Annotated in this window: 110 protein-coding genes and 1 pseudogene (2 of these 111 cut by a window edge); 83 read left to right on the forward strand and 28 right to left on the reverse strand. The window is 71.8% G+C overall.

Going from position 1 to position 114,588, the window contains the following annotated elements; all coding sequences use genetic code 11:
• Positions 1-132: the beginning of a 2-phospho-L-lactate guanylyltransferase gene (gene cofC / locus JI751_RS06805; protein WP_201935043.1), read on the reverse strand. The gene continues 555 nt to the left of window position 1, outside the view; 132 of the gene's 687 nt are visible here — the first part of the coding sequence; its start codon is at positions 130-132; the stop codon falls past the left edge of the window.
• Between the two features lie 111 nt (positions 133-243).
• Here cofC and JI751_RS06810 point away from each other — a divergent pair, with 111 nt between their 5' ends.
• Positions 244-1,044 (forward strand): lysophospholipid acyltransferase family protein, encoded by an 801-nt coding sequence (locus JI751_RS06810; RefSeq protein WP_307813927.1) that lies wholly within the window; start codon positions 244-246, stop codon positions 1,042-1,044.
• Positions 1,041-2,054, forward strand: coding sequence for an NAD(P)H-dependent glycerol-3-phosphate dehydrogenase (locus JI751_RS06815; RefSeq protein WP_201935045.1), 1,014 nt, complete (start codon positions 1,041-1,043; stop codon positions 2,052-2,054). Before JI751_RS06810 ends, JI751_RS06815 begins: the two co-directional genes overlap by 4 nt.
• A gap of 70 nt (positions 2,055-2,124) precedes the next feature.
• Here JI751_RS06815 and JI751_RS06820 read toward each other — a convergent pair whose 3' ends face one another.
• Positions 2,125-3,210: a trans-sulfuration enzyme family protein gene (locus JI751_RS06820; RefSeq protein WP_201935047.1), complete on the reverse strand. Its 1,086-nt coding sequence runs from the start codon at positions 3,208-3,210 to the stop codon at positions 2,125-2,127.
• A gap of 32 nt (positions 3,211-3,242) precedes the next feature.
• On the opposite strand from JI751_RS06820, the gene JI751_RS06825 reads away from it, so the two are divergent.
• Positions 3,243-4,373, forward strand: a complete 1,131-nt coding sequence (locus JI751_RS06825; RefSeq protein ID WP_201935049.1) for a D-alanine--D-alanine ligase family protein — start codon at positions 3,243-3,245, stop codon at positions 4,371-4,373.
• Between the two features lie 4 nt (positions 4,374-4,377).
• On the opposite strand, the gene JI751_RS06830 is transcribed toward JI751_RS06825, so the two are convergent.
• Both JI751_RS06830 and JI751_RS06835 read right to left on the reverse strand, forming a co-directional pair.
• On the reverse strand, positions 4,378-4,881 hold the full coding sequence (locus JI751_RS06830; RefSeq protein ID WP_201935051.1) for a DUF3515 domain-containing protein: 504 nt from the start codon (positions 4,879-4,881) through the stop codon (positions 4,378-4,380).
• 28 nt (positions 4,882-4,909) lie between these two features.
• Positions 4,910-5,146 (reverse strand): Lrp/AsnC family transcriptional regulator, encoded by a 237-nt coding sequence (locus JI751_RS06835; RefSeq protein ID WP_129473722.1) that lies wholly within the window; start codon positions 5,144-5,146, stop codon positions 4,910-4,912.
• A 117-nt stretch (positions 5,147-5,263) separates the two neighbouring features.
• Here JI751_RS06835 and JI751_RS06840 point away from each other — a divergent pair, with 117 nt between their 5' ends.
• Complete coding sequence (locus JI751_RS06840) at positions 5,264-6,238, forward strand: thiamine-phosphate kinase (RefSeq protein WP_201935053.1); 975 nt, start codon at positions 5,264-5,266, stop codon at positions 6,236-6,238.
• 193 nt (positions 6,239-6,431) lie between these two features.
• Here the strand turns inward: JI751_RS06840 and rpmB are convergent, their stop codons facing one another.
• Positions 6,432-6,617: a 50S ribosomal protein L28 gene (gene rpmB / locus JI751_RS06845; RefSeq protein ID WP_056602600.1), complete on the reverse strand. Its 186-nt coding sequence runs from the start codon at positions 6,615-6,617 to the stop codon at positions 6,432-6,434.
• A 211-nt stretch (positions 6,618-6,828) separates the two neighbouring features.
• On the opposite strand from rpmB, the gene JI751_RS06850 reads away from it, so the two are divergent.
• From JI751_RS06850 to JI751_RS06910, 13 genes are all read left to right on the forward strand, one after another.
• Positions 6,829-8,484 carry a DAK2 domain-containing protein gene (locus JI751_RS06850; protein ID WP_201935055.1) on the forward strand — a complete coding sequence of 552 codons (1,656 nt, stop codon included), beginning with the start codon at positions 6,829-6,831 and terminating at the stop codon, positions 8,482-8,484.
• A gap of 14 nt (positions 8,485-8,498) precedes the next feature.
• Complete coding sequence (locus JI751_RS06855) at positions 8,499-10,706, forward strand: ATP-dependent DNA helicase RecG (RefSeq protein ID WP_201935058.1); 2,208 nt, start codon at positions 8,499-8,501, stop codon at positions 10,704-10,706.
• Positions 10,707-10,715: 9 nt separating this feature from the next.
• Positions 10,716-11,285 carry a 16S rRNA (guanine(966)-N(2))-methyltransferase RsmD gene (rsmD, locus tag JI751_RS06860; RefSeq protein ID WP_201935060.1) on the forward strand — a complete coding sequence of 190 codons (570 nt, stop codon included), beginning with the start codon at positions 10,716-10,718 and terminating at the stop codon, positions 11,283-11,285.
• 20 nt (positions 11,286-11,305) lie between these two features.
• Positions 11,306-11,791, forward strand: coding sequence for a pantetheine-phosphate adenylyltransferase (coaD, locus tag JI751_RS06865; protein WP_201935062.1), 486 nt, complete (start codon positions 11,306-11,308; stop codon positions 11,789-11,791).
• A 99-nt stretch (positions 11,792-11,890) separates the two neighbouring features.
• Entirely contained in the window at positions 11,891-12,457 is a 567-nt protein-coding gene (locus JI751_RS06870) for a YceD family protein (RefSeq protein WP_201935063.1), read from the forward strand.
• 78 nt (positions 12,458-12,535) lie between these two features.
• Positions 12,536-12,721: a 50S ribosomal protein L32 gene (gene rpmF, locus JI751_RS06875; protein ID WP_091196235.1), complete on the forward strand. Its 186-nt coding sequence runs from the start codon at positions 12,536-12,538 to the stop codon at positions 12,719-12,721.
• Positions 12,676-13,428, forward strand: a complete 753-nt coding sequence (gene rnc / locus JI751_RS06880) for a ribonuclease III (RefSeq protein WP_201935064.1) — start codon at positions 12,676-12,678, stop codon at positions 13,426-13,428. Before rpmF ends, rnc begins: the two co-directional genes overlap by 46 nt.
• Positions 13,429-13,440: 12 nt before the next feature.
• Positions 13,441-14,325 carry a bifunctional DNA-formamidopyrimidine glycosylase/DNA-(apurinic or apyrimidinic site) lyase gene (gene mutM, locus JI751_RS06885; RefSeq protein WP_201935065.1) on the forward strand — a complete coding sequence of 295 codons (885 nt, stop codon included), beginning with the start codon at positions 13,441-13,443 and terminating at the stop codon, positions 14,323-14,325.
• Positions 14,326-14,449: 124 nt separating this feature from the next.
• Complete coding sequence (locus JI751_RS06890; RefSeq protein ID WP_307813932.1) at positions 14,450-14,617, forward strand: hypothetical protein; 168 nt, start codon at positions 14,450-14,452, stop codon at positions 14,615-14,617.
• A 46-nt stretch (positions 14,618-14,663) separates the two neighbouring features.
• The gene (locus JI751_RS06895; protein ID WP_201935067.1) at positions 14,664-15,908 is read left to right on the forward strand and encodes an MFS transporter; all 1,245 of its coding nucleotides are present in this window, start codon (positions 14,664-14,666) and stop codon (positions 15,906-15,908) included.
• A 40-nt stretch (positions 15,909-15,948) separates the two neighbouring features.
• Positions 15,949-17,310 (forward strand): FAD-binding oxidoreductase, encoded by a 1,362-nt coding sequence (locus JI751_RS06900; protein WP_201935068.1) that lies wholly within the window; start codon positions 15,949-15,951, stop codon positions 17,308-17,310.
• Between the two features lie 102 nt (positions 17,311-17,412).
• Complete coding sequence (locus JI751_RS06905; RefSeq protein ID WP_201935070.1) at positions 17,413-18,507, forward strand: pyridoxal-phosphate-dependent aminotransferase family protein; 1,095 nt, start codon at positions 17,413-17,415, stop codon at positions 18,505-18,507.
• Complete coding sequence (locus JI751_RS06910; RefSeq protein WP_201935072.1) at positions 18,500-18,970, forward strand: GNAT family N-acetyltransferase; 471 nt, start codon at positions 18,500-18,502, stop codon at positions 18,968-18,970. Before JI751_RS06905 ends, JI751_RS06910 begins: the two co-directional genes overlap by 8 nt.
• Position 18,971: 1 nt before the next feature.
• Here the strand turns inward: JI751_RS06910 and JI751_RS06915 are convergent, their stop codons facing one another.
• Complete coding sequence (locus tag JI751_RS06915) at positions 18,972-19,625, reverse strand: hypothetical protein (RefSeq protein WP_201935073.1); 654 nt, start codon at positions 19,623-19,625, stop codon at positions 18,972-18,974.
• A gap of 124 nt (positions 19,626-19,749) precedes the next feature.
• On the opposite strand from JI751_RS06915, the gene smc reads away from it, so the two are divergent.
• From smc to ftsY, 5 genes and pseudogenes are all read left to right on the forward strand, one after another.
• Positions 19,750-23,304, forward strand: coding sequence for a chromosome segregation protein SMC (smc, locus tag JI751_RS06920; protein WP_201935075.1), 3,555 nt, complete (start codon positions 19,750-19,752; stop codon positions 23,302-23,304).
• Positions 23,305-23,375: 71 nt separating this feature from the next.
• A pseudogene (locus JI751_RS06925) lies at positions 23,376-23,759 on the forward strand (acyl-CoA thioesterase); the annotation flags it as partial.
• Positions 23,760-23,875: 116 nt separating this feature from the next.
• Positions 23,876-24,052: a hypothetical protein gene (locus JI751_RS06930; protein ID WP_201935077.1), complete on the forward strand. Its 177-nt coding sequence runs from the start codon at positions 23,876-23,878 to the stop codon at positions 24,050-24,052.
• A gap of 63 nt (positions 24,053-24,115) precedes the next feature.
• Positions 24,116-25,030, forward strand: coding sequence for a class I SAM-dependent methyltransferase (locus JI751_RS20895; protein WP_201935080.1), 915 nt, complete (start codon positions 24,116-24,118; stop codon positions 25,028-25,030).
• Positions 25,031-25,043: 13 nt separating this feature from the next.
• Complete coding sequence (gene ftsY, locus JI751_RS06940; RefSeq protein ID WP_201935081.1) at positions 25,044-26,171, forward strand: signal recognition particle-docking protein FtsY; 1,128 nt, start codon at positions 25,044-25,046, stop codon at positions 26,169-26,171.
• A gap of 272 nt (positions 26,172-26,443) precedes the next feature.
• Here the strand turns inward: ftsY and JI751_RS06945 are convergent, their stop codons facing one another.
• Entirely contained in the window at positions 26,444-29,419 is a 2,976-nt protein-coding gene (locus JI751_RS06945) for a glycosyltransferase family protein (RefSeq protein WP_201935082.1), read from the reverse strand.
• Positions 29,409-30,353, reverse strand: coding sequence for a rhamnan synthesis F family protein (locus JI751_RS06950; protein ID WP_201935083.1), 945 nt, complete (start codon positions 30,351-30,353; stop codon positions 29,409-29,411). Before JI751_RS06950 ends, JI751_RS06945 begins: the two co-directional genes overlap by 11 nt.
• A gap of 218 nt (positions 30,354-30,571) precedes the next feature.
• Between JI751_RS06950 and JI751_RS06955 the strand changes: the two genes are divergently transcribed.
• The 6 genes from JI751_RS06955 to JI751_RS06980 all read left to right on the forward strand — a co-directional run bounded on the left by JI751_RS06955 (position 30,572) and on the right by JI751_RS06980 (position 37,916).
• Positions 30,572-31,882 (forward strand): ammonium transporter, encoded by a 1,311-nt coding sequence (locus JI751_RS06955; protein WP_307813935.1) that lies wholly within the window; start codon positions 30,572-30,574, stop codon positions 31,880-31,882.
• Positions 31,879-32,217, forward strand: a complete 339-nt coding sequence (locus tag JI751_RS06960; protein WP_201935084.1) for a P-II family nitrogen regulator — start codon at positions 31,879-31,881, stop codon at positions 32,215-32,217. Before JI751_RS06955 ends, JI751_RS06960 begins: the two co-directional genes overlap by 4 nt.
• Before the next feature lie 37 nt (positions 32,218-32,254).
• Positions 32,255-34,477 (forward strand): [protein-PII] uridylyltransferase, encoded by a 2,223-nt coding sequence (locus tag JI751_RS06965; protein WP_201935085.1) that lies wholly within the window; start codon positions 32,255-32,257, stop codon positions 34,475-34,477.
• Between the two features lie 70 nt (positions 34,478-34,547).
• Positions 34,548-36,125: a signal recognition particle protein gene (gene ffh, locus JI751_RS06970; RefSeq protein WP_201935086.1), complete on the forward strand. Its 1,578-nt coding sequence runs from the start codon at positions 34,548-34,550 to the stop codon at positions 36,123-36,125.
• 175 nt (positions 36,126-36,300) lie between these two features.
• Complete coding sequence (locus JI751_RS06975) at positions 36,301-37,530, forward strand: aminopeptidase (RefSeq protein ID WP_201935088.1); 1,230 nt, start codon at positions 36,301-36,303, stop codon at positions 37,528-37,530.
• A gap of 23 nt (positions 37,531-37,553) precedes the next feature.
• Positions 37,554-37,916, forward strand: coding sequence for a hypothetical protein (locus JI751_RS06980; RefSeq protein ID WP_201935090.1), 363 nt, complete (start codon positions 37,554-37,556; stop codon positions 37,914-37,916).
• Between the two features lie 75 nt (positions 37,917-37,991).
• Here the strand turns inward: JI751_RS06980 and JI751_RS06985 are convergent, their stop codons facing one another.
• On the reverse strand, positions 37,992-38,621 hold the full coding sequence (locus JI751_RS06985) for a hypothetical protein (protein ID WP_201935092.1): 630 nt from the start codon (positions 38,619-38,621) through the stop codon (positions 37,992-37,994).
• 168 nt (positions 38,622-38,789) lie between these two features.
• Here JI751_RS06985 and JI751_RS06990 point away from each other — a divergent pair, with 168 nt between their 5' ends.
• Positions 38,790-39,869, forward strand: coding sequence for an amidohydrolase family protein (locus JI751_RS06990; RefSeq protein ID WP_201935095.1), 1,080 nt, complete (start codon positions 38,790-38,792; stop codon positions 39,867-39,869).
• Here JI751_RS06990 and JI751_RS06995 read toward each other — a convergent pair.
• Positions 39,853-40,746: a VanW family protein gene (locus JI751_RS06995; protein WP_307813938.1), complete on the reverse strand. Its 894-nt coding sequence runs from the start codon at positions 40,744-40,746 to the stop codon at positions 39,853-39,855. The two genes, JI751_RS06990 and JI751_RS06995, sit on opposite strands and share 17 nt — an antisense overlap.
• A gap of 88 nt (positions 40,747-40,834) precedes the next feature.
• On the opposite strand from JI751_RS06995, the gene JI751_RS07000 reads away from it, so the two are divergent.
• The 13 genes from JI751_RS07000 (at position 40,835) to JI751_RS07060 (ending at position 51,196) form a co-directional block, all read left to right on the forward strand.
• Entirely contained in the window at positions 40,835-41,482 is a 648-nt protein-coding gene (locus JI751_RS07000; protein WP_201935097.1) for a GNAT family N-acetyltransferase, read from the forward strand.
• A gap of 162 nt (positions 41,483-41,644) precedes the next feature.
• Positions 41,645-42,196 (forward strand): 30S ribosomal protein S16, encoded by a 552-nt coding sequence (gene rpsP / locus JI751_RS07005; RefSeq protein WP_201935098.1) that lies wholly within the window; start codon positions 41,645-41,647, stop codon positions 42,194-42,196.
• Between the two features lie 5 nt (positions 42,197-42,201).
• A complete protein-coding gene (locus tag JI751_RS07010; RefSeq protein WP_091196877.1) occupies positions 42,202-42,444 on the forward strand; it encodes an RNA-binding protein in 243 nt (80 codons plus the stop codon).
• Between the two features lie 230 nt (positions 42,445-42,674).
• Positions 42,675-43,241 (forward strand): ribosome maturation factor RimM, encoded by a 567-nt coding sequence (gene rimM, locus JI751_RS07015; RefSeq protein WP_307813942.1) that lies wholly within the window; start codon positions 42,675-42,677, stop codon positions 43,239-43,241.
• Positions 43,238-44,416 (forward strand): tRNA (guanosine(37)-N1)-methyltransferase TrmD, encoded by a 1,179-nt coding sequence (gene trmD, locus JI751_RS21745; protein ID WP_201935099.1) that lies wholly within the window; start codon positions 43,238-43,240, stop codon positions 44,414-44,416. The genes rimM and trmD overlap by 4 nt, the downstream gene beginning before the upstream one ends.
• A 214-nt stretch (positions 44,417-44,630) precedes the next feature.
• Positions 44,631-44,981 carry a 50S ribosomal protein L19 gene (gene rplS, locus JI751_RS07025; RefSeq protein ID WP_201935100.1) on the forward strand — a complete coding sequence of 117 codons (351 nt, stop codon included), beginning with the start codon at positions 44,631-44,633 and terminating at the stop codon, positions 44,979-44,981.
• Positions 44,982-45,086: 105 nt separating this feature from the next.
• The gene (lepB, locus tag JI751_RS07030; RefSeq protein ID WP_307813945.1) at positions 45,087-45,824 is read left to right on the forward strand and encodes a signal peptidase I; all 738 of its coding nucleotides are present in this window, start codon (positions 45,087-45,089) and stop codon (positions 45,822-45,824) included.
• Between the two features lie 11 nt (positions 45,825-45,835).
• Positions 45,836-46,573 carry a ribonuclease HII gene (locus JI751_RS07035; protein ID WP_201935102.1) on the forward strand — a complete coding sequence of 246 codons (738 nt, stop codon included), beginning with the start codon at positions 45,836-45,838 and terminating at the stop codon, positions 46,571-46,573.
• Positions 46,570-46,878, forward strand: a complete 309-nt coding sequence (locus JI751_RS07040; RefSeq protein ID WP_056602535.1) for a DUF2469 domain-containing protein — start codon at positions 46,570-46,572, stop codon at positions 46,876-46,878. The genes JI751_RS07035 and JI751_RS07040 overlap by 4 nt, the downstream gene beginning before the upstream one ends.
• Positions 46,879-47,024: 146 nt before the next feature.
• The gene (locus tag JI751_RS07045; RefSeq protein ID WP_201935103.1) at positions 47,025-47,426 is read left to right on the forward strand and encodes a YraN family protein; all 402 of its coding nucleotides are present in this window, start codon (positions 47,025-47,027) and stop codon (positions 47,424-47,426) included.
• Positions 47,426-49,027: a YifB family Mg chelatase-like AAA ATPase gene (locus tag JI751_RS07050; RefSeq protein ID WP_201935104.1), complete on the forward strand. Its 1,602-nt coding sequence runs from the start codon at positions 47,426-47,428 to the stop codon at positions 49,025-49,027. Before JI751_RS07045 ends, JI751_RS07050 begins: the two co-directional genes overlap by 1 nt.
• Complete coding sequence (gene dprA, locus JI751_RS07055) at positions 49,024-50,217, forward strand: DNA-processing protein DprA (protein WP_307813949.1); 1,194 nt, start codon at positions 49,024-49,026, stop codon at positions 50,215-50,217. Before JI751_RS07050 ends, dprA begins: the two co-directional genes overlap by 4 nt.
• Positions 50,218-50,245: 28 nt before the next feature.
• Entirely contained in the window at positions 50,246-51,196 is a 951-nt protein-coding gene (locus JI751_RS07060) for a tyrosine recombinase XerC (RefSeq protein WP_201935105.1), read from the forward strand.
• On the opposite strand, the gene JI751_RS07065 is transcribed toward JI751_RS07060, so the two are convergent.
• Positions 51,197-51,766, reverse strand: a complete 570-nt coding sequence (locus JI751_RS07065; protein ID WP_201935106.1) for a M23 family metallopeptidase — start codon at positions 51,764-51,766, stop codon at positions 51,197-51,199.
• A 415-nt stretch (positions 51,767-52,181) separates the two neighbouring features.
• Here JI751_RS07065 and rpsB point away from each other — a divergent pair, with 415 nt between their 5' ends.
• The 9 genes from rpsB to JI751_RS07110 all read left to right on the forward strand — a co-directional run bounded on the left by rpsB (position 52,182) and on the right by JI751_RS07110 (position 60,010).
• Entirely contained in the window at positions 52,182-53,210 is a 1,029-nt protein-coding gene (gene rpsB, locus JI751_RS07070; protein WP_201935107.1) for a 30S ribosomal protein S2, read from the forward strand.
• Between the two features lie 88 nt (positions 53,211-53,298).
• Positions 53,299-54,111, forward strand: a complete 813-nt coding sequence (gene tsf, locus JI751_RS07075) for a translation elongation factor Ts (protein ID WP_201935108.1) — start codon at positions 53,299-53,301, stop codon at positions 54,109-54,111.
• Positions 54,112-54,266: 155 nt separating this feature from the next.
• On the forward strand, positions 54,267-54,980 hold the full coding sequence (pyrH, locus tag JI751_RS07080) for a UMP kinase (RefSeq protein ID WP_201935109.1): 714 nt from the start codon (positions 54,267-54,269) through the stop codon (positions 54,978-54,980).
• Between the two features lie 46 nt (positions 54,981-55,026).
• Positions 55,027-55,581 carry a ribosome recycling factor gene (gene frr, locus JI751_RS07085; RefSeq protein ID WP_201935830.1) on the forward strand — a complete coding sequence of 185 codons (555 nt, stop codon included), beginning with the start codon at positions 55,027-55,029 and terminating at the stop codon, positions 55,579-55,581.
• A gap of 10 nt (positions 55,582-55,591) precedes the next feature.
• A complete protein-coding gene (locus JI751_RS07090; RefSeq protein ID WP_201935110.1) occupies positions 55,592-56,509 on the forward strand; it encodes a phosphatidate cytidylyltransferase in 918 nt (305 codons plus the stop codon).
• Between the two features lie 3 nt (positions 56,510-56,512).
• Entirely contained in the window at positions 56,513-57,019 is a 507-nt protein-coding gene (locus JI751_RS07095) for a histidine phosphatase family protein (RefSeq protein WP_269090412.1), read from the forward strand.
• Between the two features lie 154 nt (positions 57,020-57,173).
• The gene (locus tag JI751_RS07100) at positions 57,174-57,527 is read left to right on the forward strand and encodes a hypothetical protein (RefSeq protein ID WP_236665821.1); all 354 of its coding nucleotides are present in this window, start codon (positions 57,174-57,176) and stop codon (positions 57,525-57,527) included.
• A gap of 62 nt (positions 57,528-57,589) precedes the next feature.
• The gene (gene rlmN, locus JI751_RS07105) at positions 57,590-58,723 is read left to right on the forward strand and encodes a dual-specificity RNA methyltransferase RlmN (RefSeq protein ID WP_201935112.1); all 1,134 of its coding nucleotides are present in this window, start codon (positions 57,590-57,592) and stop codon (positions 58,721-58,723) included.
• An 84-nt stretch (positions 58,724-58,807) separates the two neighbouring features.
• Entirely contained in the window at positions 58,808-60,010 is a 1,203-nt protein-coding gene (locus JI751_RS07110; RefSeq protein WP_201935113.1) for a glycosyltransferase family 4 protein, read from the forward strand.
• Positions 60,011-60,014: 4 nt separating this feature from the next.
• On the opposite strand, the gene JI751_RS07115 is transcribed toward JI751_RS07110, so the two are convergent.
• Both JI751_RS07115 and JI751_RS07120 read right to left on the reverse strand, forming a co-directional pair.
• A complete protein-coding gene (locus JI751_RS07115; RefSeq protein WP_201935114.1) occupies positions 60,015-61,085 on the reverse strand; it encodes an LOG family protein in 1,071 nt (356 codons plus the stop codon).
• A gap of 58 nt (positions 61,086-61,143) precedes the next feature.
• On the reverse strand, positions 61,144-62,049 hold the full coding sequence (locus JI751_RS07120) for a serine protein kinase RIO (RefSeq protein WP_236665823.1): 906 nt from the start codon (positions 62,047-62,049) through the stop codon (positions 61,144-61,146).
• Between the two features lie 174 nt (positions 62,050-62,223).
• Between JI751_RS07120 and JI751_RS07125 the strand changes: the two genes are divergently transcribed.
• From JI751_RS07125 to JI751_RS07160, 8 genes are all read left to right on the forward strand, one after another.
• The gene (locus tag JI751_RS07125; RefSeq protein WP_201935115.1) at positions 62,224-63,663 is read left to right on the forward strand and encodes a M1 family metallopeptidase; all 1,440 of its coding nucleotides are present in this window, start codon (positions 62,224-62,226) and stop codon (positions 63,661-63,663) included.
• 8 nt (positions 63,664-63,671) lie between these two features.
• The gene (locus JI751_RS07130) at positions 63,672-64,250 is read left to right on the forward strand and encodes a hypothetical protein (RefSeq protein WP_201935117.1); all 579 of its coding nucleotides are present in this window, start codon (positions 63,672-63,674) and stop codon (positions 64,248-64,250) included.
• Between the two features lie 33 nt (positions 64,251-64,283).
• A complete protein-coding gene (locus tag JI751_RS07135) occupies positions 64,284-65,390 on the forward strand; it encodes a 1-deoxy-D-xylulose-5-phosphate reductoisomerase (protein ID WP_201935118.1) in 1,107 nt (368 codons plus the stop codon).
• Complete coding sequence (locus JI751_RS07140; protein ID WP_201935119.1) at positions 65,387-66,733, forward strand: M50 family metallopeptidase; 1,347 nt, start codon at positions 65,387-65,389, stop codon at positions 66,731-66,733. The genes JI751_RS07135 and JI751_RS07140 overlap by 4 nt, the downstream gene beginning before the upstream one ends.
• A 56-nt stretch (positions 66,734-66,789) precedes the next feature.
• Positions 66,790-67,941 carry a flavodoxin-dependent (E)-4-hydroxy-3-methylbut-2-enyl-diphosphate synthase gene (gene ispG / locus JI751_RS07145; RefSeq protein ID WP_201935120.1) on the forward strand — a complete coding sequence of 384 codons (1,152 nt, stop codon included), beginning with the start codon at positions 66,790-66,792 and terminating at the stop codon, positions 67,939-67,941.
• A 126-nt stretch (positions 67,942-68,067) separates the two neighbouring features.
• Positions 68,068-68,925: a GNAT family N-acetyltransferase gene (locus JI751_RS07150; protein WP_307813955.1), complete on the forward strand. Its 858-nt coding sequence runs from the start codon at positions 68,068-68,070 to the stop codon at positions 68,923-68,925.
• A 192-nt stretch (positions 68,926-69,117) separates the two neighbouring features.
• Positions 69,118-69,612: an RNA polymerase sigma factor gene (locus JI751_RS07155; protein WP_307813958.1), complete on the forward strand. Its 495-nt coding sequence runs from the start codon at positions 69,118-69,120 to the stop codon at positions 69,610-69,612.
• Positions 69,609-70,079, forward strand: coding sequence for a hypothetical protein (locus JI751_RS07160; protein WP_201935122.1), 471 nt, complete (start codon positions 69,609-69,611; stop codon positions 70,077-70,079). Before JI751_RS07155 ends, JI751_RS07160 begins: the two co-directional genes overlap by 4 nt.
• A 61-nt stretch (positions 70,080-70,140) precedes the next feature.
• Here JI751_RS07160 and JI751_RS07165 read toward each other — a convergent pair whose 3' ends face one another.
• Entirely contained in the window at positions 70,141-71,415 is a 1,275-nt protein-coding gene (locus tag JI751_RS07165) for a S8 family peptidase (RefSeq protein WP_201935123.1), read from the reverse strand.
• Between the two features lie 79 nt (positions 71,416-71,494).
• Between JI751_RS07165 and JI751_RS21750 the strand changes: the two genes are divergently transcribed.
• Complete coding sequence (locus JI751_RS21750) at positions 71,495-74,080, forward strand: CHAT domain-containing protein (protein ID WP_201935124.1); 2,586 nt, start codon at positions 71,495-71,497, stop codon at positions 74,078-74,080.
• A 3-nt stretch (positions 74,081-74,083) separates the two neighbouring features.
• On the opposite strand, the gene JI751_RS07175 is transcribed toward JI751_RS21750, so the two are convergent.
• On the reverse strand, positions 74,084-75,052 hold the full coding sequence (locus JI751_RS07175; RefSeq protein ID WP_201935126.1) for a hypothetical protein: 969 nt from the start codon (positions 75,050-75,052) through the stop codon (positions 74,084-74,086).
• 115 nt (positions 75,053-75,167) lie between these two features.
• Between JI751_RS07175 and JI751_RS07180 the strand changes: the two genes are divergently transcribed.
• Positions 75,168-76,943: a proline--tRNA ligase gene (locus JI751_RS07180; RefSeq protein ID WP_236665824.1), complete on the forward strand. Its 1,776-nt coding sequence runs from the start codon at positions 75,168-75,170 to the stop codon at positions 76,941-76,943.
• A 59-nt stretch (positions 76,944-77,002) separates the two neighbouring features.
• On the opposite strand, the gene JI751_RS07185 is transcribed toward JI751_RS07180, so the two are convergent.
• Together JI751_RS07185 and JI751_RS07190 are read right to left on the reverse strand one after the other, a co-directional pair.
• On the reverse strand, positions 77,003-77,953 hold the full coding sequence (locus tag JI751_RS07185) for a hypothetical protein (RefSeq protein WP_201935127.1): 951 nt from the start codon (positions 77,951-77,953) through the stop codon (positions 77,003-77,005).
• Entirely contained in the window at positions 77,950-78,462 is a 513-nt protein-coding gene (locus tag JI751_RS07190; protein ID WP_201935128.1) for a SigE family RNA polymerase sigma factor, read from the reverse strand. The genes JI751_RS07185 and JI751_RS07190 overlap by 4 nt, the downstream gene beginning before the upstream one ends.
• Before the next feature lie 88 nt (positions 78,463-78,550).
• On the opposite strand from JI751_RS07190, the gene JI751_RS07195 reads away from it, so the two are divergent.
• On the forward strand, positions 78,551-79,276 hold the full coding sequence (locus tag JI751_RS07195; protein WP_201935129.1) for an HAD family hydrolase: 726 nt from the start codon (positions 78,551-78,553) through the stop codon (positions 79,274-79,276).
• 308 nt (positions 79,277-79,584) lie between these two features.
• Here the strand turns inward: JI751_RS07195 and JI751_RS07200 are convergent, their stop codons facing one another.
• Positions 79,585-80,013: a DUF4439 domain-containing protein gene (locus JI751_RS07200; RefSeq protein WP_201935130.1), complete on the reverse strand. Its 429-nt coding sequence runs from the start codon at positions 80,011-80,013 to the stop codon at positions 79,585-79,587.
• Between the two features lie 64 nt (positions 80,014-80,077).
• Positions 80,078-80,581, reverse strand: coding sequence for a hypothetical protein (locus JI751_RS07205; RefSeq protein WP_201935131.1), 504 nt, complete (start codon positions 80,579-80,581; stop codon positions 80,078-80,080).
• Between the two features lie 114 nt (positions 80,582-80,695).
• Between JI751_RS07205 and rimP the strand changes: the two genes are divergently transcribed.
• The 8 genes from rimP (at position 80,696) to JI751_RS07245 (ending at position 88,955) form a co-directional block, all read left to right on the forward strand.
• Positions 80,696-81,196 carry a ribosome maturation factor RimP gene (rimP, locus tag JI751_RS07210; protein WP_201935132.1) on the forward strand — a complete coding sequence of 167 codons (501 nt, stop codon included), beginning with the start codon at positions 80,696-80,698 and terminating at the stop codon, positions 81,194-81,196.
• Positions 81,196-82,173, forward strand: a complete 978-nt coding sequence (gene nusA, locus JI751_RS07215; protein ID WP_201935133.1) for a transcription termination factor NusA — start codon at positions 81,196-81,198, stop codon at positions 82,171-82,173. The genes rimP and nusA overlap by 1 nt, the downstream gene beginning before the upstream one ends.
• Before the next feature lie 128 nt (positions 82,174-82,301).
• A complete protein-coding gene (locus tag JI751_RS21440; protein ID WP_307814054.1) occupies positions 82,302-82,598 on the forward strand; it encodes a YlxR family protein in 297 nt (98 codons plus the stop codon).
• A gap of 99 nt (positions 82,599-82,697) precedes the next feature.
• On the forward strand, positions 82,698-85,469 hold the full coding sequence (infB, locus tag JI751_RS07225) for a translation initiation factor IF-2 (RefSeq protein ID WP_201935138.1): 2,772 nt from the start codon (positions 82,698-82,700) through the stop codon (positions 85,467-85,469).
• A 130-nt stretch (positions 85,470-85,599) separates the two neighbouring features.
• The gene (gene rbfA, locus JI751_RS07230) at positions 85,600-86,121 is read left to right on the forward strand and encodes a 30S ribosome-binding factor RbfA (RefSeq protein ID WP_201935140.1); all 522 of its coding nucleotides are present in this window, start codon (positions 85,600-85,602) and stop codon (positions 86,119-86,121) included.
• The gene (gene truB, locus JI751_RS07235) at positions 86,121-86,978 is read left to right on the forward strand and encodes a tRNA pseudouridine(55) synthase TruB (protein WP_201935141.1); all 858 of its coding nucleotides are present in this window, start codon (positions 86,121-86,123) and stop codon (positions 86,976-86,978) included. Before rbfA ends, truB begins: the two co-directional genes overlap by 1 nt.
• 64 nt (positions 86,979-87,042) lie before the next feature.
• Complete coding sequence (locus JI751_RS07240) at positions 87,043-87,978, forward strand: bifunctional riboflavin kinase/FAD synthetase (protein WP_201935142.1); 936 nt, start codon at positions 87,043-87,045, stop codon at positions 87,976-87,978.
• Positions 87,975-88,955: a hypothetical protein gene (locus JI751_RS07245; protein ID WP_201935143.1), complete on the forward strand. Its 981-nt coding sequence runs from the start codon at positions 87,975-87,977 to the stop codon at positions 88,953-88,955. Before JI751_RS07240 ends, JI751_RS07245 begins: the two co-directional genes overlap by 4 nt.
• Before the next feature lie 180 nt (positions 88,956-89,135).
• Here JI751_RS07245 and JI751_RS07250 read toward each other — a convergent pair whose 3' ends face one another.
• The 4 genes from JI751_RS07250 to JI751_RS07265 are packed head-to-tail and all read right to left on the reverse strand — an operon-like array spanning position 89,136 to position 93,193.
• Entirely contained in the window at positions 89,136-89,378 is a 243-nt protein-coding gene (locus JI751_RS07250) for an HPr family phosphocarrier protein (protein ID WP_056602465.1), read from the reverse strand.
• Positions 89,379-89,430: 52 nt separating this feature from the next.
• Entirely contained in the window at positions 89,431-91,479 is a 2,049-nt protein-coding gene (locus tag JI751_RS07255; protein ID WP_201935144.1) for a PTS fructose transporter subunit IIABC, read from the reverse strand.
• Entirely contained in the window at positions 91,476-92,429 is a 954-nt protein-coding gene (locus tag JI751_RS07260) for a 1-phosphofructokinase family hexose kinase (protein ID WP_201935145.1), read from the reverse strand. Before JI751_RS07260 ends, JI751_RS07255 begins: the two co-directional genes overlap by 4 nt.
• Positions 92,426-93,193 carry a DeoR/GlpR family DNA-binding transcription regulator gene (locus JI751_RS07265; protein ID WP_201935146.1) on the reverse strand — a complete coding sequence of 256 codons (768 nt, stop codon included), beginning with the start codon at positions 93,191-93,193 and terminating at the stop codon, positions 92,426-92,428. The genes JI751_RS07260 and JI751_RS07265 overlap by 4 nt, the downstream gene beginning before the upstream one ends.
• Positions 93,194-93,288: 95 nt before the next feature.
• Here JI751_RS07265 and ptsP point away from each other — a divergent pair, with 95 nt between their 5' ends.
• The 4 genes from ptsP (at position 93,289) to JI751_RS07285 (ending at position 99,024) form a co-directional block, all read left to right on the forward strand.
• Positions 93,289-94,977 carry a phosphoenolpyruvate--protein phosphotransferase gene (gene ptsP, locus JI751_RS07270; RefSeq protein WP_201935147.1) on the forward strand — a complete coding sequence of 563 codons (1,689 nt, stop codon included), beginning with the start codon at positions 93,289-93,291 and terminating at the stop codon, positions 94,975-94,977.
• Positions 94,978-95,019: 42 nt separating this feature from the next.
• On the forward strand, positions 95,020-96,756 hold the full coding sequence (locus tag JI751_RS07275; protein WP_201935149.1) for a zinc-binding dehydrogenase: 1,737 nt from the start codon (positions 95,020-95,022) through the stop codon (positions 96,754-96,756).
• A 136-nt stretch (positions 96,757-96,892) separates the two neighbouring features.
• Positions 96,893-98,434: a PTS mannitol transporter subunit IIBC gene (locus JI751_RS07280; protein ID WP_201935150.1), complete on the forward strand. Its 1,542-nt coding sequence runs from the start codon at positions 96,893-96,895 to the stop codon at positions 98,432-98,434.
• Between the two features lie 155 nt (positions 98,435-98,589).
• A complete protein-coding gene (locus JI751_RS07285; protein WP_201935151.1) occupies positions 98,590-99,024 on the forward strand; it encodes a PTS mannitol transporter subunit IIA in 435 nt (144 codons plus the stop codon).
• 91 nt (positions 99,025-99,115) lie between these two features.
• Here the strand turns inward: JI751_RS07285 and JI751_RS07290 are convergent, their stop codons facing one another.
• A complete protein-coding gene (locus JI751_RS07290; protein WP_201935152.1) occupies positions 99,116-100,060 on the reverse strand; it encodes a TauD/TfdA dioxygenase family protein in 945 nt (314 codons plus the stop codon).
• Positions 100,061-100,261: 201 nt separating this feature from the next.
• Here JI751_RS07290 and JI751_RS07295 point away from each other — a divergent pair, with 201 nt between their 5' ends.
• Both JI751_RS07295 and JI751_RS07300 read left to right on the forward strand, forming a co-directional pair.
• A complete protein-coding gene (locus tag JI751_RS07295; RefSeq protein WP_201935153.1) occupies positions 100,262-100,615 on the forward strand; it encodes a PadR family transcriptional regulator in 354 nt (117 codons plus the stop codon).
• A complete protein-coding gene (locus JI751_RS07300; protein ID WP_201935154.1) occupies positions 100,612-101,688 on the forward strand; it encodes a DUF1700 domain-containing protein in 1,077 nt (358 codons plus the stop codon). The genes JI751_RS07295 and JI751_RS07300 overlap by 4 nt, the downstream gene beginning before the upstream one ends.
• Here JI751_RS07300 and JI751_RS07305 read toward each other — a convergent pair.
• Complete coding sequence (locus JI751_RS07305) at positions 101,675-103,813, reverse strand: molybdopterin-dependent oxidoreductase (RefSeq protein ID WP_201935155.1); 2,139 nt, start codon at positions 103,811-103,813, stop codon at positions 101,675-101,677. The two genes, JI751_RS07300 and JI751_RS07305, sit on opposite strands and share 14 nt — an antisense overlap.
• 113 nt (positions 103,814-103,926) lie before the next feature.
• On the opposite strand from JI751_RS07305, the gene JI751_RS07310 reads away from it, so the two are divergent.
• The 4 genes from JI751_RS07310 (at position 103,927) to JI751_RS07325 (ending at position 108,526) form a co-directional block, all read left to right on the forward strand.
• The gene (locus JI751_RS07310) at positions 103,927-104,193 is read left to right on the forward strand and encodes a DUF6458 family protein (RefSeq protein WP_201935157.1); all 267 of its coding nucleotides are present in this window, start codon (positions 103,927-103,929) and stop codon (positions 104,191-104,193) included.
• 170 nt (positions 104,194-104,363) lie between these two features.
• The gene (gene rpsO / locus JI751_RS07315; protein ID WP_201935159.1) at positions 104,364-104,639 is read left to right on the forward strand and encodes a 30S ribosomal protein S15; all 276 of its coding nucleotides are present in this window, start codon (positions 104,364-104,366) and stop codon (positions 104,637-104,639) included.
• 256 nt (positions 104,640-104,895) lie between these two features.
• Positions 104,896-107,124 carry a polyribonucleotide nucleotidyltransferase gene (locus JI751_RS07320; RefSeq protein ID WP_201935161.1) on the forward strand — a complete coding sequence of 743 codons (2,229 nt, stop codon included), beginning with the start codon at positions 104,896-104,898 and terminating at the stop codon, positions 107,122-107,124.
• An 88-nt stretch (positions 107,125-107,212) separates the two neighbouring features.
• Positions 107,213-108,526 carry a M16 family metallopeptidase gene (locus JI751_RS07325; RefSeq protein WP_201935163.1) on the forward strand — a complete coding sequence of 438 codons (1,314 nt, stop codon included), beginning with the start codon at positions 107,213-107,215 and terminating at the stop codon, positions 108,524-108,526.
• Between the two features lie 157 nt (positions 108,527-108,683).
• On the opposite strand, the gene JI751_RS07330 is transcribed toward JI751_RS07325, so the two are convergent.
• Entirely contained in the window at positions 108,684-109,199 is a 516-nt protein-coding gene (locus tag JI751_RS07330) for a class I SAM-dependent methyltransferase (protein ID WP_201935164.1), read from the reverse strand.
• A 127-nt stretch (positions 109,200-109,326) separates the two neighbouring features.
• On the opposite strand from JI751_RS07330, the gene dapB reads away from it, so the two are divergent.
• From dapB to JI751_RS07345, 3 genes are all read left to right on the forward strand, one after another.
• Positions 109,327-110,070, forward strand: coding sequence for a 4-hydroxy-tetrahydrodipicolinate reductase (gene dapB, locus JI751_RS07335; RefSeq protein WP_201935835.1), 744 nt, complete (start codon positions 109,327-109,329; stop codon positions 110,068-110,070).
• Between the two features lie 98 nt (positions 110,071-110,168).
• The gene (locus tag JI751_RS07340; RefSeq protein WP_201935165.1) at positions 110,169-111,752 is read left to right on the forward strand and encodes a M4 family metallopeptidase; all 1,584 of its coding nucleotides are present in this window, start codon (positions 110,169-110,171) and stop codon (positions 111,750-111,752) included.
• A gap of 164 nt (positions 111,753-111,916) precedes the next feature.
• On the forward strand, positions 111,917-113,539 hold the full coding sequence (locus tag JI751_RS07345) for a M4 family metallopeptidase (protein ID WP_201935166.1): 1,623 nt from the start codon (positions 111,917-111,919) through the stop codon (positions 113,537-113,539).
• 28 nt (positions 113,540-113,567) lie between these two features.
• Here the strand turns inward: JI751_RS07345 and JI751_RS07350 are convergent, their stop codons facing one another.
• Both JI751_RS07350 and JI751_RS07355 read right to left on the reverse strand, forming a co-directional pair.
• The gene (locus JI751_RS07350) at positions 113,568-113,864 is read right to left on the reverse strand and encodes an AzlD domain-containing protein (RefSeq protein ID WP_236665826.1); all 297 of its coding nucleotides are present in this window, start codon (positions 113,862-113,864) and stop codon (positions 113,568-113,570) included.
• On the reverse strand, positions 113,864-114,588 hold the 3' portion of the coding sequence (locus JI751_RS07355) for an AzlC family ABC transporter permease (RefSeq protein WP_201935167.1). 10 nt of this gene lie beyond the right edge of the window; only the last 725 of its 735 coding nucleotides appear in the window; its start codon lies beyond the right edge, outside the window; it ends in the stop codon at positions 113,864-113,866. The genes JI751_RS07350 and JI751_RS07355 overlap by 1 nt, the downstream gene beginning before the upstream one ends.

Consider the following 114,588-nt stretch of genomic DNA (forward strand, 5'->3'; position numbering starts at 1 on the left):
CTCGCGGCGCTGCTCGTCGGTCATGCCGACGAGCCTCGACTTGCCGAGCGCAGGCGGCTTGACGGGTACGACGACCACGCAGGTCGGTCGCGTCGTGACAGGGGTCTCGGGGCGGTCATGTGGTGCGGACATCACCGCAGATCCTCCCATCCGACGCCAGCGCGGCGGTGCCGGTCCACGGCCCGTCCGACCGAGTAGCCTGCTCGCGACATCGGCTCGCAGCACGACGGAGGAAGGTGGCGCGTGCGCGTCAGGAAGCTGGAGCAGGACCGCGGCTGGGCGATGACCGTCGCCGCGACGATCCTCAAGCCCACGCTGCTCGCCGCGACGTCCCGCACCTGGATCGACGGTGAGAAGATCCCCGCCACCGGCGGCTGCATCGTCGCGATCAACCACATCTCCCACATCGACCCGCTGCTGTCCGCGCACTTCGTCTACGACCACGGTCGGCTGCCGCGCTACCTCGCGAAGTCCGGCCTGTTCTCCAACAAGGCGCTCGGCGGCTTCCTGACCTCGGCCGGCCAGATCCCTGTCGAGCGGCTGAGCCGCAACGCCATCGGTGCCTACGACGCGGCCGTCCGCGCGATCGGTGAGGGGGAGTGCATCGTGATCTACCCCGAGGGCACGCTGACCCGCGATCCCGACCTGTGGCCGATGAAGGGCAAGACCGGTGCGGCACGGATCGCGCTGGCCACCGGCTGCCCGGTGATCCCGGTCGGGCAGTGGGGCGCGCAGGAGGTCCTGCCGCCCTACACGAAGAGGCCGCACCTCCTTCCGCGCAAGAACATCGTGATGAAGGCCGGTGACCCGGTGCGGCTCGACGACCTGGCCGCGCAGCCGGCGAGCGCGGAGGCGACCACCGAGGCGACGGACCGCATCATGGCCGCCATCACCGCGATCGTCGCCGACCTGCGAGGCTCGACCGCGCCAGCCGTGAGGTACGACCCGCGCGCCACCGGCGTACGAGAGATCGGGAACCCTGCCGAGGACCCGCACCCCCGTTCGAGGAACCCGAGGAACCCGAGGAAGAGGCCAGGCCGATGAGCGAGACGAAGAAGAAGGTCGCGGTGTTCAGCGCCGGGTCGTGGGGCACTGCCTTCTCCCTGGTCCTGGCCGACGCGGGCAACGACGTGACCCTGTGGGCCCGACGCGACGACGTCGTCGAGGCGATCAACGAGCGCCGCGAGAACACCGACTACCTGCCCGGCATCGAGCTGCCGCCGTCGATCAGCGCGTCCACCGATCCCGAGCAGGTCGCCGCCGACGCCGACGTCGTCGTGCTCACGGTGCCGTCGCAGAGCCTGCGCGAGAACCTCACCGCGTGGGCGCCGATCATCCCCGAGAAGGCCACGATGGTCTCGCTGATGAAGGGCGTCGAGCTCGGCACGCTGATGCGGATGAGTGAGGTGATCCAGGAGGTCACCGATGCCGCGGCGCAGCGGATCGCCGTGATCAGCGGACCCAACCTCGCCCGCGAGATCGCCCGCCGCGAGCCGGCCGCGTCCGTCGTGGCGTGCCTCGACGAGGACCGCGCCAAGGAGCTCCAGGCGATCACGCACGGCCCGTCCTTCCGGCCCTACACGTCGGTCGACGTCCTCGGCTGCGAGATCGGCGGTGCCTACAAGAACGTCGTCGGCCTCGCCGTCGGCATGGCCGTGGGCCTCGGCTTCGGCGACAACACCACCGCGTCCGTCATCACCCGCGGCCTAGCCGAGACCGCGCGACTCGCCACCGCGCAGGGCGCCAACCCGCTGACGCTCATGGGCCTCGCCGGGCTCGGCGACCTCGTCGCCACCTGCTCCTCGCCGCTCTCGCGCAACCGCACCTTCGGCGAGCGGCTCGGCCAGGGGATGACGACCGAGGAGATCTACGCCTCGACCAGCCAGGTCGCCGAGGGCGCCAAGTCCTGCAAGTCGCTGCTCGCGCTCGCCGAGCGCACCGGCATCGACGCCCCCATCGCCGCTGCCGTCGATGCTGTCGTCGACGGCAGGATGACCGCCCTCGACATGATGAACTCCTTCATCGCGCGCGACACCAAGGCCGAGACGGACTGAGCTCTCGGAGCGTCATGAGAAGCGGGGGTTCGAACCCGCGATTCTCATGACGTCCGGCGGTTGGCGCACCTCAGCCGACGCAGCCGTCCAGCGCGGCGCGGAGGTCGTCCCAGAGGTCTTCGACGTCCTCGATGCCGACCGAGAGCCGGACCAGGCCGTCGGGGATCGTCGCGGCCTCGGCCTTCCAGCGGCGGCGCCGCTCGAGGGTCGACTCGACGCCGCCGAGCGAGGTCGCGTGCACCCAGAGGCGGGTCTTGCGGCTGAGCAGGTCCGCGGCCATCTCACCCTGGGCGAGCACGATGCTCACGATGCCACCGAAGCCGGGGTAGCGGACCTCGGACAGCGCGGCGTGCTCACCGAGTCGGCGTACGAGCTCCTGGGCGTTGGCCTGCGCGCGCTCCACGCGCAGGTGCAGGGTGCGGAGGCCGCGCAGCGTCAGCCACGCCTCGAACGGGCCGGGGATCGCGCCGACGAGGTCGCGCCGGCCCTTGATGACGGTCCACAGCTCGTCGTCGCGCGTCACGATCGCGCCCATCTGCACGTCGGAGTGACCGGCGAGGTACTTCGTCGCGGAGTGCACGACGAGGTCGACGCCGTCCTCGAGCGGCCGCTGGAGCAGGGGAGTGGCGAAGGTGTTGTCGACGACGACGTAGGCACCGGCCTCGTGGGCGGCCGCCGTGATCGTCGGGATGTCGGCGATCTCGAGGGCCGGGTTGGTGGGCGACTCGAGCCAGACCAGCGAGGCGTCGGCGCAGGCGGCCACCACAGCCTCGGTGTCGGTGATGTCGACGAGGTGGGCCTTCAACCGGCCGCGCGCCTCGAGGTCGGCGAGCTGCATGATCGTGCCGGTGTAGGCGTGCTTCGGCACGACGACGGTGCCGTCGGCGCCGACGAGGTCGAGCACCGTCGCGACGGCGGCGAGGCCGGAGGCGAACGTCAGGCAGCGTCCGCCCTCCAGCGCGCCGAGGGCGTCCTCGAGGGCGGTCCAGGTCGGGTTGCCGTAGCGGCCGTACTCCACGTCCCCGCCGGCGACGTAGGTCGCCGCCATCGTGATCGGGGTGTTGAGCGGCGCGTCCGGCGTGCGGTCGGGGCGACCGGCCGTGACAGCGATCGTGCCGGGCCTGAGCGGGGAGCCGGAAGACGAGTGCGAAGCCATGCGCGCCAGCGTAGGTGGATAGGGTCGAGCCGATGAACGAGACCACCCCGCACGAGACCCGCAAGCCCCGCGTCGCTGTCGTCTTCGGCGGCCGCTCGTCCGAGCACGGCATCTCCTGCGTCACCGCGGGCAGCGTGCTCGCGGCGATCGACCGGGAGGCGTACGACGTCGTGCCGGTGGGCATCGCGACCGATGGCCGCTGGGTGCTGGAGGTCGACGAGCCCGCGCGGCTCGCGATCCGCGGCAACGACCTGCCGGAGGTCGACGCCGCGGGCTCGACGGTCGCGCTGATGGGTGCGGCCAGCGGCACCGAGCTCGTCGTCACCGACGCGACCAGCGTCCCGTCGGTCATCGGCGAGGTCGACGTGGTCTTCCCCTTGCTGCACGGTCCGTGGGGCGAGGACGGCACCCTGCAGGGGATGCTCGAGATGGCCGGCGTCCGCTACGTCGGCTCGGGAGTGCTGGCCTCCGCGATCGGGATGGACAAGGCCTACATGAAGGTCGTCCTCCAGGCAGCGGGACTTCCCGTGACGCCCGGCATCACGGTCACCCGCACGGAGTGGGAGCAGGACCCGGTCGGCGTACGCGTGCGGGTCGAGGAGCTCGGCTTCCCGTCGTTCGCCAAGCCGGCGCGTGCCGGGTCGAGCATGGGCATCAGCAAGGTGCACGACGCGGGCGAGGTCGTGGACGCGCTCGAGGAGGCCTTCCGGCACGACCCGAAGGTGCTCGTCGAGCAGTCGATGGAGGGTGCGCGCGAGGTCGAGTGCGGCGTGCTCGGCACCCTCGAGGGTCCGCCCGAGACGTCGCGGCCCGGTGAGGTCCGCACCGGCGGCGACCACGAGTTCTACGACTTCGAGGCCAAGTACCTCGCCGACCAGCACACCGAGATCGACATCCCGGCCGACCTCGACGCGGAGACCGAGCAGTCCCTGCGGGCGATGGCGGTGCGCGCGTTCGACGCGCTGTCGTGCGAGGGCCTGGCCCGCGTCGACTTCTTCGTGATGCCCGACGGCTCGCTCGTGATCAACGAGCTCAACACGATGCCGGGCTTCACCCCGACGTCGATGTACCCCCAGCTCTGGGCCGCGTCCGGCCTCGCCTACCCCGAGCTGGTCGACCGGCTCGTCCAGCTCGCGCTGCGTCGCGACACCGGCCTGCGCTGACTTCTCAGAGGCAGGGGCGTCCGTCGGCCAGGTGCTCCTTCATCGCCGGAGCGAGGTCGGCCAGGGCCCGGTCGATGCCGTCGGTGCGGTAGCGCGACGGCACCAGCACCTCGACGTACGGCGTCCTGCTGAGCGCGACGGCGTGCGCGTCCTCGGACAGGTCGTCGAGCTCGTCGTCGGGCACCCACCAGCCGACCCCCTTGATGTCGCTGCACTCCGCGGTCGGCTCGTAGTCCGACGGCTCGGGCACGCCGCAGGTGAGGACGTACGCCGGATCGCCCCAGGCCGCGCCGGGACCGCCGTCCGCGTCGACCGAGCGGCGCAGCTCGCCGCCGATGGTGTCGGGGAGGTCGTCGACCAGTGCCTCGCAGGTCGCGCGGTCGGAGTCGGAGAGGTCGTGGTCGTCGATCGAGATGGTGCCGGGGGAGCAGGAGGTCAGGACCAGGACGGCCGCGGACGCGACGACGCCCCGGCCCCATCGGGGGCCGAGGCGTCGGCGTACGTGCACGTGTGTCTTCAGAAGACGGCCGGGTGGCTCAGATGTGGACGACCGGGCAGGTCAACGTGCGGGTGATGCCGTCGAGGTTCTGGACCTTCGACACCACGAGCTTGCCCAGCTCGTCGACGTTCTTCGCCTCCGCGCGGACGATCACGTCGTAGGGACCGGTGACGTCCTCAGCGAGGGTGACGCCGCTGACCTGCGCAATGGCCTTGGCCACGTCTGCGGCCTTGCCGACGTCGGTCTGGATCAGGATGTAGGCCTGGACGACCATCGTGGACTCCTCGGTCTCGTTCATCGGGTGTGACCGGGCCAACCTACCGCGCCACGCGGGCGGGCCGACAGGGGCCGGGTGACTGTGCTCACGCCCCGGGTCTGGTGGGATGGGCGCATGGCTGACGACCCCCGCGCGACCCTCGACGGAACCCTCGGCGACGCGGGTGAGTTCGGCCTGATCTCGGAGCTCGTGAAGCTCTTCGAGGGCGCCTCGGGAGGCGACGAGCACGTCCTGGTGGGGCCCGGCGACGACGCCGCGGTGCTGCGGATCAAGCACGGCCACGTCGTCGTCTCCACGGACCTGATGGTCGAGGGCCGCCACTTCCGCCGCGACTGGGCGAGCGCGTCCGACGTGGGGCACCGCGCGGCCGCGCAGAACCTCTCCGACATCAACGCGATGGGCGGCACCGCCCGCCACCTGACGATCGGCCTCGCCGCGCCCGCCGACCTGCCCGTGGAGTGGGCACTCGACTTCGCCCTCGGCTTCGCCGAGGAGTGCGCCACGGTCGGCGCGAGCGTCGTCGGGGGCGACATCACCCGCGCCGACGAGATCGTCATCGCGGTGACCGTGATCGGCCAGTGCACCCAGGCGCCGGTGCTCCGCTCGGGCGCCGAGGTCGGCGACGTCCTCGCGCTGGTGGGCCGACAGGGCTGGGCGGCCGGGGGACTGGCGGTCCTCGGCCGTGGCTTCCGCTCGCCCCGGGCACTCGTCGAGGCCTACCGCCGCCCCGAGCCGCCGTACGCCGCCGGGCGGGAAGCGGCCGAGTCCGGAGCGACCTCGCTCATCGACGTCTCCGACGGCCTCCTCGCCGAGGCCCGCCACCTCGCGGAGGCGAGCGGTGTCGCGATCGACGTACGCCGTGACGCGTTCGAGGTGCCCGAGCCGCTCACCGCCGTCGGTGCCGCGCTGGGTGCCGACCCGATCCAGTTCATCCTCGGTGGCGGCGACGACCACGCGCTGCTGGCGACCTTCCCCGACGTGGCGTCCGTGCCCGCCGGGTGGCAGGTGATCGGCGAGGTGCGCGAGGGCTCGGGCGTGACGGTCGACGGGCTGGAGTACGACGGCCCGACCGGCTGGACCCACTTCTGACCTGCGCTGGCCCGTGAGTCTCCCAGAGACTCAACACGGACTGGGTGGGCGAGTCCGACACCTGGAGGCCGTCGCAACCGCCTCCATGTGTCAGAGTCCCCGCACGTGCGGGGACTCATGCAGATGAAGCCCGCACACACGACGAGACCCCCGCCGCAGTGCGACGGGGGTCTCGACGAATGTCTGGGTCAGGTCAGCGGGAGACCTTGCCGGCCTTGAGGCAGCCGGTGCAGACGTTGAGGCGCTTGGGCGTGCCGTTCACGGTCGCCCGGACGCGCTGGATGTTGGGGTTGAAGCGACGCTTCGTGATCTTGCGCGACCAGGGACGGTTGTTTCCGAAGCCCGGCTTCTTGGCGCAGATGTCGCAGACGGCAGCCACCGTGCACTCCGATCCGTTCGAGGTTGATAGAGGTTCGAGAGCCTGCACACCGCCAGGTGGCAGCAACAGGCAACCGCAGAAGAGTAGCCGAGGACCGGCGCGGGGATGAAATCGCAGCACGGTCAGACCTAGCCACTACCCTGTGGCGCGCGACACAGACCACCACGACCACCCCACCACTGCCCGACTCGATGGAGAGCGCACCGACTCGATGGAGCCAGTCACCCACGGGATCACCCTGGACGCGGTTGCCCGGTTCGTCGACATCGCGACCGACGCCCTGTCGGAGGCGCGCGAGGAGATCGACGCCCTCAACGTCTACCCCGTGCCCGACGGCGACACCGGCACCAACATGTTCCTCACCGTGTCCGCGGCCCGTGACGAGCTGCGCGCGGCCCGCGCCGCCGACCCCGACCTGGGGCTCGAGGAGGGGATGGCGCTCCTCGCCCGCGCCGCGCTGATGGGTGCGCGCGGCAACTCCGGGGTGATCCTCAGCCAGATGCTCCGGGCCTACGTCACCCACCTCGCCGGTGCCGACGGCGGGCAGCCCCGCGCGAAGACCATCGCCGCCGCCATGTCGTCGGCCACCGACGCCAGCTATGCCGCCGTCGGTACGCCGGTCGAGGGCACGATCCTCACGGTCGCCCGGGCCGCCTCCGACGCGGCGCTCGCGAGCGCGGAGGGCAGTAACGCCCGAGCCCGCGACGTGTTCACCGCCGCCGCGTCGGCCGCCCGCACGGCGCTGTCCAGGACCCCCGAGCAGCTCGACGTGCTCGCGCAGGCGGGTGTCGTCGACGCCGGCGGACGCGGCCTCACCGTCGTCCTCGACGCGGTGGAGACCACGGCGACCGGCCGGCGACCGATGCCCTACACCGCTCCGATCGGCACCCACCACATCCGGGTCTCCACGCCGGTCCCCGGCGAGGACCTCACCGAGGACGGTCCGGGCTACGAGGTGATGTACCTCCTCGACGTCGCCCCCGAGCACGAGGACGACGCGATCGGCGTGCTGCGCGAGGAGCTCGCGGCGCTGGGCGACAGCCTCGTCGTCGTCGGTGGCGACGGGCTCTGGAACGTCCACGTCCACGTCGACGACGTCGGCGCCGCGATCGAGTCGGGCATCGCCGCCGGGCGCCCCTACCGGATCCGGGTCACGCACTTCGCCGAGCAGGTCGCGGGGCACCGGCAGAAGGTCTCGACGCGCACCGGCCGCAAGGTCGTCGCCGTCGCCGCCGGGCCGGGCCTCACCGAGCTCTTCGAGTCGGCCGGCGCCGTCGTCGTGGTCGGTGGCCCCGGCCAGCGGCCCTCGACCGGGCAGCTCCTCGAGGCGATCACGGGCTGCGGCGCGGCCGAGGTGGTCGTGCTCCCCAACGACGCCGACACGGTGCGTGCGGCCGAGATCGCAGCCCGTACGGCCGAGGCCGAGCACGCGGTCTCCGTCGAGGTGATCCCCACCCAGGCCCAGGTGCAGGGCCTCGCCGCCATCTCGGTGCACGAGCCCGGCCGCAGCTTCGACGCCGACGTCCGCGAGATGACCGCGACCGCACGGCACGCGCGCCACGGCGCGGTGACGGTGGCCGCACGCCAGGCCATCACGATGGCCGGGCCGTGCGAGCCGGGCGACGCGCTCGGGGTCATCGCCGGTGACTTCGCCGTGGTCGGCAGCGACCTCGACGTGGTCGCGATCGACGTGGTCGAGCGGCTCCTCGCGGGCGGTGGTGAGCTCGTCACCATCGTGTCCGGCGAGGACGGCGTCGAGCTCGCCGCGCGGCTCGCGGCACATGTCGAGGACCACCACCCGACCGTCGACGTCGCCGTCCACGACGGCGGCCAGCCGCGCTACCCGCTGCTGGTCAGCGTCGAGTAGCCGGTAGTCGATCCATGGCCGCCATCACGCCGGACAGCCCGATCGGGGCGGTGTTCGGCTCCCACCACAAGAAGCGCAAGCTCGCCGAGGAGGGCCTCGGCCTCCGGACAGTCGGCGACCTGCTGCGCCACTTCCCGCGCCGCTACATCGCCGCGACCGAGCTGTCCGAGGTCCCGACGCCCGTCGTCGGCGAGCAGCTGACGATCGTCGGCGAGGTCAGGTCCTGCGAGAGCGCGTCCTTCTTCAGCGGCAACCGCCGCCAGTTCCGTACGACGGTCCGGCTGAGGACCGACGGCCCCGACTTCTCCGTGACGCTGTTCAGCCCCTACCAGAGCCTGGCCGACAAGCACGAGGCCGAGTTCCGGCCGGGCCGCCGGGCGGTCTTCACCGGCAAGGCCAAGCAGTTCCGCGGCAACTGGCAGCTCGAGCAGCCCCACGGGTTCGCGCTCGACGGTGCCGAGGCGGCCACGATGAGCAAGCTGATGCCGGTCTACCCGCTGACCGCCAAGCTCTACTCCTGGGACCTCCAGAAGGTCATCACCGCGGCCCTCGACCTCGTTGCCGACGTGCCCGACGTCTTCACCCCCGAGCTCCGCAAGGAGCTCGAGCTGCTCGACGTCATGCAGGCGCTGCGCTGGATCCACGCGCCCGACGAGTGGAGCCAGCTCGGCGCCGCGCAGAAGCGCTTCCGCTTCGAGGAGGCGCTGGTCCTCCAGCTCGTGCTCGCCCGCCGGCGCGCCGTCCATCGCGAGCAGGGCGCGCACGCCCGGCCGGGACGTCCCGACGGGATCCTCGCCGCCTTCGACGCGCGGCTGCCGTTCGAGCTCACCGCCGGGCAGCGCGAGATCGGTGGGCTCGTCGCCGACGAGCTCGCTCAGGACCACCCGATGAACCGGTTGCTCCAGGGTGAGGTCGGCTCCGGCAAGACGCTCGTCGCGCTGCGCGCGATGCTCCAGGTCGTCGACAGCGGGGGACAGGCCGCGCTCCTCGCGCCCACCGAGGTCCTCGCCCAGCAGCACCACCGCTCGATCAGCGCGATGCTCGGCGACCTCGCGCAGGGCGGCATGCTCGGCGGCGCCGCCGACGCGACCAGCGTCGTCCTCCTCACCGGCTCCATGGGCAGGGCGGCCCGTCAGGAGGCGATGCTCAGGATCGTCACCGGCGAGGCCGGGATCATCATCGGCACCCACGCCCTGCTCGAGGACAAGGTCCAGATGGCCGACCTCGGCCTCGTGGTCGTCGACGAGCAGCACCGCTTCGGCGTCGAGCAGCGCGCAGCGCTCACCGACAAGGCCGGCAGCCCGCCGCACGTGCTGGTGATGACCGCGACGCCCATCCCGCGCACCGTGGCGATGACGGTGTTCGGCGACCTCGAGACCTCCGTGCTGGCCGAGCTGCCCGCCGGCCGCGCGCCGATCCAGACCAACGTCGTCCCGCTCGCCGACCAGCCCACGTGGATCGACCGGGCCTGGCAGCGCGTGCGCGAGGAGGTCGAGAAGGGCCACCAGGTCTACGTCGTGTGCCCGCGGATCTCGGGCGACGCCCAGGAGGACGGCGAGACCGACCAGCTCGACCTCGACGACGAGGGCAACGAGGTCGCGCCCAGGCGGGCGCTGGCGGCGGTCGAGGACGTCCACGCCGAGCTCGCCGCGGGACCGCTCCAGGGCCTGCGCACCGCAGTGCTGCACGGCCGGCTCGCGCCCGAGGCCAAGGACGCGACGATGCGGTCGTTCGCCGCCGGCGAGATCGACGTGCTCATCTCGACGACCGTCATCGAGGTGGGCGTCGACGTCCACAACGCGACGATGATGGTGCTCCTCGACGCCGACCGGTTCGGCGTCTCCCAGCTCCACCAGCTCCGCGGCCGGGTGGGTCGTGGCGGGCTGCCGGGCCTGTGCCTGCTGGTGTCCCACGCCGAGGTCGGGTCGCCGGCCCGTGACCGCCTCGACGCCGTGGCCTCGACGACAGACGGGTTCGAGCTGAGCCGCGTCGACCTCGAGCAGCGCCGCGAGGGCGACGTCCTCGGGGCCAGTCAGTCAGGTTTTCGTTCAGGTCTCGTCACTCTTCGCGTACTCCGGGACGAGAAGACCATCATGCGTGCCCGCGAAGCCGCAGAGGCGTTACTCTCCGGTGACCCCGGGCTCACCCGGGCGCCCGACCTCGCCGCCGCGGTGGCCGAGGTCGAACGCTCGGCAGCCTCGGGGTTCTTGGAGAAGGGCTGAACACGGGGAATGACTCGCATCATCGGGGGAACGGCTGGCGGTCGGCGTCTGGAGACGCCGCGCGGCCAGTCGACGCGACCCACCAGCGACCGGGTGCGCGAGGCGCTCTTCTCGGCGATCGAGGCGCGCACCGGCTCCCTCGACGGCCTCCGCTTCCTCGACCTCTACGCCGGGTCGGGCGCCGTCGGCCTCGAGGCCCGCTCCCGCGGCGCGGGGGTGGTCACGCTCGTCGAGCAGGACCGGCGTACGGCCGCCCTCATCACCCGCAACGCCGCCGCGCTCGGGTTCTCCCGCGCCCGCGTCATCTCCGCCTCGGTCGCGACCGTCCTCCAGTCGCCGCCCGCTGCGCCCTACGACCTGGTCTTCTCCGACCCGCCCTACCCGACCCCCGACGAGGACGTCGACGCCGACCTCGCTGCGCTCGTCGCTCAGGGCTGGCTCGTCCCGGGTGCCCTCGTCGTCGTCGAACGGGCGACCAAGCGCACCCAGCTGACCTGGCCCGAGGGGATCGTCGAGGACCGCACGAAGCGCTACGGCGAGACCACGCTTTGGTACGGTCACGCCACCCCCGCCCCCTGATGGAGACCTGAAGGAGTGCCGTGCGCCGCGCTGTCTGCCCCGGGTCCTTCGACCCGGTGACCAATGGCCACCTCGACATCGTCTCCCGGGCCGCCCGGCTCTTCGACGAGGTCGTGGTCGCCATCGGCACCAACATGTCCAAGAGCCGACTCTTCACGCCCGACGAGCGCATCGCGATGCTCGAGGAGGCCACCGCCGGGATCGCCAACGTGCGCGTCGCGGGGTTCGAGGGCCTGATCGTCGACTTCTGCCGCGAGATCGACGCCGTCGCGATCGTCAAGGGGCTGCGCGGGTCCGGCGACTACGAGTACGAGCTGCCGATGGCCCAGATGAACTCGCACCTCACCGACGTCGAGACCGTCTTCCTCCCCGGCGCCGTCGGCAACGCGTTCGTGTCCTCCAGCCTGATCAAGGAGGTCGCGGCGCTCGGCGGCGACGTACGCGGGCTGGTCCCCGACGCCGTCCACGACCAGCTCGTGCGGCGGCTCGCCGAGCGCCGCGCTTGACCGTCGCGTCCGCGCCCCACCCGTCACCCGTTTTGCCCCGTCACACGGCGACGGATACGATTCTCCGGTTGTGTCTGTGTCCAGAAACAGGAGTTCGTCTTGACCAGCCTGGACCCGAGGGCGCCGCTCGTGCTTGACACCCGCGAGCTCGGCCGCCGCCCGGGGTCCCAGCGTGAAGTCGAGCTCACGGTTCCGGCTCCGGCACAGCTTGGTATCGAAGTCCTCAGTGTCCCCGAGGGTGCGCCGGTCGAGCTCGACCTGCGCCTCGAGGCGGTCATGGAGGGAGTGCTGCTCACGGGCACGGCCACGGCCGATCTCGCGGGGGAGTGCGTACGCTGCCTGCAGCCCATCGTGGACGAGGTCCACGTGGACCTGCAGGAGCTCTACGTCTACCCCGACCAGCACGACAAGGCCGCTGAGCACGACGACAGCGACCTCGACGATGAGACCAGCCGGCTCGAGGACGACCTGCTCGACCTCGAGCCCCTGCTGCGGGACGCGGTGGTGCTCGCACTGCCGTTCCAGCCGCTGTGCATGGACGATTGCCCGGGATTGTGCACCGAGTGTGGTGCGCGGCTCGCGGACGACCCGGACCACGCGCACGACGCGCCGATCGACCCGCGCTGGGCAGGGCTCCAGCAGCTCACGCAGGACCAGCAGGACTGAGACCCAGCCCGACCCAGACCGACCACTCGCCCGGGGCACCCCGGACGATGCACGCCAACTGATTCACAGGAGACCACCATGGCTGTTCCGAAGCGGAAGATGTCGCGCAGCAACACGCGTCACCGCCGTTCGCAGTGGAAGGCCGTCGCGCCCTCCCTCGCGACGTGTGCCAACCCCGCCTGCGGCGCCAAGCACCTCCCGCACCGTGCGTGCGGCCAGTGCGGCCAGTACGGCGCCAAGGCCGACCGTCGCCAGGTCCTCTGACCACCGACGAGCTCCGCGCAGCGCTCGGTGATCCGGTCCTGGATCCCGAGCTGCTGCAGCGTGCCCTGACGCACCGCTCGTTCGCCTACGAGAACGGGCAGATCCCGACCAACGAGCGCCTGGAGTTCCTGGGCGACTCGGTGCTCGGGATCGTGGTGACCGAGACGCTCTACCTCGCCCACCCGGACTACTCCGAGGGCCGGCTGGCCAAGCTGCGCGCCGCCGTGGTCAACGCCCGCGCGCTGGCCGACGTGGCCCGCGAGATCGAGCTCGGCCAGCACATCAAGCTCGGCCGCGGTGAGGAGACCACCGGCGGTCGCGATAAGGCCTCGATCCTCTCCGACACCGTCGAGGCGGTGATCGGCGCGATCCACCTCAGCGGCGGCATGGACGAGGCCGCCAAGGTCATCCACCGGCTGTTCGACCCGGTGATGGAGGCCGCGGCCGGCATGGGCGCGGGCCTCGACTGGAAGACCTCCCTGCAGGAGCTCTCCGCGGCCCTCGGCCTGGGCGTGCCGGAGTACCTCATCGAGGACGACGGCCCCGACCACATGAAGACCTTCGTCGCGCGTGTCCGCGTCGGCGAGCTCGTCCTCGGCAACGGCAACGGCCGTTCGAAGAAGGAGGCCGAGCAGGGCGCCGCCGAGACGGCCTACAGCGAGATCCGGGCCTCCCACCCGGCGCCCGACGCCACTCCCGTCGACTGATCCGGCTGAGCCGTGCCCGAGCTCCCGGAGGTCGAGGTCGTCCGCGCCGGCCTCGAGCGCCACGTCGTCGGCAGCACCATCGCGTCCGTCGAGGTGCTGCACCCCCGGCCCGTACGCCGTGACGTCCGCGGTCCGTCCGGCTTCGCCGCCGCCCTGGTCGGGCGCCGCATCGAGGCCGTCCGCCGGCGCGGCAAGTACTTCTGGTTGGCCCTCGCCCCCCTCGACGACCAGCAGGGCGGGGACGCCCTGCTCGGCCACCTCGGCATGAGCGGCCAGATGCTGCTCCACGAGCGCTCGTCGAGCGCCCCCGACGAGCGGCACCTGCGGGTCCGCTTCCTGCTGACCACCCCCGACGGGCGATCCCTCGAGATGCGCTTCGTCGACCAGCGGATGTTCGGCGGCCTCGCCGTCTCCGAGGGTGGCGCCGAGCTCCCGTCCGAGATCGCCCACATCGCCCGCGACCCGATCGACCCGGAGTTCGACGACGACGAGTTCGTCCGCCGCGCGCGCCGTCGTACGTCTGCGATCAAGCGGCTGCTGCTCGACCAGGGACTCATCTCCGGCGTCGGCAACATCTACGCCGACGAGGCGCTCTGGCGGGCCAGGCTGCACGGCGAGCGCCCCGGCGACCGGCTCACCGGTCCGGTGCTGCGCGAGCTGCTCGGCCACGTGCGCGCCGTCATGGGGGAGGCGCTCGCGCAGGGCGGCACGTCGTTCGACGCGCTCTACGTCAACGTCAACGGCGAGTCCGGCTACTTCGACCGCTCGCTCGACGCCTACGGCCAGGAGGGTCGGCCGTGCCGCCGCTGCGGCACCCCGATCCGCCGGGTCGCCTTCATGAACCGCTCGTCGTTCTTCTGCCCGCGCTGCCAGCGGCCGCCCCACCGGAGGCGTTGACCGGACGGCACCGCGGTGGGACTCTTGGAGACGGCCGGTTCGCCGGCCGGAAGTCACCGGCAAGATCGATCGTCCCGAGAGGCTCCCCATGGCCAAGGCGCTGTTGGGTCATGTGAACAGCGACGTGCGCACCACCGCCGTCCTCACCGTCGAGAACCGCCGGCTGCGGCGTCGGGTCGAGGACCTCGAGGCGCTGGTCCTGCGACTCCAGGCCGACAACGACCGGCTCGCGGCCGCCGACCGGGACGCCCGCGAGGCAGCTCGCGTGGCCGAGGACCTGCAGCTCGCCTGATACCCACCTGCGCCGCGGGCATCCGCGGACGTAGGCTCCGGTGCTCGTGACCAGACTTGTCGAGACCGTCTTCCCGGCGCGCCTCGGCACGGGGTTCCGCTGGCTGATCGGCTCGTCCTGGGTGACCAACCTCGGCGACGGTGTGCTCATCGCAGCCGGCCCGCTCCTCATCGCCTCGCAGACCCGCAACCCGGTCCTCGTCTCCTCGGCGATGATCGCGCTGCAGACGCCGTGGCTGGTCTTCGGCCTCTTCGCCGGTGCCATTGCGGACCGGCTCGACCGCCGTCGCGTGATCATGGCCGCCAACCTGGTGCGCGGACTCGTGCTCGCGATGCTGTGCGGCGTGATCGCGAGCGGTCACGTCAACATCGCGATCGTCCTGGCGGCGATGGTGGCGCTCGGCACGGCCGAGGTCTTCGTCGACGCGACGGCCGGGACGCTGACGCCCATGCTCGTCGACAAGGACGACCTGGGCCTGGCCAACTCGCGCCTGATGGCGGGGATGATCACCGGCAACCAGCTGGTCGGGCCGGCGCTCGGAGCGCTGCTGTTCTCCGTGGGGATGGTCTTCCCGTTCTCGGTCACCGTGCTCTGCATCGTGGTCGGCGTGCTGCTGGTCTCGCGGATCGGCACGCCCCCCGGCGGGGTCCGCGAGCAGGTGGACACGCACGTCCGGCAGGACATCGCCGACGGGCTGCGCTGGCTGGTGGGCAACCCGCCGGTGCGCACGCTCGCGATCATCATCGTGGTCTTCAACGTCACCTGGGCCGCGCCGTGGTCGGTCCTGGTGCTCTGGGCCCTCGAGCGCGTGGGGATCGACGAGGCCGGGTTCGGACTGCTCACCACGGCGTCCGCGCTGGGCAGCCTGCTGGGCACGTTCTCGTACTCGCGGCTGGAGAAGCGCGTTCCGCTCGCCACGCTGATGCGGGCCGTGCTGCTGTGCGAGGTGCTCTTCCACCTCGCCATGGCACTCACCACGTCCGCCTGGGCGGCGTACCCGCTCATGTTCTTCTTCGGGGCGTACGCCTTCGTGTGGGGCACGCTCTCGTGGACCGTCCGGCAACGGGCGGTGCCCACGGAGCTGCAGGGCCGCGTCGGCTCGGTCTACATGATCTGCGTGATGGGCGGCATGCTCATCGGGTCCGTCCTCGGCGGGGTCATCGCGCGGGTGGGCGGCCTGACCGCGCCGTGGTGGTTCGCGTTCGTCGGGTCCGGCGTGACGCTGGCGCTGGTCTGGCGGTCGCTCGAGCAGATCGCCCACGCCGACGAGACGACCACTGCCGACGCCTGACCTCTCGGGCCGCTCGGGCGCCGGATGGTTCGATGGGTGGATGGACTCCCTCGCCGAGCTCGTCGACACCCTGCCGGCCGGAGTGGTCGCGACCGACCCGGCCACGCTCGAGAACTACCGCTACGACTGGTCGCGCGACACCGGCGCCGGCACACCCGTCGCGGTCGTGCGGGCCGAGGACGCGAGCCAGGTGCAGGCTGCGGTGCGGTGGGCAGCGGCGTACGGCATCCCGGTGGTGCCGCGCGGTGCCGGATCGGGCCTCTCGGGCGGGGCGAGCGCCGTCGACGGCGGCATCGTGCTGAGCCTCGAACGGATGCGCGCCATCGAGATCGACACCGACTGCCAGGTGGCCGTGGTCGAGCCCGGTGCCTTCAACGCCGAGGTGAAGGCGGCCTCGAAGGAGCACGGCCTCTGGTACCCGCCCGACCCGTCGTCCTTCGAGATCTGCTCGATCGGCGGCAATGTGGCCACCAACGCCGGCGGCCTGTGCTGCGTGAAGTACGGCGTGACGACCGACTACGTCCTCGGCCTGGACGTGGTCCTCGCCGACGGGACGCTGATCACGCTCGGCGGCAAGCGCATCAAGGACGTGGCCGGGCTCTCGCTGGTCAAGCTGTTCGTGGGGTCCGAGGGGACGCTCGGCATCGTCACCCGCGCGATCCTCCGGCTGGTGCCGCAGCCCCTGCCGCCGGCGACGCTGGTGGCGTCCTTCGAGTCCGTGGTGGCCGCCGCGGAGGCCGTCGTCGCCGTACGCCGCACGCTGCGGCCGTCGATGATGGAGCTGATGGACCGCGCCACGATCAACGCGGTCGAGGACTTCGCGCCGCGCGGGCTCGACCGCACCGCCGGCGCCTTGCTGGTCGTGCAGTCCGATGCGCCGGGCGAGGCGAGGGCCGCGGAGATCGCCGTGGTCGAGGCCGCGTGCGAGGCAGCGGGCGCCACCGAGGTCGCGGTGACCGACGACCCGGAGGAGGGCGAGATGTTCGTCGCCGCCCGTCGGGCCGCCTTCCCCGCGGTCGAGGCGCGCGGCGCCCTGCTCCTCGAGGACGTCGGCGCTGCGGTGCCGGTGCTGCCCGACCTGCTCGCAGCGGTGGAGGAGATCGCGCGCGTCCACGACGTCGAGATCCCGACCGTCGCCCATGCTGGCGACGGCAACACCCACCCGATCATCGTCTACACCCCGGGCGACGCCGACTCCGAGCGGCGGGCCCGGGCGGCCTTCGACGACATCCTCCGGGCGGCGATCCGGCTCGGCGGGACGATCACCGGCGAGCACGGCGTCGGGCGGACCAAGAAGGCCGCGCTGCCCGACCAGCTCGGTGAGGACGTGATGGCGCTGACCCGGCGGATCAAGGACGCCCTCGACCCGGCCGGCATCCTCAACCCGGGGGCGGTGCTCTGACCCGCGCCGCAGGACGTCATACCGACGGAGCAGACGGTCGCCCCATCCGTATGACGTCCCGGGTGGCTCGACACCGATCAGCGGTTGGCTAGGTTCGGACGCATGATCCGCGAGCGCCACCTCTTCGGTCCCGGTCCCTCCAACCCCTACCCGGAGGCGACCCGGGCACTGGCCGAGCCACTGCTCGGTCACCTCGACCCGGAGTTCCTCCGGATCATGGACGAGACCTGCGACATGCTCCGCACGGTCTGGGGCACCGACAACTCCCGCACGCTGCCGCTGAGCGCCACCGGCTCGGCAGGCATGGAGGCGGCCTTCGTCAACACGGTCCACCCCGGTGACGTCGTGGTCGTCGCGGTCAACGGGCTCTTCGGCCAGCGGATGACCGACGTCGCCGCCCGCTGCGGCGCCGAGGTCGTCGCGGTCGAGCACGAGTGGGGCCAGCCCGTCGACGTCGAGCGCGTCCTGGCCGCCCACGACTCGCCGGCGATCATCGCCGCGGTCCACGCCGAGACCTCGACCGGCGTCCGCTCCGACATCGCCGCGCTCGGTGCCGGCAAGGGCGATGCCCTGCTGGTCACCGACGCCGTCACCTCCATCGCCGGCATCGAGCTGCGCGCCGACGACTGGGGCATCGACGTCGGCTACGCCGGCACCCAGAAGTGCCTCGGCGTCGCGCCCGGCCTTGCGCCCTTCACGATCAACGACCGCGCCTTCGAGCGGCGCGTCGAGAAGCCGCGCTCGTGGTACCTCGACCTCGGCATGCTCGGCGGCTACGTCGGTGAGGCGGCCAGCAAGGGCGGCCAGCGGACCTACCACCACACGGCACCCACCGCGATGGTCGCGAGCCTCCACGCCGGCCTCACCCGGATCCTCGACGAGGGCCTCGACGCCGTGTGGGCGCGCCACCAGGCCGCCGGTGACGCGCTGCAGGCCGGCCTCGAGGAGATGGGTCTCGAGCTCTTCGCTGCTGAGGGCAGCCGGCTCCCCGAGCTGACCACCGTCAAGGTGCCCGAGGGCGTCGACTCGGCCGCGGTGCGACGCGAGCTGCTGGAGACCTACGGCCTCGAGATCGGCGCGGGCGCCGGGGCGTACGCCGCCACGGTGTGGCGCATCGGGCTGATGGGCCGCAATGCCCGTCCCGATGCGGTACTGCTCGTCCTGTCCGCGCTGAAGGACGTGCTCGGACGTGGCTGAGCTGTCACTGCGGCCGATGTCGCAGGAGGAGTACGTCGTGTGGCGTGAGCGCTCGGAGCGCGGCTACGCCGCGGACATCGCGGTCTCGCGGGACCTCGACCCGGCCGCCGCCGAGGCAGCCTCGCGCGGGGAGTTCGCCGAGCTGCTCCCCGACGGTCTCACCAGCCCGGGCATGCACCTGTTCACCGCCGTCGTCGGCGACGAGACGGTCGGCATCGGCTGGTTCGAGCTGCGCCAGCGCGCGTCCGGGACCTCGGCCTGGATCTACGACATCCGCCTCGACGGCGACCGACGCGGGCAGGGTCTGGGGCGCGCCCTGCTCGAGGCGCTCCACGACGCCGCGCGGGACCTCGGCGCGACGACGATGACGCTCAACGTCTTCGGTGACAACCCGACCGCGATCCGGCTCTACGAGACCTCCGGCTACACCGTCACCGCGCAGCAGATGAAGCGCACCCTCTGACTCAGCCCAGACGAGCGACCGCGGCGTCCCCCAGCGCGAGGACCTGCGACCGCGGCGGCCGGATGTCGGTGAAGCTGACGTCGAGCACCGTCACGGTCCGCCCGACGCGTACGGCGAGCACGCGACGCCAGTCGGCGAGACCGCGCTGCAGCCAGCAGATCAGCATTCCCGCCGACTCGTCGCCCACCCGCGGCGGCAGCCACGCCCGGTTCTTGAGGAGGACGTCGCCGCCCTCCCCGTCGTCGGTGGCGACGTTGCCGACGCAGTGCTTGCTGAAGAACCGGTAGCGCTGGACCAGTGCGCCAGCCTCGGCCACCGTGCGGAACCGGACGACGTTCTGGTCGATGAGCGACACCGACCGTCGCCGTACGCCAGGGGAGACGCTGCCGAAGATCCGGCTGCTGCCGCGCACCGCCTGGCCCTGGTCCTCGCAGCGGCGGGGCGCGAAGACGGGGGAGCGCTGCGTGATGCGGCTCGGCTCGCGCATGTCGGGGTAGACCGCCACGTAGTCGGACACCGTGAGCAGGTGGTCCCGCGTGACCGGCGCGGGCGCGGCCGACGCAGGCGCCGGGACGAGGAGGCCGGCGAGGAGGACCGTGACGAGGGCGCTGAGGGCGGCCGGCGGCGAGGCGGGTGACGAGGGGGTGCGGCGCATGCTCCAGCATGGCGGCGGGGCACGCCCACGCGCAACGCCTCCACCCGGCGCCGGTGTCGTAGGGTGGGCGCAGCTGAGCTTCCCCAGTTTTCAGTGATCATTCCTGACCGGCGAGGAGCCCGCGTTGTACCTGAAGAGCCTGACCCTCAAGGGGTTCAAGTCCTTCGCGTCCTCGACGACGATGCAGCTCGAGCCGGGCATCACGTGCATCGTCGGCCCCAACGGGTCGGGCAAGTCCAACGTCGTCGACGCCCTCGCGTGGGTGATGGGCGAGCAGGGCGCGAAGAGCCTGCGCGGCGGCAAGATGGAGGACGTCATCTTCGCCGGCACGTCCGGGCGCCCGCCGCTCGGTCGTGCCGAGGTGCAGCTGACGATCGACAACTCCGACGGGGCGCTGCCGATCGACTACGCCGAGGTCACGATCAGCCGGACGATGTTCCGCAACGGCGGCTCGGAGTACGCCATCAACGGCACCGGCTGCCGGCTCCTCGACGTCCAGGAGCTGCTCAGCGACTCCGGCATCGGCCGCGAGATGCACGTGATCGTCGGGCAGGGCCAGCTCGACTCGATCCTGCACGCGACGCCCGAGGACCGGCGCGGCTTCATCGAGGAGGCCGCGGGCGTCCTCAAGCACCGCAAGCGCAAGGAGAAGGCGCTCCGCAAGCTCGACGCGACCGACGGCAACCTGACCCGTCTCGCCGACCTGCTCACCGAGATCCGCCGCCAGCTCAAGCCGCTCGGCCGGCAGGCCGAGGTCGCCCGCCAGGCGCAGACGGTCCAGATGGACGTGCGCGACGCCCGCGCGCGACTCCTCGCCGACGACCTGGTCACCGCCCGCGGTGCGCTCGAGTCGGAGCTCGCTGACGAGACCGTCCTGCTGGAGCGCCGCCAGGAGGTGGAGGCGGCGATCACCGCCGGGCGCGAGCAGGAGTCCCGGCTCGAGGCCGCGCTGCGCGACGACCTCCCGCGCCTCGCCGCCGCGCAGGAGACGTGGTTCGCCCTGTCCGGCCTGAAGGAGCGGCTGCGCGGCACCGCGTCGCTGGCCGACGAGCGGATCCGCAACGCCGCCGGCGCGGCCGACGGCGACTCCGTCGACTCCGGGCGCGACCCCGACGAGCTCGAGGCGCAGGCCGGACGCGTCCGCGAGCAGGAGGCGGAGATCGCCACGCAGGTCGAGCAGCAGCGCGCCGCCCTCGACGCCGCCGTGGTCGCCAAGCGTGCCGCCGAGGAGGCCGCGGCCGAGGAGGACAAGCGCATCGCCGGCCTCCTGCGCGCCGCCGCCGACCGCCGCGAGGGACTCGCCCGGCTCAGCGGGCAGGTCAACGCGCTGACGTCCCGCTCCGAGGCCGCCGACGCCGAGATCCAGCGCCTCACCGACGCGCGCGAGGACGCCGCCACGCGCGCCGAGCGCGCCCAGCGCGACTTCACCGCGCTGGAGACCAAGGTCGCCGGCCTCGACGCCGGCGAGGAGGGCCTCGACTCCGAGCACGAGGAGGCGGTGGCGGTCCTCGACGAGGTCGAGGAGGAGCTGGCCAAGGCCCGCGACGAGGCTCAGCAGTCCGACCGCGAGCGAGCCGGGCTGGTCGCCCGTCGCGACGCGCTCGAGATCGGGCTCAACCGCAAGGACGGCGCCGGGGCCCTGCTGGCTGCCACCGACACCGTCGACGGACTGCTCGGCTCGGTCGCCGCGCTGCTCGACGTCGACCACGGCTACGAGACCGCCGTCGCCGCCGCCCTCGGCTCCGCCGCCGACGCCGTCGTGGTCAGCGACGCAGCGGCCGCGGTCCGGGCGATCACCCACCTCAAGGACGACGACCTCGGACGCGCCGGGCTCCTGCTCGGCGGCGCCCCGACCGCCGAGCGCGACTGGCCACGGCTGCCCGACGGCGTGGTCTACGCCGCCGACGTGGTGTCCGCGCCCGAAGCCGTACGTCCCGCGCTGGCGCGGCTGCTCCACCAGGTCGCCGTCGTCGACGACCTGCCCGCCGCCCGGCGCCTGGTCGCCGACCTCCCCGACGTCGTCGCGGTGACCCGCGAGGGCGACGTCCTCGGGTCGCACTTCGCGGCGGGCGGTTCCAGCAGCCAGCCCAGCCTGATCGAGGTCCAGGCGGCCGTCGACGAGGCCACCAGCCGGCTCGCGGAGGCGACCGCGACGACCGAGCGGCTCGGCTTCGAGATCTCCCGCCTCGAGGCGGCCCGCCACGACGCCCTCAAGCGCGTCGACGTCGCTCTCGCCAAGCTCCACGAGTCCGACGCCACCCTCGCTGCCGTGGCCGAGGAGCTGGGCCAGTACGGCTCGCAGGCCCGCGCCGCCAAGGGCGAGGCCGACCGGCTCGAGCGCGCCATCGCGACCGCGCGCGAGGCCCGCGAGGCCGACCTCGCCGGACTGGCGGAGCTCCAGGCCAGGCTCGCAGCGGCCGAGGACGTCACCGACGAGGAGCCCGACACCTCCGAGCGCGAGAAGCTCGCCGAGTCGGCCCGCGAGGCCCGCCAGCACGAGATGGACGCCCGGCTCGCGCTGCGCACCGCCGAGGAGCGCGCCCGCGCCCTCCACGGCCGCGCCGACTCGCTGCTGCGGGCCGCCCAGGCCGAGCGCGAGTCCCGGGCGCGGGCCGCCGAGCGTCGCGAGCGGCTGATCCGCGAGGGCCGCGCCGCCCAGGCCGTGTCGGTCGCCGTCCGGGTCGTGCTCCACGAGCTCGAGCGCTCCGTGATGCTCGCCGCTGACGAGCGAGCGGCCGTCGAGGAGTCCCGGCAGGGGAGCGAGCAGCAGCTGATGGCCGTCCGCACCTCGCTGCGGGATCTCGGCCGCGAGCACGACGAGCTGGTCAGCTCGGTGCACCGCGACGAGATGGCGCGCACCCAGCAGAAGATGCGCATCGAGCAGCTCGAGGAGCGCGCGCTCGAGGAGCTCGGCCTCGACGCCGACGGCCTCGTCGGCGACTACGGCCCGGAGACGCTCGTCCCGTTCAGCGGCGAGGTGCCCGACGGCGAGGAGCCGCCCGAGCCGACGCCCTACGTCCGCGAGGAGCAGGTCAAGCGGCTCCGCACCGCCGAGCGCGCGCTGTCGATGCTGGGTCGGGTCAACCCGCTGGCGCTGGAGGAGTTCAGCGCGATGGAGGAGCGGCACAAGTTCCTCACCGAGCAGCTCGAGGACCTCAAGCGGACCCGCAAGGACCTCCTCGACATCGTCCGCGAGGTCGACGCGCGCGTCGAGCAGGTCTTCACCGAGGCCTACGCCGACGTCGAGAAGGCCTTCGACCAGACCTTCGCCCGGCTGTTCCCGGGCGGCGAGGGGCGGCTCGTCCTCACCAACCCCGACGACATGCTCAACACCGGCATCGAGGTCGAGGCGCGCCCCGCGGGCAAGAAGGTCAAGCGGCTCTCCCTGCTGTCGGGTGGCGAGCGCTCGCTCGTGGCCGTCGCCTTCCTGGTGTCGCTCTTCAAGGCCCGTCCGTCGCCGTTCTACATCCTCGACGAGGTCGAGGCGGCGCTCGACGACACCAACCTGGGCCGCCTGCTCCAGATCTACGAGGAGCTCCGCGAGAACTCCCAGCTCCTGGTCATCACCCACCAGAAGCGCACGATGGAGGTCGGCGACGCGCTCTACGGCGTCACGATGCGCGGCGACGGCGTGTCCGCGGTGATCAGCCAGCGGCTGCGCGACGCAGAGTCGGCGTGAGGTCTGCCTGATGCCGCAGGACGCGGTCGGCGTACGTCGCCTGGCGCACCGCCACCACGCGCTGGCGCGACGACGACGCCTACGGCCACCTCAACAACGCCACCTACTACGAGCTGTTCGACACCGCGGTCAACGCCTACCTCTACGAGGCGACCGGCGTCGACGTGCGGGCGCTGCCGGAGATCGGCGTCGTCGCCGAGACCGGGTGCCGCTACTTCCGCGAGATCGGGTTCCCCGAGCCGATCGAGATGGGCCTGGTCGTCGACAAGGTCGGCACCAGCTCGATCGTCTACCGGATCGGCCTCTTCCAGGGACCCTCGGAGGAGGCGGCTGCCGAGGGGCGGTTCGTCCACGTCTACGTCGACAACACCCACGGCGCGGGCTCCCGTCCGGTGACACCGATCCCCGACGTCGTGCGCGAGGCCGTCGTACGACTCCTGCCTGCTCAGGCGTAGGGCGCGTCCCCTAGCTCACCCCGACGCGCCCGGGAGCCTGCCTCGATGCGGGTCTGCGAGTGTGGCTGTGCGACGGTGGAGGAGTCAGCACGAACCCCCTCGGAGAGGCTCCCTCCATGCTCGCGATCATCCTGATGATGACCCTCGGCGTGCTCGTCGCCGCTGCCGTGGCCGTCTACGTCGCCTACCCGCACCGCGGCGAGGACATCCCCGTGGTCCCGCAGCTCGGCGACGCGATGCGCAAGGGTGTCGACGCCCTCCCGACGCTCGAGGACTCCGAGTCGCGCGTCTGACGCCTGGACGTCCGTACGGCGTGGCACTCCCGCGAGAGCCTGCGACGGGTTAGCGTGCCCAGCGTGACCGAGTCACGCCAGCATGTCTCGAGCGCCTACTGCGCAGCCTGTGGCACCACGGTGTCACGGGAGTTCCGGCGTGGTCCGGACGGCCGCCCGCACGTGAAGTGCCCCCGCTGCGGCAGCCTGGAGCGCCACCGGTTCCTCTCGCTGCTCCTCGGCGTCCTCGCCCCGGAGCTGCGCGACCTGGACACCGTGGTCGAGATCGGTCCGTCGCGTCAGTCCACCGTCCTCATCGACCAGCTCGGCGCGCGTCGCCGCATCGGTCTCGACTTCGGCTACGACGGTCGCGAGGTCGACGCCCTCGCGTGCCTGACGCGGCTCCCGCTGCGGGACGGCTCGGTCGACCTGCTCGTCTGCTACCACGTGCTCGAGCACGTGCCCGACGACGCCGCCGCGATGCACGAGATCGCGCGGGTGCTGAGCCCGCGGGGCATCGCGCTCCTGCAGGTGCCGATCCGGATGGGCGTGCCGACCGAGGAGGACCCGGCGGCCCTGCCCGAGGAGCGGTTGCGCCGGTTCGGCCAGGTCGACCACGTGCGGTGGTACGGCGACGACTTCGACTCGCGGTTGTCGGAGGCCGGCCTGTCGTCGGTCCGGGTCACCCCGCCGGCGCTGCTCGGCGAGGCCGCCGTCGAGTGGTTCCACCTGATGCCGCACGAGATGGTCTGGGTGGCCCGCCCCGGCAAGGAGGTGGCTGCCCCCATGCTCGCCGGCGGGCCCGCCTCGGGCCTCACGGCGGCCTTCGACGCCGTGCTGGCCGACCTCGCGCTGACGCGCGCGAGGGTCGACCGGGCACGCGCCCGCGGCGACCGGCTGGCCGCCCAGCGCGACGCCCTGCTGGCGCGGCTGGGCGCCGTGCGTCCGCGTCGCGGCGCCGAGGTGGTCACCCGCCTCCGGCGCGCCGCGCACCTGTGATGGGATTGCCCGCATGGCTGACTGGCTCTATCTGATCATCGGCATCGCCGTCGTCGGCGTCCTCACGCTCGCGGGGCTGCTGACCTCCGGCCGACGCCGCAAGGGCGACCTGCCCGCCGCGGGCGGGACGGACGTCATCGCGCCCCCGCCGACCGAGACCGACACGGCTGTCGACGCGGCGCCCGAGCCGGCCGTCGAGACCGCTCCCACGGTGGAGAAGCCGGAGGGTACGGCGTCGCGCCTGGTGCGGCTGCGCCAGCGGCTCTCGCGCTCGCAGGGCGGCCTCGGCCAGGGCCTTCTCGCCCTGCTCAGCCGCGACAAGCTCGACGAGGACACCTGGGAGGCGATCGAGGACACCCTCCTCACCGCCGACGTCGGTGTCGCGCCGACCCAGGCACTGGTCGAGAAGCTCCGCACCCGGCTGCGCGTCGAGGGCGGCCAACAGCCCGACGCGCGTGCGGTGCTGCGTGAGGAGCTCATCGAGCTCGTCGGCACCGACATGGACCGTCGCGTCCAGGTCACCGGCACCGACGGCAAGCCCGGCGTGGTCCTGGTCGTCGGCGTCAACGGCGCCGGCAAGACGACCACCGTCGGCAAGATCGCCCGGATCCTCGTCGCCGAGGACCTCTCGGTCACCCTCGGTGCCGCCGACACCTTCCGCGCGGCGGCCGTCGACCAGCTGGCCACCTGGGGCGAGCGCGTCGGCGTCGAGGTCGTCCGCGGCCCCGAGGGCGGCGACCCCGCCAGCGTGGCCTTCGAGGCGGTCAAGCACGGCGTGGACGAGGGCATCGACACGGTCCTCATCGACACCGCCGGCCGGCTCCAGAACAAGGCCGGCCTGATGGACGAGCTCGGCAAGGTCAAGCGGGTCATCGAGAAGCAGGCCCCGGTCACCGAGGTGCTGCTCGTGCTCGACGCCACCACCGGCCAGAACGGCCTGGTCCAGGCCCGCGTCTTCAGCGAGATCGTCGACGTCACCGGCATCGTCCTCACCAAGCTCGACGGCTCCGCCAAGGGCGGGATCGTGGTCCAGGTGCAGCGCGAGCTCGGCGTACCCGTCAAGCTCGTCGGCCTCGGCGAGGGCCCCGACGACATGGCCCCCTTCGACGCGGCCGCCTTCGTCGACGCCCTCCTCGGCTGACCCGGCTCCTCTGCACGCGCACAGCGTGCCGAGTGGGCGCGTGTGTACGCGTAGAACGTGCCGAGTGGGCGCATGTGTGCGCGTAGAACGTGCCGAGTCGGCGCATGTGTACGCGTAGAACGTGCCGAGTCGGCGCATGTGTACGCGTAGATCGCATCGAGCCGTCGCGTTTGTGCGCGCAGCGGCGAACAAAGGCGCCGACTCGGCGGTGTTCCAGCGAGCAGATGCGCCGACTCGGTTCTGACCCGGCGAACAGATGCGCCGACTCGGGATCAGGAGCGGGCGAGGATCCGGCGTACGGCGTCGTCGACGAGGGTCTCGGCGCGCTTGTCGAAGCTGTGCTCGGCCATCACCCGCTCGGCGATGGCACGGCGGGCTGCGTCGTCGGGGAACGCGTCGTAGGGCGGCTGGACCAGGCGGGCGAGCTCGTGCTCGTTGTCGAAGGGCAGGACGAGGCCGCCGAAGATCTCGAGGCCGTCGATCCGGTCGCTGAGGATGCGCGCACCGCAGGCGGCGGCGTCGAAGAGCCGGTTGGACGCGAAGCTGTCGCGGCGCATGTCGAGGTGGTGGTCGTTGAGGACGATGCCGGCGGAGGCGTAGAGCACGCCGACCTCGCGGTTGTCGACGCCGCCGGACGCGATCTGCTCGCGCTCGACGAACTCGGTCCAGTCGTTGCCGTGGAGGGTGAGGTCGGCGCCGATGGCCAGCGCGCTGCGTACGGCGTAGCGGTAGACGCCGCGGGAGTTGCCGACGAACAGCAGTGCCGGACCGGTGTCGGGCTCGGCCCGGTCGGGGTGGAACCACCGGGTGTCGGTGCACTGGAGCAGCGGCTCGATCGTGGTGCCCCACTCGCGGGTCATCCGCTCGGCCCAGCTCGTGCTGGCGGCGTACACGTGGTCGAAACCAGCGACCTCGTCGGGCGCGATCATGTCGGGGTGGCTGATGATCCACTCGACGTTGAGCAGCCCGGGCCGCGGAGCGACCCGGTCGAGCCCGCGCAGCACGAGGAGCACGTCGTCGTGGTCGCGTGAGTCGCGACCACGCGCATCGCGCCGGTCGATGGCGACGTGCTGCCCGCGTCGTTCGAGCGCGTCGGCGAGCGAGCGGGCGAAGTAGGTGTCGCCCCACCGGTCGCCGCGCTGCGCGGCGGGTGCGGCGATGTCGATCGCCCATCGGAGTCGCGGCGGCGTCTCGTGGATGCCCTGGATGGGCCGCACGACGAGCTCCGGCACCAGCGCCGACGGTGCGGCCGGGTCCTCCGGGTCCGCCGTGATCCGGCGGTTGCGCTCGTCGGTGACCTCGAGGCCGGCCCGGGCCAGCAGCTCGGGCGCCCGGTCGGGGCCGGCCGCGGCGGGGCTGCGGCTCAGTGAGGACATAGCGCCGATGAGCTCGTCGGGCAGGGCGTACGCCGTGCGCGAGGTGATCACGGTCTCGGGCACGACGACCGAGCCGCCCAGCCCCGCGTGCTGCGCCCGCAGGCCGAGGTCGGTCTCCGCGAGCACCGACCGGAAGCGCGGGTCGAGCCCGCGCAGGGCGACGGCGTCCTCGGTGCGCAGCGCGACGAGGGGAGCGGCCGGTGCGGCGACCGTGCACTGCCCGATGCGGACGGCGTCGCTGGTCGGCAGCCCGGCGAGGAAGAGCTCGGGGTGGGGGTTGACCTCGGTGAAGCGGGCGCCGGCGCTGAGGACGACACCGTCGAGGTCGACGATCAGTGGCTGGGCGAGGGCCACGCCCGGCTCGCGGACGACCTCGGCGAGCCGGCCGGCGATCGGCTGGCGAGGCGGCATCGCCTCGGGACGGACCAGCAGGATCGTGCTGCCCGCGGCCTGCGAGACGCCGATGTTGGTGGCCGCCGACATCGACACCGGCGTCGGCACCGACACGAAGCGCGCGCCGGAGATGATCGCGGCGATGGAGGCAGCGAGCACGTGGTGCGCGCGCCGCAGGCGTACGCCGACGAGGATCAGCTCGACCCCCTCACGGGGCACCGAGCCTAGCCACTCGACGGTGCGCCGCGGCTCGGGCCCGACGGGCATGACCGCGGTGACGAGGTCGTCGGACCGCTCGCGCACGGCGGCGTCCCAGTCGACGAGCTGGCGCTCGAGGACGACCGAGTCCCAGTCGTCACCGAGGTCGGGCAGGCCGGGGTCGGGCCGCTTGAGGACGGGTACGTCGACGGGGAGCGGGTCGTGGTCGCGGGAGAGCCGCAGCATGATGTCGCGCTCGACCGACCCGCCGAGCCCCTCGTCGAAGCCGCCGACGTCCTTGATGGCGGCCCGCCGCAGCAGGGCGGTCGCCAGGTCGACCGGTCGTCCGGCGAGCAGCTCGGCCCGGTCGCGGCCGACGGCGCCGGCACCGGCCAGCACGGCCGAGGAGCCGGAGCGGTGGGCGTGCGCGACCAGCGAGCCCAGCATGTCGGGCAGCCACTGGCGCCCGAGGGGGAGGAAGGCGACGTGCTCGGCCGTCCCGTGCTCGAGCGCCACGTTGAGCGCGTGGGCGTGCGAGCAGCGCGACTCGCGGACCACGGTGATGCGGTCGTCGAAGGCGGCGATGCCCTGGAGCACGGCGGCCGTGTCGTCGAGCGACCCGCGGTCGACGGCGACGAGGTGCCAGTCGGCGAAGGACTGCGCCTGGAGGGACGCGAGCGTCTCGCGCACGAGCGGTCCGGCGTCCTGCGTCGCCATCACGACCGTGACGGCGGGGGAGGTGCCCAGGGCGGTGGGGAGGGCCGGGGTCGGGCCGACGAGGTCGGGCCGGTCGAGCACGACCTCGCGTCGCCACGCCGTGGCCGCCTCGATCGCGGCCGCGCGGTAGGTGCCCCACGAGACCTTGCGCGGCAGGATCCGCGTCGGCAGCGCGGTCCCGGGAGGCGACACCGACAGCCAGTAGGACAGCGCGCCGTAGGGGTGGTGGCGGGCCTCGGGGTGCGCCGCGAAGATGATCCGCGGGTCCACCAGCGGGTGCGGCGCGATCCGGTTGCGCCGACGCCGCTCGGAGACGTACCAGAGGACGGGGTGCTGGCCGAGGCGCTGCCACGAGCGACGCCGGCCGATCCACTGGGCCTCGAAGAGCGGGTGCGGCGACACGTCGCCGGCCAGCACGGCTGCGCGGGCCGCGTCCTGCACCGACGCGAAGGTCGTGCCGAGCTGGGCGCCGACGTAGTCGGCGTCGACCAGGCCCGACTCGACCAGGACGATCTCGGCGTCGTCGAGCCGCACCTGGCTCGGCCGGCGACGCTCACCGCGCATCGGAGTACCTCACGCGGGGGAAGAGGGGTTCGAGGGCCAACGGCGTCGGGAGCAGCCGCTCGGTGTCGCGCAGCGGGTAGTACTGCGCGGTCTCGTCGAGGAACTCGCGCACCCCCTCGAAGCGCTGCGGGAACCGCCGCTCGCACAGCTCGAGGAGCCGCTTGGCGTCGAGGTTGTAGGGGTCGTAGCGCAGGGTGTCGATCTTGACGTAGGGGAGGCGTGCGTTGTCGAGCACGCGGTCGGCCAGGCTCCGGGCCGGGTTCCACGGCTCGTTGGCCCGCTCGCGCCACTCGCGCACCTCGGCGCGCGTGCGCGGGAAGTGGGAGCGGTGTGCCGCCCACCACCGCATCCGCTCGCGGGCGATCCGCTGGTCCTCGGGTGTCTCGACGAAGTAGGTGTCGGAGGTGAAGCCCGCCTCGTAGAGCCGACGCGACATGCCGACCTCGTAGCGGCGGATCACCTGCCGCCGCTTGGAGATCGGCTCCATCTCCTCCCAGAAGGTCGTGAAGGCGCGCGAGGCGACCACCCACGGACGGAAGGCGATGAAGAAGGACTGAATGTGGGGTGCGACGCGCTCGGCGCCGGTCAGCCCCCAGAAGTCGCACGGCCGGGTGGCCATCTCGTCGAACACCGGGTCGTAGGAGTCGAGCGCGAAGACGTAGGTGTCGTTGCAGACCACCACCTCGTCGTACGCCGTCAGGTCCCCGGCGGCGTCGAGACCGACCTTGTAGGAGAAGAAGTCGTAGCCGTAGTTGGCCCGCTCGACGAGGACCGCCCGCTCGGACAGCCAGGCGCGGGCCGAGTCCTGCAGGGTCGCGGTCGTGCAGACCAGCAGGGTGTCGACCGAGGCGGCCAGTGCCTCGACCTGTCCGCGCACGTGCGGACGCAGCTCCCCAGCCACGTCGAAGTGCGCCATCACGGCCAGTCTGGACACGGCCGAACACTAACAAGCGGGCACCGTCGCCCGATCAGTTCACATGCCCGTAACACGACGCGGGAATCCGTTGCCTGCCCGCAACATCCGTCGCGCGCCGGTGAAACCTCCTCGTCGCAGGCTTCGGGTCATCACGCGGGCCCGCCATGCCACCGTCGTCATGACACCGGAGCCCCGCACCCCCACCTTGTCAACCAAGCTCGAACCCTGGAGGTTCTGTGGACGGCTACTACGCCTTCATGCTGGTGGCGACTGCCTTCGTCCTGATGATGACGGTGCCCGCCCTGGCCCTGTTCTACGGCGGCATGTCCCGGTCGAAGTCCGTGCTCAACATGATGATGATGTCGTACGTCGCGGCTGCCATCGTCGGCATCCTCTACGTCGCCGTCGGCTGGTCGATGGGCTTCGGCGGGGACGGCACGTTCTTCGCCAACCCCTTCGAGCTCCTCTGGCTCGACGGCGTCACCACCGACGCCTACATCGGCGTGATGTTCCAGATGACGTTCGCGATCATCACCGCGGCCCTCATCAGCGGCGCCGTCGCCGACCGGCTCAAGTTCTCGGCGTGGGTCGTCTTCGTCCCTCTGTGGGCCCTGTTCGTCTACTTCCCGATGGCGCACATGGTGTTCAGCTGCACCGACGACTCGCTCATCTGCGGCCGGATCGGCGCGCAGGACTACGCCGGCGGCACCGCGGTGCACATCAACGCCGGCATCGCGGCCCTCGTGCTCGTCGTGCTCCTCGGCAAGCGCATCGGCTGGCCGCGTGAGCAGATGCGCCCGCACAACCTGACCCTCACCATGCTCGGCGCCGGTCTGCTCTGGATGGGCTGGTACGGCTTCAACGTCGGCTCGATCGTGTTCGGCGACGGCTACAACGACGAGCAGTTCTTCGCCGAGACCGGCCGCACCTTCGCCACCACCACCCTCGCCACGATGGCCGCGATCCTCGGCTGGCTCGTCGTCGAGCGGTTGGTCCACAAGAAGGCCACCTCCCTCGGCGCCGCCTCCGGCATCGTCGCGGGCCTCGTCGCCATCACCCCGGCCACGGGCGCGGTGAACCTGTCCGGTGCCGTCGCCATCGGTGCGATCGCCGGTGCCGTCTGCGCCTGGGCGGTGGGCCTCAAGTACAAGCTCGGCTATGACGACTCGCTCGACGTCGTCGGCGTGCACCTCGTCGGTGGCATCATCGGCACCGTGCTCATCGGCGTCTTCTCCACGTCCGACGGTGCCGGCGGCATCGACGGCCTCATCTACGGCGGCGGCTTCGGCCCGCTCGCCGACCAGGCACTCGGCGTGCTCGTCGCCGTGCTCTACTCCGGTGTCATCACCACCGTCATCGCGCTCGCCATCAAGTACACGATGGGTCTCCGCCTCGACGAGGAGGACGAGGTGGCCGGCATCGACCTCGCCGCCCACGGCGAGTCGGCGTACGACCTCCACAGCGGCTCCAGCGGCGGTGGCAGCGTCCTCGCCGCCGCGACCGTGCCCGCCTCTGCCCCTGCCAAGTCTGAAGGAGCCAGCGCATGAAGCTCGTGACCGCGGTCATCAAGCCGCACAAGTGGGAGGACGTCCGCGAGGCGCTCGAGACCTTCGGTGTCGCCGGCATGACGGTCTCCGAGGTGAGCGGCTACGGCCGCCAGAAGGGCCACACCGAGGTCTACCGCGGTGCGGAGTACGACATCGCGCTCGTGCCGAAGATCCGCATCGAGATCGTGGTCGACGACGCCGACTCCGACGACATCGTCGGGATCATCGTCAAGACCGCGCAGACCGGGCGCATCGGTGACGGCAAGGTCTGGGTCAGCCCGGTCGACACCGTCGTCCGGGTCCGGACCGGCGAGCAGGACGCGTCCGCGCTCTGATGGCACGCCTGTCTCGGGCTCGCACAGTGAATCCAGCATGACCGCTGACCAGCGCCGGACCAGGGCCACCACGGCCGACGAGCTCTGTCGTGAGGCGTACGCCGCCTCCGCAGGGCCCGCCGCCGGGGTGGCCCTGGTCGCGGTCGGCGGCTACGGGCGCGGCGAGCTCGCACCCCACTCCGACCTCGACGTGGTGCTCGTCCACGAGGACGACGTCGACCTGGGCGACCTCGGCAGCGCGCTCTGGTACCCCCTGTGGGACTCCGGGCGCCGGCTCGACCACTCGGTGCGCTCGATGGGGGAGGTCGTGGACGCCGCGGCCGACCTGCGGGTCGCGCTGGGGCTCCTCGACGTGCGCCACCTCGCGGGGGACCCCGGGCTGACGCTGCGGTTGCGCACCACGATGCTCGCCGACTGGCGCAGGCAGGCGCGCACGCGGCTGCCCGAGCTGAAGGCGATGACCCGCAAGCGGCACGACGTCACCGGAGAGCTGGCGCACGCCTCGGTGCCGGACGTGAAGGAGGCCGAGGGCGGCCTGCGCGACGCGGGCGTGCTCAAGGCGATCGAGGCGAGCTGGCTGGTCGACGCCTCCACGCCCGCGCTCGAGGCGGCGCGGCTGATGCTGCTCGACGTCCGCGACGAGGTGCAGGAGCTCGCCGGCCGGCCGAGCGACCGGATCGCGCCCGAGATGTGGGGGCCGCTGGCCGAGCGCCTCGACCTCCCGGACGCCGAGGCCGCGCAGCGCCACGTGCGCTCCCTCGGCCGCCGGATCGCCCACCTGTCGCGCCTGGCGTGGCGACGTACGGACGCAGTGACCACGAGGGAGCGCGGCGAGAAGGGACGGCGTACGCCGGCGCTCGAGCGCATCGCGCCCGGCATCGCCCTCTCCCGCGGCGAGGTCGTGCTCGACGCCGGGACCAAGCCGGGCGACGATCCCACGCTCCTCCTGCGCGCGGCCGCCGAGGCCGCCTCGCGGGACGCGGTGCTGTCCCCGACCACCGCTGCGCGGCTCGTCCGCGAGGGCGCCCCGCTGCCGGTGCCGTGGCCCGCCGGCGCCCGTGACGCGCTCGTGCGGCTGCTGGCGAGCGGACCCGGCCTGCTGCCGATCTGGGAGACGCTCGACGAGATCGACGGGATCGAGACGTTCCTGCCCGAGTGGGAGCAGATCCGGCTCCTGCCGCACGCCTCGGCGATCCACCGCTTCACCGTCGACCGGCACGTCGTTGAGACCTGCGCCGAGGCGGGAGCGCTCATCCGCACGGTCCGACGGCCCGACCTGCTGCTCGTCGCCGCGCTGCTGCACGACATCGGCAAGGGCTCGCTGCACGACCACTCCGTCGCCGGGGAGCCGGTCGCGCGCAAGATCGTCGCGCGGATGGGCTTCACCGACCTCGACGCCGAGGTGGTCGCCTCCCTCGTCCGCTGGCACCTGCTCCTCGCCGACCTCGCCACGACGCGGGATCCCGACGATCCCGCCACGACCACCGAGCTCCTCACCCATGTCCCCGACGCCGCCAGCCTCGACCTGCTCCGCGCGCTCACCGAGGCCGATGCCCGCGCCACCTCGCCGCAGGCGTGGACCACGTGGCGTGCCTCGCTCGTCGACCGGCTGGTGCTGCGGGCCGACACCGTCCTCGGCGCGGAGGCGAGCCCGGTCCCGCCGGTGGAGGTGGTCCCCGTCCCGGACGTCGTACGGCGTGACCCGGAGGCCGTGTCGGTCTCGGTCGAGCCCCACGGCGTCGGCGCCACGGTCACGGTCATCGCCGCCGACCGGGTCGGGCTGCTCGCCGACGTCGCCGGCGGCCTCGCGGCCCTGCGGGTGCCCGTGCACGCGGCCCGCGCCTGGGCCCAGGTCGACGCCGAGGGGGAGTGGGGCGTCAGCTCGTGGGAGGTGCCCGACGCCTACCTCGACGCGACCAAGGTGCGCGACCGGATCCGCCGGGTCGTCGAGGGGAGCCAGCGGCTGCCCGACCTGCCCGCGCGGCCCGAGGGCGAGCTGCCGCCGATCGTCGAGGTCCGTCCCGACGCCTCCCGGACGTCCCTCGTGCTCGAGATCCGCACCTCCGACCGTCCGGGCGTCGTGCACCGCGTGCTCACCACGCTCGCCGGGCTCGGCCTGACGGTCGCGTCCGCGCACGTCTCGACGCTGGGACCGCAGGCCGTCGACGTCTTCTACGTCCAGGAGGACGGCGGCGTCCGGCCGACCGAGGAGCGTGCCGCGGCGGCCGCCCACGCCGTACGCACCGCGCTCGGCGGGTGAGCCCGACGCGGGTCCGGCCGTTAGTCTTGGCGCTCGTAACACCCACTGATGCGAGGGACTGACCCACACCGTGTTCGCCACACTCTCCGACCGCCTTGCCGACACCTTCAAGAACCTGCGGGGCAAGGGCCGGCTCTCCGAGGCCGACATCGACGCCACCGCGCGCGAGATCCGGATCGCGCTGCTCGAGGCGGACGTCGCGCTGCCCGTCGTCAAGGAGTTCGTCGGTGCGGTCAAGGAGCGGGCACGCTCCGAAGAGGTCAGCGGTGCCCTCAACCCGGCCCAGCAGATCATCAAGATCGTCCACGAGGAGCTCGTGACGATCCTCGGCGGCGAGACCCGCCGGCTGCGCTACGCCAAGAACGGCCCGACCGTCATCATGCTCGCCGGGCTCCAGGGCGCCGGCAAGACGACCCTGGCCGCCAAGCTCGCGCACTGGCTCAAGGAGCAGGACAAGACGCCGGTGCTCGTGGCGGCCGACCTCCAGCGGCCCAACGCCGTCCAGCAGCTCCAGGTCAACGGTGAGCGCGTCGGCGTGCCCGTCTTCGCCCCCGAGCCGGGCAACGGCACCGGGGACCCGGTCGACGTGGCCCGCGCCTCGATCGAGGAGGCGAAGCGCAAGCTCTACGACGTCGTCATCATCGACACCGCCGGTCGCCTCGGTGTCGACCAGACCCTCATGCAGCAGGCCGCGGACATCCGCGACGCCGTGCAGCCCGACGAGGTGCTCTTCGTCGTCGACGCGATGATCGGCCAGGACGCGGTCACGACCGCCCAGGCCTTCCTCGACGGCGTCGGCTACGACGGCGTGGTGCTCACCAAGCTCGACGGCGACGCCCGCGGTGGCGCGGCCCTGTCGATCCGCTCGATCACCGGCAAGCCGGTCATGTTCGCCTCCAGCGGCGAGAAGATGACCGACTTCGACCTGTTCCACCCCGACCGGATGGCCTCGCGCATCCTCGACATGGGCGACATGCTCACCCTCATCGAGCAGGCCGAGAAGGCGTTCGACTCCGAGCAGGCCATGAAGGCCGCCGAGAAGCTCGGCACCAAGGGCGGCTTCACCCTGGAGGACTTCCTCCAGCAGATGATGCAGATCCGCAAGCTCGGCTCGATGACCAAGATCATGGGGATGCTGCCCGGGATGGGCCAGTTCCGCGACCAGCTCGAGAACTTCGACGAGCGCGAGATCGACCGCCTCCAGGCGATCATCCAGTCGATGACGCCCGCCGAGCGGGAGAACCCGAAGATCATCGACGGCTCGCGCCGGGCCCGCATCGCGAAGGGCTCGGGTCGTCAGGTCTCCGACGTCAACCAGCTCGTCGACCGCTTCTTCGAGGCGCGCAAGATGATGGAGTCGATGGCCAAGGGCGGCGGGATGCCGGGCATGCCCGGGATGCCTGGCCTGCCGGGCGGCGGCAAGCGCGCGGGCGCCAGGCAGGCTCCCCAGAACAAGGGCAAGAAGGCCAAGGGCAAGCGGGGCTCCGGCAACCCGGCCAAGGCCGCGCAGGAGGCGGCGGCTGCGAAGGCCGCGGCCGCGGAGAAGGCCGGCAACCCGTTCGGCGACCCGGGCGCGGGCGAGGTCGACTACGAGAAGGCCGCCGAGCAGCTCAACCTGCCGAAGGACTTCTCGAAGTTCCTGAAGTGAGACACCCAGCCGTTCACGAGCGCAGCGAGTGACCGGCGTGGGGGCGGCCAGATTGAGCAAGTGACACGGCTGAGGAACGAAGCCGCACGAACGCGTCGAAATATCGCGTATCAATCGCCCCGGCAGGGGCTCCTTGCTGGTTGAGTGTGCAACCACGTCGATGAGGGGGAACCTGTTGAGCGAGCCGTACGACCTGTTGCTGGAGAAGTACGCCGCCCTCGTGGTGCGGGTGGGCGTGAACGTCCAGCCCGGCCAGGAGGTCGTCATCAACGCGCTCCCCGAGCAGGCCGACGCCGCTCGGGCCGTGGCCGCCGAGGCCTATCGCGTCGGGGCGTCGCGCGTGGTCGTCAACTACGACGACCCGTTCCTCCAGAAGGCCGCGGTCGAGCACGCCCCCGTGGAGATGCTCGGCAAGACGGCCGAGCACACGCTCGCCCAGGTGCGCGGCTGGGCCGACAGCAGGCCCGCGCTCATCAGCCTCTCCGGCAACCCGCACCCCACGCTCATGGAGGGCCTCGACCCGGCCCGCCTGGCGAAGTCCGTGCCGATCGACGTGATCCAGGAGGTCGCGCCGATCGTCACCACCAACAAGGTCGCCTGGACGGTCGTCGGCGCCCCGACCAAGGGGTGGGCCGACAGCGTCGGCGTGGCCGACGTCGCCCAGCTGTGGGACGCCGTCGCCGTCGCGATGCGCCTCGACCAGGCCGACCCGATCGCCGCGTGGCGCTCCCACGTGGAGAAGCTCAAGGCGCGCGCGGCGATCCTCAACGCGCACGGCTTCGACAAGATCCGCTACCGGGGTCCCGGCACCGACCTCACCCTCGGCCTGTCCGAGCGCTCGCGCTGGGTCGGCGGCTCGGTGGAGAACGACGCGGGCATCGAGTTCGTCCCCAACATGCCGACCGAGGAGGTCTTCGTCTCCCCGGACTGGCGTCGTGCCGAGGGCTTCGTCCGCACCTCCGCACCGTTCTTCCTCAACACGATGGGCGCGCTCGTCGAGGGGCTCGAGATCGAGATCAGCGACGGCACGATCACCGGCGCGAAGGCCGAGCGCGGCGAGGAGGCCGTGCAGGCCCAGTTCGAGATGATCCCGCGCTCCCGGCACCTCGGCGAGGTCGCGATCGTCGACGCCGACTCGGCCGTCGCGCGCACCAACCTCGTCTACAAGGACATGCTCTTCGACGAGAACGTCGGGTCCCACGTCGCCTGGGGGATGGGCTACACGGTCGGCATGGACGGCTCGCTCGACCTCACGCCCGAGCAACGCATCGGTGAGGGCCTCAACCAGTCCGACACCCACGTCGACATCGTGATCGGCAGCCCCGAGGTGCAGATCGACGGGATCCACGCCGACGGCTCGGTGGTCGCGGTGACCCGCGGCAACGAGTTCGTCCTGACCGACTAGGACCGGACTGACACACTCCTCGGGTGCCTTCGGTCCTCGTCGTCGACGGAGCCAACGTCGTCGGATCCGTCCCCGACGGGTGGTGGAAGGACCGCGCGGGCGCGGCCCGGCGCCTCCACGAGCGGCTGCTCGTCGCCGACACGTCCTACGACGAGATCGTGCTGGTGCTCGAGGGGCAGGCCAAGGGCGGCGTTCGCGCCGGGCGCGACAGCCACGTCACGACGGTGCACGCCGCACGCGACGGCGACGCCGAGATCCGTGCGCAGGCCCAGCGGGCAGCCGAGCGCGGGGCACTGGTGACGGTGGTGACCGCCGACCGGATGCTCGCCGCCAACGTCTCACCGGCACAGGTGCTCAGCCCGTCCTGGCTGCTCGACCGCGTCTGACCCGGCCCGACACGGCAGTGGCGCCACCCCCGAGGGTGGCGCCACCATGTCGTGCGTCGTGCTGTTCGTGCTCGCTCAGATACCCAGGCCCAGTGCGGCGAGGATCTGGTTGAGCAGGTTGGTCAGCTGACCCAGCAGACCGGCGAGCGGGCTGCCGTCGAGCAGGCCGGCGACGGCGCAGAGCAGGTTGCCGAGGAGCTGGCCGGCACCCGCGACCGCGACGATGTCGAGCACCACGCGCTGCAGGCTGACCTGCAGGCCGAGGACGTTGAGGTCCAGCGGGCCGAGCACGAGGTTGAGGATGTCGCACGCGGCCACCCGGCCGGCGGTGCGTGCGTCGGTGGCCGACTGACCGTTGATCTTCTTGACCGGCATCTTCTTGATCCCGGAGAACGTCGACTTCGAGCCGTCCGGGTGGGTGATCTTGCCCTCGAGGAAGCCCTTGGCGTAGAGCACGCCGTCACGCTGGACGAAGCGGGTGGGCGTGAACGACCCGGTGACCTTGCCACCGTCGGAGGCCTTGCCGACGACGGTGCTGGTGATCTTGCCGGCGTCGGACTTGCCGACCACCGAGCGTGCGGACGTACGGTCCGGGGTTGCCGCGGACGCGGACCCGATGCTGACCGAGGCGAGGCCGAGGGCCATCACGAGGGCGAGGACGCCAGTGGAGAGCGCCGTGGAGAAGCGAGATGTCTTCGTCTGCATGTCTTACCTCCCTAAGACGATGCCCGTCGCAACGCGGCTGTAGCCGTGTCGTCGGATGGCCGAACCTCCCAGGTCGGGGCGGCTCACGCCCCGGGCATCCGGTTGAACGTAAGTGGTCTAGCCCAGGTCACCTACACCCCCACGGATGGACGCCCTAGGGTCGGGGCCATGGCAGCGCAGCGATACCGCGGACCAGTCCTCCCTGAGGGTGAGAGCCGGGACCTGTACGTCGTCGACGGCCGGATCACCTACGAGCCGCAGGCCGGTGCGGACACCGTCGCCGAGGGCTGGGTCGTGCCCGGTCTGGTCGACGCCCACTGCCACCTCGGCCTCGACGACGACGGCGCCGTCGACCGCGACGCGACCGAGCAGCAGGCCATCGACGACCGCGACGCGGGAGCGCTGCTGATCCGCGACGCCGGGTCGGCCGCCGACACGCGCTGGGTCCACGAGCGCGACGACCTGCCGCGGCTGGTCCGCTGCGGGCGCCACATCGCGGCCACCAAGCGCTACATCCGCGGCTACGCCCACGAGGTGGAGCCCGCCGACCTGGCGACGTACGCCGCCCGGGAGGCCCGCAACGGCGACGGCTGGATCAAGCTCGTGGGCGACTGGATCTCCCGTGAGGAGGGCGACCTCGCGCCGTCGTTCCCCGCCGAGGCCTTCGCCGACGCGATCGCGGCCGCCCACGCCGAGGGCGCGAAGGTCACCGCGCACTGCTTCGGGAACGGTGTGCTGCCCGGCCTGATCGAGGCCGGGATCGACTGCATCGAGCACGGCACCGGCCTCACCGAGGACCTGATCGACGCGATGGTCGCGCGCGGCACGCGCCTCGTGCCGACGGTCATGCAGCTCGACAAGTTCCCCGAGCACGCGGCCGCGGGCGGTCAGAAGTTCCCGGACTACGCCGCGACGATGACCGACCTCTACGCCCGGATGCCGGCCACGATCATGGCGGCCTACGAGGCCGGGGTGCCGATCTACGCCGGCTCGGACGGCGGCGGCATCAGCCGCCACGGCAACATCGCCGGCGAGATCGAGGCCCTCGTGCGGATCGGCATGCCCGCCCACGACGCGCTGGGTGCCGCCAGCTGGCGGGCGCGGGAGTGGCTGGGCGTCGACGGGCTCGAGGAGGGCGCGTCGGCGGACTTCGTCGTCTACGACCGCAACCCGGTGGAGGACCTCTCCGTGCTCCGTACGCCGACGGTGGTCGTGCTGCGTGGAGCGGCGGTCAGTCGAGGTCGATGACCTCGACGTCCGGGCCGGGCTCGTAGACCACGAGGGCGCAGTTGCTCTTGACCAGCTCCTCGCCGACCTGGTCGCCGGTGCGACGGTCGACGACGCGACGCCAGATCTGGTTGCGCCGGTAGACCCGCCCGTCGTGACGCAGGAACTGCTCGTCGCGCGCCTCGACCTTCCACGAGTGCCCCGGGCGGACGTCGGTGCGCAGCTGGCCGTGGAGGTAGCGGTCGCCCAGCCAGGCGCGGAGCTGGAACGGACGGTCGGTGTCGTTGCGCACGACCAGGTCGACGTAGTTGTAGACGATCGAGCAGCCCACGCCCCACGGCAGCACCCGGCCCTTGTCGGGGAACGGGTCGAAGGAGTGCTCCGAGCGCTCGACCACGGTCAGCGGCGAGTGGAGGACCATCCAGTGCACGAGGTTGGCGAGCTGGCAGATCCCGCCGCCGACGCCCGCCTCCGCCGACCCGTTGGACAGCTTCATCCCGTCGACGTACTCCTTGCGGCGCGTGCAGTTGCCCACGACCCGGTTGAAGGAGAACGTCTCGCCCGGCGCGATCACGATGCCGTCGACGCGCGACGCCGCGAGCCGGAGGTTGGTGACCTTGTTGTGCTGGAGGTGCATCTGGTCCGCGTCGAGCTCGCGCAGCAGCAGCGACCCGTGCTGCTTGAGGCGCACCGGGAGGTCGTGGTCGTCGCGTCGGCGCGCCCACACGATGCGGCCCGACCACGTGTCCCGCACCCACTGCGTACGCCGTCGGGTGCGGTGCACTGCCATCGCGGCGGGCAGCAGCCAGGGGTGGCGCTGCGTCAGGCGCGGGGGAGCGGTGAGGCGGGCCGGCAGCGCGAGCGGCTCCAGCCCGTCGACCGGGTGCACGTGGGTCACGATGGGGAGACGCGCCGGCGACGCCGTTCGTTGCGTCCCGCCGGAAACCGATGTGTGGCGCGGTGCGACGCCCGCTGAGGATGGCTCCATGAGCTCCGTCGTCGACCGCTACCCGCCCTTCGGCCTGCACGTCGTGGCGGGCTCCCTGGAGCTGCGCGGGCTGACCGACGAGCTCCTGCTCGAGCTGTGCGACCTCGCCGAGCGCGGCATCCACGCCCCCGACGCCATGCCCTTCTACTTCCCGTGGTCGACGGCGCCGGTCGGCGAGCTGGGCCGCAACACGGCGGCGTACCACTGGGGCAAGCGCTCGACCTTCACGCCGGACGACTTCTGCCTCGACCTCGCGGTCCTGCTCGACGGTGAGGTGATCGGCTGCCAGGGCGTCGCGGCGAAGAACTTCCCGGTCACCCGGACCGGGGAGACCGGTTCGTGGCTCGGGCGCGAGTTCCAGGGCCGCGGCCTCGGCACCGCGATGCGTCAGGTGTTCTGCGAGCTGCTCTTCGACCACCTCGGCTTCGAGGAGATCACCTCCGCGGCGTTCCTCGACAACCCCGCCTCGCTCGGCGTCTCGCGCAAGGTCGGCTACCAGCCCACGGTGGTCAACCGGATCAAGCGCCAGGGCGCGCTCGCGCTCAACCAGGGCCTGGCGCTCACCCCCGAGTCCCTCGTGCGCAGCGACGTGCCGGTCGAGGTCACCGGCGCCGAGGCCGTGCGCACGTTCATCGGGCTCGGCTGATTGGTGGCTCGCGGCACCTGTCTGGCAGAATCTCTCCTCGAGTCCTGCGCGTCCGGCCCCTCTCATCCGAGCGACGCAGCGCCCATCGATCGACCGGACCCGGTGTGCCCCACCTGGCGAGGGTCGCTCAACCACGACAATTCCTGAGGAGACACCACAAACGTGGCCGTCAAGATTCGTTTGAAGCGCCTGGGCAAGATCCGGGTGCCGCAGTACCGCATCGTCGTCGTTGACTCGCGCAAGAAGCGCGACGGCAAGGTGCTCGAGGAGATCGGCAAGTACCACCCCAAGGAGGAGCCCTCGTTCATCGAGGTGACCTCCGACCGGGCGCAGTACTGGCTCGGCGTCGGCGCGCAGCCGTCCGAGGCCGTCGAGGCCATCCTCAAGGTCACCGGTGACTGGCAGACCTTCAAGGGTCTCCCCGGCACCGAGGGCACCCTGAAGGTCAAGGAGCCCAAGCGCTCCAAGCTCGACATCTTCAACGAGGCCCTCAAGGAGGCCGCCGCCGAGCCCAAGGGCGCCGCGACGACCGCCAAGAAGAAGGCCGAGAAGAAGACCGAGGAGCCGGCCGCCGAGGCCGCTCCCGCCGAGGCTCCCGCCGCGACCGAGGCCCCGGCCGAGGTCCCCGCGTCGGAGACCCCCGAGGGCGCTGCCGACGCCGCTGAGGCCGCCGAGACGGTGACCGCAGAGGACGCCGGCAAGAGCGAGGCGTGAGCGACGTGCTGGCCGAGGCTCTCGAGCACCTGGTGCGTGGCATCGTCGACCACCCCGACGACGTCGTGGTCCGCGACAAGCAGCTGCGTCGAGGCTCGATCCTCGAGGTCCGGGTGCACCCCGACGACCTCGGCAAGGTGATCGGCCGCAACGGCCGCACCGCGACCGCCTTCCGCACCGTCGTCTCGGCCCTCGCCGGCCGTGGCGGGGCGCGGGTGGATTTCGTGGACACCGACCGCCGCCGCTGATCTCTCAGCAGCACAGCCTGATCGAACGGGCGCCACCCCAGCGGGGTGGCGCCCGTTCGCATGTCGCAGCTCGCGAGGGTGGCGGCACACGACATCTCCGAGCGCGTCGTCGATGTCGTACGCCGCCACGCTGGACGTTGAGTCGCTGGGAGACTCAAGGTCGAGCGGCCGCCACGCTGGACGTTGAGTCGCTGGGAGACTCACGGGCCAGTCCCTCTACGCTGAGCCGCGTGAGCGCTGAGCAACCGTCTGACATCGAGGTCGTGGTCGGCCGGATCGGCAAGCCCCACGGCATCCGCGGCGAGGTCACGCTCGACGTACGCACCGACGAGCCCGAGCGACGCTTCGCCCCGGGCACGACGCTGCGCGCCGAGGCGCCCGCCGGCGCCGACCGGCGCCCCACCTCGCTGACGGTCGCCCGCGCGCGGTGGCACCAGAGCACGCTGCTGGTCACCTTCGAGGAGCTCGAGGACCGCAACGCCGCCGAGGCCGTGCGCGGCACGGTCCTCCACGCGACGATCGGCCACGACGAGGTCCCCGACGACCCCGAGGAGTACTACGACCACCAGCTCGTCGGGCTGGCAGTCGTCGATCTCGACGGCACGGCGCTCGGCGAGGTGACGGCCGTCGTCCACGGCTCGGCGCAGGACCTGCTGACGGTCCGCACCGGCGACGGCCGCGACACGCTCGTGCCGTTCGTGTCCGCCCTCGTCCCCGAGGTCGACCTCGCGGCCGGGCGCCTGGTCGTCGCCGACCGCCCGGGCCTCGTGACGCCCTTCCCGGAGGACGAGACGTGAGGATCGACGTCGTCACGATCTTCCCCGACTACCTCGCCCCGCTGGAGCTCAGCCTGCCCGGCAAGGCACGCGACAAGGGGTTGCTCGACCTCGCCGTCCACGACCTCCGCCGCTGGACGACCGACCGCCACCACACCGTCGACGACACGCCCTACGGTGGCGGAGCCGGGATGGTGATGAAGCCCGAGCCGTGGGGACAGGCGCTCGACGAGGTGGCACAGGGCGCGACGATCGTCTTCACCACCCCCAGCGGCGAGCCCTTCACCCAGGCCCTCGCCCACGAGCTCAGTGGCCACGAGCACCTCGTCTTCGCCTGCGGTCGCTACGAGGGCATCGACCAGCGCGTGATCGAGCACGCCGCGACGATCGGCACGGTCCGCGAGATCAGCCTCGGCGACTACGTCCTCAACGGCGGCGAGGTCGCCGCGCTCGCGATCACCGAGGCGGTCGTCCGCCTGCTGCCCGGCTTCATGGGCAACGCCGAGTCGCTGGTCGAGGAATCCCACGCCGACGGCCTCCTCGAGTACCCCGTCTACACCAAGCCCGCCTCGTGGCAGGGCCGCGACGTCCCCGACGTTCTCCTCTCCGGGGACCATGCCCGGATCGCGCGCTGGCGGCGCGAGCAGGCCGCGCGCCGCACCGCCGAGCGGCGTCCCGACCTCCTCCCGGCGACCGGCGCGATCGGTGGCCTCGCCGACCTCGACGTACGCCCCGCCGTGCCCGCCGACGCCGGCGAGCTCTTCACGCTCCAGCGGGCCTGCTGGCTCCAGGAGCTGGAGGCCAACCCCGGTGTGGAGATCCCGGCCCTGCGCGAGTCCCTCGACGACGTACGAAGGGGGCTGGAGGGGTGGGTCGTCCGGGTCGTGCGCGAGCCGTCCTCCGGCCGGCTGGTCGGCGCCGTGCGCGGCAAGGTCGACTCGCACGGCGAGTGGGACATCGGCCGGGTCATGGTGGCGCCGGACCTCCAGGGGCGTGGCCTCGGCCGGGCGCTGCTCGAGCTCGTCCAGGAGCTCGCGCCGCCGGAGGTCGAGACCTACGTCCTCTTCACGGGGCAGGGGTCGCTCGACAACCAGCGGATGTACAAGAAGGCCGGCTTCCGGCTGCGACCGGACCGGAAGGCGCCGCCGGGCGCGGTGGTGATGACGAAGAAAGCTCAGCGACCAATTTCACGCTGACCCCCGCCTCTGGCAGACTCTTCCACTGGTCCGCTCGGGGCCAGGGTCGCCCGGAACGCATCCACGCTGTGGTGCACCGCCCCGGGGTCCGCCGTACCGCACCTGCCACAGGGGGCGCGCCGGCACGGCCGCACCGAGCACCAGCCTTTCCATCACCACTGAGATCACCACTGAGATCCGCGTCTGACCTGTGGCACTCGCGAGGAGCAACATCATGACCAACGTCATCGCCGAACTCGGCAACTCACTCAAGCGCGACGACGTCCCGGCCTTCCGCGCCGGCGACACCGTCAAGGTCCACGTCAAGGTCATCGAGGGCAGCCGCTCGCGTGTCCAGGTGTTCCAGGGCGTCGTGATCCGCATCCACGGTTCGGGCATCGGCCGCACCTTCACCGTCCGCAAGGTCTCCTTCGGTGTCGGCGTCGAGCGCACGTTCCCGCTGAACTCCCCGATCTTCGAGACGATCGAGGTCGTGACCCGCGGTGACGTCCGCCGCGCCAAGCTCTACTACCTGCGCAACCTGCGCGGCAAGGCCGCCAAGATCAAGGAGCGCCGCGAGGCGTGATCCCGACCAGGGACTGGTTAGTCTCTGCGCGTGACTTCTGATGACCGCGGTTCTTCGTCCATCTCCACGGACGAGGGACCGCGGTCATCGCGTTCGGGGGACGACGTGACCGCGTCGTCGCGTCGCTCCAAGCGCAAGCAGCTGCCCCTGTGGCAGGAGACGATCCTGCTGCTCGGGGTGGCGCTGGTCCTCGCCATCGTCATCAAGACGTTCTTCGTCCAGGCGTTCTACATCCCCTCGGAGTCGATGGAGCCGGGGCTGATCCTCAACGACCGGATCCTGATCCAGAAGGTCTCCTACTGGGGCGACGACCAGCCCGAGCGCGGCGACGTCGTGGTCTTCAAGGACCCGGGCGGCTGGCTGCCGCCCTCCGAGAGCGCTGGTCCCTCCAACCCCGTCGCCAAGGTCATGGCCAAGATCGGGCTCTACCCGACCGGCGGGCACCTCGTGAAGCGCGTCATCGGCGTCGCCGGCGACACGATCGTGTGCTGCGACGACAAGGGGCGGCTCTCGGTCAACGGCAAGGCGCTCGACGAGACCGCCTTCGTGCGGCGCGGCGACCGTTCCTGCGATGGTCCGATGGTCACCGACTGCAAGGAGGACTGGACGGTCGGCCCGATCCCCGAGGGACACATCTTCGTGATGGGGGACAACCGCTCCCGGTCGGCCGACTCCTCGGCGAAGATGTGCAAGCCCAACGCGACCGAGTGCGTGCCGGGCGACGAGTTCGTGCCGGTCGACCTGGTCGTCGGCAAGGTCTTCGTGCTGCTCTGGCCCGCCGACCGCTTCCGCTGGAACACCCGTCCGGCCCCGTTCGAGGACGTGCCGGACCCGTCCCCGTGAGTGGCCCGACGATGACGGCCCCCGCGCCGCTGCCCGCTCCGGCGCGCTCGGAGCGCGTGACCGTACGCCGTGACGCCGGGATCTACGGCTACGAGCGAGCCCTGCGCCGTGCGGGCCTCGACCCGATCGCCGGAGTGGACGAGGCCGGTCGCGGTGCCTGCGCCGGCCCCCTCGTCGCCGGGGCCGTCGTGCTCCCGCCCGGCAGGGCCGGCATCGTGCCCGGCCTGGCCGACAGCAAGCTGCTGACCGAGGCCGCCCGTGAGCGGGTCTACGCCCAGGTCGTACGCCGCGCGCTGGCGTGGTCGGTCGTCGTGATCGAGTCCGAGGAGTGCGACCGGCTAGGGATGCACGTCGCCAACCTCGAGGCGCTGCGTCGAGCGGTCGCCCGCCTCGGGACGCGTCCGTCGTACGTCCTCACCGACGGGTTCCCCGTCGACGGCCTCGGCGTCCCCGGGCTCGCGGTGTGGAAGGGCGACCGGGTCGCCGCCTGCATCGCGGCGGCCTCGGTGATCGCCAAGGTGACGCGCGACCGGCTCATGGTCGAGCTGCACGAGCAGTGGCCGCACTACGACTTCCGCACCCACAAGGGCTACTGCACCGCCGAGCACGACGCAGCGCTCGTCGAGCACGGCCCGTGCCCGCAGCACCGGATGCGCTTCGTCAACGTACGACGCGCCGCGGGTCTCGAGCCGCTGGTCGAGGGCTCGGCCACTAGGGTCGTCGATGAGTCGACGGAGGAGGGCGCATGAGCGCGGAGGATCTCGAGAAGTACGAGACCGAGATGGAGCTCACCCTCTATCGCGAGTACCGCGACGTCGTCGGCATCTTCAAGTACGTCGTCGAGACCGACCGCCGCTTCTACCTGTGCAACCAGGTCGACGTGAAGGCACGCTCGGAGAGCGGCGACGTGTTCTTCGAGGTCTCGATGACCGACGCCTGGGTCTGGGACATGTACCGGCCCGCCCGCTTCGCCAAGAACGTCAAGGTGCTCACCTTCAAGGACGTCAACGTCGAGGAGCTCGCACCGCGGGAGATCGACCCGCCCAAGGACTGACGCGTCCCGCTCCGGGCCACCAACCGTCCACAACCGGGCCCGTCCGGCCGTCCTCCACAGGGTCGTCGCCGCCTCGTCCCCGGGCGTCGGTGCCGCGCGGTCTGCTGGTGCCTTCCCGCACCTGACAGAGACGGTAGGCACCCACGATGGCTCGATCCGCTGCAGCGTCCCCTTTCTCGCCCGACCCGCTCGCCGTCCACAACCGCCTGCTCGGCGAGCGCGGCGAGGCGATCGCGGCGCGTCACCTCGTCCGGGGCGGGATGGTCCTGCTCGACCGCAACTGGAGGTGCGAGGCGGGCGAGATCGACCTGGTCCTCCGTGACGGTCACGTGCTGGTGATCTGCGAGGTCAAGACGCGCACGTCGACCGACTACGGCGACCCGCTCGAGGCGGTCGACCAGCGCAAGGCCGACCGGTTGCGGCGCCTCGGCGCGCGCTGGCTGCGCACGCACGACTGCCACCCCGACGACATCCGCATCGACATGGTCGGTGTCCTCGCGCCTCCCGGTCGGCCCGTCGAGGTCGAGCACGTCGAGGGGATCGGCTGATGGCCTTCGCGACGGCCCGCTCCCTGGCGCTCAAGGGCGCCGACGGCCACGTGATCGACGTCCAGGTCGACGTCTCCCCGGGACTGGTCAACACCACGATCGTCGGGCGGGTCGACAAGAGCCTGTCCGAGGCCCGCGACCGGGTCCGGATGGCCATCAACAACGACTGCGGCCGCTGGCCGGCCACCAAGCGGGTGACGATCCTGCTGTCTCCCGCAGACCTCCCCAAGACCGGCACCCACTACGACCTGGCCATCGCCGTCGCCGTGCTGGCCGCCGACAAGAAGCACGAGGAGCTCACGCCCGATCTCCTCGACGGATGGGCCTTCGTCGGCGAGCTCTCGGTCGCCGGCGGCCTGCGTCCGGTGCCCGGAGTGCTGCCCATGGTCATCGCCGCTGCCGCCCACGGGATCACGCGGGTGTTCGTCCCCGAGCCGCAGGCGGCCGAGGCGGGACTCGTCCCGGGGATGACGGTGTTCGGCGTCCGCTCGCTCGCCCAGGTGTCCGCGGTCCTGCGAGGTGCGGAGGTCCCTGAGGCGCCACCCGTGGTCGCGGCGTCGGGCACGTCGCTCAGCACCTGGAGCGGGGAGGGACGGCTCGACGACGTCGACCTGGCCGACCTCGACGGGCTCGAGGACGTCCGCTACGCCGTCGAGGTCGCCGCGGCGGGCGCCCACCCGCTCATGCTCGTCGGACCGCGCGGCACCGGGAAGACGTCGATCGCCGAGCGAATCCCCTCGATCCTGCCCGACCTCACGATCGAGCAGTCGCTCGAGGTCACCGCGCTGCACTCCGTGACCGGCGTCCTGCCGGAGGGGTCGGGGCTGCTGCGGCGCCCTCCCTGGTTCGCGCCGCACCACTCCGCGAGTGCCGCGAGCGTGCTCGGTGGCGGCACCGGCAAGGTGCGACCGGGACAGGTGAGCCTCGCTCACCACGGCGTGCTCTTCCTCGACGAGTTCCCGCACTTCCGCTCCGACGTGATCGAGGCGATGCGACAGCCGCTCGAGTCCGGTGAGGTGACGATCGCGCGGGGCGAGGAGACCGCGACCTACCCCGCGCGCTCCCTCGTCGTGCTGGCGGCCAACCCGTGTCCCTGCGGGAACTTCCACGGCCTCACCGGCGGGGCGTGCGAGTGCTCCGAGCAGCAGCGTGCCCACTACCGGCGCAAGCTGTCCGGCCCGATCCTCGATCGCGTCGACATCTGGATGGAGGTACGACCCCAGGGCCGGCGCGGGTCGAGCGCGTGGGGACCCCAGCCGGAGTCCTCGGCCGACGTGCGGGCCCGCGTCGCCGAGGCCCGCCAACGGCAGGCGCGCCGCTACGCCTACTGCGCCTGGCTGCTCAACTCCTCCTGCCCCGGGCCCGTGCTCGCGGACCGCTGGCCGCTCGAGCGCGACGGCCAGCAGGTGATCGACCAGGAGCTCGCCACGGGCTCGCTGACGCGCCGGGGGATGACTCGCGTGCAACGACTGGCGTGGACCGTGGCCGACTGCGCCGGTGTCGAGCGTCCCGGCCGGCGCGAGGCCGAGATCGCGTTGGCGCTGCGCTCCGACAACGCGGCCCGGACCCTGCCGGCCCGCGTCGTGGGGGCGGCGTCGTGAGCGGGGCACGCCTGAGGTCCGTCCCGACCGGCCCGACGACGCGGCCCGTGCAGGCCGCCGCGACGGTCCCCGAGTCCGATCGCCTCGCCAGAGTGGTCCTCAGCTGCGGTGTGGAGCCGGGCGACGGCACGACGTCCTCGCTCGTGCGGCAGATCGGCCCCGTCCGGGCGCTCGAGCAGTCGCTGGTCGCGACCAGCGAGACCGGCGTCGCCGAGCAGCTCGCCGCCCGGCTGGCCGAGGTCGACCCCGCCCGGCAGCTCGACCAGGCCGCGAGGTGCGGCATCCGGTTCGTCGTGCCCGGCGACCCCGAGTGGCCGACCCGGCTCGACGACCTCGACGGGGCGATCACCCACGAGGGCTTCGGCGGCACCCCTCCCGGGCTGTGGGTCAAGGGGCCGATGCCGCTCGTCGAGCTCGACACCTCCGTCGGCGTGGTCGGCTCCCGCGCCGCGTCGGTCTACGGCGTGGAGATGACCCGGACCATCTGCGCGGACCTCGCGCTCGCCGGAGTGCCGGTGGTGTCCGGCGGCGCACTCGGCATCGACTTCGCCGCGCACGACGCCACGCTGCGCGCCGACGGGGCGACGGTCGCGGTGCTCGCGTGCGGCGTCGACCGGTTCTACCCCGCACACCACCGTCTCCTGCTCCAGCACCTCGCGTCCGAGTTCGCCCTGGTGTCCGAGCAGCCGCCCGGGTCGGCGCCGACCCGCCTGAGGTTCCTGGCCCGCAACCGGCTGATCGCCGCCCTCACCAGCGGGACCGTGATCGTCGAGGCCGCGATGCGCAGCGGTGCGCTCAACACCGTCGGGTGGGCGGAGGCGGTCAACCGCCACGTGATGTGCGTGCCCGGCCCGGTCACCAGCGCCACCTCACAAGGCGTCAACAACCTCCTGCGCGAGGGTCGCGGCACGGTGGTCACCCGCGGCGCGGAGGTGCTCGAGCTGATCAGCCGGGCGGGAGAGCACCTGGTCGAGGAGCAGCGGGGCGAGGAGCGGCCGCGCGACAGGCTCACGCGGGTCGAGCGACAGGTCATCGAGTGGGTGCCAGTGGCCGGGCACGCCCAGGTCGACTCGATCGCGCTCCGGAGCGGGCTCCACCTCCGCACGACCGAGGGCGCGCTCCGCCGCATGAAGGACAAGGGGTTCGTCCTGCTCACCGAGGACGGGTGGCGGGTCGCGCCTGACGTGTGAGGGGCCGGGAGCCGCCTACGCTGCGGGGATGAGCGCGAGCACCGAGGACGAGGCGGTCGAGCCCGGCCTGACCGAGGCCTTCGCACGGCTGCTCGGCGACTACGAGCGACACCTCGTGTCCGAGCGCGACCTCGCCCCGCACACGGTCCGCGCCTACCTCGGCGACGTCACCAGCCTGCTCGACCACTGCTCGCGGCTCGGGATCGACGAGGTCACCGACCTCGACCTCCGCACCCTCCGCAGCTGGCTGGCCCGGCTCCAGACCACCGGGCGCAGTCGTACGACGATCGCCCGCCGCGCCACGGCCGCGCGCGTCTTCACCGCTTGGCTGCACCGGACCGGCCGGTTGCCGACCGACCCCGGCGCCGCCCTGGGGTCACCCAAGAAGCACAAGACGCTCCCTCCGGTGCTCCGCCCCGACGAGGCCGAGGCGCTGATCCGGTCCGCCGCCGATCTCGCCGACGACGGCACGCCCACGGGCCTGCGCGACGTGGCGATGCTCGAGCTCCTCTACGCCACCGGGATCCGGGTGGGCGAGCTGGTCGGCCTCGACATCGACGACGTCGACCACGAGCGCCGCGTCGTGCGGGTGTTCGGCAAGGGGCGCAAGGAGCGCTCGGTGCCCTACGGCACCCCCGCCGGTCGCGCCGTCGACCGGTGGCTGACGGCGGGGCGGCCCGCGCTGCGGATCGAGGGGTCGGGAGCCGCGCTCTTCCTCGGCGTCCGCGGTCGACGGATCGACCAGCGGGCCGTGCGCGAGCTGGTCCACACGCGGATCGCCGACGTCCCCGGGGCTCCCGACATCGGGCCCCACGGCCTGCGCCACACCGCGGCCACCCACCTGCTCGAGGGCGGCGCCGACCTCCGATCGGTCCAGGAGCTCCTCGGCCACGCCTCGCTGGCGACGACGCAGCTCTACACCCACGTCACCACCGACCGGCTGCGCCGGGCCTATCAGCAGGCCCACCCCCGCGCGTAGTCAGACCCGCCAGTCGAGGGGCCGCCGCCAGACCTCGCGCAGCGGCGTCCACGGGGCACGGGAGCCGACCGGCTCGTCACGCCACAGCGGCAGCAGCCGCACCGGTCCACCGCCGACCAGCGAGAGCGGATCGAGGTAGACCTGCCCGTCCCCGGTGCCCTCGATCAGGCCCCAGTGCAGGCATGCCGCCGGGAAGCAGTGGCTGTCGGTCACCGTCAGCCGACCCAGCACCTGACCGGCCGCGACGACCTCGCCGACGGCGACCGAGGCCACGACCGGCTCGTAGGTCGTACGCCGCCCTCCGTGCACCACGGTCACCACGGGCTTGCCGCCGATCGAGCCGGCGAACCCGACCGTGCCGGGGAGCGCGGCGAGGACGGCCTGCCCGGGCGCACCGGCCAGGTCGACGCCGCGGTGCCCGGAGGCGTAGGGCGTGGGAGGTGGCTCGAAGGCGCGGACCACCTCCGGATCGGGGACCAGCGGCCAGACGCCGGCGGGCTCCGGGGACGCCGCAGCGGGGGAGACGGTCCCGACGACCAGGGCCAGCAGGAGGATCAGCAGCACGCGCACGGCACGATCCTCGGCCGCCGGTGGCGCGCGGGCGACGTACGCCTGCGGGCCCTGTGGACGACGCGGTGCGGACCGGGCCTGTGGAGAGTTGCGGGACACCCCGGTCCACGCTCGGCGTGAGCGTGCGCAGCGATTCGCTCCGAGGGGTCCGCGTGCGTACGATGTGCGGAGCAGCCCTCATGGGCTGACTTCGCACGCTCGCAGACCGCGTCGGAATGCATCCCTGGTTCCGGACCGCCCGTGGGCGTCGGTCCTCAGTTCCCCACTGCGGTGGGGATCGGACCGGCGTGTGAGCGTCAGGGCACCCGGCACCCGTCGGGCGCAGCAACTGAAAACCAACAGGAGTCACGCTCCCGGCTCGACCTGCCGAAGGTCGGGCACATCGGTGAGCGCCTCCGCGACAACAGGAGAACCCATGGCAGTCGTCACCATGCGCCAGCTGCTCGAGAGCGGCGTCCACTTCGGTCACCAGACCCGTCGCTGGAACCCCAAGATGAAGCGCTTCATCATGACCGAGCGCAACGGCATCTACATCATCGACCTGCAGCAGTCGCTCGCCTACATCGACCGCTCCTACGCCTTCGTCAAGGAGACCGTCGCCAAGGGCGGTGTCGTGATGTTCGTCGGCACCAAGAAGCAGGCCCAGGAGGCCATCGCCGAGCAGGCGACGCGCGTCGGGATGCCCTACGTCAACCAGCGCTGGCTCGGCGGCATGCTCACCAACTTCCAGACCGTGCACCAGCGGATCAACCGCCTCAAGGAGCTCGACGACGTCGACTTCGACACCGTCGCCGGCTCGGGTCGCACGAAGAAGGAGCTCCTGCAGATGAAGCGGGAGCACGCCAAGCTCGAGAAGACCCTCGGCGGCATCCGCGAGATGTCGAAGGTCCCCTCCGCGGTGTGGATCGTCGACACCAACAAGGAGCACCTCGCCGTCGAGGAGGCGCGCAAGCTCCGGATCCCGATCATCGGCATCCTGGACTCCAACTGCGACCCCGACCTCGTCGACTTCCCGATCCCGGGCAACGACGACGCGATCCGCGCGGTCGGCCTGCTGACCCGCGTCGTCGCCGACGCCGTCGCCGAGGGCCTCGTGGCCCGCTCGGGCGCCAAGGCCACCGACGGTGCCGAGTCCGTCGGCGCCGAGGAGCCCCTCGCCGAGTGGGAGCGCGAGCTCCTGCAGGGTGACGCCGAGAAGACCGCTGTCGCCGCGACCGGTGGCGACGCCGCCACCGAGGCTCCTGCCTCTGAGGCCACCGGTGCCGCCGCCGAGGCCCCGCAGGCCGACGCCGCCGCCGAGGCCGTGACCGAGGCGCCCGCCGAGGACAAGGCCGAGGACAAGGCCGAGGAGTCCACCGAGGCGCCCGCCGAGGACAAGGCCGCGGAGTCCACCGAGGCTCCGGCCGAGGCTGCAGCCGACGCCGAGGCGACCACCAAGGACTGATGACGGACGCCGGCCGCGGGGGGGACACCCCCGTGGCCGGCCTCTGCTCGTCCCCGCACCACCACTGCGAACCGAAGGAAGAGGGATCATGGCTGACTTCACCGCTGCCGACGTCAAGAAGCTCCGCGAGCTGACCCAGGCCGGGATGATGGACTGCAAGAAGGCGCTCACCGAGGCGGACGGCGACTTCGACAAGGCTGTCGAGCTGCTGCGCGTCAAGGGTGCCGCCAAGGCCGCCGCCCGCGGTGCCGAGCGCGAGACCGCTGCCGGTCTCGTCGCCACCGCCGGCAACGCGCTGGTCGAGCTCAAGAGCGAGACCGACTTCGTCGCCAAGAACGAGGACTTCATCGCCAAGGCGCAGCAGATCGCCGAGAAGGCCAACGAGGTCAAGGCTGCCGACACCGCGAGCCTGAAGGCCGCCGAGCTCGACGGCAAGACCGTCGGCGAGGTCGTCGAGGACCTCGCCATCACCATCGGCGAGAAGATCGAGCTGGGCGAGGTCGCCTACTTCGAGGGCACCACCGTCACCTACATGCACAAGCGTGCCGCCGACCTCCCGCCCGCCGTCGGCGTGCTCGTGGAGTTCGAGGGTGACGAGGCCGCTGCCCGCGCCGCCGCGATGCAGATCGCCGCGATGAAGGCGCAGTACCTCACCCGCGACGAGGTCCCGGCCGACGTCGTCGAGACCGAGCGCAACATCGCCGAGCAGAAGACCCGCGAGGAGGGCAAGCCCGAGCAGGCGATCGCCAAGATCGTCGAGGGTCGCCTCGGTGGGTTCTACAAGGAGATCGTCCTGCTCGAGCAGGAGTCGGTCACCGAGTCGAAGAAGTCGGTCAAGGCCGTCCTCGACGCCGCCGGCACCACCGTGAAGCGGTTCGCCCGCTTCGAGGTCGGCGCCTGACGCACCCGCACCACTGACGGGGCCCGTACGCATCGGCGTACGGGCTCCGTCGCATTTCGGGGTGTGACCACGCGTCCGGGTGGAGCGGGTTCGACCGCCGACCCCACGGGCCGGTAGGTTTCTGGGGACCACCTGGCGTGTGTGAAGGGAACGATGTGACGGCGTACAACCGAGTCCTCCTCAAGCTCTCCGGTGAAGTGTTCGGGGGTGGTGAGGTCGGTCTCGACCTCGACGTCATCAACGCGCTCGCGGCCGAGGTCGCCGAGGTCGCCAAGTCGGGCGTCCAGATCGCGATCGTCGTCGGCGGCGGCAACTTCTTCCGCGGCGCCGAGCTCCAGCAGCGCGGCATGGAGCGGGCACGCGCCGACTACATGGGCATGCTCGGCACCGTGATGAACTGCCTGGCGCTCCAGGACCTGATCGAGAAGCACGGCGTCGAGACGCGCGTGCAGACCGCCATCACGATGGGCCAGGTCGCCGAGCCCTACATCCCGCGCCGCGCGATCCGCCACATGGAGAAGGGCCGCGTCGTGATCTTCGGCGCCGGTGCGGGCATGCCGTTCTTCTCCACCGACACGGTCGCCGCACAGCGTGCCCTCGAGACCCGGTGCGAGGTCATCCTGATGGGCAAGCAGGGCGTCGACGGGGTCTACGACTCCGACCCCAAGACCAACCCCGCGGCCGAGAAGTTCGACACGCTGACCTACGACGAGTACCTCGCGCGCGACCTCAAGGTCGCCGACGCCACGGGCATCGCGATGGCCCGCGACAACAAGATGGACATGGTCTTCTTCAACCTCTCCACGCCGGGCACGATCGTGCGCGCCGTGCGGGGTGAGAAGATCGGCACGCTGGTGACCTCGGCCTGAGCCTGAGCACCACCACCCGGACGTACGACGAGAGAGAGCCGCTGTGATCAACGACGTCATGAACGATGCCGACGCCAAGATGGGCAAGTCCGTCGAGGCGACCCGTGAGGAGTTCGCCACGATCCGCGCCGGTCGCGCCAACCCCGCGATGTTCGCCAAGATCACCGCCGACTACTACGGCACCCAGACCCCGCTGCAGCAGCTCGCGAGCTTCACCTCGCAGGACGCGCGCACGATCCTGATCCAGGTCTTCGACCAGGGCGCGATGCCGGCGGTCGAGCGGGCGATCCGCGACTCCGACCTCGGCGTCAACCCCGCCAACGACGGCAAGGTGCTGCGCTGCGTGTTCCCCGAGCTCACCGAGGAGCGCCGCAAGGAGTACATCAAGCTCGCGCGCGGCAAGGCCGAGGACGGCCGGGTCTCGGTGCGCAACATCCGTCGCACGGCCAAGCAGGGCCTGGAGAAGCTCGAGAAGGACGGCGAGGTCGGCAAGGACGACGTCACCGGCGCGGAGAAGCGCCTCGACGCGATGACCAAGACCCACACCGACAAGATCGACGAGCTGCTCAAGCACAAGGAAGCCGAGCTGCTCGAGGTCTGAGCCCGCATCCATGACGACCTCCGAGCCACCGGCGCCCGAGCCGCCGATCGACCCGATCGAGCCGTCCGAGGCGATCAAGAAGGACCACGGCCGGGCCGGCCGTGACCTCCGCGCCGCGGTCATCTCGGCCGTCGTGCTGGTCGCGGCGATCCTGGTGTCGCTCTTCTTCTGGAAGACCGCCTTCATGGGGATCGTCGCGGTCGCCGTCGTCGTCGCGGTGTGGGAGCTGCACCAGGGGCTGTCCGCCAAGGACATCGACATCCCCGAGCAGCCGCTCATGCTCGGTGGCGTCGTGATGGTCGTCGTCGCCTACGTCTGGGGTGCGCCCGCGCTCGTCACCGCCACGGCGGTCACGGCGCTCGTGATCATGCTGTGGCTGCTGCGCCGTGGCGTGGACGGCTACGTCAAGAACGCCACGGCGTCGGTCTTCACGCTCGTCTACGTCCCGTTCCTGGCGTCGTTCGTGGCGCTGCTGCTCGGCGAGGGCGGCACCGCCCCCGCGTTCGGCCTCGACCTCGACGACCCCGGCGTGCGCGGCGTCATCACGTTCATCGCGATCACCGTCGCCTCCGACACCGGTGGCTACGTCGCCGGCGTCCTGTTCGGCAAGCACCCGATGGCCCCGGTCATCTCGCCGAAGAAGTCCTGGGAGGGCTTCGCCGGGTCGATGATCGCCACCATCGCGGTCGGTGTGTGGCTGGTCAGCTCGTTCCTCGACGGCGACTGGTGGGTCGGGGTGATCCTCGGCATCATCGCCGCCGTGATGGCGACGCTCGGTGACCTCTGCGAGTCGGTGATCAAGCGCGACCTCGGCATCAAGGACATGAGCCAGGTGATCCCCGGCCACGGCGGCCTGATGGACCGGCTGGACTCGCTCCTCGCCACGATCGCCCCGATCTGGCTGGTGCTCTACTACCTCGTCTACTGAGGGATGCTCCACCTCGTCCGGCACGGCCGCCCGCTGATGGTTCCCGGCATGCCCGCAGCCGAGTGGGACCTCGACCCCGCGGCGTACGACGACGTCTGGGCGCTGCGGTCCTCGGGCCGTCTCCCCGCCCGGGCGGCGTGGCTCGCCTCGCCGGAGCCGAAGGCGCTCCAGACCGCGGGGCTGCTCACCGACGGCGAGGTCGGCGTGGTCGACGACCTGCGCGAGCACCAGCGGTCGGGGGAGTGGGTCGACGACTTCCCGGCTGCGGTCCGTCGGGCGTTCGCGGAGCCCGACGTGCCTGCGGCCGTGGGGTGGGAGCCCCTGACCGCGTGCCGCGACCGCGTCACCCGGGCCGTACGCCGGATCCTCGAGGTCCACGGTGACGACGACGTGGTCCTCACCGGCCACGGGACGGCCTGGACGCTGGTCGTCGCCGACCTGACCGGGGAGCCGCCCGACCTCGACCGCTGGGCGGCCCTGGCGATGCCTGACGTGATCAGCCTGCCGTGAGGTCGCGATGAACCTCCACTCGTACGAGTGGATGTTCATCGGGCGTCCCGCTCGATCTGCCGCACGTGCCCTGCATTTCCACGCGTGCGAGTGGAAATCCATCCCACCGCGTGCCACGCGCAGCCGCGCGCGACCGACGTCCTAGGCTGGACCCGTGGAGACGCAGGACGTGCATGCAGAGGTGGCGCCCCCGCAGGAGCGGCAGCGCTTCGCGTGGTGGCACGCCAGCCACCCCACGTTCGCGGGGATCACCGGCTTCTTCGCCGGGATGCTCTTCGTCACCGCGCTGCCCGGCGCATTCGTCGGCTTCCTGCGCCTGCTGTTCAGCTACGAGACCGCCGAGCAGCTGTTCCCCCTTGTGCTCCTCGCCCTGGCGTTGCCGATCTTCATGCTGGTCAAGCGCAAGACGCGCCGCTTCGCGCAGTTCATGTTCGTCGGCATGCTCGTGACCGCGCTGGTCGTCCTGGGCGTCACGTCGCTGGTCCTCTACTTCATGGTCGACGCCTGAGACCGTCCCGCTCGGGTCGCTGACTCGCCGCGGTGACCGTCGGGGTGGGAGACTCGGACACGATGTCCGAGACCGTTGAGCCCATCAAGACCCTGCCCCTCGTCTTCGACGAGCCGCGTGGCCGCAAGAAGCCGCCGCGCCACCTCGCCGACCTCGACGAGGCGGGCCGCAATGCGCTGCTCGAGGAGATGGGACTGCCGGGCTTCCGGGCCAAGCAGCTCTCCACCCACTACTTCGGCCGCCTCGTCGACGACCCCGCGGAGATGACCGACCTTCCCGCCACCCAGCGTGACGAGCTGGTCGCGGCGCTGCTCCCCGACCTGATGACCCCGCTGCGCACGCTCGAGGCCGACAAGGGCACCACCCGCAAGACGCTCTGGAAGCTGTTCGACGGCGCGCTCGTCGAGTCGGTCCTGATGCGTTATCCCGACCGGGCCACCGTCTGCGTCTCCAGCCAGGCCGGCTGCGGCATGGCCTGCCCGTTCTGCGCCACCGGCATGGGCGGCCTCCAGCGCAACATGACGACCGCCGAGATCGTCGAGCAGGTCGTCGCCGGCGCCCGGTCGATGGCCCGCGGTGAGGTGCCCGGCGGTCCGGGCCGCGTGTCCAACGTCGTCTTCATGGGCATGGGCGAGCCGCTCGCCAACTACAAGGCCGTCATCGGGGCCGTACGCCGCCTCGTCGACCCGTCGCCGGCGGGTCTGGGCATGAGCGCCCGCGGGATCACCGTCTCCACCGTCGGCCTGGTGCCACGGATCAACCAGCTGACCGAGGAGGGCATCCCGGTCACCCTCGCGCTGAGCCTGCACGCGCCCGACGACGAGCTGCGCAACGAGCTGGTCCCGATCAACACCCGCTTCTCGGTCGCCGAGACCGTCGAGGCGGCGTGGAACTACGCCCGCGTGACCAAGCGGCGCGTCTCGATCGAGTACGCCATGATGCGTGGCATCAACGACCAGGCCCACCGCGCCGACCTCCTCGGCGACGTCCTGAACTCCTACGGCGACTGGGGCTGGGTGCATGTCAACCTGATCCCGCTCAACCCGGTCGAGGGCTCGAAGTGGACGGCGTCCGACCCGGCCGACGAGCGCGAGTTCGTCCGTCGGCTCGAGGCCAAGGGCATCCCGACCACGGTCCGCGACACCCGCGGCCGCGAGATCGACGGCGCCTGCGGTCAGCTCGCCGCCAAGGAGTAGGTCCGTGCAGGCGTCGAGGCCTGTTCACGTGTCGTCTGCCTGACCCGGGGTGTCCGTTGCGGATCGCTTCCTAGCGTCCGTGGCATGGACCTGCTCGAGAGGCGGCGTCGCCGCCGCACGGCACCTGTCACCCACCTCTCCCGTCACGCCGGGACCGGTCAGCGGCTCCGCGTCCTGGTCGTCACCGAGTCCTTCCTGCCGCAGGTCAACGGCGTCACCAACTCCGTACGCCGCGTGCTCGAGCACCTCGCCGCCGAGGGCCACGAGGCCGAGCTGGTCGCGCCGACCGGCCCGTCGACGTACGCCGGCTTCCCGGTCACCCACGCCCGCGGGGCGAGCCTGCCGTTCTACTCCGAGTTCCGGATCGGGCTCGAGACCCGTCGCCGGCTGCGCGCCACGATGCAGCGGTTCGCCCCCGACGTCGTCCACATCGCCTCACCGGCGGCCCTCGGCTACCAGGCGGCCGGGGCTGCCCGCTCGCTGGGCATCCCCACCGTGGCGATCTACCAGACCGACCTCGTGGGCTTCGCTGATCGGTACGCCGTCCCCGGCGGCGCCCGCGCGATGGAGGCCCTGACGCGGCGGATCCACCTCGGGGTCGACCGCACCCTGGCGCCGTCGACCGCGAGCATCGACCAGCTCGACCGGCTCGGGATCGGCGACGTCGCGCGCTGGCCCAGGGGAGTGGACCAGGACCAGTTCCACCCCGGCCGTCGCGACGAGGCGCTGCACCGCGAGCTCGCACCCCACGGCGAGCAGCTCGTCGGGTACGTCGGTCGACTCGCGCCCGAGAAGGAGCTCGAGCTGCTCGCCCACGTCGACCGGCTCCCCGGCGTCCGGCTGGTGCTGGTCGGCGGCGGCCCCGAGGAGGCGCGCCTGAGGGCGCTGCTGCCGGACGCCGTCTTCCTCGGGGTGCTGCACGGTGACGAGCTCGCCCGGGCCTACGCCACGCTCGACGTCTTCGTCCACACCGGTCGTCACGAGACCTACTGCCAGTCCGCGCAGGAGGCGCTCGCCAGCGGCGTCCCGGTCGTGGCGCCGCGGTCCGGCGGGCCGATCGACGTCGTCGACGACACGGTCGCGGGCCACCTCTACGAGCCCGGCGACGCCGGCGAGCTGGTCCGCCATGTCGAGCGGCTCGTCACCCACCCGGTGCTCCGGCGCCGGATGGCGGTGGCCGCGCGCCAGAGCGTGCGTGGGCGGACCTGGCAGGCCGTCAACGAGCTGCTCGTCGAGCACTACCGCGACGTCAGCGTCCCCGTCGTGGGCCGTCGCCGCGCCGGCTGACGCCTCAGCCCGCCACCACCGCGACGGCCTCCTCGACGCTGTCGACGAGGTGCACGTGGCCCTCCATCGCCCGCCCGCGGGCCAGCGCCCGGAGCAGCGGCCACACCGGCAGCTCCTCGGTCCAGTGCGCCCGGCCGAGGAGCACCATCGGCGCGACGGACGAGGCGTCGGCGTAGTAGTTCTCGCAGGCGTCCTGGAAGACCTCCTGCACGGTGCCGCCGGCGCCGGGGAGGAAGACGATGCCGGCGTTGCAGATATCCAGCAGGAGCGCCTCGCGCGGTGCGTTGCTGAAGTACTTCGCGATGGACCTGGCGAACGGGTTGGGCGGCTCGTGGCCGTAGTGCCACGTCGGGATGCCCAGCGACTCCCGGCCGTCCGGGGTGGCGTCGACGACCTCGAACGCGGCGTCGGCCCAGGCGCCGATGCTCGGCCGGAAGGACGGCACCCGGGCGACCGTCGCGAGCGCGCCTGCCAGGTCGCCCGGCACGAAGGCGCCGAGGTTGGCGGCCTCCATCGCTCCCGGTCCGCCGCCGGTGGCGACCGTGTGGTGCGCGCCGAGCTCGTGGCCGAGCCCCGCCGCGTCGGCGTACGGCTGGCTGCCGCGCTCGACGGCGTGACCGCCCATCACGCCGACGATGTCGCGGCCGCGGACCCAGTCGGCCATCGCCGCGTCGACCTGGTGGTCGTGCAGCGCCCGTGCCAGCGTGTCGTCCGGGGTGGCCGGGCCCCGCGACCAGGCGTAGGCCCGGGCGTCGAGCGAGTCCTCGTAGCGAGGCGCGTCGTAGAGCTCGCGCGGTGAGTAGAGGGTCGTGCGGTAGGGGTCGACCGGAATGCCGGGGATGTCGTGGAGCACGATCCCGCCCGCCAGGCGTACGGCGTCGTCGTCACCGTCGGCGAACTCGCACCCGAGGAACAGCGACTGGGCCAGCGACCGCTCGAGCAGCGCCGGCCCGCGCTCGGTGAGGTCGAGACCGACCACCCGCCAGCCCGCGAGCGACCGCGCACCCCCGGCCAGGTGGCGGTCGAGGTCGGCGAGGGTGGTCACGTCGAGGACCCGTCCGCGGCTGTGCTTCACGGGCGCCAACCTATGCCGCTGGCCCTTGAGTCTCTGGAGACTCAGGGGCCAGCGGCGGTCAGAAGGCGTGCGCCATGAGCTCCCCGAACAGCTCCTGCTCGTCGACCGGGAGCCCGCGTGAGCGGAACCAGGCGCACATGTTGGCGCAGTCGCGCAGCAGGAAGTCCATCCCGCGCGGGTTGCCGACGAGGTCGACGACCTGCGGCAGGTCGATGATGACCAGCCGCTCGCCGGCGGCGAGGGTGTTGTAGGGCGAGAGGTCGCCGTGGACGATCCCCGACTGCACCATCGTGCCGAGCGCGTCGCGGAGCTGCTCGTAGTAGCTCTCGACCAGGTCGGGCTCCGGGCGCACCTGCGCGACACGCGGAGCGGTGTCGACCTCGCCGTCGACGGTGACGGTGATCCACTCCATCATCAGCTCGGTCTCGTCGATCTGGACCGGGTAGGGGACCGGCAGGCCGAGCTCCCAGCAGCGGCGGAGCGCGTTCCACTCCGAGATCGCCCACTCGCCGGCGGCCACCTGCTTGCCCCAGGTGGACTTCCGCTTGAGGGCGCGCTCGTCGCGCGAGCGCTTCATCGAACGGCCCTCGGTGTAGGCCGCGGCGCGGTGGAAGGTGCGGTGGTCGGTGTCCCGGTAGCGCTTGGCCGCCATGACGACGGCGCTGCCCGGGGTGTGCGGGTCCTCGCGCTCGACGAGGAAGACGTCGGCCTCCTTGCCGGTCTTGAGGACGCCGAGCTCGGTGTCGATGGCGCCGCTGGACACCACGACCCAGTCGGGTCGCGGTTCGGGGCCGCGCATCAGGGCCTCGAGGTCCTCCCAGCGGGACCAGCGTTGACCCTCGCCGAGCTCGTCGGCGTAGGTGTCGAAGTCGAAGACGAACGACTCGTCGATGCCCTCGAGGGGCGAACGGTCGTCAGGCCGGAGGAAGTCCTCCGGGAACTGCGGGTGAGTGTGGTGCGACAACGTGGGTGCTCCATGTGTGCGAAAGGTGGTCGGCGGACAGGCCGAGGACAGTGATGGACATGTCACGGCTCCTTTCGGACACGGGCAGCGCGGATCGACACCCGGTTTCGCGGCCAGTCTGACGGACCGGCTCGTTGCGCGCACGCGAATTACGGCGTGGGCTAGGTTCGGGCGGTGACCTCACGAGCCATGCCACGCCCGCTCCTCGCAGCCGCGATCTGCGCCGCCATGACCGTCGGCCTCACCAGCGCGACGGCCACCGCGGAGGCGCCGTTCGTCGCGCCCGTCGACGGGGCGTCGGGCATCGGCGACCCCTACTGGCCGCTCGACGGCAACGGCGGCATCGACGTGACGTCGTACGAGATCCGCAACAGCTATGCCTTCGACACCAAGCGGCTCGCCGGCCGCACCCGCGTCGAGCTGACCGCGACGAGCGACCTGCGCAGCCTCTCCCTCGACTTCCTGCTCGACGTCTCGAAGGTGACCGTCGACGGTGCTGCCGCCGACTTCACGAAGACCGACGAGGGGCACGAGCTGCGGATCACCCCCGCCGAGCCGCTGCTCGCCGGCACCGACCACGCGGTGGTGGTGTCGTACGCCGACCACCCGGCGTCGCACTCCTACGCGGGCGAGAACAGCTGGCTGGCCACCTCGCGCGAGGTCGTCACGATGAACGAGCCGCACATGGCGCCGTGGTGGTTCCCGAGCAACGACCACCCGCAGGACAAGGCGATGGTCGACGTGAGGATCCGCGTGCCCAACGGCCGCGAGGTGATCTCCAACGGCAAGCTGAAGGGACGGCAGGTCGGCAAGCGGTCGACGACCTGGCACTGGCGTGCCGACGAGCCGATGGTGCCCTACCTCGCGTTCTTCGCGGCCGGCGACTTCACCATCGCCAAGGGCGTCCACAAGGGGCTCCCGTGGCTGGTCGCCGTCTCCCAGGCGCTCGGCCAGGTCGACGAGGACGCCAGCATGCGGCTGATGCGCAAGACCCCGGCCGTCGTCGCCGGCCTCGAGAAGGACCTCGGCGACTACCCGTTCTCGGTCGTCGGCGGGCTCACCACCTCGATCAACAGCGGCTTCGCGCTGGAGAACCAGACCCGGCCCACCTATCCCGCCGTCGGCAGCAGCTACACCAGCCTCGTCGTGCACGAGCTCGCGCACCAGTGGTTCGGCGACGACGTCGCCGTCCAGCAGTGGCGCGACATCTGGCTCAACGAGGGCTTCGCGACCTTCATGGAGTGGCGCTGGTCGGAGAAGCACGGCGGCCGCACCGCCGCGACGATCCTCGACGACTACTACAGCAACGTCGGGGCCGAGTCGGACTTCTGGCAGGTCACCGTCGCCGATCCCGGCGCCGCGAAGATCTTCGACGACTCGGTCTACGGCCGCGGTGCGATGACGCTGCAGGCGCTGCGCAACCGCGTCGGCAACCAGGACTTCTGGCGGATCCTGCGCACGTGGATCCGCGAGCAGAACGGCGGCAACGGCTCGAGCGAGGAGTTCGAGGCGCTCGCCGCGCGGGTCAGCGGCGAGGACCTCACCGGCTTCTTCACCGCGTGGCTCCGCACTGCCGCCAAGCCGGCCAAGAGCGCCGACAACGGTCTCCTCTGAGGTCGCCCGTGGCACCCGTGAACTGGTTCCGGCCGCCCGCCGACGGCGACCCCGGCACGCTCAACGCCTGCTACGAGGCGCTCGACATCCACGTCGTGCGCGGCCGGGCCGACGACGTCGCCGCCACCGTCGAGGGGCAGGACCTCACCTTTGCCCGGCTGCTCACCGAGGTGGCCGCCTGCGGCGGGGTGCTCCGCGCCTTCGGCGTCGGGCTCGGCGACCGGGTGGTGGTGAGCGAGCTGTCGCCGGAGAACCGCATCGTGGTCCCGCTCGCGGTGGCCCGCGTCGGTGCTCTGGCGGCCTACGACAACACGGTGGGCGCCGCGGGCAAGGTGCGCGTCGACGCCACCGGGTTCGGGGTCGACGGCGACGAGGTGTCGTGGGACGTCGCGATGCGGGCCGGTCGCACCGACCCGGCGGGCTGCGCCGACGTGCCGGGTGACGCCGTCATGGCCACCCACGGCGACGACGTCCTGACCGTGCTGGCGGCCGTCGGCGCGTCGGACGACCACAAGCCCGCCACACCGGCCGGAGCCACGCTCGTCGAGGTCGGCGGCGTGAGGTTCTGGTCGTTCGACACGCCCTGAGCGGCCCGCCACGCACCTGACAGACTGGGCGCCGTGACCGCCCGCGACATCGTGATCCTCGGCTCGACCGGCTCCATCGGCACGCAGGCGCTCGACCTCGTCCGCGCCAACCCCGACCGGTTCCGCGTCGTCGGGCTCACCGCCGGCGGGTCCAACCCCGAGCTGTTCGAGGCGCAGGTCGCCGAGTTCGCACCTGCCTTCTCCGGGCTGGGGGAGGAGGCGTCGACCGAGGCCGCCGGCCGCGCGTGCGACGTCGTGCTCAACGGCATCACCGGAGCCGTTGGGCTCCGGCCGACGCTGGCCGCTCTCGACGCCGGTACGACGCTCGCGCTGGCCAACAAGGAGTCGCTGATCATGGGCGGCTCGCTGGTCACCGACCGCGCGCGGCCGGGCCAGATCGTCCCGGTCGACTCCGAGCACTCGGCGCTCGCGCAGTGCCTGCGCGCCGGGTCCCACGACGACGTACGCCGGCTCGTGCTGACCGCGTCGGGCGGGCCGTTCCGCGGGCGCACCCGCGACGACCTCGCCGAGGTCACCGTCGAGGAGGCCCTCCAGCACCCGACCTGGTCGATGGGACCGGTCATCACGATCAACTCGGCCACGCTGGTCAACAAGGGGCTCGAGGTGATCGAGGCCCACCTGCTCTTCGGCATCCCGCTCGACCGGATCGACGTCGTCGTGCACCCCACGAGCGACGTCCACTCGATGGTGGAGTTCGTCGACGGCTCGACGATCCTGCAGGCCAGCCCGCCGACGATGATGATCCCGATCGCGCTCGGTCTCGCGTGGCCCGACCGGGTGCCCGACGCCGCTCCCGGGTTCGACTGGAGCACGCCCGGCACGTGGGAGTTCTTCCCGCTCGACGACGAGGCGTTCCCGGCCGTGTCGCTGGCCCGGACCGCCGGCGGGCTCGGCGGCACCGCCCCCGCCGTCTACAACGCCGCCAACGAGGAGTGCGTCGAGGCGTTCCGCGGGGGACGCCTGCGCTTCGTGGACATCATCCCCACGGTTGCCGCGGTCCTCGCCGCCCACGACGTACGATCGGGGGAGCACCTCTCCGTGGACGACGTCCTCGCCGCCGATGCCTGGGCTCGCGAGGAAGCGTCGGCCCTGATCGCCGACAAGGACGTCCCTGCATGACCCCCCTGCTCTACACGTTGGGCGTCGTCGCCTTCGTCCTGGCGATCCTCGTCTCGATCGGGCTGCACGAGTTCGGCCACCTGGTCCCGGCGAAGAAGTTCGGCTGCAAGGTGCCCCAGTGGTTCATCGGCTTCGGGCCGACGGTCTGGAGCAAGCAGATCGGCGACACCGAGTACGGCGTGAAGGCCATCCCGCTCGGCGGCTACGTGAAGATCGTCGGGATGCTGCCCCCGGGCGCGCAGGACCTCGTCGAGGAGACGACGTACGACGAGGACGGCGAGCCGGTGCACAAGGTGCGCCGCTCCAACACCGGGATGTTCACCCAGCTGATCTCCGACGCCCGCGCGGCCGAGTGGGAGTACGTCAAGCAGCACGACACCGACCGGCTCTTCTACCGCCTCGCGTGGTGGAAGAAGGTGATCGTGATGGCGGGCGGGCCGATGGTCAACATCGCCATCGCGTTCTCGCTGTTCGTGCTGCTGTTCGCGACCTACGGCAACCCGCGCGACCAGGTCATCGAGCCGACCGTCGCGTCGGTGCCCGCCTGCGTGATCCCCGTCGAGGAGGCCGGCCGCGCCTGCACGTCCGACGACCCGCCCACGCCCGCTGCGCAGGCCGGGATCCGGCCCGGCGACGTGATCGTGAGCTTCAACGGCACGCCGTTCAGCGACTGGGACAGCTTCCAGTCGCAGATCCGCGACAACGCCGACGGCGATGCCGTCATCGAGGTCCGACGCGACGGCGAGCTGCTCACGCTGCAGACCAACACGACCGTCACGCTGCGCCAGACCTCGGTCGAGGACGACGCGCTCACCGAGGTCGGCTTCCTCGGCGTGCAGCCCGAGGTCAGCCTCGCGACGGGCGGCCCGATCTACACCGCCATCCAGATGGAGACGATGACGGTCGAGACGGCGAAGGCCCTCGGCCAGCTGCCGGTCAAGGTCTACGAGGTGGGCCGCGCGATCGTCGGGCTCCAGGAACGCGACCCCGAGAGCCCGGTCTCCATCGTCGGCGGTGGCCGCTTCGCCGGTGAGGCCGCGGCGAGCGACGCCTTCCCGATGACCGAGAAGCTCGTCACGCTCCTGTTCCTCATCGCGAGCTTCAACTTCTTCATCGGCATGTTCAACTTCGTGCCCCTCCTGCCGCTCGACGGCGGCCACATCGCCGGCGCGCTCTACGAGGGCCTCAAGCGCGGGCTCGCCCGCCTGCGCGGTCGTCCCGACCCCGGTCACGTCGACGTCGCCAAGCTGCTGCCGGTGGCGTACGTCGTCGGGCTCGCGATGCTCGTGATGGGCGTGGTCCTGATCGTCGCCGACCTCGTCGTGCCGCTGCACCTGAGCTGAGCTCGAGGCTCCACGCCGACTCGGGGAGACGGGGCACCCCCTCCTAGACTGGCGGCATGACTTCCGTCGGCCTGGGCATGCCCGCGCTCCCGCCCCCCGTCCTGTCGCCGCGTCGCCAGACCCGCCAGATCAAGGTCGGGTCCGTCGGGGTCGGCAGCGACTCGCCGATCTCCGTGCAGTCGATGACGACGACGCTCACGTCCGACGTCAACGCCACGCTCCAGCAGATCGCCGAGCTCACCGCGACCGGCTGCGACATCGTGCGTGTCGCCTGCCCGAGCCAGGACGACGCCGACGCGCTGCCCGCCATCGCGCAGAAGTCGCAGATCCCGGTCATCGCCGACATCCACTTCCAGCCGAAGTACGTCTTCGCGGCCATCGACGCCGGCTGCGCCGCCGTACGCGTCAACCCGGGCAACATCCGCAAGTTCGACGACCAGGTCAAGGAGATCGCGAAGGCGGCCAAGGACCGCGGCACGTCGATCCGCATCGGTGTCAACGCCGGGTCGCTCGACAAGCGGATCATGGACAAGTACGGCAAGGCGACGCCCGAGGCGCTCGTCGAGTCGGCCGTCTGGGAGGCGAGCCTCTTCGAGGAGCACGACTTCCACGACTTCAAGATCTCGGTCAAGCACAACGACCCCGTCGTGATGGTGCGTGCCTACGAGCTGCTCGCCGAGGCCGGCGACTGGCCCCTGCACCTCGGCGTCACCGAGGCCGGCCCGGCCTTCCAGGGGACCATCAAGTCCTCGGTCGCCTTCGGGCACCTGCTCAGCCAGGGCATCGGCGACACGATCCGCGTCTCGCTCTCCGCGCCCCCGGTCGAGGAGGTCAAGGTCGGCCTCCAGATCCTGGAGTCGCTCAACCTCAAGCCGCGCCGTCTCGAGATCGTCTCCTGCCCGAGCTGCGGCCGCGCCCAGGTCGACGTCTACAAGCTCGCCGAGGAGGTCACCGCCGGCCTCGACGGGCTCGAGGTGCCGCTGCGCGTCGCCGTGATGGGCTGCGTCGTCAACGGTCCCGGCGAGGCCCGTGAGGCCGACCTCGGCGTCGCGTCCGGCAACGGCAAGGGCCAGATCTTCGTCAAGGGCGAGGTCATCAAGACCGTCCCCGAGTCGCAGATCGTGGAGACCCTCATCGAGGAGGCCATGCGCCTCGCCGAGGGCATGGAGCCGGTCGAGGGCTCCGAGGCGTCGGTCTCCGTCTCCTGACGCTCCACCATGGGATGTCGACCGACCTGCACGTCCCACGGTCGATCAACCATGGGAAGTGCAGGTTCGCCGACATCCCACGGTGAAGCAGCAGGACAGCACGCACGGCGTGAGTAGGCTCCGAGCGTGCTGAGGACCCGCGGGGTAGGACAGGTGCGCGTGCTGGGCCCGGGCGACCGGGACAGCTTCGTCGCGCTCGCGGAGCAGGACCCGGTGGTCAACGTGTTCGCCGACTACCGCGCCCGCCTGACCAACCTCGACGAGCGGTGGCTCGGCGGCCAGGTGTGGGGACGGTTCGAGGACGACGTGCTCGTCGCCGGGTGCCACCTCGGAGCCAACCTCGTGCCGGTGCAGTGCACGCCCGCCGACGTCGGTGCCTTCGCCGACGTGGCGCTCCGGCGCCGCAACAGCGTCGGGACGATCGTCGGGCCCAGCGACGTCGTGGCGGCGCTGTGGGAGCTGGTCGGTCCGAAGTGGGCGCAGCCACGCGAGATCCGGGCGCGCCAGCCGCACCTCCAGACGGACCGGCTCCCGACGACACCGGGCGACCCCGGCGTACGCCTCACGACGCCCGCGGACCTCGAGGTCCTCTACCCGGCCTGCGTCGCGATGTACACCGAGGAGGTCGGCGTCTCGCCGGAGAACGACGCAGGCGGCGGCGACCTCTACCGCGCACGGATCCGCCAGCTCATCGGCCGCGGCTGGTCGATGGCGAGCTTCGACGACGCCGGAGTGGTGTTCAAGGCCGAGGTGGCCTGCGCGACGCCGTACGCCGCCCAGGTGCAGGGCGTCTGGGTGCGACCGGATCGCCGGGGCGAGGGCCTCGCGGTGACGGGCATGGCGGCGGTCGTGGAGCACGTCCTGGGGAGCGGCATGGCCCCGGTCGTCTCGCTCTACGTCAACGAGTGGAACGAGCCCGCACGGGCGGCGTACGCCCGGGTCGGTTTCGAGCAGACCGCGACCTTCGCCACGATGATGTTCTGACCCACCGGAAAAGGTCTGCGAAGAAAGTTCTGCCGGAGGTGTATCAGCACGGCGGTGCCGTGCACCTGTGCTGACATGGGGACAATGGTCACCATGTCGGAGAACCGGAGAGCTGAGGGGCAGCTCGAGCAGTCACCGTGGGACAAGGCCAGTGGGGCGTTCATCGCGTGGAGGTCGGGGGACCCCACCGCCGTGGACGAGCTGGTCGCCACGATGACACCGGTGCTCTGGCACGTGGTGAGGGCATACGGGCACGACCGCGAAGCGGCTGAAGACGTCATTCAGGCGACGTGGGTCGGGTTCGTGCGCCTGCACCAGACCATCGAGGACCCCAAGGCGGTCGCGTCCTGGCTGATCACCTCGGCCAGGCGCGGCGCTGCCGCCCATGCCAGGACCGCGCGTCGTGCGGCCCCGGTGCAGGACGAGACGCTGCACGCCGTGCTCCCGGACGAGGAGTCGGCGGAGGCGCTCGCCGTGCGTGGCGACGAGGCGGCACGGCTGTGGGGAGCCGTGGCGTCCGTCGACGAACGCTGCCGCAAGCTGTTGCGCGTCGTTGCCTTCATGGACCGACCGGACTACCACTCCCTGAGCCAGGACCTCGACATGCCCGTCGGGAGCATCGGACCCACGCGGGCCCGCTGCCTGGCGAAGGTCCGAACTGCACTGACGAAAGGAGGCGGGCGATGACTGACGGGGACGCTGGAGCAGACGTTGCTCTCCTCGAGGAGCTGCGCACCATGTGGGTGACCTACGACCCTCCGCCGCCCGGCCTGACCGCCGCGATGATCGCCGTCGTCGCCGCCGCGGACCTCGACGAGGAGTGGGAGCTGCTGACACTGGTCAGCGACTCGGCCCACGAGCCCGCCGCACAGGTGCGCGGTCTGAGCACCGCTCGGGTGCTCTACTTCAACGCCGCGGCCGGCTGGTCGCTCGAGGCCGAGATCGACGGCAACGACGTCAAGGGCCAGCTGCTCGACCACCCCGGAGACCCGGGGTCCGTCGAGATCGCGCTGGAGAACCGCGACGGCGCGTCCTGGACGACCGAGGTCGACGAGGTCGGCTTCTTCGCCCTCGAGGCCGAGGCGGTCGGTTCCGTACGGTTCGTGGTCACCATCGACGGCCGGATCGCCCGCAGTCGCTGGCTCGACGTCTGAGGACGGCTCGCGCCTGACCGGGCACGGGGCCGGTCAGGCAGGGCTGCTCACTCGCGGCCCGTCACGAGAACGGGTGCAGCTCCCGGTGTGGTCCGATGATCGGGTCGGAGTCGTGGACCGCGGTCGCCAGCACGGCGTCGCGGGCCTCGGCCGCCGACGACCCCGTCTCGCTGATCTGCCGGGCGATCATCCCCGCCACGACCGGCGCCGCGAACGACGTACCGCTCCAGCGCGCCAGGCCCGTGGAGAACACGCGTACGTCTCCCTTGTCGGGCGTCTCGTGGCACACGAAGGTGCCGTCGGGGAAGGCATTCACGAGGTTGCGCCCGAGCGTGAAGACGTCGGCGGAGACGCCGTAGTTGGAGAACTCCGACACGCGACCGTCGCGGTCGAGCGAGCCCACGCCGACGGCCCAGCGGAAGGCAGCGGGCCAGAACGGTGCGGCCCACGAGTCGTTGCCCGCTGCGGCGACGAGCACGCAGTCGGCGTCCTCGAGGTAGCGGCGGTGGAATCGACGGAAGGCGATCGACGGGCGGTCCAGGTGGGTCCGGCAGCCGGCCGACAGGTTGATGACCTGTGGCTTGTGCTTCATCGCCTGCTCGAGCTGGATGACGATCTCGGACTCCAGGATGCCGCCGCCGCCGACGCCGCCGACGGCGAAGCCCTCGACGTGGACCTGCGTCTTCGGCGCCATGCACCGCACGACGCCCGCGATGAACGTGCCGTGTCCGGCGTAGGGCCGCAGCTCGGGCCCGTTGTCCTCGTCGTCTCCCGTCACGCCCTCGAGCCACGGCGTACGTCCGTCGGTGCCGGACGGCGGGTTCCACCCGGTGTCGACGACGACGACGCTGACCTCGCACCCCTTCTCCTGCGGGGCGACCGGCGGCCACGGCTCGGTCAGACCGGTCTCCTGCGGCTCCACGGCGGGACAGGCCGTACCGCCGCCACCCCCGCCCGGGGAGACGTGGACCCAGTGGTCGGGCGTCGCCGCCCCGGGGCGCAGTCCGCTCCGTTCGAGGAGGTCGACCACGTCGGGCACGGTCTCCCCGCCGGGACGTGCCGGCAGCACGTAGCGCACGAGGTCGCCACCCAGGATGCGTACGTCGTCGCGACGCGGCTCTCCGGCGAGGAGGTCCTTGTCGAGCCGGTCGAACGCAGCCTCGAGCGCGTCGACGTCCTCGTCACCCACGAGCAGGTGGTCGGGGTGGAACAGGAACGTGAAGTCGGCCGGCGCCTCGGTGTTCCAGGCGACCTGTCCGTCGTTGGCCTTGCGCAGGTCCCTGAGCTGGTCCGTGCTGCGTCGTCGTCGGTCGTCGCCGATCATCCAGTCGCCCATGGTCCGACGCTAGTCCCGGGAGGGGCTCCACGGTGCGGATTCCGCACAAGGGCCGAGCCCGATCGGCAAGGATGGTGCCGTGGACCGGGCCGAGGCGGACGAGGTGCTGCGCACGGTGTTCACCGACCTGGCCGCGGCGCGCGCGACGGCCGAGGCCGAGCTCGTCGCGGACCCGGACCCCCACATCGCCTCGATCGGGCACCAGGTGGTCGGGATCGTGCTGCGCGAGCTCGGACATGCCGACCGGGCGATCGCCGAGCTGAGGACCGCGCTGCGGCTCGCGCGTCGGTCCGACGATGCCGAGCGGTGGCCGGACGTGGTGGCCACCCTGGGGATGTCGCTGGCGCTCACCCGCCGGGTGAGCGAAGGACTCCGCCACCTCGATCACGCCGCAGCCGCGCTCGAGGGGCTGCCCCGGGGCCGCGTGCTGGTGCGCCGTGCGTACGTCACGGGGCACCTGATGGCCCGCTTCGAGGAGACCGCCACCGACCTGCGCGAGGCGCGCCGCCTCTTCGCCGGCGCCGGTGACGAGGTGTGGGAGGCGCGGGCGCTCAACCTCCAGGGCCTCGCCGACGCCAAGCTCGGCTCGCTGGACTCGGCTGCCGAGGCGTTCGCGCTGTTCGGGGAGCTGTCGGCCCGCGCGGGCCACCCCCTGGAGGTCGCGATCGCACGCCACAACGTGGGCTGGGTGTCCTACCTGCGGGGCGACCTGCCGCAGGCGCTCGAGGCGTACGCCGACGCGCGGGCGCAGTTCGACGCGCTGGGCATGACGAGTGTCGACCTCGTCCTCGACCAGGCCACGTCCTACCTGGCCGGCGGCCTCGCGGACGACGCCCTCGCCGTCGCCGAGCAGGCCCTGGTCGCCCGGCCCCTCCTGGCCCGCGAGCGCGCCGACCTGCTCGTCTCGGTGGCCGAGTCGGCCCTGGCGGCGCGGGACTGGCCCCGCGCCGCCTCGGCAGCCGACGAGGGCGCGGCGCTGATGCGCGCCCAGTCGCGCCGCGTCCCCAGCCTGGAGGCCGACCTGTTCGCCATCGCCGCGCGGACCGAGATGGGACTGCCGTCCGGACCGCTGCTGCGCCGCGCTGAGCGGCTGGTCCACCGGATGCGGGAGGCCTCGATGCCGCAGCTCGCCCAGGCGCTGCTGCTGGGGGCGCGACTGGCGCGGGACGTGCGCTCGCCCCGCGCGGCCGCCCTGGCCGCCGCGTGGCTCGAGGAGGCGTCGGCCAGCCGCCACGCCCGCACGCACGCGGTCCGCGCGCTGGGCTGGCTCGCGCTGGCCCAGCGCCGTGACGCCGCCGGCGACCGCGGCGGCGTGCTGCGGGCGTGCGACCGCGGGCTGCGCGCGCTCGACGAGCACCGGGCGACCCTCGGCAGCCAGGAGCTCCGCGCGGTCATGACGGGTCACGGAGGCGCGCTCGCCGAGCTCGGCACCCGTACCGCACTGGCCTCCGGCGACAGCCGCCGGCTGCTCCAGTGGTCCGAGCGCTGGCGCGCCAACGCCCTCGTCCTACCGTCGACCGCCGCCGCCCACGATCCGGGGACCGCCACCGACCTCGCCGCCCTCCGCGCCCAGCACCAGGTGCTCACCGCGGCGCGCGCGCAGGGCGAGCGCACCGACCAGCTCCAGGCACGCGTCACCCGACTCGAGCAGCTGGTCCGCCGGCGGCTGCTGCACGCCCGCGGCACGGGCGAGACCGCCTCGACGCTGGACGTCGCAGAGCTCCTCGACGCCCTGCGCGCCGACGACACGGTGCTGGTCGAGCTGACCGAGGTCGACGGATCGCTCCACGCCCTCGTCGCCGGGCGCGGACGTGTCCGCCACCTCCACGTCGGCGACGCGGCCAGCGCGGCGAAGGCCGTCGACTTCGCGCTCTTCTCGCTGCGGCAGGCGGCGCGTGGTCGACGGGCCCAGCTCGACGTCGCCGGCGCCCGGCTCCAGCGCGCGCTGCTCGGCGACGCGCTCGACGGCCGTGGTGCATCACGGGTCGTCGTGTCCGGGACCTCGACCCTCCAGGGCGTGCCGTGGGGGTTGCTGCCGGCGCTCGCCGACCGCCCCGTGACGAGTACGCCGTCCGCGCGGCTGTGGCTCCGCGCCCGATCGGCTGCCGCGCAGACCGACCGGCGGGTGATGCTCGTCGGGCCGGGCCTGGGCAGTGGTGGCGCCGAGGTGCCCGCGGTGGCAGCCCAGGACGACCGGGCCGAGGTGCTCGACGGCGACCGCGCCACCGTGGCGGCCTCCCTGGCCGCGCTCGACGGCGCCGCGCTCGTCCACGTCGCTGCCCACGGACACTTCCGCGAGGACAGCCCGCTCTTCTCCTCCCTCACGCTCGCCGACGGACCGCTCCTCGTGCACGACCTCCAGCACCTGACCCACCCGCCGCACCGCGTCGTGCTGTCGGCCTGCGAGTCGGGCGTGATGGCGCCCGTCGGCGACCAGGAGCTCCTCGGCCTGGCCGCGGCGCTGCTGTCGATGGGCACGGCAGGAGTCGTGTCCAGCCTCGCCGAGGTCGACGACGCGGCGACCGTCGAGGTGATGGTGGCGCTGCACGCCGCCCTGCGCGAGGGCGGCGGGCTCGGCGACGCGCTGCTCGCCGCGCGTCAGGCGTCTGCCGGTGACCAGGTGCTGGCGGCCACCGCGGCGTCGTTCACCGTGGTGGGGACGTGACGGTCAGGGTGCCTGCACCTTCACCGGGTCGGTCGCGTTCTCGCACGTCGCAAGGGTGCAGCGCACGGTCGCGGCCTTGCGCTGGCCGTTGACGTCCAGCAGCACGACGCCGGTGGACTCCCACGACCAGCCGTCGAACCATCCCGTCGTCCAGGTCGCGAGCTTGCGGCCCTCGATCGCGCGCAGGTGGATCTCGCCGGGGCCGAGCCCGTCGGTGAGCTTGTGGAAGGTCAGCATCTGCGTGCCGTCGGGGGAGAAGGCGGCGACCCGCTCCCGGCACGAGCGCCAGATCTCCGTGCGGGGCCTGCTCAGCGTGCTCACGACCATGCAGCCGCCCTCGTAGGGGTCCTTCGTCCACGTGGTGAGCAGGTCGTGCGACAGGTCGACGTCGCCCGACAGCCCGCGAGCCAGGGTGCGCGTCCGGTTGCGTGCGAAGCCCCACGCGAAGGTGCGGCTGTCGCTGCCCAGGACGACCTTCTTCGCGTCCACGTCGAGGACGTCGGCGTACGCCATCGGACCCTTCGCGCCGAGCTCCTCGCCGTCAGCGGCGCGGGCGACGTGCACGACCACCTTGCTGCCCCTGCTGACGTACCGCGGCCAGGCGAGCGTGGTGCCGTCAGCCGACAGGACCACGCTCGAGGGGTCGATGTTGCGGAGCACGTCGGTGACGGAGCCGTCGCCCGAGACCCGGACCACACGACGGTTGCGCTTGTAGTCCGCGTTCTGCGTCCCGACCAGCCAGTCGCCGTCGGACTCGCCGACGATCCTGGCGATGCGGCCCGGGAGCTCCACCCGCCGGTCGCCGTCCACGAGGACGTCGCCCCACTGCCCGTCCTCGAGGTGCGGCACGGCGATGTCCGCGCCGCGCGGGAGCTCCTCCGGCTGGAGCTCGACGGCGGGCGCGGCGGCCTGCGCGGGCAGCGCCAGCGAGGCGATCGCGAGGACGGCGACGGTGATGATCGAGCGACGCATGGTGGTTCCCCCTGAGAAGTGGTGTCGGGTGGGAGACGCGCCGCAGGGACCGGTGGTTGCGCGGAAGGTGAATCTGGTTCGTCGTGCCCGGTGGCCCGCACCTATCCTTGCGCGCATGGCAGCCCGCATCCTCCGCATGTCCTCCCTCTTCGTGCGCACGCTGCGCGACGACCCCAACGACGCCGAGGTGCCGAGCCACAGGCTGCTGGTCCGCGCCGGCTACATCCGCCGCAACGCCCCGGGCATCTACACCTGGCTGCCGCTCGGCCTGCGCGTGCTGCGCAAGATCGAGGGCATCGTCCGCGAGGAGATGGACGACATCGGCGCCCAGGAGCTGTCGTTCCCGGCGCTGCTGCCCCGCGAGCCCTACGAGGCGACCAACCGCTGGACCGAGTACGGCCCCAACATCTTCCGTCTCCAGGATCGCAAGGGCGCCGACTACCTCCTCGGCCCCACCCACGAGGAGATGTTCACCCTCGTGGTCAAGGACCTCTACTCGTCCTACAAGGACCTGCCGCTCTCGATCTACCAGATGCAGACCAAGTACCGCGACGAGGCGCGTCCCCGCGCGGGCCTGCTGCGCGGGCGCGAGTTCATCATGAAGGACTCCTACTCCTTCGACGTCGACGACGCCGGCCTCGACGCGTCCTACGCCAAGCACCGCGAGGCCTACATCCGCATCTTCGACAAGCTCGGCTTCGAGTACGTCATCGTGCGCGCGCACGCCGGCGCGATGGGCGGCTCGAAGTCCGAGGAGTTCCTCGCCAAGGCGTCGGTCGGCGAGGACACCTACGTCACCTGCCCCGTGTGCGGCTTCGCCGCCAACGTCGAGGCCGTCGAGACGCCCTCGCCCGCCCCGGTGGCGTACGACGACGCGCCCGAGGCGCATGTGGAGGACACCCCCGACACGCCGACCATCGACTCCCTCGTCGAGCTGCTCAACGACCGGTTCCCGCGCGAGGACCGCGCGTGGCTGGCGGAGGACACGCTCAAGAACGTGCTGTTCGTCGTCACCCAGCTCGACGGCACCAGCGAGCCCCTGGCGATCGGCGTCCCCGGCGACCGCGAGGTCGACGCCAAGCGCCTCGAGGCGACGCTCTACCCGGCTGAGTTCCGGCCCTTCGGCGAGGAGGACTTCGCGAAGTACCCCGACCTCGTCAAGGGCTACATCGGTCCCGGCGTGCTGGGGGAGAAGGGCTCGTCCGGCATCCGCTTCCTCGTCGACCCGCGGATCGTGGAGGGCACCCGCTGGGTGACCGGCGCCGACCAGCCCGGCCGTCACGCGATCGACCTCGTGGTGGGTCGCGACTTCACCCCGGACGGGACGATCGAGGCCGCCGAGGTGCGCGCCGGTGACCCCTGCCCGCGCGGCGACGGGATCCTCGAGGCCGCCCGCGGCATCGAGATGGGCCACATCTTCCAGCTCGGCAGGAAGTTCGCCGACGCCCTCGGCCTCCAGGTGCTCGACGAGAACGGCAAGCTCGTCACGGTGACGATGGGCTCCTACGGCATCGGCCCCTCGCGCGCCGTCGCCGCGATCGCGGAGAACACGCTCGACTCGATGGGCCTCTGCTGGCCGCGCGCCGTCGCGCCGGCCGACGTCCACGTCGTCGCCGCGGGCAAGGACGACGCGATCTTCGACGCAGCCGAGAAGCTGGCCGAGGACCTCGCCGCCCAGGGCGTCGAGGTGATCTACGACGACCGCCGCGGCAAGACCAGCCCGGGCGTGAAGTTCAAGGACGCCGAGCTCATCGGGGTGCCGACGATCGTCACGGTCGGCCGCGGCCTCGCCGACGGCACCGTCGAGGTCCGCGACCGGAAGACCGACGTCCGCGAGGAGGTCGCGGTCGACGCCGCGGCCGCCCACGTCGTCGCCGCCGTCCGGTCCTGATCCTTGGGGCGCCCCCTGGGCGTGGGCCCGGACGAAGATCCACTCGTACGAGTGGAAGCTCATCGGGCGCGCGTCAGCACGATCGCGATCCGGAAGTTCTCGAGGTGGAGGTAGGTCCGCTTCCGGTCCTGGGTGACGTGACGGACGTTGTCGAGGATCGCGGCGAGGGGCGCGGCGCGCTCGCACCCGGGCTCGTCGGCGAGCTCGAGCTCGAACGGCGTGGTCATCGCGAAGGCCCCGTCCTCCAGCGTGAAGCCGGCAGCCCGGTTGCTGCAGCCGTCGTACGCCTCCACGGACGAGTCGCGGAAGACCAACCGGAGGTCGAGGTCGCGGTAGGTGTCGTCGTGCTCCCTGCCGCCGCTGCTCGCGCCGGCGATCGTCGCTCTCCACTCGCCCTCCAGGTCGGCGGCCTCGGGACCGGTCGGCGGGTCGAACGACGGTGGCGGGCTGCCGTCGGGGCCGACAGGCCCGGAGACGCCCTCGTCCTGGGTGAACGTGTCGATCCGGGTCACACCGTCGGACTCGTAGACAGGCGTCGACAGCGGCTCCCCGCTGCCGGCTCCCGGCACCCACGGCGGCGGCTCGTCGAGATCGCCGCGTCGGATGTAGCCGGTGCGACCGCAGTCGCCGACGGCCGCGAGGAGGTCGGGCTGTGGTGAGCCGTCGGTCGCGCTGCCGTAGGTCTCGCCGGCGGCGTTGGTGAGGTAGCTCGGCCCGGCGGGGACCGGGTCCTTCGGTGGCACCGGGTTGCCCTTGTCGCAGGCCTGCTCGGGCACCGGGTCCGCGATCCGGTCCACCGAGTGCGCGCGGTCGTCGTCCGGCACCACCTGCGCCAGCGCCGTCCCAGCGCCGACGGCGAGGACGCACGCACCCGCTACCAGTGCGACGGTGCGGTGCGCACGACGTCGGCGCCCGGCATGGGCAGCCGCGACGATCGCGGGCAGCGGTGCCGGCTGGTCGGGGAAGGTCTCCGCCAGCCGCTCGAGCAGGCGGGTGGTCTCGTCGGTCATGGGGTGGTCCCGTCACGGAGTGCGTGGAGGTGCTCGTCGGAGGCCAGCTGGCGGTGGGCCCGCGAGAGACGGCTCTTGACCGTCCCCTCGGCCACGCCGAGCGCGTCGGCGATCTGCCGGTCGGTGAGGTGGGCGTAGTAGCGCAGCACGACGACCTCGCGCTGTCCCGCGCCGAGACCGTCGAGGGCGTGGGCCACGGCGTCGGCGCCGTCCACGCCGTCCGTCGCGTCGGGCGCGACCTGGTCCGGGAGCGGGGCGGTCGGCCGCTCCTGCCACCAGCGCCGCCGCCGCGAGCTGCGGAACTCGTTGACCAGGATCTTCATGACGTACGCGTCCGGGTGGCTCGCAGCGGCCACCCGCGACCACGAGACGTAGGCCTTCATCAGCGTCGTCTGGGCGAGGTCCTCGGCCTCGTGGTGGCTGGCGCCGAGGAGCACGGCCGATCGTGCCAGGGTCAGCCAGCGGGCGGCAGCGTACGTCGCGAACGCGCGCTCCCGGTCCTCGTCCACCGCACCCCCTCCAGGTCCTCGTCCCGACGCACGTGAGATGACCGGGCATCCCCGAAAGGTTCCCGATCCTGTCGGCTAGGTTCGCGCCATGTCGAGCACGCGTATCGAGGCTGTCATCTTCGACTGGGGCGGGACGCTCACGCGCTGGCACGACGTGGACTTCCACGCCGAGTCCGTCGCGCTCGCCCAGGCCGTACGCACGACGCCCTCGCCCGACGACGACCACCACGCGCACGCAGAGAGGCTCCACCGCGCCGGCGACGTGATCTGGGGACGCAGCCGCGACCACCAGCAGAGCTCGACGATCGCCGACCTCTTCGTCGAGGCCGGCCTCGACCACGACCCCGACCTGCTCCGGGCCTACTACGACTTCTGGGAGCCGCACACGCTCACGGACCCGGAGGTGGGGCCGATGTGGGAGGAGCTCCGTGCGGCGGGCGTGAAGGTCGGCGTGCTCTCCAACACGATCTGGCCCCGCGCGTGGCACGTCGGCTTCTTCGAGCGCGACGGCGTCTACGACCTCGTGGACGGCGACGTCTACTCCAGCGAGATCCCGTGGACGAAGCCGTCCCCGCGCGCCTTCGCTGCCGCGATGGACGCGGTGGGCGTCAGCGATCCCGCGGCCTGCGTCTACGTGGGGGACCGGCTCTTCGACGACGTGTGGGGCGCCCACAACGCCGGACTGAGGGCGATCCACGTCCCGCTGAGCAGCATCCCGGCCGCGCAGGTCGGGCACACCGAGGGCGAGCCCGACGCGAGCGTGACCTCGCTGCTCGAGATCCCCGGGATCGTGCGCACCTGGAGCCGGGCCTGACCGAGGCCCGCCCTGCATCTTTGTGCGTTGCAGGAACATGCAAGTCGGATGCGCTTTCGCATCTGCTGGATCGAATGCATGATTGTGCATGCGGCTCCACCACCCCCACAGGAGGAGCTCGCACAGGGTGATGCTGACCAACCCCATCAAGCGGTCCGCGTCCTCGGCCCTTGGGAGAGATCTCGGGACTTTCCCAAGGGCTGAGGCCGCGGGCCGTTTCTGTGTGTGCCGGACCGGCTGAGTCGAGTTGAGTCGAGCTGAGTCGAGCTGGGTCGAGCTGGGTCGAGCTGGGTCGAGCTGGGTCGAGCTCAGTCGAGCTCGGGCGCTCCCGGCCAGGTGCGCGGTCCACCGCCCAGCTCGAGCTGCCAGGTGGCCGACCAGATCGCCTCGGCCAGCGCCCACTCGCGCACGGCACCGACCGACTGGGCGACGAGCGCGAGCAGCACCTCGACGCTGGACTCCTCGGTCGCGACCGCCTCGGCCTGCACCTGGGCCACCCGCAGCAGCGGCCCGTCGAGCTCGTACGCCGCTGCGGCGGCCACCGGCACACCTCCGGCCTCCTCGACCAGCACGCGCAGCCGGTCGCGGCGCGCGCGGTGGCGTCGGTAGCCCGTGGTGAGTGCGTCGTAGAGCGCCGGCGTCGCCGCCTGCGAGGTCCGCGCGCCGAGCACGCCGTAGGTGTAGAGCGCCGCGTGCTCGTCACCGAGGGTGTCCTGCAGGGCGTCCAGGACCGTCATCGCGTGTCCCCTCGGCGTTGTTCGGGGGAGCGAAGCGGAGGAGAAGGACGTCGTGGGGTGGTCCTCATGGTGCGGCCCCGTCCGCGAGGGCGGCGGCGTGCTGCGACGTCGAGGCCGCGACGCTCGCGAGGACCCGCGCGAGGTCGCCGCTGCGCGCGTCGAGGCACCCGGTGCGCACCTCGCGCAGCAGGCGCTGCTCGGAGCGCCGGACGGCGGTGAGCACGGCGGGCACGCGCGACGGGAGCGAGGGCGGCTCGGCAGTCGGGACCTCGGACTCCGGCACGGCCCCGACGAGCAGGTCGAGGTGGGCGGCGTGCGCGACGAGGACGGGGTCGAGGCGGGCGGCCAGGTCGGGCGCAGCCGTCACCGCCGCGTCCAGCACGCCGCGGGCGCGCACGAGTGCGGCCACGACCGATGCGACCAGTGCGGAGTCCTCGGGCGGCTCGGGTGTCGGGGCCGACGTGCCCTCGGCCCGGGGCGGCGGATCGATGTCGCAGGCGGCGAGGACCATCGGTGCGGCGAGCGCCGAGCCCAGCGTCGTACGACGTGAGAGCGGGCGTCCGGGCACCCCCGAACCCTAGGCGACGTCCGGCCGGACCGGACCAGTCGGCGGCGAGTGACCGGCGTACGGTCCCGGCCGCTATCGTGTCCCCTCTACAACTTCACAGGAGGTCGCAGCCCCATGAGCACCGCCCGCCAGGACGCCACCCGGGACCGCATCGAAGCAGAGCTGGTCGACCCCTTGAAGGAGCTGGGCTTCGACGTCGAGGCCGTCGAGGTCACCCCGGCCGGCAAGCGTCGCGTGCTGCGTGTCGCCGTCGACAAGGACGGGGGAGTGACCCTCGACGACGTCGCCGACGCCACCCGGGAGGTCTCGCGGGTGCTCGACGACTCCGACGTGATGGGCGAGATGCCCTACACCCTCGAGGTCACCTCGCGGGGCGTGGACCGTCCGCTCACCCTGCCGCGCCACTGGCGCCGCAACGAGGACCGCCTGGTCAGGGCCACGCTCGCCGACGGCAGCGACCTGACCGGCCGGATCGTCGCCTCCGACGACACCGCCGCGACGCTCGACGTCGACGGCGAGCGCCGCGAGGTGGCCTTCGCCGACGTCGCCAAGGCGTTGGTGCAGATCGAGTTCAACCGCAAGACCGACACGAGCGACACGAGCGAGGACGACTGATGGACATCGACCTGAGCATCCTGCGGATGCTGGAGCGCGAGAAGGAGATCTCCTTCGAGGTGCTTGCCGAGGCCATCGAGCAGGCCCTCCTCACCGCCTACCAGCGCGCCACCGAGTCCCAGCACCCCGCGCGCGTCGAGCTCGACCGCCAGAGCGGGCACGTCACCGTGTGGGCGCGCGAGGTCGACGAGGAGGGCACCGCCGGGCCGGAGTACGACGACACTCCCGCCGGCTTCGGCCGGATCGCGGCGACGACCGCCAAGCAGGTGATGCTGCAGCGGCTGCGCGACGCCGAGGACGAGATCCGGTTCGGCGAGTTCTCCGGCAAGGAGGGCGACATCATCTCGGGCGTGATCCAGCAGGGTCGCAACCCCGACGACGTGATGGTCGACCTCGGCAAGCTGGAGGCGATCCTGCCGATCAGCGAGCGCGTGCCCGGGGAGAGCTACGTCCACGGCGAGCGGATCAAGTGCCTGGTCACCTCGGTCCGCAAGGGCATGCGCGGACCGCAGATCACCCTGTCGCGCTCTCACCCGACGCTCGTCAAGAAGCTCTTCGCGCTCGAGGTGCCCGAGATCGCCGACGGCACCGTCGAGATCGCCGGCATCGCCCGCGAGGCCGGCCACCGCACGAAGATCGCGGTCCACTCCACCGTCCCGGGCGTCAACGCCAAGGGCGCCTGCATCGGCCCGATGGGCCAGCGGGTGCGCAACGTGATGAGCGAGCTGCACGGCGAGAAGATCGACATCGTCGACTGGGCGGAGGACCCGGCCGAGCTGGTCGCCCACGCCCTGTCGCCGGCGCGGGTCACCTCGGTGGAGATCGTCGACCTGGCCGCGCGCTCGGCCCGGGTCGTCGTGCCCGACTTCCAGCTCTCGCTCGCGATCGGCAAGGAGGGGCAGAACGCCCGCCTGGCCGCCCGGCTGACCGGCTGGCGCATCGACATCCGCTCGGACGAGGCACCGGCCGACGACTGAGTGACCGGTGGGGCTGGTGTGACCGCTCAGGAGCCGCCCGGTTCGTCAGTCGGTGGCCCCACGCAGTAGAGTGGGGGACAGTGGCCACCACGTCTGACACCCCTGCGCCCGGACCTGTCCGGACCTGCGTGGGATGCCGGGCCAGGGCCGCTGCGAGCGAGCTGCTGCGGGTGGTCGCAGGCTCGGACGCCGAGGGCCGACCAGCCCTGGTGCCCGATCCGGACCACCGGGCACCCGGCCGCGGGGCGCACCTGCACCCCACGACCGAGTGCTGGGAGCTCGCAGTGCGTCGCCGAGCATTCTCCCGGGCCCTCCGCTCGGGCGTCCTGCTCACCGACACCCTGCTGGCAGAACACCTCCACGCCGCGCTCGCCACCACCACATCAGATCAGCACCGACCAGAAACTGGAGCACGCAGCTCATGAGCACTCGATGAGTAACTCGTAATGAGTCTGTTCACCCACTAGCTGTTCCGTTTCCCCTCTCCTTGTGGGGTCACGGATCACAAGGAGAAGTAACGCACCGTGGCCAAGACCCGAGTCCACGAACTCGCCAAGGAGTTCGGAGTCGAGAGCAAGTTCGTTCTCGAGAAGCTCAAGGAGATGGGTGAGTTCGTCAAGTCGGCTTCGTCGACCGTCGAGCCCCCCGTCGAGATGCGCTTCAAGAAGCAGTACGGCGACGAGCTGAAGGCCGCTGCGGCCTCCGCTCCCGCCGCCGAGGCGCCGGCCGAGAAGGCTGCCGCCAAGCCCGCATCCGCCAAGCCCGGCCCCAAGCCCGGCCCCAAGCCTGCCGTCGCCGCAGAGCCCGAGGCCCCCGCCGAGGTGCCCGCGGCCGAGGAGCCTGCTCCCGCCGCCAAGCCCGGTCCCAAGCCCGGTCCGCAGGCGCCGGTCGACGAGCCCGAGGCCCCGTCGGCCGAGCCCGAGGCCCCTGCCGCACCCGCGGCGAAGGCGCCGTCCCCGGCTCCGCGTCCGGTCGGTCGCCCCGGCGCTCCGCGCCCCGGCAACAACCCGTTCGCGCCCAGCCAGGGCATGGGCTCGCGTCCCGCCCCGCGGACCCCGAGCAGCGACGACACCCGTCCGCCGCGCCCGCCGGCCGGCGGCGAGGGCCGTCCCGGCATGCCTCGCCCCAACCCGGCGATGATGCCCAAGTCCCCGGCTGCCTTCGGCAACGGTCCCGGTGGGCGTCCCGCCCGCGGTGGTCCCGGTGGCGGCCCCGGCGGCCCCGGTCGTCCGGGTGCTCCCGGTCGCGGCGCTCCGGGCCGTGCCGGTGCTCCCGGTGGTGGCCCCGGTGGCGCTCCCGGTCGTCCCGGTGGCTTCGGCCCCTCGGGTGGCGGTCGTCCCGGTGGCGGTCGCCCCGGCCAGCGTGGCCAGACCCAGGGTGCGTTCGGTCGCGCCGGTGGCCCGTCGCGTCGAGGACGGAAGTCCAAGCGTGCGCGTCGCATGGAGTTCGAGGCCATGGAGGCCCCGACGATCGGTGGCGTGCGCGTCCGCAAGGGCAACGGAGAGACCGTACGTCTCCCGCGTGGTGCCTCGCTGACCGACTTCGCCGAGCGCATCAACGTCGACGCGGCTGCCCTCGTGCAGATGCTGTTCTCGCTCGGCGAGATGGTGACCTCGACCCAGTCGGTCGGTGACGAGACGTTCGAGCTGCTCGCCGAGGAGCTCAACTACGTCGTGGTCATCGTGTCCCCCGAGGACGAGGACCGCGAGCTGCTCGAGACGTTCGACCTCGAGTTCGGCGCCGACGAGGGCGAGGAGGCCGACCTGGTCGTCCGCCCGCCGGTCGTGACCGTCATGGGTCACGTCGACCACGGAAAGACCAAGCTCCTCGACGCGCTGCGTGACGCCAACGTGGTCGACAAGGAGGCCGGTGGCATCACCCAGCACATCGGTGCCTACCAGGTCCACACCGAGGTCGACGGCACCGACCGTCGCATCACCCTCATCGACACCCCCGGTCACGAGGCGTTCACCGCCATGCGTGCCCGTGGTGCCCAGGCGACCGACATCGCGATCCTCGTGGTGGCGGCCGACGACGGTGTCATGCCGCAGACGGTCGAGGCGCTCAACCACGCCAAGGCCGCCGGCGTACCGATCGTGGTCGCGGTCAACAAGATCGACAAGCCGGAAGCCGACTCCACCAAGGTGCGCGGCCAGCTGACCGAGTACGGCCTGATCCCCGAGGAGTACGGCGGCGACGCGATGTTCGTCGACGTCTCGGCCAAGGCCGGGCTCAACCTCGACAAGCTGCTCGAGGCCGTCGTGCTCACCGCCGACGCGTCGCTCGACCTGCGGGCCAACCCGACGCAGGACGCCCAGGGCCTCGTGGTCGAGGCGCACCTCGACCGCGGTCGCGGTCCGGTCGCCACGGTGCTGGTCCAGCGCGGAACCCTCCGCGTCGGCGACTCGATCGTCGCCGGTCCGGCCCACGGTCGTGTCCGCGCCATGCTCGACGAGCACGGCAACGAGATCACCGAGGCAGACCCGTCGCGTCCGGCGATGGTGCTGGGCCTGAGCGCCGTCCCCGGTGCGGGCCAGAACTTCATCGTGGTCGAGGACGACCGCATGGCCCGTCAGATCGCCGAGAAGCGCGAGGCGCGCGAGCGTGCGGCCATGCAGGCCAAGCGCCGCGTCCGTCGCAGCCTCGAGGACTTCATGGCCTCCATGGAGAAGGGCGAGAGCCAGGAGCTCAACCTCATCCTCAAGGGCGACGTGTCCGGTTCGGTCGAGGCCCTCGAGGACGCGCTGTCGCAGATCGACGTCGGCGACGAGGTGTCGCTGCGCGTCATCGACCGCGGTGTCGGTGCGATCACCGAGACCAACGTCGACCTCGCCGCTGCCTCCGACGCCATCATCATCGGCTTCAACGTCCGCCCGCAGGGCAAGGCGAGCCAGATGGCCGACAAGGAAGGTGTCGAGATCCGCTACTACTCGGTCATCTACCAGGCGATCGAGGAGATCGAGGCAGCGCTCAAGGGCATGCTCAAGCCGATCTACGAGGAGTCGACCCTCGGGCAGGCGGAGATCCGCGAGATCTTCCGCTCGTCCAAGGCCGGCAACATCGCGGGCTGCATGGTCACGTCGGGCCTCATCCGCCGCAACGCCAAGGTGCGCGTCCTGCGCGACGGCGCCGTGGTGGCGGACAACCTCGACCTGTCCTCGCTCCGCCGCGAGAAGGACGACGCCTCCGAGGTCCGCGAGGGCTTCGAGTGCGGTCTGGTGCTCCGTAACTTCCAGGACATCAAGATCGGCGACATCGTCGAGTCCTTCGAGATGCGCGAGATCGCCCGCACCTGATCGAGTCGGCGCGAAAGTGCCGAGAAACAGCGTCGAGTCGGCGCGTCTGTACGCACCATGCGGACAGATGCGCCGACTCGGTACGTTCGAGTCGAGCAGATGAGCCGACTCGGTTGAGAGAGTGAGCACCATGAGCAACCCCCGCGTGCGCAAGATCGCCGACCGGATCCAGGTGATCGTCGCCGAGATGCTCGAGCGCCGGATCAAGGACCCGCGGCTCGGCTTCGTCACCGTGACCGACGTACGCGTCACCGGCGACTCCCAGCAGGCGTCGATCTTCTACACGGTGCTCGGCACCGAGGACGAGCTCGCCAGCACGGCCGCGGCGCTCGAGTCGGCCAAGGGCGTCATCCGCTCCGAGGTCGCCAAGCAGCTCGGCATGCGCATCGTGCCGACGCTGACCTTCATCCCCGACGCCCTCCCCGAGAGCGCCCGCGCCCTCGACGAGGTTCTCGAGCGGGCGCGCCTGCAGGACGAGGAGGTCGCCGCCCGTCGCGTGGAGGCCTACGCCGGCGAGGCCGACCCCTACAAGAAGCCCCGCGTGATCGAGGACGAGGACGAGGACGCCCTGGACGACGGGTCCGACCTCTCGTTCGACGACGAGCTGGACGACGAGCTGGACGACGAGCACGACGAGGACGACCGCTCCTGATGGTCGACCCCGGACTGGTCGTGGTCGACAAGTCCCCGGGCATGACCTCGCACGACGTCGTCGCCCGGGTGCGCCGGCTCGCCGGCACGCGCAAGGTCGGCCACGCCGGCACGCTCGACCCGATGGCGACCGGCGTGCTGGTCCTCGGCGTCGACCGCGCCACGCGGCTGCTCGGGCACCTCATGCTCACCGAGAAGGCGTACGACGCCACGGTGCGGCTCGGCGTCGCGACGACCACCGACGACGCCGAGGGTGAGGTCGTCTCGACCCACGACGCGAGCGGCGTCCGCGAGGAGGACGTACGCACCGAGCTGGCGCGGTTCGTCGGCGACATCGAGCAGGTGCCGACCGCGGTGTCCGCGATCAAGGTGGACGGGCAGCGGGCCTACGCCCGCGTGCGGGCCGGCGAGCAGGTCGAGCTCCGGGCCCGTCCCGTCACGATCCACGAGCTCGTGGTCCACGACGTGACCCTGCCCGAGGTGCGGATCTCGGTGCGCTGCTCGTCGGGCACCTACATCCGTGCGATCGCCCGCGACCTCGGCGCCGCACTCGGCGTGGGCGGGCACCTGACGGCGCTGCGTCGTACGGCCGTCGGGTCCTTCGACCTCCCGGTCGCCCGCACGCTCGACCAGCTCGCCGACGACTTCGCCGTGCTGCCGATCGCCGTAGCTGCCCGGGCGAGCTTCCCGGTGCTCGAGCTCACCGACGAGCAGGCCTCGCACGTGCGGTTCGGGCGGCCCCTCGACCTCGAGCTCCCCGCCGCCGGACCGCACGCGGTCTTCGCGCCGGACGGCGAGTTCCTCGCGCTCTACGAGCAGAGCGGCTCGCGCGCGAAGCCCGTCGCGGTCTTCGTCTGACCCGGCGCCGCGCCACGAGGGGGAGCGGGTCGCTGCGGCCGGACGCGCCAGTAGGCTTTTGCCCGTGCAGATCTGGCGTGGAGTCGACGACGTGCCGGCCGACCTCGGCCGCACCGTGGTCAGCATCGGCAACTTCGACGGCGTCCACCTCGGGCACGCCCACGTGCTGCGTGAGGCACGCGCGACCGCGGACCGTGACGGCATCGACACCGTGGTGGCGGTGACCTTCGACCCGCACCCGATGGCGGTGCTGCGACCCGACCACGCACCGCCCACGCTGACCTCGATCGAGACCCGCGCCCGGCTGCTCGAGTCCGCCGGCGTCGACGCGATCCTCGTCGTCGGCTTCGACCGGTCCGTCGCGAGCTGGTCGCCGGAGGAGTTCATCGACCGGGTGCTCGTCGACACGCTCCACGCGGCTGCGGTCGTCGTCGGCGCCAACTTCCGCTTCGGGGCCAAGGCCGCCGGTGAGGTCGCCACCCTGGTCGAGGCCGGTGCCACCCGCGGCTTCGACACGGTCGGCGTGCCCCTCGACGGTGGTCCGCAGGTGTGGAGCTCGACCTACGTCCGGCAGTGCCTGGCCACCGGCGACGTCGCCGGCGCGTCCGAGGCGCTCGGCCGGGCGTTCACCGTCCGCGGCACGGTCGTCGAGGGCGACAAGCGCGGGCGCGAGATGGGCTACCCGACCGCCAACGTCCCGATCCCGCCCGTCGACGCCGCCCCCGCCGACGGGGTCTACGCCGGCTGGCTGACCCGGCTCGACACGGGGGTGCGCTATCCCGCGGCGATCTCCGTCGGCACCAACCCGACCTTCGACGGCGAGCGCGAGCGGCGCGTCGAGTCCTACGTCCTCGACCGCGACGACCTCGAGCTCTACGGCGTCGACGTCCTGGTCGAGTTCGTCGAGCGGCTGCGCGGGATGGTGAAGTTCGAGGGCATGGAGGCGCTGATCGAGACCATGCACGACGACGTACGCCGCGCGCGCGAGATCCTGGCGTGACCACCCGGCACACGCCGGTCGAGGAGTGGTTCCTGGCCCACGGCCTGCCCTACTTCGTCGCCGAGGAGCGGGACGCGGCCCGCGCCGGGCTCCGGGCGCGCCGGCTGGTGCCGCTCGTCGTCCTGCTCGTCCTCGTCGCGGCCGGGGCCGGAGCGCTCCTGGGCTGGGCGACCAAGACCTACACGGCCGGCCCGGCCGTCTGGATCACGATCATGTTCCTCGGCCTGCTCTGGTATGCCGCGACCGCGCTGCACGCCCGGCCGATCCTCGGCTTCGCGCTGTCGCGCACCCTCGGCAGCCTTCGCTACCTCGTGCCGATGGCGTCGCGCGCGCTCCCGCTGCTGCTGGTCTTCGTGACGTTCCTCTTCGTGAACGCCGAGGCGTGGCAGATGACGAGCAACCTCCGCTTCGGCACGCTGTGGTTCACCGTGCTGCTGATGCTCGGGCTGGCCGTCCTGTTCCTGATGACGCGCCTGCCCGAGGAGGTCGACCGGGTCGACGACGAGGTCGACGACGCGTTCGTCGTCCGCGCGTGCGCCAGCACGCCGCTGGAGCAGGCCAGTCACGAGGTGGCTGACGACCCGTCCATCGACCCGCAGGACCACGCGCAGGTCGACGGGTTCGAGCGCTGGAACCTGATCCTCGTCCTGCTGGTCATCCAGACGGTGCAGGTCGTGCTGCTGTCGGCGACGGTGTTCGTGTTCTTCATGCTCTTCGGCTCGCTGGTGATGGAGGCGAAGACGCAGCTGGCCTGGACCCAGCTGGAGACGCTCGACGCGGCGCCGTACCTCTCCAACGTGTCGGTCTCGCTGATGAAGGTGTCGCTGTTCCTCGCGTCCTTCAGCGGCTTCTACTTCACGGTGTCCGCCGTCACCGACGACACCTACCGCCGACAGTTCTTCTCCGTCGTCGAGCGGCAGCTCGAGCGCGCCGTCGGGATGCGCGCGGTCTACCTGGCGACCCGCGACCGCGACTGACGTACGCCCTGCCGTCCGGTCGCACCCGCGGCCGGTGGTCCACCCACGGTCGCGGCACTCGGAATGTGGTTGCACCACCGCTCTCGAGCGTGTCGGGCGCGGACACGCCGATGGGCGGTGACCCACCCACGTCTCCGGCGTACGGAATGTGGCTGGACCACCGCCCATCAGGGAGTGCGGTCAGGCGTCGAGGTCCTGCTCGACCAGTGCGGCGATCGCGTCGACGGCGGCCTGGTCGTCGCCGGCCACCTCCACGGTGTCGCCGTTGCCGGCGCCGAGGGTCATGATCATCAGCGAGGAGCTCGCGTCGACACCGTTGATGGTGACGTCGGAGCCGAGCTCGCCGGCCTTCTCGGCGATGATCGCGGCGGGACGGGCGTGCAGGCCGACGGCGGAGCCGACGACGACGGACTTGCTGGGCATGGTTCTCCTCGTGGGTTGGACGGCTGGTGGGTGGTCGAGGTGGGCGACGTGGTCAGACAGTAGCGAGGTCGTTGTCGGTGCGGCCGATGCTCTTGAGCACGATCACCAGCGCCGCGGCGACGAGCACGCCGGCGAGCAGCGCGACGACGAACCAGAGCTTGTTGTCGACGGCGAAGAGCACGAAGATCCCGCCGTGCGGCGCGCGCAGCCCGACGTCGAGGCCCATCGAGAGCGCACCCGTCACCGCACTGCCGGCCATGATCGAGGGGATGACGCGCAGTGGGTCGGCGGCAGCGAACGGGATGGCACCCTCGGTGATGAACGAGGCGCCCATGGCCCAGGCGGCCTTGCCGTTCTCGCGCTCGGGCACCGTGAAGAGACCGGGGCGTACGACGGTCGCCAGGGCCAGCGCCAGCGGCGGGACCATGCCGGAGAGCATGACGGCGGCCATCACCTTGAGCTCGGGGGCGTCGGTCGCCGTGGCGGCAGCGCCGAGACCGGCGGTGGCGAAGGCGTAGGCCGTCTTGTTGAGCGGGCCGCCCATGTCGAAGGCCATCATCAGGCCGAGGATGATGCCGAGCAGGATGGCCGAGCCGCCCTGGAGGCTGTTGAGGCCGTCGGCCAGGTTGGTCATCAGCGCGCCGAGCGGCTTGCCGAGCAGGACGACCATCACGAAGCCCGAGATGAGCGTGGCGAGCAGCGGGATGACGAGCACGGGCATCAGTCCGCGCATCCACGTCGGGACCTTCCAGCGGGTGATCCAGAGCGCGACGACACCGGCGAGCACGCCGCCGACGATGCCGCCGAGGAAGCCCGAGTTCAGCGTGCCGGCGATCGCCCCCATCACGAACCCGGGTGCGATGCCGGGACGGTCCGCGACGGCGTAGGCGATGTAGCCGGCCAGCGCCGGGACCAGGAACCCGAAGGCCGCGGCCCCCAGGGTGAACATCAAGGCGCCGATGTAGGCGAAGAACGAGCTGCCGAACAGCGCGTGGTCGAGGCCGAGCGCGTCGACGTCGGGGAGGTTGAACAGCGTGTTGTCGACCGCGATCGACTGGCCGTCGTTGACGATCTCGTAGCCACCGAACAGGAAGCCGAGGGCGATCAGCAGGCCGCCGGCGGCGACGAACGGGATCATGTAGGACACGCCGGTCATGAGGACCCGGCGGACGGTCGCACCGACGGACTGCTGCGCGGTCGAGGTGTCGCCGGCCTCGCTGGCCGTGCCCTCGACCTTGGGGGCGCTCGACGGGTCGGCGGCGTAGCGCAGCGCCTCGGCGATCATCGCGTCGGCGTCGTCGATGGGCCGCTTCACGCCCGAGCTGACCATGGGCTTGCCCGCGAAGCGCGCGCGGTCGCGCACGCCGACGTCGACCGCGAAGATGACCGCGCCCGCGGCGGCGATCGTGCCCGGGGCGAGGGGAGTGGAGCCGGCGGAGCCCTGGGTCTCGACCTGGAGGTCGACACCGGCGCGCTCGGCGGCGGCCTCGAGGGCCTCGGCCGCCATGTAGGTGTGCGCGATGCCGGTCGGGCAGGCGGTCACCGCGACGAGCGACGCCTTGGTGCCGGAGGCGGGAGCCGCGGGGGCGGGGGCGGGGGCGGCTGCACCGGACGGTGCGCCGGAGGCCGGGACCGGCTTGGCAGGAGCGGGCTCGCCGAGCTCGTGGCTGATCAGCTCGACGACCTCCTCGGCCGACGAGGCCGAGCGGAGGGCGTCGGTGAAGGCCGGCTTGACCAGCGCGCGGGCGAGCTTGGTCAGGATCGTCAGGTGGTCGGCGTCGCCGCCGGCGGGGGCGGCGATCAGGAAGGCGATGTCGGCCGGGCCGTCCTTGGCGCCGAAGTCGACCGGCGGGTCGAGCCGGGCGAAGGCGAGGGTCGGGGTCTCGACGCCCGCGGTGCGGCAGTGTGGGATGGCGATGCCGCCCGGCAGGCCGGTCGAGGAGGTGGACTCGCGGGCGAACGCGTCCTCGACGAGCTGGTCCCGGTCGGTCGCGCGCCCGGCGTCGCCGACGACGCCGGCGAGCGCACGGATCACGTCGTGCTTGTCCTGGCCCCAGGATGCGCCGAGGCGCACCAGGTCCGTGGTGATGAGGTCGGTCATGCTGTTCCTCCGAGGGAGGTGACGCCCACCAGCTCCGTGCGGAGCTGCGAGGGCTGGGGGATGGTGGTGCCGGGCAGGCCTGCGGCGGCGCTGCCGTAGGCAACAGCCAACGCCAGGCGGTCCGGGGCCGCAAGACCCCTGATGTCGCCCAGCAGATAGCCGAAGAGGGAGGAGTCGCCGGCACCCACGGTGCTGACGACGGTGGTGGGCGGTGGCGTGGCATGCCAGGCGCCCTCGGGAGTGACCAGGACGGCGCCGTTGCCGCCCAGGGTGGCGAGCACGGCACCGACGCCGCGCTCGATGAGCTGGCGGGCGGCGGCGGCGGTGGCTGCCGGGTCGGACTCGAGCTCGTCGGCGTCGCCGCCGGTGAAGGAGGCCAGCTCCTCGCCGTTGGGCTTCATCAGGTCGGGTGCCGATCCGGGCAGCGCGTCGACCAGTGCGCGCAGGGGAGCCTCGCTGGTGTCGACGGCCACGCGGCCGCCCACCTCGCGCAGGCGTCGTACGAGCTCGGCGTAGAACTCCGCCGGCGCCCCGGCGGGCAGGGAGCCCGCCAGCACCGTCCAGTCGGCGCCCGACGCGCGGACGAGAACGGCCTGGGCCATCAGCTCGAGGTGGATCGGGAGCACCTCGGCGCCGGGGGAGTTGAGCTTGGTGGTCGTGCCGTCGGGCTCGGTGATCGTCAGGTTGACGCGCACGTCGCCGGCCGGCTTCACCGGGCGGCAGTCGATGCCCGAGGTCAGCAGCTCGAGGACGAACGGGTCGTCCTTCTCGGCCGGTACGACGGCGATGCTGGGGATGCCGGCGCTGATGGCTGCGCGGGAGATGTTCACGCCCTTGCCGCCACCCTGCGACGTCACGGACGCCACGCGGTGGACCTGGCCGGGGGACAGCTCGCCGTCGAGCGCGACCGTCCGGTCGATGCTCGGGTTGGGCGTCAGGGTCAGGATCATGCGACCACCACCTCGATTCCGGCCTGCTCCAGGGCGCGGCGCTCCTGGGTGTCGATGCCGCTGTCGGTGACGAGCACGTCGATGCTGTCGAGGGTGGCGAACCGCACCGCGTTCTCCACGCCGAGCTTGGTGGAGTCGGCGAGCACGACCGTGCGTCGGGCGCACGCGATGATCGCCCGCTTGCTGGCGGCCTCGTCGCTGTCGGGCGTGGTCAGGCCGTGGCCGACCGTCAGGCCGTTGGTCGCGACGAACGCGACGTCGGCCCGCAGCTCGGCGAGCGCGGCGACCGTCTCGGCGCCGACGGCGGCGTGGGTCGTCGGCCGGACCCGGCCGGGGAGCAGGTGCAGCTGGATCTGGGGCAGGCCGGCGAGGCGGGTCGCCACCGGGACCGCGTGGGTGATGACCGTGAGCCGATGGTCGCGGGGGAGGGCGGCGGCGAAGCGCGCCGTGGTGCTGCCGGCGTCGATGACGACGACCGAGTCGGGCGGCGGGAGGAGGGCGACCGCCGCGTTGGCGATGGCCTCCTTGGCCTGCGTGTTGGACTGGTCGCGCTCGACGATCCCTGATTCGATGACGGTCAGGGACCCGGCGGGCACGGCGCCGCCGTGCACCCGACGCACCACGCCCATCCGGTCGAGGGTGGAGAGGTCACGACGCACGGTCTCGGTCGTGACCTCGAACTCCTCGGCCAACTGGACCACTGACAACCGACCGCGACGACTGATCAGCTGGGCCATCGCCTGCTGACGTTCCTCGGCGTACATGGTCCTCCCTCCGGAGCAGTGTGCGGATCTGCGTATGTGTTGTTTTAGTCCCGAATGTGTTGCCTGTCAACCACGCGCTGTTCTACGGTGTGTCCATGACCACATCGCCTGCACCTTCAGCCAGCCTGAGCGGGACCCCGGTCGTGCCGGGCGTCGCAGCAGGCCCCGTCCTCCACGTCCGCGGCGAGGTCTCGCCCGACGCGATCGCCCGCTTCGGCGACGGTGACTTCGCCGACGCCGACGCGGCCCTGGCGGCGTACGACGACGCGGTCGGCGCGGTCGCGGAGACGTTCGCCGCCAAGGCGGCCAACGCCCAGGGCGCGGCGGCCGAGGTGCTCACCGCCAGCGCCGGGCTCGCCCGCGACAAGGGCCTGCGCGGAGCGGTCAACAAGCTCCTCCAGGCCGGGCAGGGCCCCGTCGCCGCCGTGCAGGGGGCGGTGGAGCAGTTCGTCACGATCTTCACCAACATGGGCGGCCTGATGGCCGAGCGCGTCACCGACCTGCGCGACATCGAGCGCCGCGTCGTGGCCCACCTCGTGGGGGAGCCGGCGCCCGGCGTCCCGACGCCGAGCGAGCCGTCGATCCTGGTCGCCGAGGACCTCGCGCCCAGCGACACGTCCGGTCTCGACCCGACCCTGGTGACCGCCCTCGTCACCGAGCGCGGCGGCGCGACCAGCCACACCGCGATCATCGCGCGACAGCTCGGCATCCCCTGCGTCGTCGGCGCGGCCGGGATCATGGACCTCGCCACCGGCACCTTCGTCGTCGTCGATGGCGAGACCGGTGCGATCGAGCTCGGCGCCGATCCCGACGAGGCCCGCGGGCGCGTCGAGGAGAGCCGCCGCCTCCGCGAGGAGCTCGCCAGCTGGACCGGCCCGGCGGCGACGCTCGACGGCCTGCCGCTCAAGCTGCTCGCCAACGTCGCCGACGGCGCGTCCGCCGAGTCCGCGGGCGTGGAGCCCGTGCAGGGCGTCGGCCTGTTCCGCACCGAGCTCTGCTTCCTCGACCGCAAGGAGGAGCCGAGCGTCGAGGAGCAGGCCGACATCTACAGCGCCGTGCTCGCGCCCTACGCCGACGGGCGCTACGTCGTCGTCCGCACCCTCGACGCCGGCTCCGACAAGCCGATCGCCTTCGCCACCCACGAGGGCGAGGAGAACCCCGCGCTCGGCGTGCGCGGACTGCGGCTGAGCTTCGACAACCCCGGCCTGATGGAGCGCCAGCTCGACGGCATCGCCGCCGCGGCCGAGCGCACCGGCACCGAGACGTGGGTGATGGCGCCCATGGTCGCGACGGTCGCCGAGGCCACCGACTTCTCCGAGAAGGTCCGTGCCCGTGGGCTCAAGGCCGGCGTCATGGTCGAGATCCCCAGCGCCGCGCTGCTCGCGCACCGGATGCTCGAGGTCGTCGACTTCCTCTCGATCGGCACCAACGACCTCACCCAGTACGCCATGGCCGCCGACCGCATGGCGACCGACCTCGCCCACCTCACCGACCCGTGGCAGCCGGCCGTGCTCCAGCTGATCGCGATCACCGCCCACGCCGGCACGGAGGCGGGCAAGCCCGTCGGGGTGTGTGGCGAGGCCGCGGCCGACCCGCTCCTGGCGACGGCGCTCATCGGCATGGGCATCACGTCGCTCTCGATGGCGGCGCGCGCCGTACGCCCCGTCGGCGCCCAGCTCAGCCGGGTCTCGCTGGAGACCTGCGAGGCGGCCGCCGAGGCCGCGCTCGGCGCCCCCGACCCGATGGCGGCCCGAGCCGCCGTGCGCGAGGTCCTCGGTCACTGAGGTCCGCCCCGACAGACCGTCCAGCTTCACATCGGAGGAACCATGACATCTGCGTACGACCAGTACCGCGCCGCCGACCTCGAGGTGCCGGACCAGGCCTGGGCCTGGCTCCTGCACGGAGCGGGGGAGGACAACTTCGGCAAGGACAGCGCCCCCGAGCTGGTGCCGATCCCCAGGCCCGACGCCGACCACATGCTGGTGCGCATCGACAGCGTCGGCCTCTGCTTCTCCGACGTGAAGATCATGCGTCAGGGCGGCAGCCACCCCAAGCTCTACAACCGCGACCTGGCCAAGGACCCGACCCGGCTCGGGCACGAGGTGAGCCTCACCGTCATCGAGGTCGGGGAGAACCTGCAGGACCGCTACCACGCCGGCCAGCGCCTCGCCGTGCAGCCCGACATCTACCAGGACGGCACGAGCACGGCCTACGGCTACACCATCCCCGGCGGGCTGATCCAGTACCACCTGATGGGCGCGGAGATGCTCGAGACCGACGACGGGGCCTGCCTGCTGCCGCTGCCCGACTCGATGGGCTACGCCGAGGGCTCGACGCTGGAGCCGTGGGGCTGCGTGATGGCCGCCTACACCCAGCGTCGCCGCCTCGAGCCCAAGGCCGGGGGCACGATGTGGATCGTCGGTCGGCCCGGTGACGAGCGGGACTACACCTTCTCTTCCGGACTCGACGCCCCCGCGACGATCGTGCTGACCGACGCGCCCGCGTCGGTGGCCGCGCTCGCGGAGGCCACGTCGGCCACCGTCGTCGTACGCGACGGGCTCGGCGTCGACGACCACCAGGCGCTCGTGGACGAGCTGACCGACGGCGCGGGCTTCGACGACATCGTCATGCTCGACCCGCGCTCCGCGGTGACGGTGGGTGCCGTCGCCACGCACATCGCCCGGCGCGGCACGCTCAACATGGTGGGGGAGACCGAGCTCGACGGCCTGGTGGACACCGACGTGGGCCGCCTGCACTACGACTACACCGCCTACATCGGTGGCCGCGGCCCGGACATCGCCGACTCCTACGGCGAGGCGCGCAACCGCTGCGACCTGCGTCAGCGCGGTACGACGGTGTTCGTCGGCGCCGGCGGACCGATGGGCCTGATGCACGTCCAGCGGGCCATCCAGCAGAGCGACGGTCCGGCCACGATCGTCGCGACGGAGGTGAGCGACGAGCGCCTCGCCAGCCTCGAGGAGCGCCTGGCCCACCTCGCCGAGAGCAACGGCTGCCGACTGGTCACCTTCAACTCCCAGACGTCGGAGGAGTCCCTCCACGACTTCGTCATGGGGCTCACCGACGGCAAGGGCGCCGACGACGTCGTCGTCAGCGTCCCCATCGCCGGGGTGATGGCCGAGGCGGACACGGTGATGAACCCCGACGGGATGCTGGTCTTCTTCGCGGGTGTCCCCAACGGCACGCTGGCGCCGCTCAACCTCAGCGCGGTCTACCTCGCCAACGCGCAGTACACCGGGACCTCGGGCCTGACCATCCACGACCAGCAGCAGGTGGTCGACCTCGCCACCAGCGGCGAGCTGTCCCCGGGCTCCATCGTGGGCGCGGTCGGCGGCATGACGGCGGCCAAGGACGGGCTCCAGGCGCTGGTCGACGCGCGCTACTCCGGCAAGGTCCTGATCTTCCCGCAGATCCACGACCTCCCCCTGACGGGGCTCGACGAGCTGAAGGAGCGGCTGCCCGACGTCGCCGCGCTGCTCGGACCCGGCGACACGTGGAACGACGAGGCGGAGAAGGCCTTCTTCGAGAGCCAGCTGCGCGACTGACGCCACGTGGTCGGCACAAAACCACAAGTTCGGGCACAAATCATGCCCGGATGCTTGGCAACACCCCCGTTCGTGTGGTGTGATCCCCTCATCATGTGATGGGGGTCACCCCACGTTCAACTGGAGGACATCAAGCATGGCGACCATTACTCCCCCCGCGTCCGGCTCCGGCGCGCGCGTACGCGTACAGAAGTTCGGCACGTTCCTCTCCAACATGGTGATGCCCAACATCGGCGCCTTCATCGCCTGGGGTTTCATCACCGCCCTCTTCATCGAGGTCGGCTGGCTCAACCTCGGCGGCAAGGGCAGCCTCGCGCCCGACAGCTGGGTCGCCGAGATCGGCGGCTGGGGCGACTTCGCCGACACCGGCGGCGGCCTCGTCGGCAAGATGATCACCTACCTGCTGCCGCTGCTCATCGCCTACACCGGCGGCCGGATGGTCTACAACGACACCGCCCGCGGCGGCGTGGTCGGCGCCATCGCCACCATGGGTGTCATCGCCGGCACGTCGATCCCGATGTTCATGGGCGCGATGATTATGGGCCCGCTCGGCGGCTGGTCGATGAAGCACATCGACGCCATCTGGGACGGCAAGATCAAGCCCGGCTTCGAGATGCTGGTCAACAACTTCTCCGCCGGCATCTGGGGCTTCGTCCTGGCGACCTTCGGGTTCTTCGCGATGAGCCCGATCCTCACGTGGGTGGCCAACGTCCTCGGCGACGGCGTGAAGGCCATCACCGACGCCGGCCTGCTCCCGCTGACCTCGATCCTCATCGAGCCCGCGAAGGTGCTGTTCCTCAACAACGCCATCAACCAGGGCGTGCTGACGCCACTCGGCACGGCGGACGTGCAGGAGAGCGGCAAGTCGATCCTGTTCCTGCTCGAGGCCAACCCCGCCGCCGGCGCCGGCCTGCTGCTCGCCTACATGTTCTTCGGCAAGGGCATGGCCAAGTCGTCGGCTCCCGGCGCGCTGATCATCCACTTCCTGGGCGGCATCCACGAGGTCTACTTCCCCTACGTGCTGATGAAGCCCAAGCTGATCGTCGCGATGATCGCCGGTGGCGCCTCGCAGATCCTGATCAACGTGATCTTCGGCGTGGGCCTCCGTGCCCCGGCCGCACCCGGGTCGGTGTTCGCGGTCTACATCCAGACCAACTCCACCGTCATGGACTACGTCGGCGTCACGCTCTCGATCATCGGCGGCGCGGCAGCCAGCTTCACGGTGGCGGCGATCATCCTCAAGACCGACAAGACCGAGGAGGCCGAGGACGAGCTGGTCCACGCCACCCAGTCGATGGAGGCCATGAAGGGCAAGCAGTCCGTCGCCTCGTCGCTCGTGGCCGGCGGCACGGCCACGGCCACCGCCCCCGCCACCACCAAGGAGATCCGCAACATCGTCTTCGCCTGCGACGCCGGGATGGGTTCGTCGGCGATGGGCGCCTCGGTGCTCCGCAAGAAGATCCAGGCCGCCGGTCACCCCGAGGTGACCGTGGTCAACAAGGCGATTTCCAACCTGACGGACGACGTGGACCTGGTGGTCACCCACCAGGACCTCACCGACCGTGCCCGTGAGAAGACCCCGTCCGCCGTGCACGTCTCGGTCGACAACTTCATGGGCAGCCCGAGGTACGACGAGATCGTCGAGCTGGTCGAGCAGAACAACTCGTCCACCTCCTGAAGGTCGGCCAGTCACCCCTGAGCCCGGCCCTCCGCGGTGCGGAGGGCCGGGCGCCGTCTTTCCACACCTTCGAGCCACACCTTCGAGCCAGCCGGACCCGTCCACCCCTGTGGTCTGATGAGTCCGACCCCACCAGTGACAGAGAGAGGCACCAGATGAGCGACGTACTGAGCCGGGAGTCCATCGTCCTCGGCGGTCAGGCCAGGGACAGGGACGCAGCCATCACCGAGGCCGGCCGTCTGCTGGTCGCCAGCGGCGCCGTCGACGATGCGTACGTCGACGCCATGCACGAGCGCGAGACCTCGGTCTCGACCTTCATGGGCAACGGCCTGGCGATCCCGCACGGCACCAACGAGGCCAAGGCCCTGATCCGCCAGACGGCCATCTCGTTCGTCCGCTACGACGAGCCCATCGACTGGAAGGGCAGCCCGGCGAAGTACGTCGTCGGCATCGCCGGTGCGGGCGACGACCACCTCACGGTGCTGCAGGCGCTCGCCGGTGCGTTCACCGACGACGACAGCATCGCCAGGCTGGACGCGGCACAGACCCCGGACGACGTCCTCGCCGTCCTCGGTGACGTCAGCACCTGAGCACGCAGCCACCACGAGCACGCAGGAGCCCCCGCCAGCTGTCCGGCGGGGGCTCCTGTGCGTCCACGCAGGGCTTCGGCTGAGCAGGGCGTCAGCTGATCAGTGCGTCGAGGTTCGTGTAGTCGGACGAGTCGCCGACGACGACCTCGCTGGTCCGGCCGTCGACCGACACCGGGACGTCGCCGGAGACGGTGATCCGGCGTACCTCGCGCGGCTCCTCCCCGAAGTCCGCGACGGCGTAGTGCTGGGTCGCCCGGTTGTCCCAGATCGCCACGTCGCCCTGCTGCCACGTCCATCGGATCGTGTTCTCGAGACGCGTCACCCGGTTCTGCAGCAGGTTGAAGAGCGTGCTCGACTCGCGCTGGTTGAAGCCGACGAGCTCCTTGACGAAGTGCCCGAGCAGCAGCGAGCGCTCGCCGGTCTCGGGATGCACGCGGACGACCGGGTGCTTCGTCTCGTAGTGGGTGGACCGGAACTGCGCCCGGCGGCGGACCGCGACCTCGTCGTCGTGATGCTCGCTCTCGTCACGGTCGGCGTAGTCGTAGGCGTTGGTGTGCACGGCCCAGAGGCGGTCCACCAGGGCCTTGAGCGCCTCGGGCAGGCGCTCGTACGCGTCCACCGTGTTCGCCCAGACGGTGTTGCCGCCGTAGGGCGGGATGGTCACGCCGCGCAGGATGCTGAACGCCGGCACGCGGTCGACGAACGTGACGTCGGTGTGCCAGCTGTTGGCGGCCATGCCCTTGTTGGCGGTGAGGGTCCAGACCCGCTCGCTGCCGGTGTTGACGGTCGGGTGCGCGGTGGTGAGCGTGCCGAGCCGCTCCGCGAAGGCGATGTGCGCGTCGTCGTCGAGGTGGTCCTGTCCGCGGAAGAAGACGACCTTGTGCGCGAGGATCGCGGCACGGACCTGGGCCACCACCGCGTCGTCGAGATCGCCGGAGAGCCGTACGCCGTCGATGCGGGCGCCGATGCGCCCCCCGAGCCGGTGCGCCTCGAGGTCGGCGGACGTGTGGGCGTGCTGGTCGAGCTGGAGCGTCATGGGTTCCCCTGTTCGGTCTCGATTGTCTATTCATTCGCTAGACATTGAACGCGCCGTGGGTGGTGGGACCAAGGTCCGACGTGCCGGGTTCGACCTGCCCTCCCGCGAGGCCCTGCCTTGCGACCCGACCGGGCCGGCGCGACACGCCGCCCGCACACGCGCGATGCGCACTACTGCGGACTGCGTAGTAGTGTGCGGTCCATGGATCAGACCCAGCTCCTCAAGGGAGTGCTCGACCTGGCGGTCCTCGCGGTCGTCCGGGGCGAGGACGGCTACGGCTACGACATCGTGCGGCGGCTCCGCGACGGCGGGCTCGCCGATGTCGGCGACGCCTCGGTCTACGGCACGCTCCGCCGGCTCTACGCCGCCGGCGCGCTGACGTCGTACGTCGTCCCGTCGGAGAGCGGACCGCACCGCAAGTACTACGGGATCACGCCGATCGGCCGCGACCAGCTGAAGCGGCAGCGCGACGACTGGCACACCTTCTCGACCACGCTCGACGGCCTGCTCGACGGGCCCGCACACTCCACCACTTCCCAGGGGGCCTCCGCATGAACACGACCGAGCTTCCGCTGCGCCCCGACGTGGCCGCGTTCGTCGCCCGCGTCCGCGAGTCGCTCGCCGACCTCTCCGACGAGGATCGGCTCGAGCTGACCGAGGGCCTCGAGGCCGACCTCACCGACCAGGTCGCCGAGCACGGCGGGACGGTGCTCGGTGACCCGGAGGCCTATGCCCGCGAGCTGCGGTCGGCCGCGGGGTTCGACCCGGTGCCGCGCAGGCGTCGGCTCCACGTCCCGACGGGCCGCTCCCTCGCCGAGCAGCTCGACATCGTGCGCCACCTCTGGGACGACCAGGTCGCGCGTCCGCGGATCGCGCCGGTCTGGACGGTGCTCGTCGCGCTCCGCCCGGCGTGGTGGCTGGTCCGCGCCTGGGTGGCCGCGGTCGCCGTCGCCCGCCTCGTGCCGGGGTGGTACCCCTACGGCTTCGTCTGGCTCCCCGGTGTCCACCAGGTGCTCGCCGTCGTCATCCTCGTGGTGTGCCTCGCGGGAAGCACGTGGGTCGGCCTCGGGCGGCTCTGGCCCGGGGGAGCCCGCGCCGTGACGCCCCGTGCGGTGCTGCTGGCGCTCAACGTCGTCGCGATCGTGGGGGTCCCCGTCATCAGTGGCCAGCTCGAGGCCCAGTCGTGGAGCCGCTACAGCCAGGGCTACAACGAGGCGCTGCGGGGGAGCGACGACGAGGGACTGGTCAGCCGCGGGCAGCAGGTCTGCAACATCGCGGCCTACGACGCCTCCGGACAGCCGCTGACCGGCGTCCAGCTCTTCGACCAGGCCGGTCGCCCCCTCGACGTCGCGTGCTACGGACAGGCCGGCCGGACGGTCCCGTGGGTGCTCGGCGACGTCAACCGCTGGAACGTCTTCCCGCTCGGCGTCCGCGCCCGCCCTGCTCGTACGCCCGAGCGTCGCGCCGACCTCAGCGGCGCGTCGTTCCCCACGCCCGACCGCGCGACCACACCCGCCGTCACCAATCCGCTGGTGCCCGAGGTCGTCGAGCCCGCTCCGGAGTCGGACGCGCCGGAGGGCGACGCGAAGAAGCGCGACCGCCAGAGGGACGGCGTCAGGCAGGAGTGACGGCGACCGGTACGCCGTTGAGGGCGGCGTTGCCGGAGACGTCGAGCAGCTCGGGATCCGTGAGGTCGTTGATCGAGACGCCCGGCACCTCGCGGCTGCGGGTCATCAGGACGCCGTCCTTCGCGTGCCCGTAGCCGTGGGGGAGTGACACCACGCCGGGCATCAGGTCGTCGGAGGCCGCGACCTCGACCTCGACCGAGCCGATCCGCGACGTGACGCGCACGCGGGCGCCGTCGGTGAGGTCGCGGTGGGCGAGGTCGTCGGGGTTCATCAGCAGCTGGTGGCGCGGACGGCCCTTGGTCAGCCGCTCGGAGTTGTGCATCCAGGAGTTGCAGTCCTGCTTGTGCCGGCGGCCGATGAGGAGCAGCTCCTCGCCCTCCGGCGCGGCGACCGCGGCCAGCCGGGCGACGTCCGCCACCACGAGCGCCGGGGCGAGGTCGAGGCGCTTGCCCTTCGACGGCAGCCGGCCGGGCAGCTGGCCGCCGCGGAGCGGGCCGAGGTCGATCCCGGCCGGGCGGGCGCGCAGCTTCGCCATCGTCACGCCGCTCGAGCCACGCCGCAGCAGCTGCGTGACGAGGAAGGTCGGGCTCGCCGTGAGCCGTGCCCGCTGCACCAGTCGCTTCTTCAGCGGTGCCTTGCGCGCCAGCCGCGCCGTCGTACGCAAGGTGATCTCGCGGAAGATCTGCCAGTCGTGGCGCTGGTCGGCGTCCTTCTCGAAGACGGCCGGCGTGAACCGCGAGGTGTCGCGCACCGCCAGCAGGTGGAAGACCAGGTCGTAGTGGTCGCGCTCCAGAGCCGTGGTCGGCGGCAGGATCACGTCGGCGTGCCGGGTGGTCTCGTTGACGTAGATGTCGACGGCGGCCATGAAGTCGAGACCGCGCAGCGCGCCGTCGAGCCGCGACCCGTCGGGCGTGGACAGGACCGGGTTGCCGGCGACCGTTAGCACCGCGCGCACCTGCCCCTCCCCGGGCGTCTCGATCTCCTCGCGCAGCGCTGCCACCGGGAGCTCGCCGGCGGTCTCCGGAAGGTCGCGGACCCGCGAGCGCCACGCGTCGTGGTGCCCGCGCCCGATGAGCCCGGTGCCGACGGCGTCGATGGCGGGGGAGGTGAACATCGCGCCGCCCACGCGGTCGAGGTTGCCGCTGAGGACGTTGAGGCAGTTGACCGCCCACTGGCACACCGTGCCCCACGGGCCGGCGGACACCCCGATCCGGCTGTAGACGACCCCCGCGTCGGCGGCGACGAGCTCGCGCGCAAGCCGGCGGATCTCGGCGGCGGGCAGGCCGCTCATCGCCTCGGCGCGCTCGGGGGTGAAGTCGGCGACGAGGTCGACCACGGTCGCGAGCCCGTCGACGTACGACGCCACGCTCAGGCTGGAGCCGGGCGTCTGCTCCGTCGTGAGGACGTGCAGCATCGCGAGCAGGACCCACGCGTCGGTGCCGGGCCGGACGTAGTGGTGCTCGTCGGCCACCTTGGCGGTCTCGGTGCGCCGCGGGTCGAGCACGATCATCCGCCCCCCGCGGGCGCGCAGGTCGCGGGCGCGCTGCGGGAAGTCGGGCACCGTCATCAGCGAGCCGTTGGAGGCCATCGGGTTGGCGCCGATCACCAGGAACCACGACGTGCGGTCGATGTCGGGGATCGGGAGGAAGAGCTGGTGGCCGAACATCAGGTGCGCGACGAGCTGGTGGGGCAGCTGGTCGACCGACGTGGCGGAGTAGCGGTTCCTGGTGCGGAACGACTTGAACATCGCCGTGCCGTGGGTCATCGAGCCGAGGCTGTGGGCGTTGGGGTTGCCGAGGTAGACGCCGAGCGCGTCGTCGCCGTGCTCGTTGATGACGCGCGCGAGGTTGTCGGCGACCAGGTCGAAGGCCTCGTCCCAGCCGATCTCCTCCCAGCGCGCCGCCGTCCCCTCACCGACGCGCCTGACGGGACGTCGCAGCCGGTCCGGGTCGGCGTACACGTCCGCGATGGCGACGCCCTTGGGACAGATGTGGCCGCGCGACAGCGGGTCGGCCGGGTTGCCGCGCACCCCGACGACGTCGCGGCCCGCGACGGTGAGCTCGAGCCCGCAGATCGCCTCGCACAGGTTGCAGACGCCGATTCGCTTCTCCGTGGGCCCGGTCATGGGCCGATCGTCGCACGCTGACCCCTCGGGGGGATGACAGCGCACAGCGGAGCGGACAGACTCACCCCGCCCACCCGGTCACGGGTCGGCACCCCAACAGAATGGAGACCGTCATGGGTTTCGGAGGGCCGATCGGCCTCATCGTCGTCGGACTGATCCTCGCGCTGGCGTTCGACCAGCAGCAGGTGGGTCCGCTCGAGATCGTCACGCTCGGCTGGATCCTCGTCGTGGCCGGAGTGCTCTGGCTCGTGCTCACGATCGTCCAGCAGAACACCAAGCGTCGCCACACCACCACGGCGACCACGACGGACGCCGAGGGTCGCCAGGCCACCACCCAGCGCACCTCTGAGTCCGACCCCCCGGCCCCGCCGGTGGTCTGACACCCGCTCCACCCTCGCTGCGTGGCGCGGATTGGGCCGCAGGTCCCGCGCCTCGATATGCTTCTGCGGTTGCCCAGGAGGGCGACACGCCGTGACAACGGCCGCGGATCCAGAGTGCCCCGGTGAACAGGCCCGGGCGCGCCGCGCAACGAGAACCAGAAGGAGCCCCCATGTCGATCGGTACCGACGCGGAGACCAAGAAGAAGATCATCGCCGAGTACGCCGTCGCCGAGGGCGACACCGGTTCGCCCGAGGTCCAGATCGCGCTGCTCAGCCACCGCATCTCGCACCTCACCGAGCACCTGAAGTCGCACAAGCACGACCACCACAGCCGTCGTGGCCTGCTGCTGCTCGTCGGCCAGCGCCGCCGGCTGCTCAACTACCTCCAGAAGACGGAGATCGAGCGCTACCGCTCCATCGTGGAGCGCCTCGGCCTGCGTCGCTGATCGCGTCGGAGCGGTTCCCCACCCGGGGGGCCGCTCCTTCTCGCATCACGGGCCCGTCGCGCTAGTGTCGGGCCGTCACAACTGAACACACCACCAACAGGAGCGACCCGCACGTCCGGCTCGGTCCTCGGTAGTGGCCTTCAGATCAACGGATCTGCGGGCCTCGATCGAAGACCGGCCTCGCGGGGCTTCGAAGCCCCGCCTCACAGTGGGCGCCGCGGATCGCTCCGCGAAGAGAAAGCAGAGTCCTGCTTCCATGAGTGAACCCATCATCTCCGCTGTCGAGACCGTTCTCGACAACGGCTCCTTCGGCAAGCGCACGGTCAAGTTCGAGACCGGCCTGCTCGCCCGCCAGGCGGCCGGTGCCGTCACCGCCTACCTCGACGACGAGACCATGCTGCTCTCGGCGACCACCGCGGGCAAGACACCCAAGGACCACTTCGACTTCTTCCCCCTGACGATCGACGTCGAGGAGCGGATGTACGCCGTGGGCCAGATCCCCGGCTCCTTCTTCCGCTCCGAGGGTCGCCCGGGCGAGGACGCGATCCTCACCTGCCGCCTGATCGACCGCCCGCTGCGCCCGACCTTCAAGAAGGGCCTGCGCAACGAGGTCCAGGTCGTCATCACGGTCATGGCCCTCGACCCCAACATGCCCTACGACGTGCTGGCCATCAACGCCGCGTCGATGTCGACCCAGCTCTCCGGCCTGCCGTTCTCCGGCCCGGTCGGCGGCGTGCGCGTCGCCCTGATCGACGGCCAGTGGGTCGCGTTCCCGACCCACCAGCAGCTCGAGTCGGCCGTCTTCGACATGGTCGTCGCCGGCCGCGTCACCGAGACCGGCGACGTCGCGATCATGATGGTCGAGGCCGAGGCCCCCGAGGAGACCTACGCGCTCATCCAGGGTGGCGCCCAGGCGCCGACGGAGGAGGTCGTGGCCAGCGGCCTCGACGCCGCCAAGCCGTTCATCAAGCAGCTGTGCGAGGCGCAGTCGCAGCTCGCCGCCGAGGCCGCCAAGCCGGTCCAGGACTTCCCGGTCTTCCTCGACTACGAGGACGACGTCTACGCCGCCGTCGAGGCCGCTGCGAAGGACGACACCGCCGCCGCGATGACCATCGGCGACAAGCAGGAGCGCGAGACCCGCACCGACGAGATCAAGAGCGCCCTGCTCGAGAAGCTCTCCGGTCAGTTCGAGGGTCGCGAGAAGGAGATCGGCGCGGCCTACCGCTCGCTCACCAAGGCCCTGGTCCGTCAGCGCGTGCTGCGCGACAAGGTCCGCATCGACGGTCGCGGCCTCGCCGACATCCGTCCGCTGCACGCCGAGGTCAGCGTGATCCCGCGCGTCCACGGCTCGGCGCTGTTCGAGCGTGGCGAGACCCAGATCCTGGGCGTCACCACCCTCAACATGCTCAAGCTGGAGCAGCAGCTCGACACGCTGTCGCCGGAGAAGCACCGCCGCTACATGCACAAGTACGTCTTCCCGCCGTTCTCCACCGGCGAGACCGGTCGCGTGGGCTCGCCCAAGCGCCGCGAGGTCGGCCACGGTGCGCTCGCGCGCCGCGCCCTCCTGCCCGTGCTGCCCTCGCGCGAGGAGTTCCCCTACGCGATCCGCCAGCTCTCCGAGGCCATGGGCTCCAACGGCTCCACCTCGATGGGCTCGGTCTGCGCCTCGACCCTGTCGCTGCTCCAGGCGGGCGTGCCGCTCAAGGCGTCCGTCGCCGGCATCGCGATGGGCCTCATCTCCGACGAGGTCGACGGCGAGACCCAGTACGTCGCGCTGACCGACATCCTCGGTGCCGAGGACGCCTTCGGCGACATGGACTTCAAGGTCGCCGGCACGCGCGAGTTCGTCACCGCCCTCCAGCTCGACACCAAGCTCGACGGCATCCCCGCCGAGGTCCTGGCCGCCGCGCTGACCCAGGCCCGCGACGCGCGCCTGGCGATCCTCGACGTGATGGCCGAGGCCATCGACGCGCCGGAGGAGATGTCGGTCCACGCGCCGCGCATCATCACCGTCCGCGTGCCCGTCGACAAGATCGGCGAGGTCATCGGCCCCAAGGGCAAGGTGATCAACCAGATCCAGGACGACACGGGCGCGACGCTGTCCATCGAGGACGACGGCACGGTCTACATCGGTGCGACCAACGGCGAGGCGGCCGAGGCCGCCAAGGCCGCGGTCAACGCGATCGCCAACCCGACGATGCCCGAGGTCGGCGAGCGCTACCTCGGCACCGTCGTGAAGACCACCAACTTCGGCGCCTTCGTCTCGCTCATGCCCGGCAAGGACGGCCTGCTGCACATCAGCAAGCTGCGTGCCCTCGCCGGCGGCAAGCGCGTCGAGGCCGTCGAGGACGTCCTCTCGGTCGGCCAGAAGGTCCAGGTCTCCATCGCCGAGATCGACGACCGCGGCAAGCTGTCGCTGGTCCCGGTCGTCGAGGAGTCCGAGGGCGGCTCCGAGGAGCAGGCCGAGCCGACCGACAGCGAGTGAGCTGACCCGTTCCACCACCACGACCGGCCGGCGGCCTCCGCCGGCCGGTCGTGGCGTTCCACCCGCAGCAGCACCCGGAAGGACCCCCGTGCAGAAGAACGGCACCACCCGCACCCTCCACACCGTCAAGGACGCCGAGGGAGCCGTGACCTCGCGCGTACGTCGTACGGTCCTGCCCAGCGGCCTGCGGATCGTCACCGAGCAGATGGCCGGCACCCGCTCGGCCAGCATCGGCGTGTGGGTCAACGTCGGGTCGCGCGACGAGACCCCGACCCTGCACGGCTGCTCGCACTTCCTCGAGCACCTGCTCTTCAAGGGCACCCCCGAGCGGACCGCGATGGAGATCTCGGTCGCGCTCGACGCGGTGGGCGGCGAGTTCAACGCCTTCACCACCAAGGAGTACACCGTCTTCCACGCCCGCGTCCTCGACGAGGACCTCGCCACCGCGGTCGACGTGCTGGGCGACATGGTGACCGCCTCGACCATCACCGAGGCCGACGTCGAGGCCGAGCGTGACGTGATCCTCGACGAGATCGCGATGCACGACGACGACCCCGACGACGTGGTCCACAACCTCTTCGCCCACCAGGCGTGGGGCGACACCCCGCTCGGCCGGCCGATCGCCGGCACCGAGGCCTCCATCACCGCGATGACGCAGGCGCAGATCCAGCGCTTCTACCGGCGCCACTACACGCCCGGCAACATGGTCGTGTCCGTCGCCGGCAACGTCGACCACGCCGACGTCGTACGCCAGGTGAAGCAGGCGTTCGCGCGCCAGGGCTTCCTCGACGGCGAGGGCACCCCGACGCCGTCGGCGCAGTCCGAGAAGGCGCGCAAGGTCCACCCCGGCCAGACGCGCACGGTCCGCCCGCAGGAGCAGGTCAACCTCGTCCTCGGCGTGAAGGGCCTGACCCGCACCGACCCGCGGCGCTACGCCCTCGGCGTGCTCAACACCGCCCTCGGCGGCGGCACCTCGTCGCGGATGTTCCAGGAGGTGCGCGAGCACCGCGGCCTGGCCTACTCCGTCTACTCCTTCGCCAGCCACCACGCCGACGCCGGTGTGGTCGGGGTGTCGGTCGGCTGCCTGCCCGGCAAGTACGACGCCGTGCTGGAGACCGTGCGCGCCGAGCTCGCCAAGGTCGCGGCCGACGGGCTCACCGACGAGGAGGTCGAGCGTGGCAAGGGCCAGCTCAAGGGCGGACTGCTGCTCGGCCTCGAGGACTCGGGCTCACGCATGTCGCGCATCGGCAAGGCCGAGCTGGTCCACGACGAGCTGCTGACCATCGACGAGGTGGTGCGCCGCATCGAGGCCGTCACCCGCGACGACATCGCCACGCTCGCCCGCGACCTCTTCACCCAGCCCGAGCTCCTCGCGGTCGTCGGCCCTTCCTCCGCTGGTTGAGGAGCGAGCGCAGCGAGCGTCTCGAAACCAAGGCTCGTGCTGAGCTTGCTTCTCGGCTGACCGGGTTTCGACACGCTCGGTCACGAGCTCGTGCCTCGCTCGTGCTCGCTGCTCAACCACCAACGAGCGCGGTCCGTCGCTGCGCTCCGTGCCGCGCTCAGCGCTTGGCGATGATCCCGATGACCGGGGGAGCCTTCTGCTCCACGACGCTCACCCGGAAGCCGCCGCGGAGGAGGTTCTCCGAGGCCTTCTTCACGATGTTGGGCACCAGCTCGGGGCGCGCGGCGTCGTAGAAGAGGTAGACCGCGCCGCCGGGGACGACCCGCTCGTGGAGCAGCGCGATCTCGTCGTCGCAGTCGCGGACCCAGAAGAGGTTCACGTTGAAGGCGAAGACCTTGTTGAGGCGCTTCACCGGGACCCGCAGGGTGGCGAGGTCGATCTGGCGTACGACGAGCCGGCCGGCGTCGACGTACTTCTGGTTGCGGCGCTTGGTGCGGTCCACACCCGACTCGGACCGGTCGATCGCGAACAGCTTGCCGGTCTCGAGGTGGCTGCAGATGGCTTCGGCTCCGGCACCCGGGCCGCAGCCGATCTCGAGGACCTGGTCGGCGGGCTGCACGTCCATGAGGTCGACGGCCCACAAGATGCGCGGCGGGATGGTCGCGAGTGGCATGACCTACAGCCTGCCAGACGCGTGATCGCGCGTCAGCCACCGCCACCCGTCGGGTCCCGTCGAGCAGTAGGTTGGCCCCGTGAGCATCCCTGATCCCGAACGTCCCACCGACCCCACCGACACGCCGATCCGCGTCGGCGTGCTCGGCGCGCGCGGCAAGGTCGGGGCCGAGGTCTGCCGGGCCGTGGAGGCCGCTCCGGACACCGAGCTGGTGGCGTCCGTCGACGCGGGAGACGACGTCGAGGAGCTCGCGCGGTCGGGCGCCCAGGTCGTCGTCGACTTCACGCACCCCGACGTCGTGATGGACAACCTGCGGTTCTGCATCGAGCACGGCATCCACGTCGTCGTCGGCACCACCGGCTTCGACCGGAGCCGGCTCGACCAGCTCGAGGAGTGGCTCGCCGCCGCGCCCGGCGTCGGCGTGCTGATCGCCCCCAACTTCAGCATCGGCGCGATCCTGATGATGAGGTTCGCCGCCACGGCAGCGCCCTTCTTCGAGTCGGTGGAGGTGGTCGAGCTGCATCACCCCGACAAGGCCGACGCCCCGTCCGGCACCGCCCGGCGCACCGCGGAGATGATCGCGGCCGCCCGGCGCGAGGCGGGGAGCGCGCCGATGCCCGACGCGACCTCGACGGGCCTCGACGGGGCACGCGGCGCCGACGTCGACGGCGTACGCGTCCACGGGCTGCGGGTGCGCGGACTCGTCGCCCACCAGGAGGTCGTCCTCGGCGCGGCGGGGGAGACGCTCACCATCCGGCACGACTCTCTCGACCGGGTCTCGTTCACTCCCGGGGTCCTACGCGCGGTACGCGAAATCTTTACTCGAGACGGCCTCACCGTGGGCCTAGAGTCACTCCTCGACCTCGACTGACGCTCGGGAACATGACGTCCGGCCGGGGAGCATCGCTCGGGTCATCTCCAGCCGCGCGCCACTCGGGGGCGCGGTGCACCTTTCCGGAAGGCACCACCATGCGCAGAACAGCAGGACTCGCCGCGCTCGCCGTCGCAGCCGCCGCCGCGGCCGCACTGCCCCTGACCACGGTCACGAGCGCGCAGGGCGCGGCACCGGCCGCCCCTGACGTCACCGGCTCCGCACTCGCGGCGCTGCAGCGTCACCCGGGCGCGGCCCGCGCGGCCGACGGCCAGGCCTTCGTCGCCGGCACCACCGTCGTGGACCCCGACGGCAGCAGCCACGTGCGCTTCGACCGCACGCTCGACGGCCTGCGCGTGGTCGGCGGGGACCTGGTCGTGCACCAGGACGCCTCGGCCGGCTGGGAGGGCGTGAGCCAGACCCTCGACGCCCCGCTCACGCTCGGCACCGACGCCAGGGTCGCGCGGACCGTCGCGCGTCGCACCGTGCTGGCCCGCAACGCCCGCACCGTGGCCGTCCGTGGCGACGACCGCGCCTCCCGGGGCGAGCTCGTCGTCGACGCCACCGGCAGCGCCCCGCGCCTGGCGTGGGAGGTCGTCTCCGAGGGCATGCAGGCCGACGGCACCCCGTCCCGCCTGGCGACGTACGTCGACGCCAGGACCGGCATGGTCATCCGCAGCGAGCAGCAGATCGTCAACGTCGACGGCACGGGCAACACGCTCTACAGCGGCTCGGTGCCGCTCAGCGTGACGGGCTCCGGCACGTCCTACCAGCTCAGGGACGCCGGTGTCCGCGGCAACACCTACACCGCCGACATGAAGAACAAGTCCGGCGGCAATGCCACCATCATCACCAGCACGAGCCCCGTCTTCGGCAACGGGCTGAACAGCAACCGGGCGACCGCGGGCGCGGACGCGCAGTACGGCTCCAACGAGACGTGGGACTACTTCTTCACCACCCACGGCCGCAACGGCATCTTCGGCAACGGCACCGGTTCCTACAACCGCGTCCACTACGGCCGCAACTACGTCAACGCCTTCTGGGACGGCTCGAGGATGACGTACGGCGACGGCGACGGCGTGAACTTCGGCCCGCTGGTCTCGCTCGACGTGGCGGGCCACGAGATGTCGCACGGCGTCACCGAGAACTCGGCCAACCTGACCTACTCCGGTGAGTCCGGTGGTCTCAACGAGGCGACGTCCGACATCTTCGGCACCCTCGTCGAGTTCTACGCCAACAACAGCAACGACCCGGGCGACTACCTGATCGGCGAGGAGTTCGACCTCAAGAAGCACCTGGGCTTCCGCCGGATGGACAACCCGATCGCGGACGGCAGCTCGCCCAACTGCTACAGCACCAACACGAAGAACCTCGACGTGCACTACTCGTCAGGTGTGGCCAACCACTTCTTCTACCTGCTGGCCGAGGGCAGCGGCGCGAAGACCATCGGCGGCGTCGCGCACAGCTCCTCGACCTGCAACGGGTCGACCATCACGGGCATCGGCCGCGACGCAGCCGGCAAGATCTGGTACCGCGCGCTGACGGTCTACATGACGTCCGGCACCACCTACGCCGGTGCGCGCACCGCGACGCTGAAGGCTGCTGCCGACCTCTACGGCGGCACCGCCAGCACGCAGTACGCCGCGGTGGCTGCGGCCTGGAGCGCAGTCTCCGTGAACTGATCGACCACGAGTGGGGTGGGGGCGCCGGACATCCGGCGCCCCCACCTGCGCGTCCGGGGGGATGCCGCGGTCGCAGACGTAACCCGGAGTTGCAGATCGTCGTTGGGCCAGTGGAGTCGCGGCCCACTCGGGGGCGCGGCTGACCTCTCGGAAGGCTCCCCACCATGCGCAGAACTGCAGGACTCGCCGCGTTCGCCGTCGCAGCCGCCACCGCGGCCGCGCTGCCGCTGACCACGGCCACGAGCGCCCAGGGCGCACCCTCTGCCCGTCCGGACGCGATCGGCGCCGCGCTCGCGGGCCTCGAGGCCCACCCCGGTGCCGCCCGCGCGGCCGAGGGCCAGGCCTTCGTCGCCCGCGAGACCATCACCGACGCCGACGGCAGCACCCACGTCCGCTTCGACCGCACCCTCGACGGCCTGCGCGTGGTCGGCGGCGACCTCGTCGTCCACCGCGGCGCGGCCGACGGGTGGGCCGGCGTCAGCCAGACCCTGGCGGCCCCCCTGACGCTCGGCACCGACGCCGGCATCGCGTCGGCCACCGCCACCCGCGCCGTGCTCGCCCGCAACGCCCGCAACGCCCGCACCGCCGGCATCCGTGGTGACGACGCCGCCGAGAGCAGCGAGCTCGTCGTCGACGCCACCGGCGCCACGCCGCGCCTGGCCTGGCAGGTCGTCACCGGCGGCACGCAGGCGGACGGCACCCCGTCACGCCTGGCGACGTACGTCGATGCGAGGACCGGCACGGTCATCCGCAGCGAGCAGCAGATCGTCAACGTCGACGGCACCGGCCAGACGCTCTACAGCGGCTCGGTGCCGTTGAGCGTCACCCAGTCCGGGTCGACCTACCAGCTCAAGAACGCCGGTGTCCGCGGCAACACCTACACGACCGACATGAAGAACGCCGAGGACTCGATCCTGTGCCAGCTCTTCGGCTCGGGCTGCGCCACCGGCACGCTCATCACCTCGACGACGACCACCTTCGGCAACGGCCAGAACAGCAACCGCGCGACGGCCGGCGCCGACGCTCAGTACGGCTCCAACGAGACGTGGGACTACTTCCAGACCACCCACGGCCGCAACGGCATCTTCAACAACGGCACCGGCTCCTACAACCGCGTCCACTACGGCCAGAACTACGTCAACGCCTTCTGGGACGGCACCAAGATGACCTACGGCGACGGCGACGGCGTGAACTTCGGCCCGCTGGTCTCGCTCGACGTGGCCGGTCACGAGATGTCGCACGGCGTCACCGAGAACTCCGCCAACCTCACCTACTCCGGCGAGTCCGGCGGCCTCAACGAGTCCACCTCCGACATCTTCGGCACGATGGTCGAGTTCTACGCGGCCAACGCCAACGACCCGGCCGACTACCTGATCGGCGAGGAGTTCGACCTCAAGAACCACGTCGGCTTCCGTCGCATGGACAACCCGATCGCGGACGGCAGCTCGCCCAACTGCTACAGCAGCAACACGAAGAACCTCGACGTGCACTACTCGTCGGGCGTCGGCAACCACTTCTTCTACCTGCTGGCCGAGGGCAGTGGTGCCAAGACCATCGGCGGCGTCGCGCACAGCTCCTCGACCTGCAACGGGTCGACCATCACGGGCATCGGCCGCGACGCAGCCGGCAAGATCTGGTACCGCGCGCTGACGGTCTACATGACGTCCGGCACCACCTACGCCGGCGCGCGCACCGCGACCCTCAACGCCGCGCGCGACCTCTACGGCGCCGGCTCGGTGCAGCAGAACACCGTCGCCGCTGCGTGGAGCGCGGTGTCAGTCGGCTGATCTGACCGTACGACGGGGAGTGGGGGCGTCAGACGAGGCGAGCGAGAGCCGCCACGACCGACGCCCCCACGACCACCACGAGGAACGGCATCCGCAGCAGCAGGGCCACGACCGCGAAGCCCAGTCCGAGCACCCGGGCGTCGAGGGTGAGGGTGGTCCCGTCCGAGAAGACCTGGACGGCGACGAGCGCGGCGAGCAGCGCCACCGGGATCAGGTCGGCCACCCGCTCGACCGTCGGGTGGCTCAGCACCCGCTCCGGGAGGGACAGCCCGGCGAGCTTGAGCACGTAGCAACCGACGCAGGCCAGCAGGATCGCGGTCCACATCAGTGGTGACCCCCTGCCACGTCATCGGTCCCGGGGAGCTCCGTCGGGTCGTCCCGCTTCGACAGGACCCCGACGAGGACAGCAACGCCGCCGGCCGCCAGGACGGGCACACCGGCTGCCGTGATCGGCACCATCGTCAGTGCCACCGCCGCACCCAGCACCCCGACGAGGATGTTGCGGTCGTCCTTGAGCCTCGGCCAGAGCAGCGCGAGGAACGCCGCGCCCACTGCTGCGTCGAGGCCGAAGGTCCGCGGGTCGCCGACGGCCTCCCCGGCGAGGGCGCCGATCGCGGTCGCGAGGTTCCACAGGAGGAAGACCGCCACCCCGGTCGTCGTGAAGCCGAGCCGGGCGCCCTCGGTGGTCGGGCGGTTCACGGACATGGCGGTCGACTCGTCGATGAGGACGTGCGCGGCGGCCGCGCGACGCCAGCCACGCCACTGCAGCAGCGGCGCCATCCGCAGGCCGTACAGCGTGTTGCGGGTGCCCAGCAGCAGCGCGGTCGCTGCCCCGGAGAGCGGGGCGCCCCCGGCCGCCACGACGCCCACGAGCGCGAACTGGCTCGCGCCGGTGAACATCAGCAGCGACAGCACGCAGGTCTGTGCCACGCTCAGCCCGGAGGCCACGGACACGGCGCCGAAGCCGACGCCGTACGCCCCGGTGGCGAGGCCGACGGCGATCCCGTCACGGACGATCCCCGAGCGCTCAGCGGGGCTGAGTCTCGGCT

The sequence above is a fragment of the Nocardioides baculatus genome (assembly GCF_016735675.1).
Classification (GTDB): domain Bacteria; phylum Actinomycetota; class Actinomycetes; order Propionibacteriales; family Nocardioidaceae; genus Nocardioides; species Nocardioides baculatus.

Coding starts and splice junctions, on each gene's coding strand:
- JI751_RS06815 (WP_201935045.1), top strand. CDS start 1,041: ATGAGCGAGACGAAGAAGAAGGTCGCGGTGTTCAGCGCCGGGTCGTGG.
- JI751_RS06820 (WP_201935047.1), bottom strand. CDS start 3,210: ATGGCTTCGCACTCGTCTTCCGGCTCCCCGCTCAGGCCCGGCACGATC.
- JI751_RS06825 (WP_201935049.1), top strand. CDS start 3,243: ATGAACGAGACCACCCCGCACGAGACCCGCAAGCCCCGCGTCGCTGTC.
- JI751_RS06835 (WP_129473722.1), bottom strand. CDS start 5,146: ATGGTCGTCCAGGCCTACATCCTGATCCAGACCGACGTCGGCAAGGCC.
- JI751_RS06840 (WP_201935053.1), top strand. CDS start 5,264: ATGGCTGACGACCCCCGCGCGACCCTCGACGGAACCCTCGGCGACGCG.
- JI751_RS06850 (WP_201935055.1), top strand. CDS start 6,829: ATGGAGCCAGTCACCCACGGGATCACCCTGGACGCGGTTGCCCGGTTC.
- JI751_RS06855 (WP_201935058.1), top strand. CDS start 8,499: ATGGCCGCCATCACGCCGGACAGCCCGATCGGGGCGGTGTTCGGCTCC.
- rsmD (WP_201935060.1), top strand. CDS start 10,716: ATGACTCGCATCATCGGGGGAACGGCTGGCGGTCGGCGTCTGGAGACG.
- rpmF (WP_091196235.1), top strand. CDS start 12,536: ATGGCTGTTCCGAAGCGGAAGATGTCGCGCAGCAACACGCGTCACCGC.
- JI751_RS06900 (WP_201935068.1), top strand. CDS start 15,949: ATGGACTCCCTCGCCGAGCTCGTCGACACCCTGCCGGCCGGAGTGGTC.
- JI751_RS06905 (WP_201935070.1), top strand. CDS start 17,413: ATGATCCGCGAGCGCCACCTCTTCGGTCCCGGTCCCTCCAACCCCTAC.
- JI751_RS06915 (WP_201935073.1), bottom strand. CDS start 19,625: ATGCGCCGCACCCCCTCGTCACCCGCCTCGCCGCCGGCCGCCCTCAGC.
- JI751_RS06930 (WP_201935077.1), top strand. CDS start 23,876: ATGCTCGCGATCATCCTGATGATGACCCTCGGCGTGCTCGTCGCCGCT.
- ftsY (WP_201935081.1), top strand. CDS start 25,044: ATGGCTGACTGGCTCTATCTGATCATCGGCATCGCCGTCGTCGGCGTC.
- JI751_RS06945 (WP_201935082.1), bottom strand. CDS start 29,419: ATGCGCGGTGAGCGTCGCCGGCCGAGCCAGGTGCGGCTCGACGACGCC.
- JI751_RS06960 (WP_201935084.1), top strand. CDS start 31,879: ATGAAGCTCGTGACCGCGGTCATCAAGCCGCACAAGTGGGAGGACGTC.
- JI751_RS06965 (WP_201935085.1), top strand. CDS start 32,255: ATGACCGCTGACCAGCGCCGGACCAGGGCCACCACGGCCGACGAGCTC.
- JI751_RS06985 (WP_201935092.1), bottom strand. CDS start 38,621: ATGCAGACGAAGACATCTCGCTTCTCCACGGCGCTCTCCACTGGCGTC.
- JI751_RS06990 (WP_201935095.1), top strand. CDS start 38,790: ATGGCAGCGCAGCGATACCGCGGACCAGTCCTCCCTGAGGGTGAGAGC.
- JI751_RS07000 (WP_201935097.1), top strand. CDS start 40,835: ATGAGCTCCGTCGTCGACCGCTACCCGCCCTTCGGCCTGCACGTCGTG.
- rplS (WP_201935100.1), top strand. CDS start 44,631: ATGACCAACGTCATCGCCGAACTCGGCAACTCACTCAAGCGCGACGAC.
- JI751_RS07035 (WP_201935102.1), top strand. CDS start 45,836: ATGACGGCCCCCGCGCCGCTGCCCGCTCCGGCGCGCTCGGAGCGCGTG.
- JI751_RS07040 (WP_056602535.1), top strand. CDS start 46,570: ATGAGCGCGGAGGATCTCGAGAAGTACGAGACCGAGATGGAGCTCACC.
- JI751_RS07045 (WP_201935103.1), top strand. CDS start 47,025: ATGGCTCGATCCGCTGCAGCGTCCCCTTTCTCGCCCGACCCGCTCGCC.
- JI751_RS07050 (WP_201935104.1), top strand. CDS start 47,426: ATGGCCTTCGCGACGGCCCGCTCCCTGGCGCTCAAGGGCGCCGACGGC.
- JI751_RS07060 (WP_201935105.1), top strand. CDS start 50,246: ATGAGCGCGAGCACCGAGGACGAGGCGGTCGAGCCCGGCCTGACCGAG.
- rpsB (WP_201935107.1), top strand. CDS start 52,182: ATGGCAGTCGTCACCATGCGCCAGCTGCTCGAGAGCGGCGTCCACTTC.
- tsf (WP_201935108.1), top strand. CDS start 53,299: ATGGCTGACTTCACCGCTGCCGACGTCAAGAAGCTCCGCGAGCTGACC.
- JI751_RS07090 (WP_201935110.1), top strand. CDS start 55,592: ATGACGACCTCCGAGCCACCGGCGCCCGAGCCGCCGATCGACCCGATC.
- JI751_RS07095 (WP_269090412.1), top strand. CDS start 56,513: ATGCTCCACCTCGTCCGGCACGGCCGCCCGCTGATGGTTCCCGGCATG.
- rlmN (WP_201935112.1), top strand. CDS start 57,590: ATGTCCGAGACCGTTGAGCCCATCAAGACCCTGCCCCTCGTCTTCGAC.
- JI751_RS07110 (WP_201935113.1), top strand. CDS start 58,808: ATGGACCTGCTCGAGAGGCGGCGTCGCCGCCGCACGGCACCTGTCACC.
- JI751_RS07140 (WP_201935119.1), top strand. CDS start 65,387: ATGACCCCCCTGCTCTACACGTTGGGCGTCGTCGCCTTCGTCCTGGCG.
- ispG (WP_201935120.1), top strand. CDS start 66,790: ATGACTTCCGTCGGCCTGGGCATGCCCGCGCTCCCGCCCCCCGTCCTG.
- JI751_RS07160 (WP_201935122.1), top strand. CDS start 69,609: ATGACTGACGGGGACGCTGGAGCAGACGTTGCTCTCCTCGAGGAGCTG.
- JI751_RS07165 (WP_201935123.1), bottom strand. CDS start 71,415: ATGGGCGACTGGATGATCGGCGACGACCGACGACGACGCAGCACGGAC.
- JI751_RS07175 (WP_201935126.1), bottom strand. CDS start 75,052: ATGCGTCGCTCGATCATCACCGTCGCCGTCCTCGCGATCGCCTCGCTG.
- JI751_RS07180 (WP_236665824.1), top strand. CDS start 75,168: ATGGCAGCCCGCATCCTCCGCATGTCCTCCCTCTTCGTGCGCACGCTG.
- JI751_RS07185 (WP_201935127.1), bottom strand. CDS start 77,953: ATGACCGACGAGACCACCCGCCTGCTCGAGCGGCTGGCGGAGACCTTC.
- JI751_RS07195 (WP_201935129.1), top strand. CDS start 78,551: ATGTCGAGCACGCGTATCGAGGCTGTCATCTTCGACTGGGGCGGGACG.
- JI751_RS07200 (WP_201935130.1), bottom strand. CDS start 80,013: ATGACGGTCCTGGACGCCCTGCAGGACACCCTCGGTGACGAGCACGCG.
- rimP (WP_201935132.1), top strand. CDS start 80,696: ATGAGCACCGCCCGCCAGGACGCCACCCGGGACCGCATCGAAGCAGAG.
- nusA (WP_201935133.1), top strand. CDS start 81,196: ATGGACATCGACCTGAGCATCCTGCGGATGCTGGAGCGCGAGAAGGAG.
- rbfA (WP_201935140.1), top strand. CDS start 85,600: ATGAGCAACCCCCGCGTGCGCAAGATCGCCGACCGGATCCAGGTGATC.
- truB (WP_201935141.1), top strand. CDS start 86,121: ATGGTCGACCCCGGACTGGTCGTGGTCGACAAGTCCCCGGGCATGACC.
- JI751_RS07250 (WP_056602465.1), bottom strand. CDS start 89,378: ATGCCCAGCAAGTCCGTCGTCGTCGGCTCCGCCGTCGGCCTGCACGCC.
- JI751_RS07255 (WP_201935144.1), bottom strand. CDS start 91,479: ATGACCGACCTCATCACCACGGACCTGGTGCGCCTCGGCGCATCCTGG.
- JI751_RS07260 (WP_201935145.1), bottom strand. CDS start 92,429: ATGATCCTGACCCTGACGCCCAACCCGAGCATCGACCGGACGGTCGCG.
- JI751_RS07265 (WP_201935146.1), bottom strand. CDS start 93,193: ATGTACGCCGAGGAACGTCAGCAGGCGATGGCCCAGCTGATCAGTCGT.
- ptsP (WP_201935147.1), top strand. CDS start 93,289: ATGACCACATCGCCTGCACCTTCAGCCAGCCTGAGCGGGACCCCGGTC.
- JI751_RS07275 (WP_201935149.1), top strand. CDS start 95,020: ATGACATCTGCGTACGACCAGTACCGCGCCGCCGACCTCGAGGTGCCG.
- JI751_RS07280 (WP_201935150.1), top strand. CDS start 96,893: ATGGCGACCATTACTCCCCCCGCGTCCGGCTCCGGCGCGCGCGTACGC.
- JI751_RS07285 (WP_201935151.1), top strand. CDS start 98,590: ATGAGCGACGTACTGAGCCGGGAGTCCATCGTCCTCGGCGGTCAGGCC.
- JI751_RS07290 (WP_201935152.1), bottom strand. CDS start 100,060: ATGACGCTCCAGCTCGACCAGCACGCCCACACGTCCGCCGACCTCGAG.
- JI751_RS07295 (WP_201935153.1), top strand. CDS start 100,262: ATGGATCAGACCCAGCTCCTCAAGGGAGTGCTCGACCTGGCGGTCCTC.
- JI751_RS07300 (WP_201935154.1), top strand. CDS start 100,612: ATGAACACGACCGAGCTTCCGCTGCGCCCCGACGTGGCCGCGTTCGTC.
- JI751_RS07305 (WP_201935155.1), bottom strand. CDS start 103,813: ATGACCGGGCCCACGGAGAAGCGAATCGGCGTCTGCAACCTGTGCGAG.
- JI751_RS07310 (WP_201935157.1), top strand. CDS start 103,927: ATGGGTTTCGGAGGGCCGATCGGCCTCATCGTCGTCGGACTGATCCTC.
- rpsO (WP_201935159.1), top strand. CDS start 104,364: ATGTCGATCGGTACCGACGCGGAGACCAAGAAGAAGATCATCGCCGAG.
- JI751_RS07320 (WP_201935161.1), top strand. CDS start 104,896: ATGAGTGAACCCATCATCTCCGCTGTCGAGACCGTTCTCGACAACGGC.
- JI751_RS07330 (WP_201935164.1), bottom strand. CDS start 109,199: ATGCCACTCGCGACCATCCCGCCGCGCATCTTGTGGGCCGTCGACCTC.
- JI751_RS07340 (WP_201935165.1), top strand. CDS start 110,169: ATGCGCAGAACAGCAGGACTCGCCGCGCTCGCCGTCGCAGCCGCCGCC.
- JI751_RS07345 (WP_201935166.1), top strand. CDS start 111,917: ATGCGCAGAACTGCAGGACTCGCCGCGTTCGCCGTCGCAGCCGCCACC.
- JI751_RS07350 (WP_236665826.1), bottom strand. CDS start 113,864: ATGTGGACCGCGATCCTGCTGGCCTGCGTCGGTTGCTACGTGCTCAAG.